We start from the raw sequence: 115,343 nt of genomic DNA, 5'->3' as shown, positions 1-115,343 counted from the left end.
CGTCATGGGCATCGCCGGACGGAACTTCGGCGGACGTGCTCTGTGCATAGGACTCGTCCTCCACACCGCGGGCGGAAAAAGCTTCAACCACTGATTTCCGGTGGGACCACACCTCGCGGCGCTCGGTACGCAGAGCGTGGACCACCGAGCGCGGACGGCGCCTGCTTTTTGCGGCGGAACGGCGGGAACGATACAGGTCAAAGGGCTTCAGGACGGCGGCGATGCTGGATGCGAGCTGGCCCAGTCCGTAGCCGGGATCCTTGGCCAGCAGCCCCAGGATCAGGCGGGCAAGGCCGCCGAGCACTGCTCCGACTGCAAGGAAAGGGACCGCCCACAGGGGTGAATGCTTCAGCCGAAGGTAAACCTCGCTACGCCGTGCTGCACGGGTTGTGGCCGTATGGCTCTGTCGGGAACTGGCGTGGCGCATGATCGCGGAGGGAACCACAACAACCCGGTGTCCGGCCAGGCGGTTCCGCCAGCAAAAGTCGACGTCGTCGCCCGTACCCGGAAGCGCCGGATCGAAGCCGCCGAGTTCATCCCAGACATCTCGGCGGATGAGCATGCCGGCTGAGTTGACCGCAAAAATGTCGCTGCGGTCGTCGTACTGGCCCTGATCCAGTTCGTCTACGTCGATAAGGGTGAGCCGCTCGGCCCACCTGCTGATCGAGAGTCCAACGTCCACCAGCTTCCGCCGGTGAACCCACTCCACTTGCTTGGCGCCTGCGACCGTTACCGATGGTGCAAGCTCAACGGCCCGCAGCAACTCTTCCAGTGCAGTGGGTTCGGGAGCTGAATCGTCGTGGAGCAGCCAGATCCATTGAGACTGGGAGGACTCGGAGTCTGCCCGCCGCCCGGGGGGAATCTCTGCCAGGCCCGTGCGGACAGCTGCACCAAACCCGGCGCGGGAGGATGCGCCGACTACGGGCGAACCCACCGGAAGCTGAAGTTGCAGAATTGACGCCGATTCATCTGTTGAACCGGCGTCTACTCCTACATGAAAATCTGCGGGTCTGGTCTGTTGCCCCAGCGCCTGAAGCGTTTGGGGAAGATGCTCAGCGCCGTTGTGGGCGACGACAACAGCTGTGACCCTTTGCTGCGGATGAATCAGACCGCTCGCTTTCGTAGCCGGCGGCGCTCACGCTCAGAGAGCCCTCCCCAGATCCCGAACCGCTCGTCGTTGGCAAGCGCGTACTCCAGGCACTGTGCCTTCACGTTGCACGCGCCGCACACCTTCTTGGCGTCACGCGTGGAACCGCCCTTCTCGGGGAAGAATGCCTCCGGGTCCGTCTGGGCGCACAGTGCATCCGACTGCCAGCCCAGCTCACCCTCGTCCTCGAAACCTGCGCCGATGCCGGGCAGCCCAATCCAGACGGCCTGTTCAACACGCTCGACGGCGCCCTGGCGGCGGGGCGCAACGGCGGGCTCCGCATCCAGGAAGTTTTCGACGTCGGAACCCTCACTGAGCGCCTCATGCGCGGCAAGGAAGGCGGTAGCCTCATCTTCCAGGGCCTCGGTCTGCTGACGGTAACGCTCCGCAGCACCCGGGTCGGCCGGGTCCACATACCAATCCTGCGGGACCCCTCGTGATCCATAACGCGCAGACGCCTGGGCCGCAATGGATGTGCGGTCCTGAATGTGCTCTGCCTGCCCCATCTCAGCCTCCCGGTGTTGCAGCTTCGGCCGAAACCAAGGCGGGAAAGGCACCGTCAGCAAGTCGCTGAAGCCCCGTATTCACCCGCCTGCCGAAGCAAATCCGATGTCCTAATTACACGTGTGTAATACGGGTGGAGTCAAGCGGCGGAGGTGATCTTATAGAGTTGCAATCCCGGATCGCGGGCACGCCACGCGGAGTAAATCTTACGATTCTGCAACCAAACCCGCAGGCCGCAGCCCTGATGAGCATGAAACCAGACGAAAGCACGAGCGAAAGGCAGCACCCGATGACGTCATCGCAAAGCGTCGAAGAATTGCTGGAATCCTTCCGGCAGGCCTCCGGGAGCCCCCGACTGATCTGGTACGGCCCCAACCACGAACGGGTCGAGCTGTCCGGCCGGGTGCTGGAAAACTGGGTCGCCAAGACCTCCAACCTGCTCGTCGAGGAACTAGACGGCACAGCTGACACCGTGGTCCACCTCGACATGCCGCCTCATTGGAAATCACTGGTGTGGGCATTGGCTTGCTGGCAGGTCGGAGCGCTGACGCGGGTGCCGGATGATGTGGACACCGCGACGTCGGGGTCCGGTGCGGAACCTGCGGCGGGAATCGGCGCTGAGACCCGGAGCCGGGCCGACATCGTGGTCAGTATGGACGCAGCTGACACGGCTTCCCCGGCCCAGGCGGCTTCAGCGCTGGGCAACCCGCTGCAGGTCCTCGTGGCCCCCGGCGCGCTCGACATGCGCTGGCCCGGACCTCTGCCGGATGGTGCGGTGGACTATGCGGCGCTTGTGCGCTCGTACGGTGATGTCTATCTGGACCCGGTCGCCGATGGGGCTGCTCCGCTGATGGCAGCCGGAGGCCGTAACCACACCTTCCAGGAGCTGGCTGCTACCCCGCTCGACGCCGACCCGGCCGGAACCGACGCCCGGAAGGAACCACCACTGCCGGGAGTTTGGCTTGTTCCTGCTGGATTGCCGCTTCGAACAGTGCTCAGCGCTGCAGTGCGGATCTGGGCAGGCGGGAGCGCCGTCGTCCTTGTCCACCCCGACGTAGAAATCACCGAACGGCTGGTGGACGGCGAGCGCGTTACTGCTCGCTTGGCTCCCTGACCTGCTCGGGCGGTGCGGTGTGCGGGTGGATGATCTCGTGGTCGTGGGCGAACTCCGGCTCCTGGTCCAGCTCCTCGTTGAAGACCCAGAAGCGGTAGGCAACGAAGCGGACCGCCGTTGCAACAACCGTGCCGAGGACGCCGGCCACGAACAGCCCGGTGCGGTCCGAGATATCCATTGGGTACTTGGCGAGCCATACGAATCCGGCCGCGATACCGAGACCGATGGCATTGATGAACAGGAACATCACCAGCTCCCGGACGACGTTCGCCCGGCGGCGGTGACGGAAGGTCCAGTAGCGGTTCGCAATCCAGGCGAAGACTGTCGAAATGGCCGCCGAGACCACCTGCGCCTTGACCTCGCTGTCAGCCATGGGACCGTGGATCAGAATCCAGAACAGACCTTTGTCTATGACAAAGGCCACACCGCCTACGGCTCCGAACTTCGCTAGTTCCCGCCAAAACAGGGAAGCGAGGGCCCGGACCCGGTCAGCAAGTTCGGTGATCATGACCCTCCGGTCGGTAGGAAGCATTCGTTGGAAGCAATCAGTAGAAAGCGATGCCGCACGCCGGCGGGAAGCATCCGGGTAAGCACTGGGGAGCCAGTTTACCGATCCGGTTTGGGACTTTCCTAGGAAGGTGCGGTTGCGAACAGGTCACAGGACAAGGGGCACCATCCGCACTAGGTACCCTGAAGGGGTGACTTTTCCCGTAATTGGTGTAGTGGGCGGCGGCCAGCTTGCCCGGATGATGGCTCCGCCCGCCGTCGAACTTGGCCTGGAACTTCGTGTGTTGGCGGAGGGCCCGGACGTGTCGGCGGTTGCCGCCGTCGCCAACGCCGCTGTTGGTGACTACAAGAACCTGGAAGACCTCAAGGCTTTCGCCAAGGACGTCGACGTCCTGACCTTCGACCACGAACATGTGCCCGAGGAACACCTCCGTGCCCTCGAAAGCGCCGGCGTCAACGTTCAGCCGCGCCCGGATGCCCTACGGCATGCCCAGGACAAGCTGGTGATGCGCGCCGCGATCGACCGCCTCGGGCTTCCCAACCCGCGGTGGAGTGCTGTTTCCTCCCTCGGGGAGCTACGTGCGTTCGGCGATCAGGTGGGATGGCCGGTCGTGCTCAAGACCCCCCGCGGCGGCTACGACGGCAAGGGCGTACGCGTCATTGATACGCCAGAAGAAGCGCAGGAGGCGTCCGACTGGTTCACCGGTGCCCCGCTCCTGGTGGAGGAGAAGGTGCCGTTCAGCCGGGAACTCTCCGCACTCGTCGCACGCTCGCCCCACGGCGAGGCCCGCGCGTGGCCCGTTGTCCACTCAATCCAGGTCAACGGCGTGTGTGACGAGGTGATCGCACCGGCTCAGGAACTGCCTGTACCACTCGCCCGGGCCGCCGCGGAAGCTGCGCTGCGCATCGCCGAGGAACTCGGGGTCACGGGCGTGATGGCCGTTGAAATGTTCGAGGTGCCCGGCAGCGAAGCCGGCTTCCTTATCAATGAGCTCGCCATGCGTCCGCACAACTCGGGCCACTGGACCATGGACGGCGCCGTTACCGGCCAGTTTGAGCAGCACCTCCGCGCGGTGCTGGGCCTGCCGCTCGGCGACCCTTCACTGGCTTCCGGCGTGGTGGTCATGAAGAACATCCTCGGCGGCGACAACCCCGAGCTGTATAGTGCCTATCCGACGGCGTTGCAGGCAGAGCCCGCCGCCAAGATCCACACCTACGGCAAGAGCGTGCGGCCGGGCCGAAAGATCGGCCACGTCAACGCCATCGCCTTGCCCGGTGACACAACGGCACAGGTCAGGGAGCGCGCAGAGCGTGCTGCGGCTATCCTCCGGGACGGTCGCGATCCCCGGAAGGAAACATTGTGAACAATCCCGCACCCGCGGCGCTGGTGGGCCTGGTCATGGGCTCCGACTCGGACTGGCCCGTCATGGAAGCCGCCGCGGGCGCGCTGGACGAATTCGGCATCCCCTACGAGGCCGACGTCGTCTCCGCCCACCGCATGCCGGAGGACATGGTGGCCTACGGACGAAACGCGGCAGACCGCGGTCTCAAGGTCATCATCGCCGGCGCAGGCGGAGCAGCGCATCTTCCCGGGATGCTTGCCTCCCTCACCACACTTCCGGTGATCGGTGTCCCGGTTCCGCTCAAGCACCTGGACGGCATGGATTCCCTGCTGTCCATCGTGCAGATGCCCGCCGGCATTCCGGTGGCCACCGTGTCCGTCGGCGGAGCGCGCAACGCGGGGCTGCTCGCGGTCCGGATCCTGGCCTCGGGCGACGGCGAGCGGGCCCAGGAACTGTCCGGCCGCCTTGCCGAGTTCGCCAAGGACCTGCGGCAGACGGCACTGGACAAGGGCGCCAAGCTCCGGGCCCGTGCCGGCAACCGCGACGGCGGCGCATGAGTCGGGCGGTCCACCCGGGAAGGCCGTCGGCGCAGACCATCCTCACGGACCCGGTCCGCTATCCGGAATCGGCGCCTTCCCCCGTCCGCACCAAAAGGGCATTCCTGCTCCTGGTGCTGACCCTGCTCCTGCCCGGAGCCGCCCAAATCGTTGCCGGTGACCGGCGGCTTGGTCGCCGTGCCCTGCGCATCACCTTCACCGTCTGGCTCCTGGTGATCGCCGCCGTCGTTACAGCGGTCGTCAACCGGCAACTGTTGGTGAGCCTGCTCACCAACGAATGGTTCTCGCTCCTGCTGATCGCAGTGCTGCTGGCACTCGCGGTCGCGTGGGCCCTGCTCTTTATCAACACCCTCCGCATCATCCGTCCGCCGCTGCTGGACCGCGGCATGCGTCCGACCGTCGCGGCAGCGCTCGCCGTACTGATGCTCGTAACCAGCGGCGGCCTGGGATACGCCGCATACCTGCTGAACGTCGGCCGGAACACCTTCGGCACCATCTTCCAGGCCGGCCCCGCCTTCGACCCGGTGGACGGCCGCTACAACTTCCTCCTCATGGGGGGCGATGCCGGCGAGGACCGTACCGGCCGCCGTCCCGACAGCATCTCGGTGGTCAGCGTCGACGCCGAAACCGGCGCCACCGTCACCTTCAGCATTCCGCGTGACTTCCAGAACGCGCCGTTCTCCGAGAACTCCCCGCTGTGGCAGGTTTGGCCCGACGGCTACAACTGCGGCAACGACTGCATCATCAACAGCCTCTACCCCGTGGTCAGCCAGGACTACCCGGACCTCTACCCCGACGCCCAGGACCCGGGCGCCGAGGCAATGATGGACGCGGCGAGCGGCATCCTCGGCATCGAAGTGCAGGCTTACATCCTGGTGGACATGGCCGGCTTTGAGAAGCTCATCGACGCGATGGGCGGAATCACGATCAACGCCGGCGGCTGGGTCCCCGTCACCTCACAGGAAATCCCGGGCACCGACCCGAAGCGGTACTACCCGCCGTCGGAATGGATTGCCCCGGGCGTGCAGAAGCTCGACGGATACCACGCCCTCTGGTACGCCCGATCCCGCGAGTACGCCACCGACTATTCGAGGATCCGGCGCCAGCAGTGCGTCCAGGCCGCCATGATCGCCCAGCTCGATCCGCCCACGGTGCTCACCCGTTTCCAGGAGATCGCCGCCGCCGGCACGCAAATTGTCGAGACCTCCATCCCCCGCGACCAGCTGGGCAGCTTCGTGGACCTCGCCATCAAGGCGAAGAACAACGACGTCGGCCGCCTCACCATCGGCGCGCCTGACTTCGGCGAGCCCGGCGACCTGTTCTCCACCTACCCTGACTTCGAGCTCATTCACCAGCGTGTCCAGGAGAAGCTGGCCGAAGCCTCGCCCGAGGATCCGGAAGCGTCCGGGGTACTTCCGGTCGAGCGGGCCGGACTGGTTGAAGCCGTACCCGCACAGCTTCCTGCTGAGGTACCCGCACAGCTTCCTGCCCAGCTTCCCTCACAGACGGGTACCGACGGAATCACCGAGGAGTACCTGCACCAGCTCGCGGTGAACCAGGACTGGACCACTCTCGAAAGCCTGTTGGCCGACAACGGGGAATGCTCCCCCGCCTGACGAACGGACGTACGCCATGTACCTGCTGGACAACCCGTTACGCCCCTACCCCTGGGGATCGGCGACGGCAATCGCTGAACTGCTGGGACGGACGCCGTCCGGCGGACCGGAGGCGGAACTGTGGATCGGGGCGCATCCCGATTCACCGTCAACCGTCCTTGGGCACGGTGATAGCGGCACGCCGCTGAACGAGCTGGTGGATGCCGATCCGGACCGTACGCTCGGCGCCCCCACGCGCGAGGCCTTCGGCGACCGGCTGCCGTTCCTGATGAAGGTGCTCGCCGCAGCCGCCCCGCTGTCCCTGCAGGCGCACCCCAGTCCCGACCAGGCCGCCGCGGGGTTCGAGAGGGAGAACGCGGCGTTAGTCCCCCAGGATGCTCCGCACCGTAACTACAGGGACGCCTTCGCCAAGCCGGAGATGATCTTCGCGCTGACCGAGTTCGACGCGCTGTGCGGCTTCCGCCACCCCCGGGAGGCTGCGGAGGTCTTCGCCGGCCTGGTGGCTCTCCTTGAGAAACACAGCGGGTGGGCGCCGGGGATCCTGACCGCCGTCGTAGCGGACCTGCGCATCCCCGACGAGGTGACCGCCCTGCGCGAGGCTTTCACCCGTCTGCTGTCCGGCGGGGCGGGGACCCGCGCCGCCGTCGAGGCCGTCGTCGGCGCCCTCGAGAATGAGCCGGAAATGGGCTTCCCGGGGTCCGCTGCCGAGGGCGGCCTGCTCCGCACCGCCGTCGAAACCGTCCGACTGCTCAACGGACACCACCCGGGCGATCCGGGTGTCCTGGTGGCGCTTCTACTCAACCGCATCACACTGACCCCCGGGCAGGCGCTCTACCTGCCGGCGGGCAACATCCACGCTTATCTCGAGGGCCTTGGCATCGAGGTGATGGGGTCGTCGGACAACGTGCTGCGCGGAGGCCTGACGGGTAAGCACGTGGATACCGCCGAGCTGCTGAAGACAGTCGAGTTCGCACCCCTGGACCTTCCGCTGCTGCAGCCGGAGTCCACTCCGCTGGGCCAGGAACTCTACTGCCCGCCCTTCGATGAGTTCCAGCTCCAGCGCCTGGAACTGCCGGTTGCCTTCGGCGACGACGCCGTTTCAGCCGACATCCCCGTCGCCCAGAACGGACCCGCGGTTGTCCTCGTGGTCTCGGGCACCGTGGTGCTGGACTCCCCCAAGGGGGATCTCATCCTCCACCGCGGCCAGAGCGCCTTCATTCCCGCGAACGAATCGCCCGTGATGGCGCGCCTTGCCTCGGACACCGGGGACCAAACCGGCGAGGACGACGACGGCACCGCCCTCGCCTTCGCCGTCACGGTGGGCGCGGCCGGGGACCCTAACCCTGGGGCGTTGGGACCTGTGCGCGGCCGCCTCGAAGAGACGAAGCCCTAGACCGGAGCGATCCCACGGCCTTGCGCGCCTTCGACAGTCCGCGCCGGGCCAGTGGCATCGCCGTGGCGTAGGCGGGGTAAAGCGGTGAGAGCGGCTTGTCCCAGGTGCCCAGCAACATGTCCTCATGCTTGGCCCAGCCCATCTTGAACTTGGACACGCCGTCGTTCAGGAGCCCGTTGAAGTCGTAGCGCGTGATCCCGCGTTCCTTCATGGAGCGGATGGCAAGCCACTTGAGCGCGTAGTTCGCGCGGAGGCGCTCACCTTCGTCGGTCATACCGCCGTACAGCTCGAACGCGGTGGACTCGCTGGCCGACAGCCACAGGAACGCCACCATGGTGCTGCCCTGGAATGCGGCGAAGACGGGCGATGCGGGGCCGAGGTTGTCGAAGATGTCCTGGTAGTAGCCGTCCTCGTGGATGCCGAATCCGGCGCGCTCCGCGGTCTCCTTGTACACGGCGAGGCAGTCCTGGATCTCGTCCCGCGTCACCTCGCGGTACTCGAGTTCCTCACGGCCCGACTTGCGGATGTACTGGCGGTGCTTCTTGGACATGTCCGCCAGGAGTTCATCCTCGCTGCGCGTCAGGTCCAGGATGAGGGTGCGCGGTATCAGGATGGTGTTGTCGGTCTGGCGGAAACCGGCGGCACGGACGGCGTCGGCGAACTCGGATTCTGCGTCCCAATCCGGCTCGATGCTGAGCACAATCCCCGCATATGATTCGCGGGCGTAGGCTGCCACGGCTTCCAGGACTGCACGTGCGTCGCTTGCGGCACATGCAGGTCCGCGCGGAATGTACACGAGTGCCCGGAACGGAAGCGGCAGGCTGCGGATCAGGATTTGCGCGGCCGCCACGGCCTCCCCGTTCCGGCTCAGGAGGAGCCGCTCCACGCGCCAGCCGTGATCGGCCTTTGTCTGTCCCCAGCCCCACAGCTGTTGCGGGTGGCCGTTCAGTCGGTTGACGGCGGCGTCCCAGTCGGCAGCATTCCAGCACGGAGAGATGAGGAGATTCATGGACTCAAGCCTACTGGCCGAGGGACCCGCGCCGAGCGCCAGCGAGGTGTGGGAGGCCAGTAGGCGCTACTGGCCAAGGGGCCCGCGCCCTTCCCGTTACCGATTCCGCCCCGCGATAGCAGTCTGGCCATCCGATACGGGTTTACCGCTATCGGATGGCCAAACTGCTAACGCCAAACGAGCGGCTTCCGGTTCTGCGGTGCCCCGGCCGCCCGCAGGCACCTCTGAAGGGCATCCGGCGACACAGCGGTAGGCCATATCCAGCGCACCACGCGCAGACCGATGCTGCGGATGCGGTCCTCGCGGATCTTCTCGTCAATAACAACCTGGGAAGGGGTACGACCCTTCAGGTATTCAGGTTTCAGGTACTTGGTCAGGCCGTCGAACTCGCCCACAACGCCGGCGTCCTTCCAGTAGAAGTCGACAGTGCCCGCAAGACCGGCAGAGTCGTAGACTTCGTGCTGCAGCACGGGTGCATCGAAGCCACATGCCGCCATATGCACTCGGCTGAGCGACTCCCCCGGCAGCATGGCAAGACCGTCCGCGAAGTCGAGAACGCGACCTGCCCGCCGTCTCGCCCGCGCCGTCGGTAGAGTCTCGATGTGCGCGGCGACGTCGTCCTTGCTGACAGGGTTCGCGCGACGCTCGGCCGGCAACCGCGCATCGTTGAGTAACCGGTCCATGACCGCCACGCCCCAGGGAAAGTCATAACGCAAGGCCAGCTCCACCGCCGTCTAAATCTTTCCAGTCACGGCGAATCCTCCGATTTCGGCGCAGGGCCCGACGTCGGGACGCACGATCCGGCGAACGCCATTGCCTGACCTGCGGCCCGACCCCTGAGGAACCAGGACGTCCACCATCGAAGGCGTGTTGGGCAGCGGCAGGCCCCACAGGAAGCCCGCTGACTCCTCTCCCAGCAGGGGTCGAGTCTTGGAGGTTCGAGATACCGCCCAAAGGATCAGGCGGTACTGCCCGTCCGCATCGAGTGAGCTCCACTCAGCTGCGTCCACGTAGCAGCCCTGCCGGATGCGGATGCGGCTCCCTCGCCGCGCACTCCTGGCCAAGCGGCGCGACCATTCTTCATCGAGTGGGCGGTCCAATGCACTCCAGATGGCGGGAAGATTCACACAATCCACCCTGCCCGCCGCGGTGTAGCGGGACCAGCCAGAGATGGGCTATGTGGACAAGGTGCAGGCGCCGTCGTCGTAGGCCCGCCCAGTGAGCGCCGCCGTCGTCGTACCCGGCGTTACCGATTCCGCCCCGCGATAGCAGAAAGGCCATCCGATACGGGTTTACCGCTATCGGATGGCCAGACTGCTAACGCTAAACGGGCGAAAGCGAGAACACGCTAGCTGATGCGCGCGTAGCTCTCCCACTTGTGGGCCTGGTGCTCGCCGTCCACAACTCGGATGGTGCCCGACTTGGAGCGCATCACGATCGACTGGGTTAGCACCTTGCCGCCGTGGTACCGGACGCCGCGCAGCAGGTCGCCGTCGGTGATGCCGGTTGCAGCGAAGTAGCAGTTGTCGCTGGTGACCAGGTCATTGGTGGACAGGACGCGCTCAAGGTCGTGGCCGGCGTCGAGCGCCTTCTGCTTCTCGTCGTCGCTGGTGGGCCACAGCCGGCCCTGGATCACGCCGCCCAGGGACTTGATGGCGCACGCAGCGACAATACCCTCGGGCGTTCCTCCGATGCCCATCAGGGCGTCGATGTCGGTTCCCTCGCGGGCCGCGGCGATGGCGCCTGCGACGTCGCCGTCCATGAGGAAGCGGGTGCGGGCACCGGCGTCGCGGATCTCCTGGACCAGCGGACGGTGACGGTCACGGTCAAGAATCATCACGTTGACCTGGTTCACCCGCTTGCCCTTGGCCTTCGCGATCAGGTGCAGGTTCTGCTTGACCGGCAGGCGCAGGTCCACCATGTCGGCAGCTTCGGGACCGGTGACCAGCTTCTCCATGTAGAACACGGCGGAGGGATCGAACATGGTCCCCCGCTCCGCAACAGCAAGCACGGCCAGCGCGTTGTTGATGCCCAGCGCCGTGAGGCGGGTGCCGTCAATCGGGTCGACCGCGACGTCAACCTCAGGGCCGCTGCCGTCACCCACGCGCTCACCGTTGTAGAGCATGGGCGCCTCGTCCTTCTCGCCCTCACCGATCACCACGACACCGTTGAAGTGGACGGTGGAGAGCAGGGAGCGCATTGCGTCCACGGCTGCGCCGTCGGCCTTGTTCTTGTCCCCGAAACCAACCCAGTGGCCGCCGGCGATGGCGGCTGCTTCGGTAACACGCACCAGCTCGAGTGCGAGGTTGCGGTCCGGTTCGTCATCCCCCACCGCCAGAGCGGGCGAAAGGGTGGAATACTGCGCTTCTTTTGCAATGTCGGACACGTTTACCTCATCGTTGAATTAGCGGTTCCCTCGTTCCGCCATTCTAAGGGGGCAGCTCTCCCACCTCGTGATCCGTGACGCCGCCCACGTCATGCACGCGCTCAGCGCCCGGTTCGCTGGTGCCGCCCCGCGTGAGCGACAATAGAGGGGTGAGTGAAGCACAGGAAGACCAGCAGTCAGCACCGGTGACCCCGGTGCTCACGGCCAAGCAGGCCAAGCGCGCCAACGCCTCCGCTATCGGTATGTTGATCGCCACGACAGTCACCCTTGGACTGGTCTTCTTTGTCTACCTGCTGAACCCCACGCACACTGCGGAGACCTACACGCGCGACGTCGACGTGGCCACCATCGCGTCCGAAGCTGAGGACGCTGCCGGTTACCTCCCCGTCGCAGCAGAGCTGCCCGAAGGCTGGACCGCCAACTACGCGCGCTGGACAGGCGCATCGGGCGACGGCGTGGCCTTCTGGGAAGTGGGATATCTCACCCCTGAGCGCCAGTTCATCCAGGTCACGCAGACCAATCAGTCCAACCCCACCTGGTTCGCCCAGCGCCTCGAGGAGGCCGCGCCGTCGGGCCAGCGGGTTATCGACGGCGTCACCTGGGAAATGCTGGACAGCCCTTCCGGCGATGCCTACCTCACCACCGAACGCGACGGATTCACCTTGATTCTGAACGGCACCGCCGATCTGGCGCAGTTCGACGTCGTGGGCGCGGCAGTGCTGGAGAAGCTCGGCTAGCGCCCGCATCAACTGGCTGACACCGCTCAACGTGGAGTCACTTCCCGTGCTCAGGACGGCTCGGACAGTACAGTGATCCCGTGCACAACCAACTGACCCCCGCCGAAGCATGGCAGAAGCTGTCCGACGGAAATGCCCGGTTCATTTCCTCCGAATCGTCCCACCCCAACCAGGACGCGTCACGTCGCGCCTCTCTTGTGGAGACGCAGGATCCGTTCGCGGTCATCTTTGGCTGCTCGGATTCCCGCCTCGCCGCTGAAATCATTTTCGACGTCGGCCTCGGCGATGTCTTCGTGGTCCGCACCGCCGGCCAGGTGATTGACGACGCCGTCCTCGGCTCGCTCGAGTACAGCGTGGGCGTCCTGAACGTGCCGCTGATCGTTATCCTCGGCCACGACTCGTGCGGCGCCGTCACCGCGACAATGAATGCCGTCGAATCCGGCACCATGCCCACCGGTTTCATCCGTGACCTCGTCGAGCGGATCACGCCCTCGGTCCTGACCTCGCGCCGCAACGGCATCACGGACGTCAACAACACCGTCGAGGAACACATCCGCCAGACGGCCCAGCGCCTGGTCGACTCGTCGCGCGTCATCTCCGACGCCGTCGAAAAGGGATCCACCGCGGTTCTTGGCGTGACCTACCGCCTGAATGAAGGCAAGGCGGACCTGGTTTCCACTTTCGGCACGCTTTAGTTCGACCTGTAGTTCGACCGGCACTCGCACTGTAATTCTGTGCTGTGATTCGTAGCGTCGGCGCCGCAATTTGTAGCGCCGACGCACCACGGACCACAATTGGGCGCATGACAATTGATTCCCAGGAAAACGTCGCTGAATTCCGCATCGAACACGACACCATGGGCGAGGTCCGCGTTCCGGTCAACGCCCTTTACCGTGCGCAGACGCAGCGCGCAGTAGAGAACTTCCCGATCTCCGGCAAGACGCTGGAGCGGGCCCACATCGAAGCCCTGGCACGAATCAAGAAGGCTGCAGCAACGGCGAACGCCGAGCTCGGAGTGCTCGACGGCGAGCTTGCCCGCGCAATCGAAACCGCTGCTGACCAGGTGGCCACAGGGAAGTACGACGGCGACTTCCCGATCGACGTGTTCCAGACCGGCTCCGGGACCTCCTCGAACATGAACACCAACGAGGTCATTGCCGAGCTCGCCTCCCGTGCACTGAAGGACGGCGGCAGCGACAAGGTTGTCCACCCGAACGACCACGTCAACGCATCGCAGTCCTCCAACGACGTGTTCCCCACCTCGGTACACGTTGCAGCCACCTCGGCACTCATCAACGACCTGATTCCCGCCCTTGAGTACCTGGCAGAGTCCCTTGAGCGCAAGGAGCAGGAGTTCGCGGGAGTTGTGAAGTCCGGCCGCACGCACCTGATGGACGCCACCCCGGTGACCCTCGGCCAGGAGTTCGGCGGTTACGCCGCTCAGGTCCGTTACGGCATCGAGCGCATCAATGCTTCGCTCCCCCGCGTCGCTGAGGTTCCGCTGGGCGGCACCGCCGTTGGAACCGGCATCAACACTCCGGCCGGCTTCTCCGCCCGGGTGATCGAACTGCTGGCCCAGGACACCGGCCTGCCGCTGACCGAGGCACGCAACCACTTCGAAGCCCAGGCCAACCGGGACGGCCTTATCGAGGCCTCCGGCCAGCTGCGCAACATCGCGTACTCCTTCATGAAGATCAACAACGACCTGCGCTGGATGGGCTCCGGCCCGAATACCGGACTGGGCGAGATCGCTATCCCGGACCTGCAGCCGGGCTCCTCGATCATGCCGGGCAAGGTCAACCCCGTCATCTGTGAAGCAGCCATCATGGTGGCGGCCCAGGTTATCGGCAACGACACCACGATCGCTCTGTCCTCCACCAACGGCGCGTTCGAGCTCAACGTCGGCATCCCGGTGATGGCCGCTAACCTGCTTGAGTCCATCCGCCTGCTGGCCAACACCAGCCGCGTCATGGCCGACAAGATGATCGATGGCTTGACCGCCAACGAGGAGCGCGCCCGCTTCCTGGCTGAGGCGTCGCCGTCGATCGTTACGCCGCTGAACAAGTACATCGGCTACGAGAACGCGGCGAAGATTGCCAAGAAGGCCGTGGCCGAGGGGCTCACCGTCCGCGAGGCCGTCGTCGCACTCGGTTATGTAGAGCGTGGCGAGCTGACCGAAGCACAGCTGGACGAAGCACTGGACGTCCTGTCCATGACCCGGCCTCCCCAGTAACAAGCACAGGCAGCAGTAGCCGAAACGTAAGAAGCGAAGGCCCGGACGTTACCGTCCAGGCCTTCGCTACTTAAGGCTCGCTTCTAGCGTCCCGGGCCCACCACCTGCAGGCGGTCCCATCCGAGGAGGGTGGCTTGCTCGGCTACCTCGCGGTCCTCGGTGAGCACCGCCACGCGGTTGTCACCAGGGCGGGTGTCCTCCGGTGTCGTGACGGTGACGGTGCCGCCGTCGTTCACCAGGTGCCAACCCAACGAGGTGGAGCCGAGGTATACGTGCACCCACTCGTCGGCCGGCAGGTTGGACAGGACGACTTCGGAGGCCCCTCGCGGCAGCTTCTGCCCGGCGAGACCGAGGTCGATCTGATTCTCATCGGTCAGGCTGTCCTTCACCGGTGCGTCCGGCGTGAACTGCGGGACAACGCGCTCACCCTGAGCAGGCTCCTCGCCGGTGTAGACGATGCTCGGTGCCTTCGGCTTCTCCATGCCCTCGCCGAGGAAGTACGAGGTGTGCGGGGGCTGGTTGTAGGAGGTGTTCTGCCAAGCGACGCCGAGGCGGTACACCGGGTCGGACTGCAGGGTGCGCAGCCGGTGCTCGGTCACGTTCACGGTGGTCGCGATCCGCAGTGCGGTCGAGTCGTCGGTGCGAGTGACGATCTCCTCGCGCCAGTCGCCGAACAGATCGGCCTGCAGGGCGGGGTTGCCCTTGGTGTCGTTGCCGGTCAGCGTTCCTTCGGCCCGGTACAGCAGGTCCGAGGAGTTGGTCGCCACGTTCCACTTCGAGATGGTCGGAACACCGGTGCGAGTTGTCTCAGTCCACTCGTGGTCGGTGATCTCGCGCAGGAGGTCACCGTCCCACCACGTGAGGAAGTTGGCCGCAGGAATCTGCTCAGCGATCAGGTCGCCGTTGGCTGCGCGGAGCTGGCCCACGGGTGAGTTCCAGGCAGCGTCCCCGCCCACGGCCCAACCCTCGGCACCGGGATGCCGGGGATCGATGTCACCCATGGCGGCACGGCCCGTGTCCCGGGTTGCCGGGATGGACCAGATGACCTCGCCGGTGGCGGCGTCGCGGTACGTTGCGCCCTTGCCGCCCGACGCCGAGATGTTCTCGTGTGCGGCGAATACCTCGAGTCCGGGGCGGGCCGGGTCGAAGTCGGATACATGCAGCGCGTCGCCGTGACCCAATCCCGTGTTGTACAGCGCGGTGCCGTCGTCGTCGATGGTCATCGACCCGAAGATGATCTCGTCCTTCTGGTCGTTGTCCACGTCGGCCACGGAGAACTGGTGGTTGCCCTGACCGCGGTACTCGTCGCCGGCGTCGTCGGAATCGAAGGTCCAGCGCGAGGTGAGCTCGGTGCCGTCGAAGTCGTACGCAGCGATTACGGTGCGGGTGTAGTAGCCGCGGCTGAACACAACGCTCGGCTTCTCGCCGTCGAGGTACGCAACGCCAGCCAGGAACCGGTCGACGCGGTTGCCATAGGTGTCGCCCCACGCTCCCACGTCGCCCCTTGCGGGGATGTAGTCGGTGGTGTCGACGGCGGCACCGGTTGCACCGTTGAACACCGTGACGAACTCCGGTCCGGTCAGGACGTAGCCGCCCGAGTTGCGGTAGTCGGCACGTGCATCGCCGATAACCGTGCCAGCACCGTCAACGGTGCCGTCGGCGGTCTTCATGGTGACCTCCGCGGTTCCATTGCCGTCGAGGTCGAAGACCTGGAACTGCGTGTAGTGCGCGCCGGCCCGGATGTTCTTGCCGAGATCGATCCGCCACAGGCGTGTTCCGTCGAGCTCGTAGGCGTCTACATAGACGTTGCCGGTGTAGCCGCCGCTCGAGTTGTCCTTCGAGTTGGACGGATCCCACTTGAGCACGATCTCGTACTGCCCGTCGCCGTCGAGGTCGCCGATGGAGGCGTCATTGGCGCGGTAGCTGTACGGCTGGCCGTCCTTGGTCACCCCGTCGGCGGGCTTGTCCAGCGGTACGTCCAGGGTCTGCGAATCCCACACGGTGAACTCTTCACCCGCCCAGCGTTCGACGCCGTTCACCACCGTGCTGATGCGGTAGGTTGCCTCACCCGTTCCGTCGGTGTCCAACAGGTTGGTGCTTCCGGTGACAGGTTCGGTGGTGATCCGCTTGCCGTCCCGGTAGACGTGGAAGGAAATTTCCTCCGGGTCGAGGCCCAGCATGCGCCACCCGACGTACACACCGCCGTCGGACACTACCGCCACCGGCGATCGGTCCAGCCGCTCGGCCTGACGGGCCAGCGTGGTAACGGCCGGCGAGGTGACGGTCTCGGACTGGGCGGACACGCCGCCCGCGTTGACCGCTGCCACCGCGTACACGTACTCGACGGTGGTGAGCACGCCCGTGTCCTTGAACGTGGTCCCATCGGCACGGCCGATCAGCTTCATCTCTCCGATGGAGCCGTCAGCGTTGGGGTCGGCACGGAAGACGTGGTAGAAAATGGCGCCCTCGGAAGCCTCCCAGTTGAGGGTGACGTCGTTCTTGTTGACCTCGCCGAGGTTCAGTCCGGTGGGAACCGGTGCCTTCGCAACATCGGGATCCACGGTGGTCAGCTCGACGGCGTTGGAGGGAACGGATTCCGCTCCGGCTGCGTCGAGGGCCACAACGGTATAGGTGTACTCAAGCCCGATGTCTGCCGTCGTATCCACGAAGGACACGCCGTCGACGTCGCCAATCGCCTCAGCTTCCGACGCCTCCGCTGACTTGCGGTAGACACGGTAGCCCGCGGCGTCGTCGTTCCCGGTCCAGCTCAGTGAGACTGCCACGCTGCTGCCGTCGATAGCGACATCGTCGGCAGCCAGTCCGGTGGGCGCCAGGAGCAGCGGGGTGATCTCGATGCCGTTCAGGCGGGAGGACGAGCCGGTCATCACCAGGTTGATCTGGCCGTCGGTCACGAGCACCGGCTGGCTGATCTTCTGCGACACCGAGCCGCGGCCGGCGTTCGAGGATCCGAAGTCCTTCCCTTCAATCTGCACGTTGGAGCGGCTGGTGCCGATCCAGTCACCGTTGTACGTCTTCACGGCGTAGCTGCCGTTAGGAACGTCCACCACGAACTCGTGGCTCGGGCTGGGCAGCAGGAAGTCGCGCTCAAGGTCGGTCGGCGCGGGATCAAAGTTGATTCCGCGGTCGCGGCCGCCCATTCCGCCCGTGAGCCAGCCCCAGCCGAGCTCCTCGGTGTAGAGCGAGTTCTGGTGTGCCTCTGTGTATCCGGGCATGAGCGGGTTGCCCTGCAACTGCACGTCGAACTTGTGCAGCGGCGCCTTGGTGGTGATCCGGACAGCGTCCGACGGCGCGGAATCGCCCCGCCCGTTCACTGCCACTACGCGGAGGTCGTAGGAAGCGCCCTCCTCGAGTCCGCCGACTGCTGCCAGCGGCAGTGTGGAGGTGGTGACGAGCGCGTAGGCGTCGTCGCCGGCGTCGGCCTTCTTGCTGAAGATCTTGTAGATGTCGGCACCTTCCACCGCGTCCCAGGTGAGCTGGGCACCGGCGTTGGAGACACTGCCGGCAACCAGGCCGGTGGGTGCGGCGGGAACCGCTGCCGGCGGCTCCACCGATTCAACCTCCGCGGCGAGCGGGATGTCCAGCTTCGCGACGTCGGTGGCGACCAGGCGGGCGAGCTGGATGGCTCCGTATTCCTGGAAGTGGGTGTCGTCAACGGTTCCGTTGGGACGGTTCGCGTAGACGCCTGCCGGAACGTGCAGGAACACGGACTTGGCCGCTTCCGGTCCGATCTCGTTCAGGTAGGCACGGCTCGATGCGGACAGGTCGACCAGCGGCGTGCCCGTCTCGGCGGCGAGCTTCTTCGCAGCGTCCACATACTCCGGGAAGGAGACATTGAATTCGCCGGTCTCGGCATTGAACGACCTGCGGGAAACGGGAGTGACGATCACGGGAGTGGCACCGCGCTGCTTCGCGCCGTCCACGAACGTACGCAGGTACTCGTAGTAGTCACCGGGGGCAGCCCAGCGGTCGTCCACGCCGTAACTGTTGTCGTTATGGCCGAACTGCGCGAACAGGTAGTCGCCCGGCTTGATGTTCAGCAGCACCTCGTCGAGGCGTCCCTGGCTGATGAAGTTCTTCGAGCTGCGTCCGCCGATGGCCTTGTTCTCGACCGTGACGTCGTCGGACAGGTAGCGCTCGATCATCTGGCCCCACCCGGCCTGCGGCACGTAGTCCGCGGTGTAGCTCTGGACCGTGGAGTCACCCGTGATCCAGGCGGTAGGGGTAGCGGCGGCCTCCTTCGGGGTCTGCTGGGTGATCACCAGAGAGTTGAGGTTGGCGGCAGCACCGGCGAACTCGAGGTTCAGCTGACCGTCCACGATGGCGATGTTGAATGCCATCTCCAGGTACTCGCCGGCGTTCTTCGCGGTGCGCTGCACCTTGGCCATCTGCTCGGCAGTGATCGCGATGTCCGTGGCACCCTCGGCATCCCCGGCGATGAGGTCAACCGTGTAGTTACCGTTCGGAAGATCGACAACCAGCTCGGTGTCCCCGACCGTCACGAAGTCGGAGCGCGTGGCATTCTCACCGCCGCGGTCGGTAGCGCTCACCTGGGACACGTCAACGAAGCCGGCGCGATTCTCGGTGGTGTACGCCGTCGTCTCATCAATGCGCACTGCCCCCGCAGCGGTCGCGCCGTTTCCGAGGTCGAGCGACAGCACTCCATTCTCGGGCAGCGCCGGTGCGTCAGTGCTCAGGCTGGATACCGCTGCAGCCGACGACGGCGACAGGCCGTCGGCGCCGCGGGCCTGCACCTTGTAGTAGTGCGCCTTGGTGGTGTCCACGGCGTCGGTCAGGTAGACAACCCGGTCTGCGGTTTCCGCGACCCTGGTGTAGGGGCCGCCGACGGTGCTCGCGCGGCTGACGACGTAGCCGGTTGCGCCGGCCACCTCGTTCCAGCGCAGCGTCACGGCATCCGCGGTGACATTTGACATGCGTACGGACTGCGGAGCGGCAAGCGCCGATACCGGCTCCTCCGGCTCGGGCTGCGGTTCCTCGATCGGCTCGGCGGCTTCGGTGATCTGGATGCCGTTGACGTAGGCTCCGGCGCCCTCGCCGGTCAGGTCGATGGTCAGCTGGCCGTCCTGCACCGTGGCGGGGAAGGTCTGCTCCGACACTGCCTGACGGGACTTGATGGTCCCGGCGGCGGTGCCTTCGAGGGCGACGTTCGTCGTCGTCGTGCTGGTGCCGGCGAGCTGGTCGCCGGAGAGGACACGGACGTCATAGGTGCCGTTCGGCACGTCGACGGCGAATCCCCAAGCGGTTCCGAGGACGAAGTCATTGTTGAGCGGATCCACCGGGTCAGAGGCCCGGTTCCTTGAGACCGGAGACACTCCGTCGACCGGAACGATCCCATGGCCGGCCTCAGTGGAGTAGCGGCTGCCTTCAGCAACGCCGGTCCATCCGTCCGCGACAGGGCTGGAAGCCGTGCCGAAGTCGAAGGACCAGGTTCGCGGCTCCTCCTCAGCCGCAAGAGCCGGCGTCGTCGCCGAGCAGAGACCGACTATTGCGGTTCCTGCAATCAGGGTGCGCACCGGATTCGGGCGCGGTTTACCGAGGGTCATTGCATCACACCTTGCAGTTTCGACAGTGAAATTGGGGTGGTTCAAGGGCCGACCGAGAGCGCCTGAGCATCAGGCGGTGAAACGATTCACGGAGACCAACGGAAGTAACCCTATCCGTGAGCTGAATCGCATAACAAGCCTGGGGCAGGAAATTAAGAAAACGTTTCCCGAATTTAACTATCGGAACTGGTCAGCGGTGCGGGGCCGCCAGGCTCAGCGCACGAAGTCCGGAACGCCGGTCGAATAGCGCGCCGTCTCGGCGTGCTTGCGGTGTAGAGGGTTCAGCTCCGGGAGGTCCTCGGGGCTGAACCAACGCACTTCCATGGACTCGTCGTCGTTCACGCGCGCCTCGCCTGAGAGGTAGCGGCAGCGGAAGACCATGCTCAGGAAGCGGCAGACGTCGCCGTTGGGGAAGGTCATGGGACCGACGACGTCGATGCTCACCAGATGCTCCACCTCGACCGACACTCCGGTCTCCTCGTGCACCTCCCGGACGATCGCCTGCGCGGGATGCTCTCCGGGATCGATGATGCCGGTGATGAGTGTCCACTGACCTGTATCGGCGCGGCGTCCGAGCAGGACACGGCCGTCGTCGTCATACACCACCGCAGCTGCCCCGGGCAGCCAGAGCGGGTCGTGACCGATCCTTGAACGCAGGTCAAGCACAAAATCGGGTGTAGGCATGGTTGTCAGCCTAGTGCGAGCACCAGCGAAGCGCCGACGATCATGAACGGCCCGAACGGAATCGCCGATTTCGCGGTGGCCCGCCGGCTCACAATGAGCAGCACGCCCCACAGCCCGCCGAGCAGGAAGGCCGCGAACGTTCCCCAGAGCAGGAACGACCATCCGACAAATCCCAGGTATAGCCCCAGGAGCCCGGCGAGCTTCACGTCGCCGAAGCCCATCCCGGCGGGATAGATCAGGCGCAGGAGAAAGTAGAAGATCCAGAGGACGGCCGCTCCGCCGACAAGGGAAATCAGCCGCATCCAGTCCTGTGCGGCGAGCGCTGCACCGATCAGGAGCACGCCTGCCGCTGGATAGCACGGGAAGATGATCCGGTTGGGCAGCCGGTGGCTGAGGATGTCGATGATGCTGAGCCAGATTCCGACGACGGCGAGCAGCGCCAGCGCCGCCGCGCACAGCCAGAACGCCACCGGAGACGCGCTCCAGTACTCCCCCATCAGTGCCAGCATGTGCCTACCGTAACTGACGACCCCGGACCGGGCGGAATGCCCGGGCTTACACTGTGGATATGTCCGCTTCCAGCGGTTCGAACCCCGCCGTCGTGTTCCGGTCGCTGTGCCGTTCCTCGCCCTGGAGGTGGGAGACGGTGCGGTTCACGGTGTCGTGGATCAGCCCCGAGGGTGAGTCCGATCCCCTTCGCGCCTGGGTCCGCCGCCCTGCCGCACTGCGCGTGGAGACCGCCGACGGCGCGCTCCTCCACAGCAGCCCGGAGACCTCCCGGGACGGGCTCCTCCCGAAATCGGCACGCAAGTCCTGGCTGGTACCGCCGCGGCTGGTCACCCCGGTCTATAACGACGCCGGCTTTGTCCACCGTCGCCCGCAGGCAGCCTACGGAGAGCCGGCCTTCGGCGACCCGCGCTGGTCCGCGATGCTTGACCCCGTGGAACTGGCCGGGGACGCACCCGTCCCCTACGAGACGCCGTTTGCCAACCGGGTGGAGCTCGAAGACATTGCCGAGGAACTGTTCGAGGGCCGCCGCGTCCTTGCCGCGACCGCCACGCCCAACATCTCCTACCAGCCGTTCACACCCGGACGCCCGCTCATCGGGAGTGGACGCACCCGCGTGGCCGTCGACGTCGCAACCGCCATCTGCGTCTCAACCACGGCTCTGGACGGCCCGCTCGAAGGATGCGGGCACCGCCTGGCCATCGGCGGCGTGGACGAGTACATGATCGACGATCTGTTCACCGACGCCCCGCCCACGCTCACCGATGTGCGCGAACACATTCCGTGGCAGGTCTCCTGACCTGCCACGGAAGCTGCCCACCTAGATCTCGGCGCCCTCGAGAAGGTCCGTCACCAGCGCCGCGATGGGCGAGCGCTCCGACCGGGTGAGCGTGATGTGTCCGAAGAGCGGGTGTCCCTTGAGCGTTTCAACGACGGCGGCAATGCCGTCGTGCCGGCCCACCCGCAGGTTGTCCCGCTGCGCCACATCGTGCGTGAGGACAATCTTGGAGTTTTGCCCGATGCGGCTCATGACGGTGAGCAGCACGTTCTTCTCGAGTGACTGGGCCTCATCGACGATCACGAAGGAGTCGTGCAGGGAGCGGCCGCGGATGTGGGTGAGCGGGAGGACCTCGAGCATGCCGCGGTCCATCACCTCCTCCACAACCTCCTGTGAGACGAGCGCGCCGAGGGTGTCGAACACCGCTTGCGCCCAGGGATTCATCTTTTCGCTCTCGCTGCCCGGCAGGTAGCCGAGCTCCTGGCCGCCCACTGCGTAGAGCGGCCGGAAGACCACCACCTTGCGGTGCTCCCGGCGCTCGAGGACGGCTTCCAGCCCCGCACACAGAGCAAGCGCCGACTTGCCGGTGCCCGCACGCCCACCCAGGGACACGATGCCCACCTCTGGATCCAGCAGCAGGTCGATGGCGAGCCGCTGCTCAGCCGACCGCCCGTGCAGCCCGAATACATCCCGGTCCCCGCGAACCAGCCGCACCTGCTTGTCGGCACCCACCCTGCCCAGGGCCGAGCCCTTGCCGGAGTGCAGGATCACCCCGGTGTTGGCGGGTAGTTCCGCCGCGGCCGGCAGGAAGACGGGCTCGTTCGTGTAGACGGCGTCGACGTCGTCGTCCAGGGTGTCCAGTTCGGCAACGCCGGTCCAACCGGAGTCCTTCACCAGTTCGTTGCGGTACTCATCCGCCTGCAGCCCCATGGCGGAGGCCTTTACGCGCATTGGCAGGTCCTTGGAGACCACGGTGACGTTGCGGCCCTCGTCTGCGAGGTTCTTGGCGACGGCCAGGATCCGTGAGTCGTTGTCACCGTTGCGGAAGCCGACGGGCAGCACCTCGGTGGAGATGTGGTTCAGTTCCACGCGGAGCGTGCCGCCCTCGGTTCCGAGCGGGATGGCCTGGTTCAGTCCGTTGTGTTTGACGCGCAGGTCATCCAGCAGGCGCAGTGCCTTGCGTGCGAAGTAGCCAAGTTCAGGGTCGTGGCGCTTGCCTTCGAGCTCGGTGATCACCACGAGAGGCAGGATCACCTCGTGTTCAGCGAAGCGCGTGATTGCCCGGGGATCCGACAGCAGCACCGAGGTGTCCAGGACATAGCTGCGGCTGCCGATGCTTTCGACAGCAGAAAGGCCCGCCGCTGAGAGATCCTGTTCGGTCTCTGCTGCCTGGCGGGCCTTGCTGGTGCTGGTTGCGGATCGCTGGGTTGTGCGAGATGTGGCCACTTCAACTCCACTTCCCCGGGGCGTCGAGGCGCCCGGGAATTGCTAGGGCTTGGGTGAGGCGGGCCGGCCAGAAGGCCGCGCGCGGCCTCCCCTACTCAGCTCTTGTGCTGTGGAGCACGAAGTCTGCATTGGTGGCCTCCCCGACCAGTCGGCGGGTGCCGGCTGATGGAACCGACATTACGCCCGCAGACGACAACGCCGGCAACTCGCCCGGGTGCGTGTCGGTGAATTTTGGATTAAGCGCGCGTGAGGCGGATTCAGCAGCCGAAGCGCCGCTGGCGCCTGCCGTAGTCACGCAGGGCACGCAGGAAGTCGACCCGTCGGAAATCGGGCCACAGCGCCTCGCAGAAGTAGAACTCGCTGTAGGCGCTCTGCCACATCAGGAAGCCCGACAGCCGCAGTTCGCCGGAGGTGCGGATTACCAGGTCAGGGTCGGGCTGGCCGCGCGTGTACAGGTACTCGGAGATCTGCCCGGCGTCCAGGTTCTCGGCGACCTCCGCCAGGGAAGAACCGTGTTCATCGGCGTCCCGCAGCAGTTCCTTGACGGCGTCGACAATTTCTCGCCGCCCGCCGTAGCCCACGGCCACGTTGACGTGTACGCCCTCGATGCTGGCCGTCCGTTCTGCGAGCGCGGTGACCTTTGCGGCCAGGTGCTCGGGCAGCAGGTCAAGGGCCCCGACGGGCTGGACGCGCACCCTGCGGGTCTCGCCGAGCCGGTCAAGCGTGTTTCCGATGATGTCGAGCAGCTGCTCGATCTCCTCCGCGGACCGGTTCATGTTGTCCGTGGAGAGCATATACAGCGTCACCATTTCAACACCGAGTTCCTCGCACCAACCGAGGAACTCCAGAATCTTGTCTGCGCCGGCCTGGTGTCCGTGCCGAGTGGGTGCTCCTGCCAGCTTTGCCCAGCGCCGGTTCCCGTCCACCATGACGCCGACGTGGTGGGGGATCCTGTCGGCGGCCAGTGAACGTTGCAGCCTGCGCTCATAGAAGTTGTAGGCAAACGACGGAAACTTCACGGCAGCGCCCACCTGTCCTTCGGTCAGCTAGCAGGGATGGTTCTCCTACCGTACCGGCACCGGCTCGCGATGACGGGTAAGCGGTTGTTACTCATTAGTAACTTAGGCCTCCTGTCCGCTAGAATTTCCCCATGAGCCGACGCGTTTCTCCGCTTTCCGGCGCCTCCCGATCCGCCGGTGTTCCGGATGAGTCCGCGCCCGTTCCGGGCCCGCTCGAATCCGCCGTTGAGCAGGCGGCCGATGCGCTGAACATCAAGCCCAAGTGGCGTGGCTGGATCCACCTTGGCGCCACCCCCCTGGCCATCGCGGCAGGCATCGTGCTCATTGCGCTTGCCCCCAGCACCGCCGGGAAAATTACCTCGGCCATCTACGCTTTCACCGGCATCCTCCTCTTCGGCATCAGCGCCACGTACCACCGCGGGAACTGGGCCCCGCGCACCAAAGTAATCCTCAAGCGGCTGGACCACACCAACATCATGCTGGTCATCGCCGGCAGCTACACCCCGCTCTCCTGGGCGCTGCTGCCGCCGGACAAGGCCACCGTGCTGCTCTGGCTGATCTGGTGTGGCGCTATCGCCGGTGTGCTCTTCCGTGTGCTTTGGGTCAACGCCCCGCGCTGGCTTTATGTCCCGATCTATGTGGTGCTGGGCCTGGCCGCACTCCTCTACCTGCCCGACTTCCTGGCCGCCAGCGTGCCGGCCACCGTGCTGATCTGCGTGGGCGGTGTGCTCTACATCGCCGGGGCCGTCATCTACGGATTGAAGAAGCCCAATCCGAGCCCGGTCTGGTTCGGATTCCACGAGCTGTTCCACGCGTTCACCGTGGCGGCGTTCGCGGCGCACTTCATCGCCATCATGATCGCCGTCCTGAACGCGCGCTGATCGCACTCTGTGCCATTTGGCACCACTCCCGGCTGCCCGCTTCACTCCCGGAGCTGTGCCTCCAGCTCGCCGGGATCCGACACCGGCCGCCGGCACACCATCGACTGGCATACATAGGCCAGCGGACCGCCGTCGTGCGCCGGGGTCCGGTTGGCCAACAGCGGCACGCCGGCTTCGGTTTCACTGTCGCCGTCGTTCCCCTCACCTACTGCGAGCGCCAGACCGGCCTTGCCTGAGCGATGGGCCGTTGCCGCCAGCAGGTCCCGCTCCGGTCCGGCGGGTCCGACGACGGCCACCTCCTGCGGTCCGGCGGCAAGCGCCTGTACGGTTGCCAGTGCCCATCCCACGGCGCGTGGCGCACGGGACGCTACGACGGGGACGTGGGCCAGCAGTTTCTCGGCCCGCGCGCGCTGTTCGCTGGACCCGCTGTACGCCGAGGAGGTCGCAAGCGCGCCGGCCAGCAGCGCGACGCCCGAGGGCGTGGCGTTGTCGAAGGGGTCCGCGGAGTTCTGGTTCGCCTGGGCCGAGCGAAGCGGCGCGTCGAGCTCCGCTGAATCCACCACCCTGCCGTCGGGTTGGATGAACCTGTCCAATGCGGCGGCGAGGATTTCCTCGGCCGCCCGGTACCAGGATGCGTCACCGGTGGCCGCGTACAGTGCCTGGAGGCCGTCGACCACGGCCGCGTAATCCTCCAGCCTGCCGTCGTGGTTGCCCGCCCTGCCGCCGAAGGAGACCCGGCTCAGCCGTGTGCCGTCCCAGTGCACGTCGAGCAGGTAGCGTGCGGCGCCGTCGGCCATTCTAAGCATTTCAGCGTCGCCCAGCAGGGCGCCCGCCTCCGCGAGCCCGCCGATGGCAAGGCCGTTCCAGCACGCCACAACCTTGTCGTCCCGGTCGGGTTGCGGGCGCCGGTTCCGTGCCGCGAGAAGGGCAGGCGCGGCGTCGTCCCACACCGCCTGCTCCTGTTCAGACCAGGCCCGGCCTGCGTGCAGCGTGAACGCACCCCCTTCGACGCGGCCGGCCTCGGTGTCGAAAAGTCCAAGCACCGTATCGGCCCTGTTCCCAAGGACGGAGCGCAGCTGATTGCGGGTCCAGGTGTAGGTTCCGCCTTCAACGCGTGTACCGTCCAGGACGGTATCGGCATCGAGCGATGAGGCGAACGCACCGCCGGGCACAGTCAGCTCCCGCTGCAGCCAGGTCGCAATGCCGCTCGCTGTCCGCTTGGCGAGCGCACGGGCGTGCACGCTTTCGGCCTGCACGGCCCATCGCCCGTAGAGCCGGATCAGCTGGGCGTTGTCGTAGAGCATTTTCTCGAAGTGCGGAACGGCCCACGCGGCATCCACGGCGTAGCGGGCGAAGCCCCCGCCTACGACGTCGTGCATTCCCGACACGGCCATCGCCTCCAGCGCCCGCGAGGCCAGGCCAGACGCGGTGCCGTCCGGATCGTCGGTGCGGGCTCGGGCCAGCAGAAAGGCAAGTACCGACGACGGCGGAAACTTGGGTGCGCCGCCGAATCCGCCATGGGTGGTGTCCTCCTGCGCTTCGAGCGCGGCCACCGCGTCCGGCAGGACGGACTCCAGCCCCAGCCCGCCGGCGTCGTAATCCAGGGGCAGGAACAGTCCTGCACTGCTCTGCTGCGCCTGGCCGAGGCTGGCCGCGACCTGTGCGGCACTGCTCTCGACGTCGGAGCGGCGCTGGGTCCATGCCTGCACAATCGCTTCGAGCACCTGCGCGAAGGAGGGACTGCCTCGGAGAGGCGCCGGCGGAAAATAGGTTCCGGCGAAGAAGGCGCGTCCGTCCGGTAGCGTGAACACGCTCATGGGCCATCCGCCCTGCCCCGTCATGGCCTGCGTGGCCGCCATATAGACGGCGTCGACGTCGGGGCGTTCCTCCCGGTCCACCTTCACCGGAACGAAATGGGAGTTCAGGTAGCGGGCGATTCCCTCGTCCTCGAAGGACTCGTGCGCCATGACGTGGCACCAGTGGCAGGCCGCGTAGCCCACGGAGATGAAGACCGGCACATCCCGCCGCACGGCCTCTTCAAATGCTGCATCGGTGAACGGCCACCAGTCCACGGGGTTGTCCGCGTGCTGGCGCAGGTAGGCTGACGCCTCGGTGCGTAGCCGTTCAGCCATGGCCTAGGGAGAGTCCGGTCCGTACTTGCCGCCCGGCGCGCGACCTTTCCGCGCTTCCCCCGGGACGTCTGGACGTTCTTCGAGGCCGCCGCCTCCCAGCGCTTCCCGCTCGGCTTCTTCCCGCGCCATCTCGCGGTAGCGCACCCGGCGGATGCGTCTGGTCATGTCGCGGATCAGGAAGATCACGGCCACCACCAGGAAGAGGGTGGCGAGGAATCCGAGCAGGCCGGGGGTGACCTGAGCGGGATCCAGGCCGGGCCTCAACGTTGGCTCCTCACCGGGGGCCGGTGAGACGGTTGCCGCGAGGCTGATGAGGGAGAACACTCCAGTGCACCACTTTCAGGGAAATCCGACGGCGACCGCAGGACTTACAGGACGACGGGAGGCCGTGCGGGCCTTCAGTTCAATTCTATGCCTGCGAAGAAGTCGCTCTCGGGCAGTTCGTGCGGCACTCGCGACTGGATCAGCGAGTAGTCTTCCCAGGGCCAGACCTTGCGCTGGAGGTCGGAGGATACGGCGAAGAAGAAGCCGCCCGGTTCCACCTGCGTGCGGTGGGCCAGGAGGGCCCGTTCCCGGTGCTCGAAGAAGTCGCCGCAGTCAATCTGCGTGGTGGTCGAGTGGGTGGGACGCGCAGGCTGGTGTCCCTCGGCGTCGGCCTCCAGCCACGCGGCGATCCGCTCGGCGTAGGGCGACTGCAGGCCGGCTTCCTCCAGCGCGAAGTGCAGGGCACGGAAGCGCTCGGGGTTGAACGCACGGTCGTAGTACAGCTTGGATGGAGCCCAGGGCTCGCCAAGCCCCACATAGCGGGCTGGATCACCGGCAGCCTCGTAGGCCTCGACGGCAACCTTGTGCGCCATGATGTGGTCGGGGTGCGGGTAGCCGCCGTTCTCGTCGTAGCTCAGGATGACATGCGGCCTGAACTCGCGAACCAACTTCACCAGCGGAGCAGCGGCACGTTCCAGCGGCTGCAGTGCAAAGCAGCCGAACGGCAGCGGAGGCAGCGGGTCACCCTCGGGCAGGCCTGAATCCATGAAACCGAGCCAGCGGTGCTGGATGCCGAGGGCCTCGGCAGCCTCGGCCATCTCGAGGCGGCGCAGTCCGGCCAGGTCTCGAAGGGCGTGCGGCTCCCCCGCCATCTGCGCGTTGAGGATGTCCCCGCGCTCCCCGCCCGTACAGGTGGCCACCATGACCGACACCCCGGCAGCAACGTAGCTGGCCATGGTTGCCGCTCCCTTGCTCGACTCGTCGTCAGGGTGCGCGTGCACCGCCAGAAGGCGGTAACCGGCGTCGGCTGCGCTGGCTGCGTAACCGGCCATCGCGGTGTCGGGAGTGTTCTCCGAACTGGGCAATCAATGCTCCTGAGGGGTTTTCTCGTTGGTTGCGGCTGCGCACCCGGGTAGAAACGAGCTGTGTACCCGGGCAAAGGCGGGCTGCGCACCCGTTGGTAAACTGGTACCGATGAGCACCGACCACGCGCCAGTACCAAGAGTAGCCAATCGCTACGGTGCCCCCAAGCGTGCAGGATCCAAAGAACCGGCAGGAGAGGGATCGGCCAAGCATCGCCGGTGGCTGGTCTGGGTCCTTATCGGTTCGGCCGTCGTCGCGACCGGCATTTTCAGTCTGTTCAGCGGATCGCCCGCGGTGTCCTCGAAGGATGTGGGCTTCTCAATCCAGGGACCGGGCCTCGCACGCGTGGACTACGAGGTGACCAAGGATCCGGAGGAGACAGCGCAGTGCGCCGTGCAGGTGCTGAACTCCTCCTACGCAGTGGTCGGCTGGAAGGTTGTGACCATTCCGCCGGCGTCTGCCGATACACCGGGAGACGGCAGGTCCACGTCCCACAGCACCGAGGTGCGCACCGAATCCGAGGGCGTCAGCGGCGGAATCAACGCCTGCTGGATTCAGGAGTAACGCCCACCCCGTCAGGGGTAGCTGAACGGGTGGTTCAGCGATTACCGGCAGCCGCAAACCCCGCCGTTATTGGGTAAACCTGCCCTGCTGACTATAATGAACTGATACGTTCCGCCCCGCCCCGCCGTAGCTTCCTTCGGATAGGACTCCAGAGCATTCTCTGGAGAGACCCAGGAGAAGGCCATTCCGCAGGCGGGGTCTTTGCTTGTAGATGCGTGCGCTCATGGCTGCACACATCCCGGCAAAGCCGACAGCCGAAACCCCACCCGGGGATTCGACGTACCAAAGGAGAAACCGTGTCCACCAACAGCGCACCCGTCGCGTGGCTCACCAAGGAGTCCTACGACCGCCTCAAGGCTGAGCTGGACCACCTGTCCGGTCCCGGCCGTACCGAGATCGTCGCCCGCATCGAGCAGGCCCGCTCCGAGGGTGACCTCAAGGAGAACGGCGGTTACCACGCCGCCAAGGAAGAGCAGGGCAAGGCCGAAGCCCGTATCCGCCAGCTCACCGAACTGCTCAACAACGCCCATGTCGGCGAGGCTCCGGCCGATGACGGAATCGTAGAGCCGGGCATGCTGGTTGAGGCGAATATCGCCGGCGACAAGGAGACCTTCCTCCTGGGCAGCCGCGAGGTTGCCGGGGACACGGACATGGACGTCTACAGTGAGAAGTCCCCCCTTGGCGCCGCAATTCAGGGCCATAAGGCAGGCGACGTCGTGAAGTACACCGCGCCCAACGGCAAGGAGATCACGGTCGAGATTCTCTCGGCCAAGCCCTACGTGGGCTAGTCCATAGCGGCAGACACAGCGGCAACGGCATGCTGCCGGCGGGCGCTAGCGCTTGCGCACCTGACGAAGGCGGTCGGTTCCTGAGGGAACCGGCCGCCGCTTCAATATCAGGGCAGCCAGCACGCCGCCCAGCGCTCCAAACAGGTGGGCCTGCCACGAGATATTGGTTCCGAACTGGGGCAGCAACCCCCATAACAGCGAGCCGTAGACAAGGAACAGGACCACCGCGAGGAGGATCTGCTTCCAGTCCCGGTTATAGAAGCCGCGCACCAGCAGGTAGGCGAACAGCCCAAAGACGACGCCCGACGCTCCGATGGTCACGCCCCCGCCGAAGATCCACACGCCGAGCCCCGAGGCAAGCCAGCTGGTTCCGAGCGCAATGACGAATCGCTTCGCACCCTCCAGGAAGGCGAGGAACCCCAGCACCAGCAGCGGGAGGGTATTGCTTGAAAGGTGCCCAACGTCGGCGTGCAGCAGCGGGGCGAAGATCACGCCGTCGAGCCCGTCCACATCGCGCGGCTCGATCCCAAGCATGCGGACCAGTCGGAAGCCGGTGACCATATTGAAGACGTGCACAGCCCACAGGAGCGCAGCAAAGATCCCGACCGTTGCCAGTCCGTTCCGTGCGCGCTTGGCCAGCATGGTCAGCCCTGGATAACCACCGGTTGGAAGCCCTCCGCGCGCAGGTTGTTCAGGACCTGCTCGCAGTGCTCCTCGCCCTTGGTTTCCATGTTGATCGTGATCGCGACGTCGCCCATGCTGATGGAGCCGCCCACGCGGGTGTGATCCACACCGGTCACGTTTGCATCCGATTCAGCGATGATCCGGGAGATCGTTGCCAGTGAACCGGGACGGTCATCGAGCAGCATGCGCACCACTAGGTACCGGCCGGCGGCAGCCAGGCCGCGCTGGATCACCTTCAGCATCAGCATGGGGTCGATGTTGCCTCCGGAGAGTACGACGGCGGTGTTCCCCGGGTTATCGAGCTTGCCGTCCAGCAGGGCGGCGACGCCCACGGCGCCGGCGGGCTCCACTACCATTTTGGAGCGCTCGAGCAGGAAGATCAGTGCCCGTGCAAGCGAGTCCTCGCTGACGGTCACCACGTCGTCGACCAGTTCCCGAATGATGGAGAACGGCAGTTGCCCGGGCCGGCCCACGGCGATGCCGTCGGCGATGGTCGAGACCTTCTTGAGCGGCACCAGTGCATCCGCTGCGAGGGATGGCGGGTAGGCGGCAGCGTTCTCAGCTTGGACGCCGATTACCCGGATCTCGCGCCCCAACTCACGGGCACGAGCCTTGACGGCTACTGCCACGCCGGCCAGGAGCCCTCCGCCGCCGACGCCCATGAGGATGGTGTCGACGTCGGGCACCTGTTCAAGGATTTCCAGGCCGATCGTTCCCTGGCCGGCAACGACGTCGACGTTGTCGAACGGGTGAACGAAGACGGCACCCTTTTCATCGGCGTACCTCTTGGCTTCGGCCAGGGCTTCGTCCACGTTATGGCCGTGCAGGACAACCTCGGCACCGTGACCGCGGGTGGCTGCGAGCTTCGGCAGAGCAACGCCGAGGGGCATGTAGATACGGGCCTTGATCCCGAGCCTGCTCGCCGCGACCGCCACACCCTGGGCGTGGTTTCCGGCAGATGCTGCGACGACGCCGCGTGCCCGCTCCTCCGGTGACAGCCGCGCCATGCGCACATAGGCGCCGCGCACCTTGAAGGAACCGGCGCGCTGCAGGTTCTCGCACTTGAGGGAGACCCGGGCGCCGGTGATCCGGCCGAGCGCGCGTGACTCCTCGATCGGGGTGTACGCAATGACGCCGTCGAGCATCTTCTGCGCTTCGAGGACATCCTCGAGGGTCACCGCAAGCTGGGCAAGGTCCGTAGTCACGTGGAGGCTTCTTTCGTGGAGGTATCCGGTTCGGTTGGCTCACCGGTTAACGGTAGGGAGTCGCGGGGCGTGCCGGGATCTGTATAGTCCGCCGCGCTGAGGGCCGGGTCGGTCTCCCAGCCGCGGCAGGAGATATACCGGACAACGGTGTTCAGCACCGCCAGCAGCGGCACGGAGAACAGAGCACCGGCAACGCCGGCCACGAGCGATCCGCCCGCGACTGCCAGTACGACGGCGAGGGGGTGCAGGGCCACTGCCCGTCCCATGACGAACGGCTGCAGAATGTGACCCTCAACCTGCTGTACGAACAATACGATGGCGAGCATCACCAGCGCGTTGACCCAGCCGTTGGCCACCAGGGCCAGCAGCACCGCAACCATGCCGGTGAACAGCGCCCCAAGGATCGGGATGAAGGAACCGACGAACACCAGGACCGTCAGGGGCAGCGCGAGCGGCACGCCGATAATCACTGCACCTAATCCGATTCCGACGGCGTCGATGAAGGCCACGAGGATCTGCACACGCACGTAATTGGCCATCGAGGTCCAGCCCTGCATGCCGGCACCGGTAACCGCTGCCCGTGCGCGTCGCGGCGCGAGGCCGGCGAGGAACCGCCAGATCTTCTCGCCGTCGTGCAGGAAGAAAATCAGGGCAAACACGGTCAGCAGCAGTCCGGCCAGGAAGTATCCGGCGCTGCTGCCGAAGGAAATGGCGCCGCTGACGATGACGCCGCTGTTGTTTTCGACGGCGGCCGCGACCTCGTCGATGAAACTGTCGATCTGTGACGACGTGAGGCGGAGCGGACCCTGCGACAGCCAGTCCTGTACCTGCTCGATTCCTGAGAGCGCCTCATCCCACAGCGAGGCAAAGCCCACCGCGAGCTGCTGCCCCACCAGGGACAGGGTTGCGGTGACGGCAAGGAGGAAGCCTACGACGGTCAACGCCACAGCTATCCCGCTGGGCATGAGTCGGCGAAGGAAGGAAGCCACCGGCGTCAGGAGGCTGGACAGCAGCCCGGCGACCATCAGCGGAATCACCAGCAGCGTGATCTGGCTCAGCAGCCAAACAAGTGCTGCCGAGACGCCGAGCACCAGACCGAGGCGCCAGGCCCATGCCGCGCTTACCCGCAGAGCATAGGGCACATCATCGCGGTCGCTGTTTGCCCTGCGTCCGCCGCTTCCACCTGTCCGATCAGCCACGCGGCCGGATGCCACACAGCCCGAGGGCGCGGCGAAAGCGCTCCGGATGGCCTGATGCGGTGTGCGCCGGGAAGGAGGCGTCATGAATCAATCTTTTCACAACGCCAGCGTTCTCTTTCCGCAACCATTGTTTGAATTTGTTAGGACACGTTATATTTTGTTAGCACCCGCTCGCGCTACCCGCGGCGCCTACCCCTGGAGATCCCGATGCTTGCTGCCGACCGGCACGCTGCTATCCTCGCGAAGCTCGCGGGCCGGCGCACCGTCCGTGTAAGCGAGCTGGCCGAAGACCTCGGAGTATCCGAGATGACCGTGCGCCGCGACATCGACGCCCTGCATGGGACGGGTGCGTTGCGCAAGGTCCATGGAGGTGCCGCCTCGCGCCAGGCCCTCAACGCACTTGAGCCGGGCTTCGGGGCCAACGCGGATCAGCGCATTGACGCGAAGGAGGCCATCGCCGCGGCCGCGGCGCAGCTCATCGAGCCCGGCATGACCCTCGCACTCACCGGCGGCACCACCACCTACCGGCTCGTTGAGCACCTGTTGGGCCCACTGACCGTCCTGACCAATTCGCTTCCCGCGGCCGAAAAGCTGCACCGGATCGCGGCACCGGGAATCACAGTTCTGCTCACCGGAGGTGAGCGGTCGCCGTCGGAAGCGCTCGTGGGGCCGCTCGCTACGGCGACGGTGAAATCACTCAACGTGGATGTCTGTTTCATGGGTGTCCACGGGGTTGATGCCGAAGCAGGGATCACCACTCCGAACCTGGCCGAGGCAGACACCAACCGTGCATTTGCGCAGCAGTGCGGCCGCCTCGTGGTGCTGGCGGATTCCACCAAGATCGGGACCGTGAGCCTGGCCCGGATCGCCGGGATCGACGAGGTGCACTGCCTGGTGACCGACTGCCCGCCGAAAGACCCGCGCTTCGCAGAGAGCACCACCATCCTCAGCCCTCCATCCAATTCCGAGGACACGCAATGACCCAGATAACCCCTACCCGTCTGTCCGACGGTCGCGAGCTCATCTACTTCGACGCCACGGAAGAGTCCGCCGCTGCGCACCGGGACCCGGCCGCCGTCGTCGACCACCGAGGGCTGCCGCCACGCGGTGGCACCGGCGACGTGCGCTACGATCCGCTGACCGGCGAATGGACTGCAGTGGCGGCTCACCGCCAGACCCGCACCCACCTGCCTCCTGCCGACCAGTGTCCGCTCTGCCCATCCACCGCTGCGAACCTGTCGGAGATACCGGCGTCGGACTACGAAGTGGTGGTGTTCGAGAACCGGTTCTCCTCATTCGGCCCCGACCTCGGTCCCCTTCCGGACAGCGAGGCGGGCAGCAGCGGCTGGGGCACGACGACGTCGGCCTACGGGCGGTGCGAAGTGGTCGCCTTCGATTCTTCCCATGAAGGCTCCTTCGGGTCACTTTCACCGGAACGGGCGCGCACGGTCATTGACGCGTGGGCACACCGCACGGAGGTGCTCTCCGCGATGGAGGGCATTCGCCAGGTGTTTCCGTTCGAGAACCGCGGCGCGGAGATCGGCGTCACCCTCCTTCACCCACACGGCCAGATCTACGCCTACCCCTTCGTCACACCCCGCGCGGCCCTCATGGGCCGTCAGGCGCGCCGTTATTACGACGCCGTGGACGGCCGCCAGACGCTGATGGGCTCGGTTCTGAAGTCGGAACGCGACTCGGGCGAACGACTGGTGCTTGAGGGTGAGCACTTCAGCGCCTACGTGCCCTTCGCCGCGCGCTGGCCGCTGGAGGTCCATCTGGTGCCGCACCGCCACGTACCGGACATCGCCGCGCTCACGGGCGAGGAAAGGGACGAGCTGACCACGCTGTACCTCGACCTGTTGGCGCGGGTAGACGGGATCTACAGCACACCGACGCCGTACATCGCCGCATGGCATCAGGCGCCGCTGGTCCCGGAGCTGCGGGAGGCCGGCTATCTGCACCTTCAGCTCACCTCGCCGCGCAGGGCCGAGGACAAGCTCAAGTTCCTGGCCGGCTCCGAAGCCGCCATGGGCGCCTTCATCAACGACACGACGCCCGAACAGGTCGCAGCAACCCTGCGTGCCGCAGTACCCGCAGTACCCGCAGGGAAGGACACACCATGACGCTCACCCCCGAGATGCTCACCGAAGAATTTCACCGCCGCTTCGGGCAGAGGCCCGAAGGAATCTGGGCTGCGCCCGGGCGCGTCAACGTAATCGGTGAGCACACCGACTACAACGACGGCTTCGTGCTGCCGTTCGCGATCGACCGTGCCACCCTGGTGGCCGCATCGGTGCGGGAGGACTCCACCGTCCGGGTCAGCTCAACATTCTCCGACGGAGACGTTGTCGTGGCCGAGCTGGACGGGCTGGCCGCCGGCGACGTCGAGGGCTGGGCCGCCTACCCTGTCGGCGTACTGTGGGCGCTGCGCGAGGCCGGCCATCCCGTTCGCGGCATGGATCTGCTGATCGACTCGCAGGTTCCGGTCGGCGCCGGCCTGTCCTCCTCCGCGGCGATTGAGTGTGCGGTGGCTGTTGCTGCCAACGAACTGTTCGCCGTCGGACTTGCCGGACCCGACCTCGCGCTCATCGGTCAGCGGGCCGAGAACGAGATGGTGGGCGCACCCACAGGTTTGATGGACCAGTCGGCTTCCCTCCTGGGCAAGAAGGGGCATGCGGTGTTCCTCGACTGCCGTAGCCGGGAGACCGAACTGGTACCCCTCCCCCTGCAGGATGAGGGGCTTGCGCTGCTGGTGATCGATACACGGGTCAGTCACGCCCACGCCACGGGAGGCTACGCTGCGCGGCGCCGCGCGTGCGAGGTCGGCGCTGACGTTATGGGTGTGCCCGCCCTGCGCGATCTTTCCGAGGCGGACCTGGAGGAAGCGTCCGGGCTGCTGGACGACGAGACATTCCGCAGGGTGCGCCATGTCGTCACGGAGAATACCCGCGTTCAGGAGGCAGTCGAACTGCTGCGCGCGGAAGGCCCGAGGGCCATCGCTCCCCTCCTCGACTCAAGTCACGTGTCCATGCGCGACGACTTCGAGATTTCCTGCCCGGAGCTGGACCTCGCCGTCGACTCCTCCCGCGGAGCCGGCGCGCTTGGTGCCCGCATGACGGGCGGAGGCTTCGGCGGCTCCGCAATCGCGCTGACGCAGATAGAGGACATTGAGCGCGTGGGCGCTGCCGTACTGGAGGCATTCGCTGAGGCGGGGTTCACCGAACCGGTGATTTTCGCCGTCTCCCCGGCCGACGGCGCCGCCCGGTTTTCCTAGGGATTACCAACGACGAAGGCCCCCGGCAGGTCAACTGCCGGGGGCCTTCGCTATGTATCGGGACTGGTTACTCGTCGCCGCGCAGGATCGCGATGAGGCGCAGGAATTCGACGTAGAGCCACACAAGGGTGACCGTGAGGCCGAAGGCTGCAGTCCAGGAGTACTTGCGGGGAGCGCCGTTGCGCACACCCTCGCTGATGGACGTGAAGTCGATGACCAGGGCGAAGGCGGCAAGACCGATGGCCAGCACGCCGATCAGGACGCCGAGCGGGATGCCCATGATCTCGAAACCGGTGCGAAGACCCCAAGGATCATTACTGACGCCGAAGACCATCAGGCCAAGGTTCACCAGGCTGAACAGTGCGTAGCCGATGAGCGCGATCATGAAGGTCTTCATGGCCTTGGGCGTGGCACGGACCTTGCCGCTCTTGAACAGGAGCAGCGTCACCGCGAAGACCGAGAGGGTGCCGAGCAGCGCCTGCATGGCGATGTTCGGGAACATCCGCTCAAGGAACATGGTCAGGCCGCCGAGGAACAGGCCTTCGAGGGCGCCGTAGGCCAGGATCAGCGCAGGCACGGGCTCGCGCTTGAAGGAGTTCACCAGGCCGAGGACGAAGCCGCCGATCAGGCCGACGATCATCAGCAGCGGGGCCAGGCCCGGCAGCAGGAACGCCGGGATCGCCGCGCCGACCAGAACCATGCCGATCGTGGCGATGGTCTTGACGATGACGTCGTCGAAAGTCATTCGTCCCGTCTCTGCGGGACCTGCCGAAGGCTGGTTGTACAGGTGCTCCAGCTGCTGCTGGTTCATGACCGTCTGACCGGCCAAAACTGTTGAACCGTACGCTGCCGGATTGTCGCCGCGGGCAGCGGTACGGAAATTCTTACCGTTGAAAACCGGGTTACCGCCGAGTGCCATTATTGAGTAGTCCTCCATTAGGGGGCTGAGATGTTTCAACCCTACCAATATCAACGTTTTCGGGGTCGGTTTGTTCCTGCCGGATTGGGGCTGCCGGAAGGATTTCCGGAGGCACGAAACGATAAACTGTCCGGGTGCCGAACCAACCTTCCATGAAAGCCTCCATGCCGGATGCACTGCCCCTGAAGATGCTCCACGACCGCCTGCTGGTCATCCTGGACAAGGACAGCAGCGAGCGGCGTTCGTCGTCGGGCATTGTCATCCCCGCCACCGCGGTGATGGGCAAGCGGCTGGCCTGGGCCGACGTCGCGGCCGCAGGGCCCAGCGTCCGGCAGGTCTCCCGGGGGGACCGGGTCCTGTTCGATCCCGAGGACAAGTCCGAGGTGGACGTCGGAGGAACCGACTACATCCTCCTGCGTGAACGCGACGTGCACGCCGTGGCGCAGCCGGACGCGGACGACGCCGGCACCGGCCTCTATCTCTAGGTTCCGTCCCCGCCCGGTCAGCTTTTCGATCACCAACCTACCGGCGGGTAACCCGACCTCACAGTTGTTATCCAATCGCTATCTGGATGCATCAGATAAGCGAAAAGTGGTAACACCGCGCGGGTAACATGATCTCCACACTGCGTGACATCGATCACAGGCGTTAGAGCTGCCGTACCTCGGCGGCCCAGCCACCACTGTGGAGGTTCATAACTTGATAACCAAGCCGACGCCGGCATGGCACAGGAGCCTTATCCTCCTGGCAGCCGGTTTACTGGCCGCACTGTTCATGTGCGCGCCCGCCGCAGGAGCTACCGCCTACTCCGCGGCGAGCACCTCGAACGGAACCGTACCGACCTCCGTCCAGGCAGGAGAATTCCAGAACCGGATCAGCGGTGTTCTGCGCGGAGCGGACGGCCCGTTGGCAGATGTCCGGATCTCGGTCACGGGCGAGGGCTTCGAAGGTGAGACCACCTCCAACGAGAACGGCGGCTGGTCCATCGACGTTCCGGAACAGGGCTCGTACGAGGTTGAACTGGACGAGTCAACGTTGCCGGAGGGAGTCGAGCTCGCGGAGGGCCAGCAGAACCCCCGCACGGTCACTTTTGCCGGCACAACCAACGTCACCACCCTCTTCCTGTTTGGCGAGGGCATCGTCGCCGGAACCAACAGCTTCTTCAACATCCTCGTGGATCGCGCGGTTGCGGGCCTGAGTTTCGGCCTGCTCCTGGCACTAAGCGCCGTCGGACTGTCCCTGATCTTCGGCACCACCGGACTCACAAACTTTGCCCACGGTGAAATGGTCACCATCGGCGCGGTGCTTGCCTTCGCGTTCGCGGGCATGGGCCTACCCATCTTCGTGGCGATCGTCCTGGCGGTGATCGGCGGAGCGGCGCTCGGCTATATGCAGGATGCCGGTCTCTGGAAGCCGCTGCGGAAGCGCGGTTCCGGCCTGGTTCCGATGATGATCGTCAGCATCGGGCTCGCTCTGGCCCTGCGCTACATCATCCAGTTCAACTTCGGCGGAGCCACCGAGCAGTTGCCCGGAGCCCAGGGCCGCGTGCTGGAGTTCGGCGTCGTTTCCATCACGCAGAACAACCTGAACTCCCTCATTACCAGCCTCATCATCATTCTGGTCATCGCCTTTCTGCTCCTGCGCACGCGAATCGGCAAGGCGACGCGCGCAGTGGCCGACAACCCGGCACTGGCGGCAGCCTCCGGCATCGACGTCGACCGCGTGATCCGGCTCGTCTGGGTGGTCGGCGGAGCCCTTGCCGCCCTCGGCGGCATCCTGTGGGCCTACTACCGGCCGGGCGTGACGTTCAACATGGGCCAGCAGATCCTGCTGCTGATCTTCGCGGGAGTTACCCTCGGCGGGCTGGGGACGGTGTTCGGCGCCCTGCTCGGCTCGATCATCGTGGGTCTGTTCGTCGAGGTATCAACCATCTGGCTGCAGGCGGACCTGAAGTACGTGGGCGCGCTGCTCATCATGATTCTTGTTCTCCTCTTCAGGCCGCAGGGCATCCTCGGCCGCCGAGAGCGCATAGGTTAGGGGCACTTCCATGGATTTCGGCAATATTCTCTCCCTCGCCTTCGGCGAAATAATCAGCCCGACGACGGCGGCGTACGCGCTGGCTGCCCTCGGCCTCGCCGTGCACTTCGGCTACACCGGCCTGCTCAACTTCGGGCAGGCAGGGTTCATGGCCATGGGTGCCTACGGTTACGCCATCTCCACGCTTACGTTCAATGCTCCTGTGCCGGTGGCAGTGCTGGTGGCGCTGCTCGCATCGGTGATCTACGCAGTGATACTGGGCATCCCCACGCTTCGCCTGCGCGCCGATTACCTGGCGATCGTGACCATCGCTGCTGCCGAGATCGTCCGGTACGTAGTGACCACCAACAGCCTCACCGAGGTCACCGGATCGGCCAACGGCCTCGCCCAGGGATTTGAGCAGGGCTTCTTCGCGCTGAACTTTATTCCCGAGGGCGAGTACAGCATCGGCCCGGTGAGCATGAACCAGAACGGGCTCTACATCCGCATTGTCGCTTGGACAATCGTGGCGCTCGCGTGCGTTGCTGTCTGGCTGCTCATGCGCAGCCCCTGGGGCCGCGTGCTCAAGGGCATCCGCGAGGACGAGAACGCGGTGCGTTCTCTTGGAAAAAACGTGTACGCCTACAAGATGCAGGCCCTGGTTATCGGCGGCCTGATGGGCTCGGTTGCGGGCATGATCTTCACGATCCCCCGCGGCGCAGTCCAACCGGCGAACTACGCCACCGAATTAACGTTCTTCCTTTACACGGTCCTGCTGCTCGGCGGCATGGCCACCGTGCTGGGCCCGGTCATCGGGGCGATGATCTTCTGGGTTGTCCTCTCGCTGACCCAGAGCCTGCTTTTCGGCGCCATTGAAGTCGGTGCCATCACATTCCTCACCAACGTGCAGGCCGGTCAGCTCCGGTACATCCTGGTGGGGGTCGCGCTCATGCTGCTGATGATCTTCAGGCCGCAGGGCGTGCTCGGCAACAAGAAGGAGTTGGCGTTCGCATGAGTGAAGCCGCATCAGATTCCAGGGCAGCCGGTTCACACCGCGCAACGGGCTCGTCCACGCCGGTTGACGACAACGTCGACTACATGACGGATTCCCGCCCGATCGCCTCGGAAACCCCCGGGCCGGGCTGCCGCAAGCGGGACCCGATCGTCACCGCCCGCAACGTCACCCGAAGCTTCGGCGGCATCAACGCCGTCGATGTGGAGTACCTGGAAATCCCCCGCAACAAGATCACCGCGCTGATCGGTCCCAACGGAGCCGGGAAGACCACCCTGTTCAACCTGCTCACGGGTTTCGACACCCCGCAGAGCGGTGAGTGGGACTTCGACGGCCACTCCCTCGCCGGCGTCGCTCCTTACAAGGTGGCCCGCCTGGGCATGGTTCGCACCTTCCAGCTGACAAAAGTGATGGGCAAGCTCACCGTCATGGAGAACATGCGGCTGGGCGCCAAGGACCAGCCGGGTGAAAGCCTCGGGCGGGCACTGTTCCGCGGACTGTGGGGCAAACGGGAAAAGGAGATCACCTCCCAGGCCGAGGTCCTGCTGGAGAAGTTCAAGCTGGACGCCAAGGCGAAGGACTACGCGGCGTCGCTGTCGGGCGGCCAGCGAAAGTTGCTTGAGATGGCACGTGCCCTCATGGTGCGTCCAAAGCTGGTGATGCTCGATGAGCCCATGGCCGGCGTGAACCCCGCCCTCACCCAGTCCCTGCTGGACCACATCAAGAACCTGAAGGCCGAGGGCATGACGGTCCTGTTCGTTGAGCACGACATGCACATGGTCCGCCACATCGCCGATTGGGTAGTGGTCATGGCAGAAGGGCGCGTGGTCGCGGAGGGCGCTCCCGACGTCGTCATGAAAGACCCTGCCGTCATCGACGCCTACTTGGGGGCCCACCACGACGTCGACCTCGGCGACTCCCACGGAGTGGAGATTATGGAAGCGGAACTGTCCCGCGACGAGGAGTCTGTAGTCGGAACCGACGACGCCGGGCTGCTCAGCCACTCAAGCATCACTGAACTCGAACACCGCTCGCACGACACAGCGTCAGGCACAACACCCGAGGAGAAGCGGCCATGAGCACCGCAGCAGGAAGCTCCGGCGCCGGAGCACCGACCCCCGCCGGCAAGTCAGTGGTGAAGGTGACCGATCTGGTTGCCGGATACCTCCCCGGAGTGAATATCCTCAACGGCTGTTCGATTGAGGCGCGCGCGGGCGAACTGATCGGGATCATCGGCCCCAACGGTGCGGGCAAGTCCACCCTGCTCAAGGCGATGTTCGGACTGGTGAAAGTGCACTCCGGCACAGTAGTGGTGCGGGACCAGGACATCACAGGCCTCAAGGCCAACAAGCTGGTGAGCCGCGGCGTCGGCTTCGTCCCGCAGAACAACAACGTCTTCGCCACACTGACCATCGAGGAGAACCTCCAGATGGGCATGTACCAGCGGCCCAAGGATTTCAAGGAACGGTTCGACTTCGTCACCGGCCTGTTCCCCGAGCTGGGCAAACGGCGCGCGCAGCGGGCAGGATCGCTCTCGGGCGGCGAACGCCAGATGGTGGCGATGGGCAGGGCGCTCATGATGGAACCTGCCGTGCTGCTCCTGGACGAGCCGTCGGCCGGTCTCTCCCCCGTCAAGCAGGACGAGACCTTCCTCCGCGTCCACGAGATCAACCGTGCAGGCGTCTCGGTGATCATGGTGGAGCAGAACGCGCGCCGCTGCCTGCAGATCTGCGACCGGGCCTACGTCCTGGACCAGGGGAAGGACGCCTACACCGGAACCGGGCGGGAACTCATGAAGGATCCCAAGGTCATTCAGCTTTACCTCGGAACGCTCGCCGACACCGCGTAGTCTTCGAAGGTTTCGGCTCAACGGAGACGGCCCCGACTCAGGTGAGTCGGGGCCGTCTCCGTGCCCGGCCTTGTGTCCCAGTTTGCTCAACATTGAGCAAACGCAGCCGCCTGACACCCGAGTCCATGCAGAGAACGGTGCGGCGGCGCAGACGGGCACAATCCTGCAGGTCCTGGGCAGCCAGCCGCCGCTCACAGGCGAGCCCAAGCGCCACGCAAGCACCGCCGTCGTGATCTGTCCCCAGAAGCTGCAGCATCCTGCCCAGGCCGCAACGCGCCCCAACGCAAAGGTGCCCCTCCCACATCGGGAGGGGCACCTTTGTCAGCGGGGCTGACGGTCCTTACAGCTGACCTGCTTCGGAGCGGCTGGGCTGCGGAACGTTGTTCTCATCGAACTGGTAGATACCGATGAAGGCTTCGGTCGGGTCACCGTTCTCATCGAAGGAGATGGGGCCGGAGATGCCGTCGTAGTCGATATCCTCACCGTTGCGCTGCAAGGTGATGCAGCCCGCGTAGTCGTAGCACTTCTCGCCGTCCTTGGAGACCGCCTCGAGCTCGGCTGCGATGTCCGCGCCCTCGATGCTGCCAGCTGCGTCTGCTGCCAGGGCGATGAGGTTCACGGCGTCGTAGCTTTCGCCCGCGTAGTTCCAAACGTTCAGGCTGTCATCTATCTCGGCCAGTGCTTCCTTGAATTCGTCACCTGCGAAGGATCCGGGCTGGGTGCCCTGAGCGCCCTCAAGGGTACCGGGATCAAGGTCTCCGCTGTAGTCGGCGGTATTGCCGTCAACGAAGAACATCTGGCCCGGCTCAACGCCCTGGCCGGTCATCAGCGGGATGATGCTGGTGGCCTGGTCGAAGCTGATGACAACGTAGGCGTCAGGATCCGCTGCAACAAGCGCATCGACCTGGCTGCTGAATTGCGAGTCGCCCTCGTTGAAGAGTTCCTCTGCCACGACCTGACCGCCCGCGCTCTCAACAGCTTCCTTGATGCTGGCCTGCAGGCCGGTTCCATAGGCGTCATTGAGGACGATCATGCCTACGGTCTGTGCGCCACAGGACATGATGTAGTTGCCGAGCACACGGCCCTGCAGAACATCTGAGGGAGCTGTGCGCCAGTACAGCCCGTTGTCGTCCCAATCAGTGAAGTCCGGGGACGTGTTGGCGGGCGACATCTGGATGACGCCGGCTCCGGTGATCTGGTTGATGACCGTCTGGGAGACGCCGGAGGAGGCAGCGCCGATGATTGCGCTGACATCCTGCGACAGGAGGTCGGTGACAGACTGCGTGGCGATGTCGGTAGTGGTGTCGCCGGAGTCGCGGTGAATGATTTCCACATCTTGGCCGAGCACGCCGCCGGCCTCATTGATTTCCTGGACCGCAAGGTTCACACCTGCGATTTCTGGAGGACCGAGGAATGCGAGGGCGCCGGTTGTCGGCAGGATGGAGCCGAGCTTCAGGGGAGTTTCCGACGTGGTTTCCGCTTCAGGAACCGCACCCGGGTCGCCCTTTTCACCGGGCTCGGGAGCCTGGCCGCCCTGACTCTCAGGACAGGTCAGCCCCGATGCTGCAGCTGCCGAAGTCTCGCCGCCTCCTTCTTCAGGGGTGGGGTTCCCACCACAGGCCGAAGCGAAGAGTGCCACGCCCAGGCTGAGCGCCGCAATCTTCGCTGCGCGCGGTGCATTCTCCCCGATGCTGAACCGCGCGGAGGTACGTGTTGCTGTCATGAAATTTATCTCCTCGATCGAAAGGCGGAATGAGCCTTTGATGCGATATCCAGGTGTTCCTGGTATGTGAAAAAGCTAGTGCAAAAACGTGTCCAAGATAAGCAAATCTGGTTACATCCTTGTAACGCTCGTCACAGGTCTTCCCGTGCGCAGTTCCGCGAAATGAGCCTGTGCTGTATACGTTCGCGTAGTCTTGATGAGTGCTTTCCCGCAACCTGCGTTCGCGGGAAGTTACGCCCCAGTAGCCCAATGGCAGAGGCAGGAGACTTAAAATCTTCACAGTGTGGGTTCGAGTCCCACCTGGGGCACCGGGCCGGCGTCGAACGGCCGGAAGCTAGCCGAAGTACAGGTGCTTGTGCAGGCGGCAGCCCGGATTGAAGGGCGCCTTGCAGGAGGAGCAGCAAGCGGCTTCCAGGTACTCCTCGATGGACATGGTCCCCTTGCAGACTCCGCACAGGATGGCATGCGCGTCCTGTTCCGCCACGGGCCACACCACAGCCTCGTGCCCTGCCGTTTCCGCGTGGCACAGGTGGCAGGGGTAGAACTCGCCGCAGCATCGGAACTGGATGGCAACGACGTCGAGCTCCGTCCGGTAGTGAACGCAGCGCGTCTGGTCATCCACCGTTGGCCCGAGGACCCTCACAGCGCCTCGAAGGGGGATGCGTACCGGAATGGGCCGGTCGGGACGGTCCCGGCTAACGGCCGAATCAGGAAGTGCTCTTGCCAGCGCGGTTCGGGCGGGATCACGCCCAGCTCATCTGCACGGGCAAAACGGAACCGCCCATAGAACAACGGATCTCCCAACAGCACGACGGCGCTCTCCCCCAGCTTGGCCGCGCGCCTCACCGACTCCTCCACCAGTGCACCGCCGATTCCCCGGCCCTGGTGCGCAGGCAGCACACCGATCGGCCCCAGCCCCAGGGACTGTGCGGACCCGATCCGCGCACGCGTGGTGATGACGTGCCCGCACACCACGCCGTCGTCGTCCTCCGCCACCAGAGCCAGCTCAGGCAGGAAGGCGGTGCTATCCCACAGCTGCTCCAGCAGTGTCGCCTCAACAGGCCGGCCACCGTGCGGACGCGCGAAGGCTGCCTCAATGACGGCCAGCGCTGCCGGGCGGTCGGCTGCGATCTCGGGACGAATTCTCACGATCGAGAACTATAGCCGGTTAAACGACGACGGCGGCACCCAGCCGGGTGCCGCCGTCGCCGCTGGCTCAGTCAGCCGGAGACTAGGCCGTGGTCTTGGTCTTCTCGGTGTCTTCGGTGCGCCCGGCATCCAGGGACGGGGCGGCTTCCTTCTTCTTGGGCGGCGCAGCAGCCTCGCGGAACTGGCGACGCGGAGTCTGCAGATCCATCAGCTGGGTGGTGTCGCGCCCGAAGACAAACCCGAGCACCCAGTTGGCGACCACGCGGAACTTGCGCTCGAACATCGGCATGGCCATGCCGTGGTAGCCGCGGTGGGCCAGCCAGGCCGGAAGGCCGCGCATGCCGAAGCCCATGATGTTTGCAACGCCCTTGTACTGGCCAAAGCCTGCTACGGCGCCGAGGTTCTTGTGCTTGTACTCGCGTACGCGGCCAACGCCGTAACGCTCGGCGTAGATGTTGTCGGCGAGCAACTTGGCCTGGCGGACAGCGTGCTGGGCGTTGGGGACGCAGAACCCGCCGACGCCGCCGCCGGAGAGGTCGGGCACGGCTGAAACATCACCGGCAGCCCAGGCGCCGTCCAGCGGCCCGTCGTCGCCGGTGATCCGGAGTTCGGCGTTGGCGCGGACGCGGCCGCGCTCGTCGATCGGGAAGTCGGTGTTGCGGACAACCGGGTTGGCCTGCACGCCGGCAGTCCAGACCAGGGTGTCGGTCTCGAACTCGTCCGCCGGGGACTTGTCCGGCATGTTGATGAGCTTGAGCCGGCCGTCCTTCGCGCTGGCGAGGGAGGTGTTCAGCTTGACTTGGACGCCGCGTGCACGCAGGTGCTCGACAACCCACTTGGCCTGCTCTTCGGTGACCTCGGGCATGATGCGGCCCATCGCCTCGATCAGCACAAAGCGGACGTCGGAGCGCTGCAGTTTGGGGTTCTTCTTCACGGCGGCGCTTGCGAGGTCCTCCATCTCAGCGAGGGCCTCGATGCCTGCAAAGCCGCCACCGACCACCACGAAGGTCAGCGCACGGTCACGCTCGGGCCCGGGCTCCATGAGCGAGCCGGTCTCGATGCGCTCGAGGAGCTGGTTGCGCAGGGCGACGGCTTCCTCGATGGTCTTGAGGCCGATGCCCTCTTCGGCCAGTCCCTCAATCGGGAAGGTGCGGGTGATCGCTCCGGCAGCAATGACGATGTCCCGGTAGCCAAGCTCAAACGGCTCGCTTCCGTCAGCGGGCTCAACGGTGGCCGTACGGCTCGCATGATTCACACCGGTGACCTTGCCCGAGATCAGCTCGGTGTCGGTCAGGTGCATGCGGTGGGACACGACGGCGTGACGCGCCTCGATGTTTCCACCGGCCACCTCGGGAAGGAACGGCTGGTAGGTCATGTAGGGCAAAGGATCCACGAGGGTAACGATCCCGCCGTGCGCCTTCACCTTCTTCTGCAGCTTGTGCGCTACGTAGAGACCAACGTAGCCGCCGCCGACAACAAGGATCCGGGGACGATCAGAAAACTTGGAGGTTTGAGCCATGGCACCAGCGTACCGGACTTTGTGAAAATCTTCACTAGCGACGGCCCGGATCACCTGCTGGGCGTGGACTGGCCCTGCTCCGAAAGCGGCTCTTCCGGCTCCGAGGCGGGCATTCCGGCCTTTCCGGACCGGTATGCACGCACCACCTGCCAAGTGCCTGCGACCAGGATGAACAGGATCAGGATGCCGAATCCGATCACGATCGCGGCCGGCAGCGAGGACGACGACGATGTTCGCTCCTGCGCCTCCGGCACAGTGGGCTCGGGGATGTCAGGAAGCGGCCGTTCCGGAGCGGTCGGAGCAGCCGGAGGCGGCGGAGGCGCCTGGCCTCGCCGGTACGTCTCGATGTATTGGGCCATGCTGACCACTCCCCCGGCGCCGAGCAGACGCTCCGCCGGGACCACCAGGTCGGCGTTGACAGCTGCCTCGGCATCGAGGATGCCGTGGCCGTAGATCGTGTCCTTGCCCGGGATGCCGGCATCGCGGGCAGTCAGGATGATGCGGTTGATCACCTGCGGCGCGGTCAGGTCCGGATACTTGGACCGGATGAGGGCAGCCACGCCCGCAACCAGCGGCGCCGCTCCCGAAGTTCCGGACCACTTGCTTGCGTACAGTCCGCCGGGCAGCGCTCCCACAAGGTTCTCCGCGGGCGCGGCAACACCGATACTGATGCCTTCGGAGGAAGACTCACGGCTCGCCTCGCCCGCGGCGTCGAGCCCGCCCACGGCGAGGACACCCGGCATGGTGGCGGGGGCGCCCACCTGCACCGAACCGCCGGCGCGGTTGCCTGCCGCGGCGACCATGACGACGTCGTTCTGTTCCGCATAGAGGAAAGCCTCGTCCCAGCTTTCGGGCCAGGTGGGCGACGTACTTCCGAGCGACATGTTGATCACGGAGGCGCCGTTGTCGACTGCCCAGCGGACGGCGTTGGGAATCTGGTCGTCAATGCTGACGCCTGCCGGATTCGGTCCGCTCGCCTCGCCGCCGATCCACACCGACACGGCGAGCAGCTCCGCTTCAGGCGCGACGCCGACAACCCCGTCCGCGCCACGTCCGGCGGACCGGACGGCGGATTCCTTCTCGACCTCGGCCTCCTCTTCAGCTTTCGCGGAGCCCGAGGGCGACGCGGACGGCGAGGGTTTCGCTGACGCTGACGCGGAGGCGGAGGCGGAGGCGGAAGGTTCGGGCTCCTCCGGCTCGTGGCCACGACCGGCTATCAGGCTCGCGACGAGCGTGCCGTGCTCGGGCACTTCTCCGATTCCGCGCTGTCCGTCTCCTGCGCCTGCACCTGATGCGTCGGTTCCGCCTGTGACTGCTCCCTCCAGGTCGGGGTGGCTGCCGTCAACACCGCTGTCGATGACCGCGACCGTGACGCCCTTTCCCTTACTGGTTTCCCAGGCCCGGGTGATTCCGTAATCCTCAAGCCAGTACTCGCGGTCCCGCAGCTCGCCTCCGTGCGCCTGGGCCGGGCCGGCGGTTCCGGTGAGTACTGCCGCAAGGGCCAGTGCAAGGACGACGACGGCGGAAACGGGCCCAGAAGCCCGGCCCCTGATCTGCACGGTGGAGACAATCACTAACGGTCCTTCAGGAGGCGGCGCTCAGGGCAATGCCGTCAAGAATATCGTGCTCGCTCGCGATCGCGGTCCGTACGCGTCCTTCCGTTGCGTCGACCAGTCGGCGAAGAATCGTGCGCCAGATAAGAGCCCCGGCTCCGATGACGTCAACGCGGCCGGGGTGCATGTATGGCAGGGCGGCACGTTCGGCGCGGGTCAGGTTCAGCAGGGAAGTGGCGGCGTCGTCGATCTGGGCAATATCAAGATCTGCACCGTGGATGCGCTCCGGCTGGTACTCGGGAAGTTCAAGCGCGTGGGCCGTCACGGTGGTGATGCTGCCGGCGACACCGATCACCCGGGTCACGGAGGCAAGGTCCACAACCTCGTGGGCCTGATCGATCATGCGGTTGATCTCCTCCACTGCCTCCGCAACCTCCGCCTCGGTGGGAGGATCGGACCGCAGGAACCTCTCGGTGAAGCGGACACAGCCCATGTCCATGCTTCGGGCGGCCGTGACCCTGTTCCCGGAGCCCACCACGAATTCGGTGCTTCCGCCGCCGAGGTCGACCACCAGCACGGAGTCATCGGCGTCGGAAGGCAGCACGCTGGCAGCACCGGAGAACGAGAGTCCTGCCTCTTCGTCTCCGCTCACGACCTCGGGCTCCACCCCCAGCCGCTCGCGCACCCCGCTGACGAAGATGTCGCGGTTACTGGCATCACGGGTAGCCGAGGTGGCTACGAACCGCACCTTCTCGGCGTCGTGTTCCCGGATGAGCCCGGCATATTCGTCGACGGCGTCGAAGGTCCGCTTCAGCGCCTGCTCGCCGAGCTCGCCGGTGGCGTCAACCCCCTCCCCCAGACGCACCACGCGCATGAGCCGGACCACGTCCGTCAGGCCGGCACCGCCGTCGACGTCGGCAATGAGCAGTCGGATGGAATTAGTTCCGCAATCAATTGCTGCAGTGCGCATATCAGGCCTTCCCTTCGCCCGCACGGCGTTCGGCGCGCTTCTTCTCGAGTTCCTCCGGGCTGAGGCCCTGGGTCTTGACGTGGCGGCTGAGGTCCCGGTCGGGAGCATCTCCGGACGTGTCCCAGGCACCGGCACACCGGCATTCGTCGGGCGTCCACCATTCGGCGATGGCATCGAGCGCTTCGTCGCCGAGCGGGTTCACTCCCCGTCCGGCGGCCAGCGAATGGCCCACCAGCACGTGCAGGCACTTCACCCGGGAGGGCATTCCGCCTGCCGAGACGCCGTCGATTTCCGGTACCGGTCCAATCCCGCTGCGTTCACCGATCTCCGCTCGGACCTTCAAGTACGCTTCGTGGGCCTGCATATAGCGGGCTGCAAGGTCCTGGTCCCGTTCCAGCCGCTCAGTCATCTCGGCCATCATGCCGGCGGCTTCCAGGCGGGATACCGCGGATGTGATCACCGGGTGTGTCAGGTAGAACGTCGTGGGAAAGGGAATGCCGTTGCTCAGCCGCGGAGCAGTGGTCGCCACGAGCGGGTTGCCGCAGACGCAGCGCGCACCGATTTCCACCACGTCGCGGACCGGCCGGCCCAGCTGCCTGCTGAGGGTCTCCAGATCAGCCGGTGTGGGTGCAAGCGGATTCTCTTCCGTCACTGCGGTCCTTCCTGAACCTTCGTCTAGTGTCGAGGACCAAGGTTAGTCGGTGGCTGCCCGCTCCACTGATTCCCAAAGCGCATCCACCCAGGGAAGGTCCTCGGGAGCTGCAGCAGACTGCTGTTCCTCTGAGGACTCAACCGCAGTGCCGCCCTTGACGAGGTAGCGGGTTTCGCCGGGCATGACGAGGAACAGGCGGTCCCGAGCCTGCTGCTTGATGTACGCCGGGTCTTCCCAGCGCGCAATCTGCGTTTCGAGATCATCCTGCTCCTGCTGCAGGGCTGCGATCCGCTCCTGGAGGGCTGTTGTTTCGGCCTGCTGCTTGAGGTAGGTCCGGATGGACGGTGCCAGCAGCACCGTGATGGTGACAAGTACGACGGCGAGGGCCAGCAGCCTGCCCGAGAACGCCTTCGCGGGAATCGGCTGGGCAGCCTCAGCCGGGACGATCACCGGTTGGGAACCGCGACGGAAACCGGCCGTGGCGGTACGGATTGATCCTGCCAGCTGGGATCGCTCGGCTGCGCGTGCTTCCGAGCCGGTCGGCTTCCTGCGCTCTGCTGCTTTGGATTCACGCGGGGGGTTCTGTGCCTGCGGATTCTGGGCAGATGAAGCCGACTTCGGTACGGCATGCGCTGAAGCGCCCTGGGAGCCAGGGCGCTTCAGCGGCTGAGTCTGCTGCCTCTGCCCGTCCGCGCGCACTCGGGTGCGCGGAACGCTGGGGCGTCGGGTGGACATCGGACTCCTCGCTCAAGCTTTGCTGTGCTGCAGGACCGGGCATCGCAGAGAGAAGCTCTGCAAACCGGCGGCTGCCTGCTTAACGAGGGTAACGCCCGATACCCTGCGATCAGGCAGTGAAACGCGGGAAGGCCGAACGACCGGCGTAACGCGCGGCGTCGTCCAGTTCCTCCTCGATGCGCAGGAGCTGGTTGTACTTGGCCACACGCTCGGAACGGGCGGGGGCACCGGTTTTGATCTGGCCGGCGTTGGTGGCCACACAGATGTCTGCGATGGTGGTGTCCTCGGTCTCGCCGGAACGGTGCGAGGTGATCGTCGTGTAGCCGGAGCGCTGTGCCAGGGAGATGGCGTCCAGGGTTTCGGTGAGCGTGCCGATCTGGTTGACCTTCACGAGCAGCGAGTTGCCGGTGTCGGCCTTGATGCCGCGCTCCAGGCGGGCCGGATTGGTGACGAAGAGATCGTCGCCGACCAGCTGGACCTTGTCGCCCAGTGTCTCGGTAAGGACCTTCCAGCCGTCCCAGTCTTCCTCGTCCAGCGGATCCTCGATGGAGACGAGCGGGTAGTCCCGCACGAGCTCCTCGTAGTACGCCCGCATGGCCGCTGAATCCAGGGTCTTGCCCTCGAAGTGGTAGGAGCCGTCCTTGTAGAACTCGGAGGCGGCGACATCCAGCGCGAAGGCGATATCGGTTCCCGGGGTGTAGCCGGCCCGCTCGATAGCGGTGGTGATGAGGTCCAGCGCGTCACGGTTGGACGGGAGGTTGGGAGCAAACCCGCCCTCGTCGCCGAGGCCGGTTGCGAGGCCCTTCTCGTTCAGGACCTTCTTCAGCTCGTGGTAGACCTCCACGCCCCAGCGCAGTCCCTCCGAGAAGGATTCAGCACCGAGGGGCACGATCATGAATTCCTGGATGTCGACATCGGAATCGGCGTGCGATCCGCCGTTGAGGATGTTCATCAGCGGTACGGGCAGGACGTGCGCGTTGGGGCCGCCCAGGTAACGGTACAGCGGGAGCGCGGAGGACTCGGCGGCCGCGCGGGCGATAGCCAGCGAAACGCCGAGCATGGCGTTGGCGCCGAGGTTGGACTTGTTCTCGGTTCCGTCGAGATCGATCATCGCCTGGTCGATTGCGCGCTGGTCGCCGGCGTCGAATCCGAGCAGGGCAGGCTGGATCTGCTCGATGACAGCCTCAACAGCCTGGAGCACGCCCTTGCCGAGGTAGCGTTCCTTGTCGCCGTCACGGCGCTCGTTGGCTTCGAAGGCGCCGGTGGACGCGCCGGAGGGAACGGCAGCGCGGCCGAAGGTGTCGTCGTCGAGCAGGACCTCGACCTCGACCGTGGGGTTGCCGCGCGAATCAAGGATTTCGCGTGCATGGATGGCATCGATGATTGCCATGGAAATGCTCCTGTTCATGGAAGGGCTATGGATTCATCAAACGGACAATTCGGACGTGCGCAACCCGGCTAGCTGGTGCTGTGCGCTGGGATTCGGTACTCAGCCTAGTTGAAAGGACCTGATGGGTTACCGTCCGTGACGGCTCTTGTTCGGCAGATGCTCCTGCTGATAGCGGCGCACCGCTACCCGCAGGGCGCGCTCGGGGTCCAGACCGGCTTCGACAGCCTGACCGACGACGGCGAGCAGCAGGTCGCCGAGTTGCTCCTCGGACGCGGCAATCGGCAGTTCCCGTGCGGTTTCCCGCAGGGCCTGGGACTGGGTGTCGGGCGCTTCCCTCTGCACACGGGCAACACTTTTTGCGGCAGCAGACAGGGCAGGGAGGGCGGGTGGGATACTTTCGAAGAGCGTTGAGTGGCCGCCCTGTTCCTCCTTCTTGAGCCGGTGCCAGGCGGCTTCAATCTCCTCGACCGAAGCTGCAGAACCGGTGCGAAGCGCACCTTCCGGAGTGAAGACGTGCGGATTCCTCCGGATCATCTTGGCGGTGAGTCCGTCGACAACGTTCACCATGGCGAAGGATCCGCGTTCCTCCTGCAACCGCGCATGCAGCACCACCTGCAGGAGAACGTCGCCGAGCTCGGAGCGGAGTTCCTCAGCATCTGCCGGACCCTCCAGTGCATCAAGCAGCTCGTAGCATTCCTCCACAAGATATTTGGCGAGGGACTCGTGGGTCAGTGCTCCCATCCAGGGGCAGTGCTCGCGCAGCAGCCGGATGACCTCCAGCAACCTGTCCAGGGACTCCCCCGCAGCAGCCGTGTGGCCGGCCGCTGCGCCTGCGTCTGCTGTCATGCCCCGCCGGCTGTGTCGTAACCCTGCGCAATGAGCTCGGCGAGCGCGGTGCGGCTGTCCAGGGGCAGGAAGGCTGCCTCGACGGCGTTCAGGGTCAGTTCGAGCAGGTCATCGAGGTCGTAGTCGAAGGTCTCTACCAGAAGTTCGAACTCGTCAGTCAGGCTTACGCCGCTCATCAGGCGGTTGTCGGTATTGACCGTGACGTTGAAGCCCAGCTGGTACAGCAGGTCAATAGGATGGCTGGCGATGTCCTTGCCGAACGCCTCGATGGCACCGGTCTGGAGGTTCGATGAAGGGCAGACCTCCAGCGGGATACCGCGGTCTCGCACCCAGGCTGCAACCTGGCCCAGCGTCACCATACCGGTGCGGGCCTCCGAGTTGTCGCCGTCGTCGTCAAACTCGACCGTGATGTCCTCGGCGATGCGGACACCATGGCCGATCCGCTGCGCGCGTCCGTTGACCAGGGCGTCCACGATGCTGTCGACGCCCGCTGCCTCACCGGCATGCACGGTGGCAGGGAACTGCTGCTGGGCGAGGTAGGTGAACGCATCGGCAAAGCGCGACGGCGGGAAACCGTCCTCGGCGCCGGCGATGTCGAAGCCCACTGCCCCGCGGTCCCGGTGGCGCACCGCCAGTTCGGCGATCTCCATGCCGCGGTCGGCATGGCGCATCGCGGTGATGAGCTGACCGACCTGGATGGTGTGCCCGCGCGCGGCTACAGCCTCGATTCCGGCGTCGAGTCCTTCCTGAACGGCTTCGACGGCCTCATCGAGGGTGAGCCCACGGGTGAGGTGCTGCTCAGGTGCCCACCGCACCTCGCCGTAGACCACGCCGTCGTCTGCGAGATCCTCGACGAACTCACGTGCAACCCGGGCAAGCCCCTCGCGGGTCTGCATGACAGCGATGGTGTGATCGAACGTCTCGAGGTAGCGCACCAGCGACCCCGAGTCAGCTGCATCCCGGAACCACTCCCCGAGAGCAACCGGGTCGGTGGACGGGAGCTGGTGGCCGATCTCTTCCGCCAGCTCGATGATCGTGGCCGGACGCAGTCCGCCGTCCAGGTGATCGTGCAGGGAAACTTTCGGCAGTGAACGGATGTCGAAGGTCAGGTCCGTGGCGAGGGAAGTTATTGGTTCAGTCACAGGGCAAGACTACGCGGAGGAGCTGACCGGAGCACGTGCAGCATGCGGCCGTGCAGGAGTAGATCCTCGGACGGCGCTGATGATGCGGTCCACTATGAACCCGAGGACCACAGCCACTGCAATGGCGACCGTGACTCCGAGCAGGTGGTTGTCCGCGAACCATGCCCCGGCGAGCGCTCCGATTCCCACCGAGTAGCTCCCCCACGCGACTGCCGAAATGCCGGTGAGCACCAGGAAGCGACGCTGGGAATACCCGGTGGCGCCGGCGGTCAGGTTCACCGCAACCCGGCCGAAGGGCACAAAGCGCGCTACCAGGATCAGGGAAGCTGCCCGCTTCTCCAGCTCGTAGCCGGCCCACTCGAACGCCCGTTGCGAACGGGGGCGGCGCATCCATCGGAAGCGCTTGGTCCCCACTGCCCGGCCCATGATGTATGCCGTGTTGTCACCGATGAATGCGCCGAGCGCTGCCACGAGGATCAGCAGCCAGGGGTTCGGCACCCCCTCGGCGATCACCAACGCCGCCAGGCCCACGACGACCGATTCGCTGGGGAACGGTGGAAAGAACCCGTCCACTGTGCAGCAGATAAACACGAGGAGGTAAACCCAGGGCTGTTCCGCGGTGCCGAGGATAAGGTCGCTGAGTCCGGTCGTTACAGCGTTGATGAACTCCACTACCTGCGCTCCTTATGAACCTGCAACCGTAACCTGCGACCGTTATCTGCAACCTTGTCTGCGACTCACGAAAAATCGGAGATTGCAGTCGTTTCGACGGGCCGGACCCCGCCTCGAACACCTGTTTCAACGATGACAGCATCGTTTTGGGTAGGCCATGGGGGACTTCCCCGGGCAGCCCCTGATCCAGCCTTTTTCCAAGGTTAGGGTTGGGCCCGGGTAGTCCGCGTCGGCCTGATGGCTGATCTTGGCACGCGCCCGGATCCACCCGTGGGAGGATCCGGGGTCAGAAAGCGCGGGTCATTCGACGGCGGTCAGGAACCGCTGGTCAGGCAGGGCAGGTCAGGCGATGCGATCAATAATGAGCTGCTGGGCAGGGCGCGATCCTTCTGGAGCAATGACGACTGCGGACTCGAGCGCCTCGCGCGCCCTGGCGAACTTCTCCGGTGTGTCGGTCAGCAGGGTCATCAAGGGTTCCCCCGCACGAACCAGTGCTCCGGGCTTCGCATGGAGCCGCACACCGGCCCCGGCCTGAACAACGTCTTCCTTCCGGGCCCTGCCCGCGCCCAGCCTCCACGCCGCCACTCCGACGGCGAGCGCGTCCATTTCAACCAGGACGCCGTCGGCTGGTGCGTACATGGTCTCCGATTCGCGGGCCACCGGCAGGGCGGCACGCGGATCCCCGCCCTGGGCCTCGATCATCCGGTTCCAGACGTCCATGGCGCGTCCGTCCTTCAACGCCTGGGCTGGATCGGCGTCGCGAACTCCGGCTGCCTCCAGCATTTCCTCCGCGAGGCGGACCGTAAGTTCCACGACGTCGTCGGGCCCGCCGCCGGCGAGCACTTCGACCGATTCCTCAACCTCGATGGCATTACCCGCGGTGAGTCCCAGCGGAGTGGACATGTTGGTCAAGAGCGCCACTGTCTTCACTCCTGCGTCCGTTCCGAGGGCGACCATAGTTTCTGCCAGTTCGCGGGCCTGGGCCTCGTCCTTCATGAAGGCGCCGCTTCCCACCTTCACGTCGAGTACCAGTGAGCCGGTGCCCTCGGCAATCTTCTTGCTCATGATCGAGGAGGCGATCAACGGAATTGCCTCGACCGTTCCCGTGACATCACGCAGCGCGTACAGCTTCTTGTCCGCCGGCGCCAGGCCCGCTCCGGCCGCGCAGATCACCGCGCCGACGTCGGCGAGCTGGGTCATCATCTCCTCGTTGGAGAGCTCGGCCCGCCAGCCCGGGATGGACTCCAGCTTGTCCAGCGTCCCTCCCGTGTGCCCGAGGCCGCGGCCGGAGAGCTGGGGAACCGCGACACCGAAGACGGCGACGAGCGGCGCCAGGGGAAGCGTGATCTTGTCGCCCACTCCCCCTGTGGAGTGCTTGTCGCTGGTCGCCTTGCCGAGCGAGGAGAAGTCCATGCGGTCGCCGCTGGCGATCATCGCCGTCGTCCACCGGGAAATCTCGGCACGGTCCATGCCGTTGAGCAGGATGGCCATGTTCAGCGCGGCCATCTGCTCATCGGCGATGGCCCCGCGGGTGTAGGCGTCGATGGTCCAGTCGATTTGTTCGGGACTCAGGGTTCCGCGGTCGCGCTTGGTCCTGATGATGTCGACGGCGTCGAACTGTTTCCTCATGTGCCTGATCCTGTCCGGGCTTCGCCCGTCTCAACATTGGCCGCTGTGGCTTCTGCTTCTGCGTACGGTTGGGCTTCTGCTTCGGCGAGGTGCTGCGGCCCGAATGCATCCGGCAGCACCTCATCCATGGTCCTGATTCCGCTGACGGTCATCAGCAGCATGCCCGGGGCCCTGAATTCATAGAGCAGCTGGCGGCAGCGGCCGCAGGGCATAAGGGCATTTCCCTGCCCGTCCACGCAGCTGAACGCAACAAGCCGTCCGCCACCGGTCATCTGCAGCTGGCTCACGAGGGAGCATTCGGCACAGAGCGTCAGGCCGTAGGACGCGTTCTCGACGTTGCAGCCGGACACGATCCTGCCGTCCTCCGTCAGCGCGGCCGCGCCGACCGGGAACTTCGAGTAGGGGACGTAGGCCTTGCGCATTGCCGTTCTCGCCGCTTCCGCAAGCTGCTCCCACGGAAGGTCCGCGTCTTGGCCGGCGGGCGCCGTCGTCGTCGGTTCAGTTCCGGGCATCAACTATCACTCCTTGACATACGGGACGCCGCTGGCAGCGGGCGGACGCGAGCGTCCCACCAGGCCGGCGACCGCAAGGATGGTGACAATGTACGGAAGCATCGCCAGGAACTGGCTGGGCACATCGGTACCGATGATTGAGAGGACGAAGCGCAGGTTTGTTGCGAACCCGAACAGCAGCGCCGCGAAGAACGCTCCGATCGGGTTCCACCGGCCGAAGATCAGGGCGGCGAGCGCAATGTAGCCCTGGCCCGCCGTCATGTCCCGGGTGAAGGTGCTCACCGACACCAGCGTGAAGAACGCGCCGCCGAACCCGGCCACGGCACCGCCGAGCAGGACGTTCCGGAAGCGTGTGGCATTGACCTTGATGCCCATGGTGTCCGCGGCCTGCGGGTGCTCTCCGACTGCCCGGACCCGCAGCCCCCACTTGGTCCGGTAGAGGCCGATCCAGACCACGATCACTGCGGCGTACATGAAATACCCCACGACGGTCTGCTGGAAGAGGATGGGCCCGATGACCGGAATGTCAGCCAGCAGCGGGATGCGGATCTCCGGCAGGCCGGGGGGCGAGTTGAAGGTCTCGGAGTCCCGGCTGAGCAGGGTGGAGGCGAGGAACCCGGTCAGGCCTGACACCAGGACGTTCAGCACCACGCCCACGATGATCTGGTTCACCAGGTACTTGATGCTGAAGACGGCCAGGATGAAGGAGACCAGCACGCCCGCGATGGCCGCGGCGATCAGGCCGACGAACGCGTTGCCCGAAACGGAGGCTGCGACGGCGGCTGCGAACGCCCCTGACAGAAGCTGGCCCTCGATGGCGATATTCACGACGCCCACCCGCTCGCAAAGCACGCCGGAGAGCGAGCCGAAGATGAGCGGGATGGCCAGGGTGACCGAACCCGCCACCAGACCGGCAAGAGAGATCGACGGCCGGTCTGCGATGCCCACCACCCAGGTGAGGAAGCCGATGACGAACAGCACCGCGTAGGCGATGCCGAACCAGCGGTTCATCTTCAGGCCCTTGCGCGCCTGCAGGAAGGAGTACGCGGCGATGGCAATCAGGGCCAGCGCCACGACCCAGCCCACACCGTTGGCCGGCAGGGCGATGTCAGCCAACCGAATGCGGTCGGAGTCGTCGGACACCCGGAAGACCGCCGTGGTGGCCGGTCCGCCGATGGCAAAGACGGCCAGCGCCAGCAGGGCACCGATGCCGAATCCGATGGGAGCCTTCCAGCTCCTGCCGACCGGTGCGGCATCGGCCGTGTTGGTCACGGTTGTTGCAATGCTCATGCCGCACCTCCGGCTACGTGCCGCTGGGCCTTGCCCGCGCGGTTTTTCTTCTTCTGGTCGATACGGAAGATCGCCTTGACCAGCGGCGGCGCCGCGATGAACAGGACAATCAGGGACTGGACCACCAGGACAATGTCGATGGGCGTTCCGGTGAGGGTCTGCATCTGCACGCCGCCGGCGCGGAACGCCCCGAACAGCAAGCCGGCGAAGAACACGCCCCACGGTCGAGACCGTCCCAGCAGCGCGACGGTGATGGCATCGAATCCGAAGCTCGCGGCGATGCCGCTGGTAAGCACGCGCTCCGTTCCGGCAACCTGCGCCACGCCTGCCAGCCCTGCGAGGCCGCCGGCCAGCATCATGACGACGACGTACCCGCGCGTGACGCTGATTCCCGCGGTACGTGCCGCGAAGGGATTTGCTCCGACCGCCCGGAGCTCGAAGCCGACCGTCGAACGGTTCAGCAGCCACCAGACGCCGTACGTCGCGGCGATGGCCACGAGGAAGCCGAGGTGCAGGCGGAACTGCGGGCCCAGCAACTGCGGGAAAAGCGCCGTGTCATCCAGGCGGGGGCTGATGGGGTTTGACGAGCCGGGGTTCTGGAACGACGGCGTCGTCAGCAGGAACCCGACCAGGTAGATCGCAATGTAGTTGAGCATGATCGTGACAATCACCTCATGCGCGCCCGTCCGCGCCTTCAGCAGGCCCGGGATGACGCCCCACAGGGCACCGCCCACAAAACCGGCGAGAACCACGAACAGCAGGTGGATGCCGAACGGCAGGTGCCAGGAGAACCCGATCCAGCCTGCGAACATCGCCCCGAGGATGATCTGGCCCTGGGCGCCGATGTTGAACAGGCCGGCCCGGAAAGCCAGCGCGACGCCGAGGCCTGCGAGGATGAGCGGCGTTGCCACCGTGAACGTCTCGGTCAGCGGCCGGAACATCAGGGCGAGGGAGTCGGCCGCCGGATTGAAGATCGCGCCCTGGAAAAGGGCCGCGTAGGCACCGCTCGCCGCGCTCCAGGCGGCCGCGAGTGTGTCGGTGGGCCTGCCGAAGAAGTAGGTGGCAGCGGCGGCGACGTCCTCGTCGGTCACCGCGATCAGGATCCCGCCGAGGATGATTGAAAGCACGACGGCGAGAACCGCCACGAGCGATGATCCGCTGACGATACTCTTCAGGATGTTTCGGCCGGCATCATGCCCGCCGCCGGTGACCGGCGTCGTGTCCTCCGTACCGGGAATCGGTGGCGGAGCTGCCGCGCCATCGGCGGCCGCTGCGCTTGAGCTCGGATTCTGGGTGCTCATCGGCTCTCCTCCCCCGCGTGATGTTCGCGGCCTGCCACAGGGTGCTGGCGTAGCGCTTCTTCCGCCGGCATGCCGGCCATCATGAGGCCGAGCACGTCCCGGGACGTGTCTCCGGGCACTATGCCCATGAGCTCTCCTCCGTGCAGGACCGCGATCCGGTCCGCGAGTTCGCTGATTTCATCGAGTTCGGTGGAAACGATCATCACCGGGGTGCCGGCGTCGCGCTCGGCGACGATCCGCTTGTGCAGGAATTCAATGGATCCGACGTCGACGCCGCGTGTGGGTTGGGAAGCGATGAACAGGTTGAGCGGCCGCGAGAGCTCACGGGCCAGGACCACCTTCTGCTGGTTTCCACCCGAGAGCGTGCTGACCGCAGCCTCTGCGCTCGGCGTGCGGACGTCGAACTCGTCAATCTTGGCTCGGGCGTTGTTCAGCACGACCGATGGCTTCATGGCCATGCCCTTCGCGAAGGGTGCCTCGTTGTACCAGTTCAGGATCATATTCTCGGCGATGGAGAAGCTTCCCACCAGGCCGTCCACCTTCCGGTCTTCCGGAACGAAACCCACTCCCTGGCGGATGATGTCCTTGACCTTCATCCCGAGGAGTTCCTTGCCCTTCAGCTGTACCGATCCGGTGGCGTGCGGATGAAGCCCGAGGATGGCCTCGGTGAGTTCCGTCTGTCCGTTGCCCTGGACGCCTGCGACGGCGAGAATCTCGCCTTCCGCGATGGTGAAGCTGACGTTGTTGACCAGTTTCTGCCCGCCCGGACCTGCAACAGTGAGGTTCTGCACGGTGAAGGTGGTTTCCCCCGGAGCCGCCGGCGCCTTGTCCAGCGTGAGACTGACCTTCCGCCCCACCATCATTGAGGCAAGCTCGCTGGTGCTGGCGGTCGGCTCAACAGTTCCGACGACGGCACCACGACGGATCACCGTGATGACATCGGACACTGCCTTCACCTCGCGCAGCTTGTGCGAGATGAACACAATCGCCGTGCCGCCTGCTTTGAGCTCCTCGATGATCTGGATAAGTTCATCCGTTTCCTGGGGGGTGAGCACGGCAGTGGGCTCGTCCAGGATCAGCACTTCGGCCTTGCGCACGAGTGCCTTGATGATTTCAACGCGCTGCTGGACACCCACGGGGAGGTCCTCGACCAGGGCATCGGGATCGACGTCGAACCCGTAGCGGTCGGATATCTCGCGAATGCGCGCGCGGGTCTTGTCCAGGTCCAGCACCCCGCCGGCCTTGGTGTGCTCATCCCCGAGCGCAACGTTCTCGGCGACGGTGAACACGGGAATCAGCATGAAGTGCTGGTGCACCATGCCGATGCCGGCTGCCATGGCGTCGCCTGGTCCGCGGAAAGTCACGGGCTCCCCGTTCACCAGAATGCGTCCCTCGGTGGGCTCGTACAGTCCGTAGAGCACGTTCATGAGGGTGGACTTGCCTGCGCCGTTCTCTCCCAACAGGCAGTGCACCTGTCCGGGATTCACCACCAGATCGATATTGTCATTGGCAACAAGGGACCCAAAGCGCTTGGTGATTCCCTGCAGTTCGAGCTTCACAACCCCAACCAACCTGTCCTTTGTGGGAGCTGACCGCTCCGGGCCGGGCAGGGCGTTCCTGCCCGTTCCCGGCGGTTAGCAATTCGGTTCAACCGTAACGCGAACACGCCGCCCGCGCCGAGGATTGTTGGACCATCCTGTGGGCGCGGGCGGCGCGTTGCGTTGCTGGTGTTACTGGGGGCTTGCCTCTGATTCAACGGTGATGTCACCGGCGACGATGCCCGCCTGGATTTCTTCGAGCTCCGCCCTCATCTCGTCCGAGACGGCTTCCTCCTGGTCGTGGAACGGTGCCAGCGCAACGCCGCCGTTCTCCAGGGTGCCGACGTACGGCTCGTTGCTGAAGTTGCCTTCGACATCCTCGGTGATGACCTGCTCAACGGCATCGCCCATCAGCTTCATGACCGAGGTCAGGATGTACTCGGTGCCCGACTCAACTGTCTCGAAACCGTCGGAGTCGACCCAAATCACCTTGGTGGCGCCGCCGTCGGCGTTTGCCTCCTCAACCGCCTCAATGGTGCCCAGGCCGACAGGGCCGGCCACCGGCATGATGATGTCGGCGCCCTCATTGATGAAGTTCTGGGTGTTGGTCTTGCCCGCCGCCTGGTTCTCGAAGTCGCCCACAAAGGTTCCGGTCTGCGCGTCCTTATCCCAGCCGAGCAGTTCGACGTTCGCGTCCTTCTGCTCGTTGTAGTAGGCCACGCCGTCCGCGAACCCGTCCATGAAGATGGTTACCGTGGGGATTTGGATACCGCCGTAGGTGGCGACCTTGCCGGTCTCGGAGGTTCCGGCGGCGAGGTAACCGGCCAGGAAGGCAGCCTGGGCCGTGTCGTAGATGATCGGCTTCACGTTCGGCAGATCGATCTGGTTGTCATCGACGATGGCGAAGTTGGTGTCCGGGTTGGCTTCCGCAGCCTCCGCAGTGGTCGCCGAGAGCAGGAACCCGACGGTGACGATCATGTCGCAGCCCGCGGAGACCATGGAGTTCACGTTGGGGGTGAAGTCCGTCTCAGCCTGGGATTCTGCCTGGCGAACCTCGATGCCGAGGGACTCCTCGGCGGCCTGGATGCCCTCGTAGCTGGACTGGTTGAACGACTGGTCGTCGAATCCGCCCGAGTCGGAGACGATGCAGCCGGTGTAGTCAGTGCCGGCAGCCGCCGGATCGGATCCGTCTTCCTCGGCCGGCGGCGCGCCGCAGCCGGCGAGGAGAAGGGCTGCAGCCCCCAGGGCGGCAGCGGACATGCCGGTGCGGCGCCCTGTCAAGCTCCGTGAATTCTTCAATGTTCCTCCGATAAGAAGTGAGCCCATGAACGAGAGATCAATGAGTGTCCGTCTGTAACGCCCTGCTGTGGGCTACAAGCTCTGTTGTCACTGATGTTCGTGGCGACGGTCCCGCTGCGACCGGGACCGGATGACGAGCCTACTCTAGCGCCGGAGTGATTGGGCACACTACCAAACAGGGGCGTTGTACCCACATTGTTCAACTTTTGTTACCAATCAGTAGGTTGACCTATCCCGCTGCGGGTGCAGTGCCCGCAGCGGCAGGCTCTGACTGTTCTGCTCGCTGTGATTCCACTGGTCGCTCTGCTCGCTCTGCTCGCCAGGTCTCAGCAAGGGCGACCAGGGAATCAATCCGGGAGCCGACGTCGTACGTTGTTCCGGTAACCATGACTTCCTGCACTCCTGTAAGGCGGATAAGTTCGTCGAGCCGCGCGGTGACCTGTTCGGGTGTCCCTACCGCCTTGATGGCGGGCAGGTGCTGGAGCATGAACTCCTCCTGCTCGGTCAGCACCCGCTTCGCCGCTTCCTCCGGGGAAACGATCGGCGCTGGATGCCCGGACCGCAGGGACAACGCCATGATCCGCGAGGGACCGGCAAGATACTGTGCTTCCTCCTCGGTCTCCGCCGTGAGGGCGGAGGTGGCCAGCATCGCGTAGGGCTCCTGCAGTGCTGGAGACGGCTGGAAGTTCGAGCGGTAGAGCCGCATGATTGCGGCCGGATCCTCGTTGCCGAAGTGGTGGGCATAGCTGTACCGCAGGCCGAGCATGCCTGCCAGCTGGGCGGAATAACCGCTTGAGCCGAGCAGCCACACATCAGGGAACGACGACGGCGAGGGCGTCGCTACCAGCCTCACCGCCCGGTCGGGAGTCCGGTTGTCGCCGAGCAGCGCAAGCACTTCGAGGACATGCTGGGGGAATTCCTCGACACCGAGTCCGTCGGCCTGCCGGCGCAGGGCCAGGGCGGTCATCTGGTCGGTGCCCGGCGCCCTGCCGATGCCGAGATCGATGCGTCCGGGGTGCAGCGCCTCGAGCAGCGCAAACTGTTCGGCGACAACGAACGGCGCATGGTTGGGAAGCATGACGCCGCCTGAACCAAGACGAATCCGCTCGGTGCGAGCTGCAAGGTGCGCGATCAGGACGGCGGGGCTGGTAGACGCCACCGAAGGCATGTTGTGGTGTTCAGCCACCCAGAAGCGGGTGAAGCCGAGCCGGTCAGCTGCCTCGGCCAGCCGAGCGCTGTCTGCCAAAGCGTCGGAGCTGGTCTTACCCGAACCCACGGTGGCGAGATCGAGGACGGACAGGGGCACGCGAAAAGAGGTTGAAGTGCTCACTTCGCTTGCCAACCGTCGGGCGTCCGGGGACATTCCCGGAGGCTGTTTCCGGAATGTCCCGGCCGGCGCGGAGGTTAGCCGCGGGGTTCAGTGAGGGGCTTTAGTGACGCAACCCGAGGACTGCCCGCATCGCCGCAGCGGCCATGACCCGCACGCCGCAGCCGATGGCATGCTCATCGGGACGGTAGTCCCCGCGGTGAAGGTCGTAGGTTTCGCCTCCGGGTGTACGGGTACCAAGGCGCATCATGGCGCCGGGCACTCGCTGGGTCATCCAGGCGAAATCCTCGCCTCCCATCGACTGGGGCGTGAGAACGACGGCGTCCGGCCCCAGCTCGGCACGGGCGGCGGCTTCGATCAGTCCGGTCTCGGCCTCGGTATTCACCACTGGAGGCACGCCCCGGACGTGCTCAAGTTTCACGTCGACCCCGAACGGTGCGGCGAGCTGCCGCACCGTGTCGTCCATCAGGTCACCGGCAGCTTCCCACGCTTCTCCGTCCAGGCAGCGCATGGTGCCGGACATGAATCCGTGGGCCGGTATGGCGTTGGGAGCCGATCCCGCGTGGATCTGTCCCCAGACAACGGAGACGGCGCTGCGCACGTCGATACGGCGGGACAGCACTGCGGGGACGTTGGCTGCGATATGCGCGAGGGCGAAGACCAGGTCCTCGGTCACGTGCGGGCGCGAGGTATGGCCGCCCCGACCGCTTAGTTCGACCCGCACGGTGTCCGACGCGGATGTGATGGCACCAATGCGGGTGCCGACGAGGCCCACGTCGATGCGCGGGTCGCAGTGCAGGGCGAGGATGCGCGGAACGTCCGTGAGAACGCCCTGGGCGATGACGTCCAGCGCCCCGCCGGGCATTGTTTCCTCTGCCGGCTGGAAGATGACGCGCACGCGCCCTGCCAGCGGGGTTTCGGCGTCGATCTTGGCCAGGACCAGCGCGACGCCGAGCATCACCGTGGTGTGGATGTCGTGTCCGCACGCGTGCGTCACGCCCGTGATCGTCGAGGCGTACGGAAGGCCGGTTTCCTCGAGGATCGGCAGTGCATCAATGTCCGCGCGCAGCCCGATCTTCACGTCACCGTCGCCGATGTCCACGTACAGTCCCGTGTCTTCCAGTCGCTTCGGCTGAAGCCCCGCAGCTTCGAGCACCTCAACGAGCCGGTCGGTGGTGCGGTACTCCTTGTGGGACAGTTCGGGGTGGGCGTGAATGTCGCGGCGAAACCGGGTCAACTCATCCAGCAGCGGAGCCAGCCACACACCGATGTGCGGTACGACGACGGGATCAGTTGGAGATTTCTGCACGGAACAAGCTTACTGGCCGCCCAGCCGGCCTAGAGAACGTCGACGTCGCCGCTCGCCCGCAGGGCCTCGACCGCCTTCTTCACTTCCTGCGCGTGCTCCTTGGTGGTCACCAGAAGTGCGTCGGGGGTGTCCACTATGACGACGTCGTCAATGCCGATTAGGGCGATTACCCGTTTGGTGTCGGACACCACGATTCCCGAGGCATTCTCCGAGAAGACGCGTGCGCCCTCCCCCATGACCTTCAGGTTGCTGTTTTCCGTGGCCGGGTTGAGGCGTCCGATGGCGGCGAAGTCGCCGACGTCATCCCAGCTGAAAGGCCCCGGAATCATGGCGACGTCACCTGCTGCTGCCGCCGGTTCAGCGACCGCGTAATCAATGGCGATCTTCGGAAGGGTGGGCCAGACGCGCCGGGCCACCTCGTTGCGGGCTCGGGTGTCCCAGGCCTCGGCGATCTCCATAAGCCCGGCGTAGAGCACCGGTTCGTTTGCCTCAAGGTGCTTCAGCATCAGTGCGACCGGCGCAACGAACATACCCGCGTTCCAGCTGTACTTCCCGCTGTCGATGTATTCGCGGGCGACGGCTACCGACGGCTTCTCCACGAACTCGATCACAGACTGCGCACTCGGCGCCGACGGGATGTTGAGCGCGTCCCCGGCCCGGATGTAGCCGAACCCGGTGGAGGGGTGCGTGGGAAGGATGCCGATTGTGACGATGTAGCCCTCGGCGGCGGTATATACAGCCTCGCGCACGGCCGCCTGGAAATCCTCAACCGGAGCGATCACCTGGTCGGCGGCGAAGGAACCCATGATGGTGTCGGGGTCGCGGTGGTACAGGATAGCGGCGGCAAGGCCGATGGCAGCACCAGAATCCTTGGGCTCGCTTTCGAGCACGAGATCGGAATCCCGAATTTCCGGCAGCTGCGCACGCACTGCCCGGCGGTGCGCCTTCCCGGTGACCACCATGATGCGTTCGCCGCTCAGGGGCAGCAGCCGCTCGTAGGTGGCACGGATGAGTGTGCTGCCCGACCCGGTGAGGTCATGCAGGAACTTCGGCGCTGCCGCACGGGACAGGGGCCACAGGCGGGTTCCGGTTCCGCCTGCGGGAATGACGCCGTGGAAGCGGTCCAGGGGGCTGCTGGGTTGAGTACTCATCGCTTCCACATTAATGCAGCCTCGCGACGGCGATGACCACCAGCTGGTAATTGAGTGCACTTCTCGTGAATCGCAGGCACAGGGCAGAGCATCCGGGTTACTCCCCGATGAACGGCCGGTGTTAACAAGGTCACACCGTAGGGCGTCCTAAATTGAGCGACTCCACAAGGGACCCTAGATTAGTCTTGATTGAAGAGTGCTCTCGCGAGGGCGCTTGCCAGCGTGGAAGCCACGCTAACGCCTTCGCGACACAGGGAGGTATTTTCAGTGTCGAAGACACCAGCAGGCACCCTCTACCGCGGCCGCGAAGGCCAGTGGTCCTGGGTTGCACATCGTATTACCGGCGTCGTGATCTTCTTTTTCCTTCTGGTGCATGTCCTCGACACCTCCTTGGTGCGGGTCTCTCCCGAGGCATACGACGTAGTTATTGAGTCCTATAAGAACCCGCTCATGGGCCTCGGAGAGCTGGGGCTGGTCGGCGCGATTGTCTTCCACGCCTTCAACGGTCTCCGCGTGGTCCTTGTGGACTTCTGGAAGAAGGGTCCCCGCTACCACCGCCAGATGCTGTGGGCAGTGATCGGTCTGTGGGCTGTCACTATGATCGGCTTCTCCATCCGCCATCTCTCTGTCGTGTTCGGAGGTCACTGAGCCATGTCAACTCCCATCGTTGAATCCCCCCGCTCCGGACGCATCGCTCCGCAGTACCGCCGCACGGGCACCTCGAAGGGCAACTTCGAAATGCTCGCCTGGCTCTTCATGCGGCTTTCGGGCGTGGTTCTGGTTGTCCTGATCTTCGTTCATCTCTGGACCAGCATGATTGCCGGCGACGGCATTGAGGGCGTCGACTTCGGCTTCGTTGCCGGCAAGTGGGCGAGCCCTGTCTGGCAGGTCTGGGACCTCGTGATGCTCTGGCTGGCCATGCTGCACGGCACTAACGGCGTACGCGTGATCATCAACGACTACGCCGAGAAGGACTCCACCCGCTTTTGGCTGAAGTCTGTTCTCTACGTTGCCACGATCGTCATCATCGTCCTCGGCACCCTGGTTATCTTCACCTTTGACCCCTGCCCGGTCGTGAACGGCGTACCGCACGTCGCCGACTACTGCCCGGCGCCCTAGCGACGATCACGGGGCTGCGGCAAGAGAGTCCGTACCCCCAATTCATCACGACCAGCTTCAACAGAAAGAGCACAGGTATGCAGGTCCATAAGTACGACGTCGTCATTGTGGGCGCAGGCGGCGCCGGCATGCGCGCCGCGATTGAATCCGGCCAGCGGGCAAAGACGGCTGTACTGACCAAGCTCTACCCGACCCGTTCGCACACGGGCGCCGCACAGGGCGGCATGTGCGCGGCCCTCGCCAATGTCGAGGAAGACAACTGGGAATGGCACACCTTCGACACCGTCAAGGGCGGCGACTACCTCGTTGACCAGGACGCCGCCGAGGTCATGGCGAAGGAAGCCATCGACGCCGTGCTGGACCTCGAGAAGATGGGGCTGCCGTTCAACCGCACCCCTGAGGGTCGCATCGACCAGCGCCGCTTCGGCGGCCACACCCGCGACCACGGCAAGGCGCCCGTCCGTCGCGCCTGCTATGCCGCTGACCGCACGGGCCACATGATCCTCCAGACGCTGTATCAAAACTGCGTCAAGCACAATGTTGAGTTCTTCAACGAGTACTACGTGCTGGACATGCTGACGGTGGACCAGGAAGTGACCGTCGACGGTGCCACCCGCATCCAGAAGCGCGTTGCCGGCGTCGTCGCCTACGACCTCGCCACCGGTGAACTGCACGTCTTCCAGGCAAAGTCGGTCGTCTTCGCCTCCGGCGGCGTCGGCAAGGTCTACAAGACCACCTCCAATGCCCACACCCTCACCGGTGACGGCATGGGCATCGCCTTCCGGCGCGGCATCCCCCTCGAGGACATGGAGTTCTTCCAGTTTCACCCCACCGGTCTTGCCGGCCTCGGCATCCTGCTTTCCGAAGCTGCCCGCGGTGAAGGCGGAATCCTCCGCAACGCCGAGGGTGAGCGCTTCATGGAGCGCTACGCACCCACCATCAAGGACCTGGCTCCCCGCGACATCGTGGCCCGTTCCATGGCAAACGAGGTACGCGAGGGACGCGGTGCCGGCCCCAACAAGGACTACGTCCTGCTGGACCTGACGCACCTCGAGCCGGCACACATCGACGCCAAGCTTCCGGACATCACCGAATTCGCCCGCACCTACCTCGGGGTGGAGCCATACACCGAGCCGGTGCCGGTGTTCCCGACTGCGCACTACGCCATGGGCGGTATCCCCACCAACATCAAGGCTGAGGTGCTGCAGGACAACGACACCGTTGTTCCCGGCCTGTACGCCGCCGGTGAAGTTGCCTGCGTTTCGGTCCACGGCTCCAACCGCCTCGGCACCAACTCGCTCCTGGACATCAACGTGTTCGGCAAGCGTGCAGGTATCGCCGCCGCCGAATATGCGGCCACCGCTGAGTTCGTGGAGATCCCGGAGAACCCCACCGCACAGACGGAGCTGCTCCTGGACACCATGCGGAGCTCGGAAGGTGGAGAGCGCGTCTCACAGATCCGCCAGGAACTGCAGGACATCATGGACGCCAATGTCCAGGTTTTCCGCACCGAGCAGACCCTCAAGGAAGCCCTCGAGGTCATCGACAAACTGGAGGAGCGCTACACCCGGGTCACTGTCCAGGACAAGGGCAAGCGGTTCAACCTCGACCTGCTGGAAGCCGTGGAACTGGGCTTCCTGCTGGACATGGCCAAGGTCATGACCGCGGCGGCCCTGCACCGCAAGGAGTCCCGCGGCGGCCACTTCCGGGAGGACTACCCCGAGCGCGATGACAAGAACTTCATGACCCATTCCATGGCCTACAAGGATCCCTCCGCTACCGAAACCAGCGGTGTTCGCCTTGAGACCAAACCGGTAGTCTTCACCCGTTACCAGCCCATGGAGCGTAAGTACTGATGAGCACCTCAACTGTCGAAAAAGAACCGGCCTCGAAGGTCGACCTCGCACCCGGCGTAGGCGGAGGCGGCGAGATCCCCACCTTCGACATCACCCTCAAGGTGCGGCGCTACAACCCCGAGGTCTCCGATGAGGCCCACTGGGACGAGTGGAAGCTCACCATGTACGGCACGGACCGCGTGCTGGACGCCCTGCACAAGGTGAAGTGGGAGCACGACGGCACCGTCTCCTTCCGCCGCTCCTGCGCGCACGGTGTCTGCGGTTCGGATGCCATGCGCATCAACGGCCGCAACCGCCTGGCCTGCAAGACGCTTCTGAAAGACCTCGACACGTCCAAGCCCATCCTCGTGGAGCCCATCAAGGGCCTGCCGGTGGAGAAGGACCTCATCGTGGACATGGAGCCCTTCTTCCAGTCCTACCGCGAGATCATGCCGTTCCTTGTCAGCAAGGGCCACGAACCCACGCGTGAGCGCCTGCAGTCGGCGGAGGAGCGCGAGCGCTTCGACGACACTACCAAGTGCATCCTGTGTGCTGCCTGCACCTCGTCCTGCCCGGTCTTCTGGACCGACGGCCAGTACTTCGGTCCGGCCGCGATCGTGAACGCGCACCGCTTCATCTTCGACTCCCGTGATGACGCCGGCGACATGCGCCTGGAAATCCTCAACGACAAGGAAGGCGTGTGGCGCTGCCGCACAACCTTCAACTGCTCGGAGGCCTGCCCCCGCGGCATCCAGGTCACCAAGGCAATCCAGGAGGTCAAGCAGGCCATCCTGACCCGCAAGATCTAGCAGTCTCAAACCGCTATGACGACGGCGCGTGCCACCGACCGGTGGCACGCGCCGTCGTCGTTCTCGGACAGTTTTAGGGGGTGCGGGCTGCCGGGGTTGTCTTGCTGCGGCGCAGCAGCGAGCGCGCCCAGCCTCCGCGTTCCAAAGGACGGGCGGACCGCGCATCGGCGGCACCGATCGCTCCCCAGGCGGTGGCAATCAGGTACACCTGGCTGAGCAGGAAGAACCAGACAAACAAGCCCAGGATGACCGCGAACGGCGCCAAGAGCGGGTTCCTGTCCACGCCGGCCAGCAGCAGCGTGCTGAAAGTCCGAAGCAGGGTGCTACCTATACCGGCGATCAGGGCGGACTGCAGCAGCACTGTGCGCGGCATCTCTATCGCGGATGCCGTGCGGAACAGGATGACGGCCACGAGGGTGTCCAGCAGCAGGGTGACAACGAATCCGGCAAGCTGGGTGAGCGGGCGGGCAGCGCTGGTGAGCCCGACCCACTGCAGGACCAGGTCGATGACGGTGTTCGCCACGAGCCCGACGCCGGTGGTCACCACCAGCACCACCGCCAGGACCAGCAGAATGCCGAGGTCCTTCAGCTTCTGCAGCACCAGATTGGTCTGCAGCGCCGGCAAATCGAAGATGCCGCGCATTCCCTCCCGGAGCCCGGCAATCCAGCCCAGCGCCGTCAGGAGCATGGTCACGGTGGAGACTGCCAGTGCGATGCTCAGCGAGGCCTCGAGGCTGAACAGCTCCTCCGGAGTGGCGAAGCCGGAAACCCCGCCTTCACCGTCCGTATCGATGAGACCCGGAGTGGTCGAATCGACGGCGCGGACAATCAGGCCCTGCAGCGCAGTGTCCCCTGAGACCACCAGGCCCACAATCGAGAACCCTACGACCAGCAGCGCCGCGATCGCGAAGAACATGTTGTAGGCGATTCCCGCGGCCATGAGGGGCCCATGGCGGTTCGTGTAGAGCTGGAAGGCTCGCATAGGCCGGAACGCGTTGAGCCGTGCAAGCAGGTAGGGAATCGTGGCCTGCAGGGCCGGCACTCCCCCGCCCTTCTCGCGGCGCACGCGGCCAAGCTCGCCGCGGGTCTGCAGGACCCTGAGCTGCAGTTTTTCCCGATCCGTTGGAAGCGGGGTCTCAGGTACCTGCTTCTGCTTCTTTACCGTCGGCAGGGTTTTGGCCAAAGGTGAGCTCTTCCCGTAGTTTCCACACACCGGTCACATCGTGCTCGTACAGTCCCATGGTACGTACGGTGAAGGAAGCCTCGAAGTCATCGAGTTGAATCTCTGCCGAATCCATGTTGGCTTCGCTGACGTCGTGTGCAACGGTGACGTGCGGGTGATACGGGTAGTCGAGCTCACGCTCGAGGGGCCCGGCCTGAAGACGGCCGTGCAGGTCCACGCACTCGTCAAACCCCTCGGTGACGTTGATGAAGACCACCGGAGTCAACGGGCGGAACGTGCCCGTGCTTTTCAGCGTCACGGTGAACGGGCGTTGAGTCGCAGCCACCTCCCGGACGTGTTCGATGGTGGATACCCAGTCCGATGCAGGGGTGGTGGTGACCAATGTGATGTGGGGAGGAACGATTGCCGCCATCGGATCGCCGAAGGAAGCCCGCCAACGCTCCAGTTCGCCGGCGATTGGGTCTGGGATCGCGATGACCACTCCCACACAGTTTTCCGCCACAACCTGCCGGCCCACCACGTAGGTGGGCTGGCGCTGTTCGGTATCGCTGATGGGCCGGTTCATAATCCTAGAAGGCACCCGCCGTACCGCGGTCCAGTGCGGGAAGGAAGCCTACTTTCGAGAACACATCTGCCAGCGTAGCGGACGCAATCTGACGGGCCTTCTCCGCGCCCACAGCGAGCAGCCGGTCCAGTTCACCCGGATCGCCCAGAAGCTCCAGCGTGCGCTGCCGGATCGGCTCAAGCCGGTCAACGACGACGTCGGCCAGCTCCACCTTGAGGTGGCCGTACATCCGGCCCTCAAAGTGGCCCACGACGTCGGCCATGTCCTTTCCGGTCATGAGCGAATAGATCGACAGCAGGTTGGAGACTCCCGGCTTTCCCTCCCGGTCGAACCGGATCTCCGTGCCGTCGTCCGTGACGGCGGACTTGATCCGCTTCGCCGTCACCTTGGGCTCGTCCATGATGTTGATCAGGCCGGCAGCGGAGCTAGCCGACTTGGACATCTTGGCGGTGGGGTTCTGCAGGTCGTAGATCTTGGCCGACTCCTTCTGGATGAAGGGCTTGGGCACCACGAAGGTTTCACCGAAACGCGTGTTGAACCGCTGTGCAAGGTCGCGGCTCAGTTCGATGTGTTGTCGCTGGTCCTCGCCGACCGGCACGCCCTCGGGCTGGTACAGCAGGATGTCCGCTGCCTGCAGGATCGGGTAGGTGAACAGCCCGACCGACGTGGAGTCGGCCCCCTGCTTGAGGGACTTGTCCTTGAACTGCGTCATGCGGGATGCCTCACCGAAGCCGGTAAGGCAGTTCAGGACCCAGGCCAGCTGGGCGTGTTCCGGAACGTGGGACTGGACGAAAAGCGTACAGCGGTTCACGTCCACGCCGCCGGCAATGTACTGGGCTGCGGTCAGGCGGGTGCGCTCGGCGAGCTCCGCAGGATCCTGCGGAACGGTGATGGCGTGCAGGTCAGGGATGAAGTAGATCGCCTCGTGGGTGTCCTGCATGCGGACCCACTGGATCAGCGCCCCGAGGTAGTTGCCGAGGTGGAGCGAACTGCCGGAAGGCTGCATTCCTGAGAGGACCCGCTGCCGCGGCTGAAGTGGCGAATTCATATTAGTCCTGAGATTCGTGGAGCTTGTAGTCAACAACGAGCGGCGCGTGATCGGAGAACCGTGATTCCCACGACGGCGCCCGGTCGACGACGGCGGATAGGGCTGCTGCTGCCAGCTCGGGAGTGGCCAGTTGGTAGTCAATGCGCCAGCCGGCGTCGTTATCAAAGGCCTTGCCGCGCCACGACCACCAGGTGTAGGGGCCGTCGACATCACCGGCAAGATCGCGGTGAACGTCCACCCAGCCGACGGCGTCGCTGAAGAAGTGGTCGAAGTAGGCCCGCTCTTCCGGAAGGAATCCAGCCTTCTTCAGATTGCCCTTCCAGTTCTTGATGTCCCGTGTGGTGTGGCCGACGTTCAGGTCGCCCACAACAAGAGCATGGTCGCGCGTGCTGCGGAGCTCGGACAGCCGGGAGGACATCAGTTCAAGGAACCGGTACTTGTCCTCCTGCTGCGGCGAACCCGCCTCACCCGAGTGCACGTACGCGCTGACGACGGTCAGTGTGGTCCCGGCAACCTCGAAGTCGGCTTCAACCCAGCGGCCGGCAGTAGCGAAGTACTCATCACCGATGTGCTCGCGGGTTGAGGTGGGCTCCAGGCGGGATGCGACAGCAACGCCGGCCCGCCCCTTGGCAGCCGCCTCGGAATGGAGGATGTACCAGGAGTCGCCCAGCAGGTCCCGGACCACGGTGTCCGGTGCGCGGACTTCCTGAAGGCAAAGGATGTCTACGTCCCGGTCTGCGAGCCATTCCTGCATGCCGCGCCGATATGCGGCCCGGATGCCGTTCACGTTCACAGTGGCAACGCGGAGCGCGTCGGAGGCCTTCTCGCTAATCAGGACTGGTGCCGAACTCACCCGATCAACTCTACCGGAGCGTCACTCGACGACGGTGCCCTCGACGGGGCCCTCGTCCGAATTCTTGATCATCCCGCGCGCATTGTGGGACGTGATTTCGATGGTTTCCAGGGCGCGGTCCACCATGTCCTGGTTCTTCCCGAGATTGTCGCGAATCACACGCGCCTGGACCTGGACGATCTTGAAGCTGTGGTCCAGCTTCTCGTCCCGCATTGCAGACCCGGCACCCGCCGCTCCCCTACCGGCCATTCCGCCGCCGGCGCCGCGGTTGAACTCCTCGATCCGGGCGCTTGCCCTGCGGGCAGCGGACCGGACGGTGAAAACGACGAAGCTGAAGATGAGGAGCCACCCCAGGGAGATGATCACGACGAGCCAACCAACGACGTCGTTCTCATTCGCTGCGAAGACCACGGCAACCAGGAAGATCACCAACATGATGGCCATCCCGACGCCGCCCATACGAAGGCTCAGGCCCTTGCCCGCAGTTTTTCCAGAGGATCCCAGTGATTGCATGCCTCCATTGTCGCAAACCCGGATGCTGCCCCCGCCCGGCTTCCACCAGCGGCGAAAAGAATTTTTAATCTTCCACCCATCCGTGACGCAACCCACATCGAATGAAGGGCATGCGCGCACATCCGGTGCGCACCCATCCGCTCCACGGAGGAATCATGAACAAGAAGGCTCTTCTCGCAGTTCCAACGATCGCCATGGGCATGCTTGCTTTCGGCGGTGCCCCCGCCCTGGCTGACGACCACGCTGCCAGCTACTCCTCGACCCTCGGCCAGCTCAACGGCACCACGGGCTCCGGCTCCATCACCATGGATGTCCAGGGCAATCAGGCCACGGTGAACCTCACGGTCAACGGCCTCGCCGAGACGTTCATGGACGGACCGTACCCCCACGTCCAGCACATCCACGGCGGTGCGCAGGGTGTCTGCCCCACCCCGGAGAATGACGAGAACGGCGACGGAATCGTCAGCGTCAGCGAAGGCGCCGGCGGCTACGGCGGAATCGTGACCACCCTGTCCACGAGCGGCGACACCAGCCCGGCAGCCGGCCTCGACCTCACGCTGGGTGGCCAGGGTGGCTCCTACACCGTCTCGCGTACCTTCGAAGTGAATGCTGACACCAAGGCTGCCCTCGAGGCCGGGACCGCCGTCGTCGTTGTCCACGGACTCGATCCCGCTACGGCCGGCGTGAGCGAGGAAGTCTTCAACTCCCCGAGCGACCTGAACCCCGACCTGCCGCTGGGTGCAACCTCGCCGGCCCTCTGCGGCACGCTGATGGCGTCGCAGATGGGCGCAATGCCTCAGGGCGGTGCCGACACCGGCGTCGAACAGCAGACGGGCTCCAACCTCGGCATGATCGCGCTGGGTGGCGGATTGGTGCTCGCAGCAGCCGCCGGCGGCACTTACGCCGTCCGCCGCGCAACCAGCAAGTAGCAGGAAGCCAGCAGGCACGGATCATCCAACCGATGATCAGTTCCAGCTCCGGCCGCCGCGGAAGCCTCGGTGCTTCTGCGGCGGTCGCCCTGCTTCTTCTGACCGGCTGCGGCAGCGCGACCTCCGCGGGCGATCCTCCCAGCTCGGGCACGACGACGGCGGCCTCTTCGTCCCCATCCGCCTCACCCGCCGCTCCCCCAAGCACTGAAGCATCCACGTCCGCTTCTTCCGAACCAGCTCACGGGCCTGAGCTCCCACCGGTGCTCGAAGCATCAGAGCCCGTCTCCTTCTCGATTCCCGCCATCGGAGCCGGGTCCGACCTACTGTCCCTCGGCCTGCGGGACAACGGCACGCTCGAGGTTCCGCCGGACGGGCCTGGCGCGCCCGCGAGTTGGTACAACCAGTCCCCCACCCCGGCGAGCGTGGACCGGCCGTCCTGCTGGGCCACGTCAACGCGACCGACGGCGGCCCGGGAGTCTTCGCTGACCTGCGCAGCCTCAAATCCGGGGACCGGATCGAGGTTCGAAGGGCGGACGGCACCACCGCGACCTTCGAGATGGTGCGCGGTGAGCAATACCCAAAGGACGCCTTCCCCACCGCGACGGTGTACGGCTACACCGCAGGCTCGGAGCTCCGCCTCATCACCTGCGACGGTTATGACCCGGCAACCGGTCTGTTCGATGACAACTACGTCGTCTTTGCGAAGCTCATCCCGTGAGCGGGAGCAGAGTGCTCGCGGCCGCCGGTCAGGAACCGTCGGCGACAGTCAGGATCTCCGGGCCGGACTCAGTTATCGCAACAGTGTGCTCGGAGTGCGCAGCACGCTGACCGTTGGCGCTGCGAAGTGTCCACCCATCGCGATCGATAACCAGCTTGTCCGTGCCTGACATCACCCAGGGCTCAATCGCCAGCAGGAGTCCGGGCTGCAGCACATAGCCTCTTCCCGAACGGCCGATATTGGCGACGTGGGGCCCCTGGTGCATGGTGCTGCCCACGCCATGCCCGCCGAACTCGGTGTTCACCCGGTACCCCGCCGACGTCAGGACGGAACCGATGGCGTACGAGATGTCGCCGGTCCGCCTGCCGGGCTGGGCTGCTTCAATTCCGGCAGCGAGCGCAGCGCGGGTAGCGTCGATCAGGTGCTGGTCCCTGGGATCCGCCGACTTCCCTACCGTGAAGCTGACTGCGGAATCAGCCACCCACCCCCGAAGGGCAACGGCGAAGTCCAGGCTCAGAAGGTCCCCTTCCTGCAGCACGTAATCATGGGGCAGGCCGTGAAGCACTGCGTCGTTGACGGAGGTGCAGATGACCTTGCCGAATGGACCCCGTCCGAAGGACGGCGCATAGTCGACGTAGCAGGAGGTGGCTCCTGCTGCCCTGATCATCTCCCGTGCCCAGGCATCGATCTCCAGCAGGTTTGTTCCGGGCACGGTTCGGCGCTGAAGCTCCCGCAGCGTTGCAGCAACGAACCGACCGGCCGGTCGGGCTGCCTCGACCTCACCCGGCGTCAGTATCTCAATCAAGCCCGGTTCACCACGAGACGAGACAGAACGGGTGGCCTGCGGGGTCCAGGTAGACACGGAAGGTCTCCGTATCGGAGTCAAGGCTCGTGGCCCCCAGGGCCAACACCTTCTGTTCCGCGACGTCGAGATCATCAACGCGGATGTCGAGGTGAACCTGCTGGGGAATTTCCTGTCCCGGCCACTTGGGCGGTGTGTAGTCCTCCACCTGTTGGAAGGCGAGCGCCGGGCGGTCCGGAGCGTCACCGATGGTGATCCACCCGTTGTCATCGTGCTGGACCCGGATCATGCCCAGCATGTCCTCATAGAAGGATGCCAACTTGTCAGTATCCGGGCAGTCGAAGACGGTGGCGTGCCATTTTCCGATCACGGTTTCAACTCCGTTCGTTGTGTCAATTATGTCTGCATCGGGTCTATGTCAGGTCGGTTACTTCAGGAACAGCTTGCGCAGGCGCAGTGTGGTCAGCACCATACCGACAACGATCATGACGAGGTAGTAGGTGATGTGGACGGCCGTCGCAGGAGTGAAGATCCCGACGCTGATCTGCCTCAGCAGTTCAACGCCGTGCCAGAGTGGAAGCGCCTGGATCAGCCACTGGATCGGTTCCGGGTACACGCTGAGGGGGTAGAAGGTTGCGGAGAACAGGAACATCGGCAGCATGATGAAGTTGATCCAGTCCATTTGCTGGAAGGTCTTCATGAAGCTCGTGATTCCCATGCCGAACGACGCGAAGCCGAACGCGATCAGCACCGACGCGGGAACCATCAGCAGGGCCCATGGCGTGGTGATCAACCCCATCATTCCCATCACCGCGGTAAAGCCGGTGGCGTACATTGCTCCGCGCAGCAGCGCCAGGAAGATCTCGCCGATGGCCACGTCCAGCGGACCAAGGGAAGTGTAGAGCATCCCCTGGTAGAGCTTTGCGAAGTTCATCTTGAAGAACACGTTCCAGGTGGAGTCGTAGACCGCACCGTTCATGGCCGAGACCGCGAGCAGCGCCGGCGCTATGTAGGCCGCATAGCTGATCTCCTGCCCGCCGGGCCCGACGACGGCGCCCACCAGCGAGCCGAGGCCCACTCCCATGGAGATGAGGTAGAGCACCGGCTCGAAGAAGCCGGAAACCATGACCATCCAGTTGCTGCTCTTGGTAGCCTGCAGCCCGCGGCTGATGACCGCCCTCGCGTTGCGTGCGTAGAGGGCGCTGAAGGGTCGGTCCTTGACCGTGATGGTGTAGTCCTGTTCGGTCAGCACGTTGCTCACTGGCCCAACCTCCGCTCATACTGGCGCCGCGCCAGTACCCAGCCGACAAGCGCCAGCGCCACCAGGTACAGCACATGCACGATCGAGAGCCACAGGGGCTCGCTGTAGCCGTAGGTCAGCGCCCGTCCGAGCTCGGTTCCGTGCCAGAGGGGCGAAATCCAACCGATCCACTGCAGCCCGATCGGCAGCGATGTCAGTGGGAAGAACGTTCCCGAGAATAGGAACAGCGGCGTAACGATGAACCGCATTACCAGCGCGAACTGCCCCTTGTCCTCCGTGATGCTGGCCGAATATGCCATCAGCGGCAGGCCGAAGGACAGGCCGCACAGCACCGCTACGAGAACTGCGAGCGATCCCCAGGCGGACGGCGAGGCGCCGAATGCCGCCACGATCGCGAAGTAGATCACCGACATCAGGAACAGGCGGAGCGACACCGCAATGATGTAACCGTTGACGATCTGGTGCACTGCAAGCGGCGAGGCATGCGGACCGTAGTAGACCCGGCGCCATTTGAAGCCGTCCATCACGGGGTAGGTAAACTCCGTGGCCGCGGTCATGATGGTCGCTGACGAGAGCAGGGCCGGCGCGATGAAGGCGAGGTAACTGACGCCGCCGAAGGCTGCATCGGCGCTGTTGCTGTCCACCAGGGTGGCGAGGCCAACGCCCATCGCAAAGAGGTACATGACCGGGTTGCCGACGCTGTAGGCGATCAGGGTCCAGCGGTAGCCGTTCATCACCCGAAGGGCATGCTCCGCGTAGTACCAGGAGCCGAACTTGCGGGCGCGCTCCGCCGACACGATCGGCGAGTGGGCCGCGAGGGAGGGCGCCGCCGTCGTTGACTGGGTTGCGGCATGGTTTGCCATGCCTGTTCTCTCGCTAGTCAATGAGGCTCCTACCCGTCAGGCGCAGGAAAACATCCTCGAGTGAGGACCGGCGCACCAGGGACGTGATGGGATGCAGCCCGCGGGCGGTGACCTGCTCAAGGGCGGATTCGCCGTCGTCGGTGTAGATCAGGACGCGGTCAGGCAGCGGCTCGAGGCGCTCACCGATCCCCTCAAGTTCGGCAGCGACGGTTGCGTTGCGCTCGGACCCGAAGCGCAACTCAAGAACTTCCCGCGTTGAATGCTCGCGTATGAGCGCGGCCGGAGATCCCTCCGCCATGATCTGTCCCTTGTCGACGACGACGAGGCGGTCGCACAACTGCTCTGCCTCGTCCATGTAGTGGGTAGTGAGGATCAGGGTAACGCCCGACTCCTTCAGACGGAACAGACGGTCCCACAGGATGTGCCGCGCCTGCGGGTCAAGGCCCGTGGTGGGCTCGTCCAGGAGGAGGATCTTGGGTTCGTTGATCAGCGAACGGGCGATGGTCAGGCGGCGCTTCATGCCGCCGGACAGAGCGTCCACCTTGGACTTTGCCTTGTCCGTCAGCTGCGCGAATTCGAGCAGCTCATCGGCCTTCGGCTTCAGATAGCTCATCGGCAGGCCAAAGTAACGTCCGTACACCAGGAGGTTGTCGCGGACGCGGAGTTCCTCGTCAAGGTTGTCCTGCTGGGGCACCACGCCCAGGTGCGCCCGCACCTCCGGACCGTGCTGCTCCGGGTCCAGCCCCATGATGGTCAGCTTCCCGGAGGTCCGTTGCGAGACCCCGCCGATCATCTTCATGGTGGTTGATTTGCCTGCACCATTGGGACCGAGCAACCCGAACGATTCTCCCGCCGGCACATCGAAGGAAATGTTGTCGACGGCGGCGAAATCGCCATAGTGCTTCGTCAGGCGTTCGGCAGAGATGACGTAGGGAGAATTGGTTTGGTTGGGCACCAGATCAGACTAGACGCAAAATGCGATTGGGGAAAGCCAATCGCACACCAACAAAACCAATAGAAGAGGACGGCCCACCGCCCCAAGGGGCGGCGGGCCGCAGACACTTCCGTCAGGCAGACACGCTCGTCAGGCGCTGGTGTCCGCCTGGCGCTCTGCTGCCTCAACCACGTTGGCCAGCAGCATTGCGCGGGTCATCGGACCTACTCCGCCGGGGTTCGGCGAGAGCCAGTCGGCAACGTCGGCCACGTCGTCCGCCACATCTCCGGTCAGCGTTGCCTTGCCGGTGTCCGGATCGATAACGCGGGTGACGCCGACGTCCAGCACGATGGCACCCGGCTTCAGGTGCTCGGCGGTGATCATGTTGGGCATTCCTGCAGCAGCAACGACGACGTCGGCCTCACTCAGGTGCCGGGGCAGATCCACGGTTCCGGTATGTGCGAGGGTGACGGTTGCGCTGATGGCGCGACGCGTCAGCAGGAGACCCAGCGGCCGCCCGACAGTGACACCGCGGCCGACCACAAGGACGTTCTTGCCCTTGAGGTGGATGCCGTGGCGCAGCAGCAGCTCGACGATTCCGTTCGGGGTGCACGGCAGCGGCGAATACATCCGGCCGTTGACGTTGAGAACCAGCTTCCCGAGGTTGGTCGGGTGCAGTCCGTCCGCATCCTTGCCTGGCGCCATGCGCTCGAGGATGGCGTTCGCGTCGATGTGTGCCGGCAGCGGCAGCTGAACGATGTAGCCCGTGGTGGCTTCGTCGTCGTTCAGTTCATCGATGACCTTCTCGAGGTCTTCCTGCGTGATGTCGCCGGGAAGGTCCCGGCGGATCGAGTTGATGCCCACCTGCTCGCAATCGCGGTGCTTGCCCGCCACGTAGGAGCGGCTGCCCGGATCATCCCCGACCAGCACCGTGCCCAGACCCGGAGTCACGCCCCGGGCCTTGAGCGCATTCACGCGCTCCGCCAGCTCGCCGCGGATCGCTGCGGCTGTTGCCTTGCCATCAAGTATCTGTGCGCTCATCGGCCGCGTAGCCCCTACCATTCCTCGTGGCCGGGGTAGAGGGGGAAGTCGGCGGCGAGGCGGGACACGCGCCCGCGCAGCACCTCGATGTCTGCGCCCGGCTTGAGCACCGCCGCGATGATTTCCCCAACCTCGGTGAACTCGGTGGCACCGAAGCCGCGGGTGGCAAGAGCCGGGGTACCAATGCGCAGGCCGGAGGTGACCATCGGCGGGCGGGGGTCGTTCGGCACAGCGTTGCGGTTGACGGTGATACCCACGGAGTGCAGAAGGTCCTCTGCCTGCTGACCGTCCAGCTGCGAGTTGCGCAGGTCGACGAGGACCAGGTGGACGTCCGTACCGCCGGTGAGAACCGATACCCCGTGCTCGGTGACGTCGTTGCCCATGAGCCGCTCGGCGATAATGCGGGCACCCTCCAGGACGCGCTCCTGGCGCTCCTTGAACTCCGCGGAGCCGGCGATCTTGAAGGCCGTGGCCTTGGCGGCGATGACGTGCATGAGGGGGCCGCCCTGCTGCCCCGGGAACACGCTCGAGTTCAGCTTCTTGGCCCACTCCTCCTTGGCGAGGATCACGCCGGAGCGCGGACCGGACAGGGTCTTGTGAACCGTGGAGGTGACGACGTCGGAGTGCGGCACCGGGCTGGGGTGCAGCCCTGCGGCGACGAGGCCGGCGAAGTGCGCCATGTCCGTCCAGAGGAGGGCGCCGACCTCATCGGCGATGGAGCGGAATGCCGCGAAATCGAGGTGGCGGGGGTACGCGGACCAACCGGCGATTATCACCTGCGGCTTCTCGGCCAGCGCCTGCTCCCGGACGCGCTCCATGTCCAGGCGGTGGGTGTCCGCTTCAACACCGTATGCCACGACCTCGTAGAGCTTGCCCGAGAAGTTCAGCTTCATGCCGTGCGTGAGGTGACCGCCGTGCGCCAGCGAGAGACCCATGATCTTGTCCCCGGGCTTGATCATTGCGGCGAGCGCTGCGGCGTTGGCCTGCGCGCCGGAGTGGGGCTGGACGTTGGCGTACTCGGCGTCGAACAGGGCCTTGACCCGCTCGATGGCCAGGCTCTCCGCAACGTCAACGTGCTCGCAACCGCCGTAGTAGCGGCGACCGGGATAACCCTCTGCGTACTTGTTGGTGAGCACGGATCCCTGTGCTTCCAGGACCGCGCGGGGGGCAAAGTTTTCCGAGGCGATCATCTCGAGGGTGTCGCGCTGACGGGACAGTTCGTTCTCGAGGACCGCGGCGATTTCCGGGTCAACCTCGGACAGCGGTGAGTTGGTGACGGACTGGGCCACGGAGGAGGAGGGTGAGGTCACGGGAGGCTCCTGTTATGAGGGGGCTTTCTACAGTCAGGCTACCTGCTGACCCTGACGCTTCCGAAGTTCGGAAGCCGGGCATGGCAGGGAAAAACTTGACCCAGGGCCCAGGCGTGCGATCCGTGGTCGGCGCTGCGCGCCGCCGTCGTAATGGTTCATACAGAACCCGACGGCGCATGCCGCTTCCTGGTGGTTGCCCACCTAACGCCAGTTGCGACCGTCCCAGTGTAGCCGCAGCCCTGCCCGGCACCGGGCCTCTGTGTCGGATGGTGACGCCGGCCTCCCACCCGGCAGCGCGGTCGGCCTCTCCCGGGCCGGTACCCTTGGATGCGTGACTCAAGGTGTACCGGCCGGTGAAACCGGCAATGCGACGTCGTCGTTCATTTTGACCCTCTCCTGTGCGGACCGGCCCGGAATTGTTCACGCTGTCTCCGGTGCGCTGGTTGCAGCGGCGTGCAACATCACTGAATCGCAGCAGTACGGGAGCCCGGACACCGGGACGTTCTTCATGCGCGTAGCAATCACCACCGAGTCGTCGAGGGCGGCCGTGATCGCGCATCTGGTACCCGTCGCGGAGGCCTTCGGCATGACCTGGAACCTCCATACCGAGGGGACGCCCGCCCGCACGCTGATCATGGCGTCCAAGTCGGCGCACTGCCTCAATGATCTCCTGTTCCAGCAGCGGGCCGGGATGCTGCCGATCGAGGTGCCGGTTATCGTGTCCAACCACACCGACCTGGCGGACCTCGCCGCGTTCTACGGAGTGCCGTTCCATCACATCCCGGTGACCGCGGACAGCAAGGCAGCTGCTGAGGAGCAGCTCCTGAAGCTGGTCGAAGAGCACAGCATTGAGCTCGTGGTGCTGGCCCGGTACATGCAGGTTCTCAGCGACAATCTGTGCTCGCAGCTGATCGGTCGGGCGATCAACATCCACCACTCGTTCCTGCCGTCATTCAAGGGGGCCCGCCCCTATCACCAGGCCCACGCCCGCGGAGTGAAGCTGATCGGAGCCACCGCCCACTACGTGACGCCGGCCCTGGACGAGGGTCCGATCATCGAGCAGGAAGTGCTCCGCGTGGACCACGCCCGGACTGCGCCGCAACTGGTGGCCATGGGCGCCGACGTCGAGAGTCGCACCCTGGCACAGGCGGTCAAGTGGCACGCCGAGCATCGGGTGCTGCTTGACGGAACCCGGACCGTTGTCTTCAACTGACTTGTCTTCGACTGTTTGGCGTCAACTGATTTGGCTTCAACTGACCCCTATTAATACCAATCCGATGCGCCGGATGAATTGGAGTACTCATGGCTGACGAAGCTCCCCTGCGATACCGCGTCCTCACCGGACCTGATGACAAGGCTTTCTGCGCGCGCGTCAGTGAGGCGCTGGAAAGCGGATATCGATTGCACGGGTCCCCGTCAGTGACTTACAACGGCGACCGCGTCATCGTTGCCCAGGCGGTTGTGCTGGAGGACTGACCCTTCACTCCGGAGCGACCGTGGCCCGGCTTGCCGGATCGCGGCGCCGGTACGCTGAAGCCCATGGGACACATCATCGACTTCGGCGGGCACACGCCAGTTCTGCCCGATTCCGTCTTTGTGGCGCCGACGGCGTCGATCATCGGCAATGCCACCTTCGGCGAGCAGTCAAGCGCGTTCTACGGCGTGACCGTCCGGGCCGACACCTCGTCCATCTCCGTGGGTGAAGGCACCAATCTCCAGGACAATGTCGTAGTGCACGCCGATCCGGGGTACCCCGCCGTCATCGGTGATCGGGTCAGCGTAGGCCACGGCGCCGTCGTGCACGGCTGCACGGTCGCCGACGACTGCCTGATCGGAATGGGCGCCACCGTCCTCAACGGTGCCTCCATCGGTGAGGGATCGCTCGTCGCGGCGGGCGCCGTCGTGCTTGAGGGGATGCAGGTTCCGCCCGGTTCCCTGGTTGCGGGCGTTCCGGCCAAGGTGCGCCGCGAGCTCACGGAAGACGAGCGGCAGGGCGTGCGCGACAACGCTGCCCGCTACCGGGAACTGGCCGCAAGGCATAGCGCTATTTGAACGATTGGTGGACTCGCCGGCTTCCTTCGGAAAGTATGTAGGAATGACTTCGAGCCTCCGATTCCCGCTGCCTCCTTGCGCTGAGCCCGGCGCCCCCTCCCCCTTCTCCGGAACCGGGAAGCCGTTGCGGTGGGGTGTCGTCGCAACGGGCAGGATTGCGGGCAAGGTGACGGAGGATCTCGCGCGGCTCGACGACGCGGTGCTGCAGGCGGTGAGCTCCCGCACCGAGGAGCGTGCGCGCGCCTTCGCGAAGACCTTCGGGTTTGCGACCGCCCATTACGACGACGGCTCCTCCCGCGGCTTCGAACTGCTGGCACAGGACCCCGAGGTGGATGTGGTGTACGTGGCCACTCCCCACGGCCAGCATTACGAGGCGTGCAAGGCCCTGCTCTCGGCCGGAAAGCATGTGCTGTGCGAGAAGGCGTTCACGGTCAACGCCCGCGAGGCTGAGGAACTGATTAACCTGGCCCGCGAGAAGGGCGTGTTCCTGATGGAAGCGGTCTGGACGCGCTTCCTGCCCAGCGTGAATCGTGCGTGGGACATCATTCACTCTGGTGAACTGGGCGATATCCGGTGGGTGCAGGCCGACCTCGGCTTCCCCGCCGCCTACGACCCCGCTGCCCGCCTCTGGGACCCCATGGCGGGAGGCGGAGCGCTCCTCGACCTCACGGTCTACCCCGCCACCTGGGCGCTCGGGTCACTGGGATTCCCCACATCGGTGGCTGCCGAAGGCTTCCTGAACGTCGACGGCGTCGACTCACAGAACTCGTTGACCCTCACCTACGCAAGCGGCGCGCAGGCGCAACTGTCGTCGTCGTTGGTGGCGTCCGGGCCGTGCCAGGCAACCGTGGCCGGCACCGAGGGCTGGCTCAGGACTTCCGCGCCGCTACACAATCCCCTCGAGCTCTACGTGCACCCGCACGGCGAGGAGCCACGGGTTGAGCAGTTCGAGCAGGCGGGCAACGGGTACTCCTACGAGCTGCGCGAGGTGACGCGCTGCATCCAGGCGGGGCTCCTGGAGAGCCCCACCATGCCCCTGCAGCACACCCTCGACACCATGCGCATGTTCGACGGCGTACGCGCACAGCTTGGCCTGCGCTACGCGAACGACAACCACGGCGCAGGCGTCTGACGAGGAGACGCTTAGGAGACGATCGCCTTTTCAGGCGTTCCGAGCTCATCCTGCAGGCCCCGACGACGCCAATATGCTGCCAGAAGTGCCCCGGAGACGTTGTGCCAGACCGAGAAGATAGCTGCCGGCAGCGCTGACTCAGGCGTGAGGTGGGTTCGGGCAAGTCCTGCCGCCAGTCCGGAATTCTGCATTCCAACCTCGACGGCGGTGGTGCGCCGTGCGCGGATTGGGAGCTTGAAGAGCCGCGCCGCGGCGTAGCCGAGCCCGTAGCCGAGGCCATTGTGCAGCACCACGGCCAGCAGAACCAGAAGGCCGGCGGAGAAGATCGCTTCCGCGCTCTGTCCCACTACGGCCATGACCACGAGGGTGATGGCAGCCACCGAGATCCAGGGCAGCACCGGCAGAGCCAACTCGACCAATCGCGGCAGCAGAAGCCGCACGGCAAGACCCAGCGCGACCGGGATCAGCACAATCTGGACGATCGACCATGCCATCGAACCGGCGTCGACCGGTAGGTACTGCCCGGCGAGCCAGAGTGTCAGCAACGGCGTGAAGATCGGTGCGAGCAACGTTGACACTGTGGTCATGGCCACCGAGAGCGCCACATCACCCTTGGCCAGGTAGGAAACAACGTTGGACGCCGTGCCACCCGGGCAACAGCCCACCAGGATGACGCCTGCCGCGAGGGCGGCCGGCAGTCCCAGCGCCAAAGCTACGAGCAGACCCAGCATCGGCATCACCACGTACTAAGCTACGACGCCGATCACTACAGGAATCGGACGCCTCGCGATAACGGCGAAATCCGGCAGCGTGAGCGTCAACCCCATGCCGAACATAATCACCCCCAGAAGCGGATTGATTGCCGGAGCGAGCCCAGTGAAGGCATTTGGCATGAACAGGGCAAGCGCGCCACCGCCCAGGACTAACAGGGGAAAAAGCGTGACAGCGATCCGGGCGTTGCGTTCTTCGGCCGATGCAGCGGGCTGGTGCGAGTTCATGCTTCAACGAGTAGCACGAGCACATCATCCCGCTGCATGCGACCGGAGATTGTTACGTGAGGCACCTACTTCGAGGGGCCCTGCTCACTTCCCTTCCCGAGCGTGAACACGTGCACGGCGTGTTCGCGGGAGCGTCAGCGCAAGTCCTCCGGCCAGGAGGAGCGCGGTGGCCAGTACGAGGAGCGGAAGGAGCGAGTCCGACCCAGTGGAAGCAAGCATTCCAGCTTCGGCTGCACCACTAGCTAAGTCTCGATCAGAAGCACCACTGGGTGCGGCTGCTCCTGTTACTGCTCCCCTGCTTGCAACTGTGATCACGGCGTCTGCGTTGCCTGTTGCGGCTCCGTTGACGTTCCCCGAAGCATCAGCTCCGTTGGCTCCAGCACCCGAATCAGCTTCAGCGCCTGCGTTAGGGCCTTCAGCACCGGCGTCAGGGCCTTCAGCACCAGCGTCCGGGCCATCAGCACCAGCGTCCGGGCCATCAGCACCAGCGTCCGGGCCATCAGCACCAGCACCCGGGCCATCAGCACCAGCGTCCGGGCCATCAGCACCGGCGTCAGGGCCTTCAGGCGTTTCATCGCCAGGGGTACCCGGGGTCAAGGGATCACCGGGCTCTGCCGGTGCATCGGGTGCGTTAGGAGTTTCGCCAGGGGTCTCACCGACAGCACCGGAATCGGAACCACTGGTCGAGGAATCACCGATCACCGAAATCGCGTTCCCACCAACATTCACCGGTGCAGCGGCATCCACATCACCAACAACGTTCCCGATGAGACCACCATCGGCAGCCCCTTCGGAACCGGTACCGGCATCACCCGAAGTACCACCGGTAGCACCGGAATCGGAACCACTGGTCGAGGAATCACCAATCACCGAAATCGCGTTCCCACCAACATTCACCGGTGCAGCGGCATCCACATCACCAACAACGTTCCCGATGAGACCACCATCGGCAGCCCCTTCGGAACCGGTACCGGCATCACCCGAAGTACCACCGGTAGCACCGGAATCGGAACCACTGGTCGAGGAATCACCAATCACCGAGATCGCGTTCCCACCAACATTCACCGGCGCAGCGGCATCCACATCACCAACAACGTTCCCGATGAGACCACCATCGGCAGCCCCTTCGGAACCGGTACCGGCATCACCCGAAGTACCACCGGTCGCACCGGAATCGGAACCACTGGTCGAGGAATCACCGATCACCGAGATCGCGTTCCCACCAACATTCACCGGCGCAGCGGCATCCACATCACCAACAACGTTCCCGATGAGACCACCGTCGGCAGCCCCTTCGGAACCGGTACCGGCATCACCCGAAGTACCACCGGTAGCACCGGAATCGGAACCACTGGTCGAGGAATCACCGATCACCGAGATCGCGTTCCCACCAACATTCACCGGCGCAGCAGCATCCACATCACCAACAACGTTCCCGATGAGACCACCGTCGGCAGCCCCTTCGGAACCGGTACCGGCATCACCCGAAGTACCACCGGTAGCACCGGAATCGGAACCACTGGTCGAGGAATCACCAATCACCGAGATCGCGTTCCCACCAACATTCACCGGCGCAGCGGCATCCACATCACCAACAACGTTCCCGATGAGACCACCGTCGGCAGCCCCTTCGGAACCGGTACCGGCATCACCGGAGGTGCCACCGGTAGCACCGGAATCGGAACCACTGGTCGAGGAATCACCGATCACCGAGATCGCGTTCCCACCAACATTCACCGGCGCAGCGGCATCCACATCACCAACAACGTTCCCGATGAGACCACCGTCGGCAGCCCCTTCGGAACCGGTACCGGCATCACCCGAAGTACCACCGGTAGCACCGGAATCGGAACCACTGGTCGAGGAATCACCGATCACCGAGATCGCGTTCCCACCAACATTCACCGGCGCAGCGGCATCCACGTCCCCGGTGACATCACCGACAACACTTGCTAGGTCGCTGTTCGTCCCAGTGACCGGTGCGCCCGCGTCCAGGGAGACCTCCGCCGTACCAGCAACAGTGCCGCTCGTGGTCGAACCACCAATCACCGAGATCGCATTGCCATCGACGTTCACTGGCACCGCGGCCTCTACTGCGGCCGTTACGTTCCCAACGAGGGAGCCTGCACTGTTATCCGGGATGGCAACTTGCCCATCAGTGCTGGCGGTAGCATCCGCAGAAGGCGCGGAGCTGTCGGTCGCAGTGTCTCCAAGTACCGATACTGAGTTGCCGCTGACATTCACGGGCGCAGCGACACCGCCCAGAATTTCGATGCCGGACTCGTCAGCCGAGGCTGCTCCGGCGCCGAGAACAAGGATGCCCCCGGCCAAGAGGAATACCTTGATTCCCCGATTGATGCAGGTATGCATTTGAATTCTCCTGATTGAGGAAGGGGTGACGCGTGCGCGTCACAAGGACTCTCGCTGTCTTCAGGCAGCAGAAGTCCCCTCAATCAGGAGTGGAACCGAGATCGAAAGCTGGTTCGAGCGGCAGATCAACATGGTCGGCCGCCACCTGGCCTGCCGACGAAGAAGCATCGAGGCTGAGGAAGCCAGAGACGTCGGCGGCGAGTACACCGCTTCCTGCTCCGGCTGAGATCGAAGCTGCGGCCCCTGCGTCCGCCCCGACGAACGAGCTGTGCGAAGAGCCTATGCTGGTCAACCCGTCAAGAACGATAAAGGGCGTTTCGGGGAGCGCGTAGTACCCGCCCGCGGCCACGGATGCGAAACCGGTGGTAATGACCGCGGGCTCGACTGGCGAAGTCGCCGCAGCTGTCGACGGCTTACCGCGTACATCCTGGCTGAGCGCCTTGACTGATTCCGTCGCCTCCGCGGCAGTACGCGGAGCCGTCGACGAAGCCTCAGAAGCACCCACTTCAACTAGCTCCAGGACAGCTGGAGCCGGGTCGGTTACCTGATCTGGAGCGGGTTGCACCACTGGCTTTACGACGGGCGACACGACCTCGATAACTGGATCGGTGACGGGCCGCACGGTGTCCACAACTGGTTTCACGACAGGCGATACGGCCTCCACCGCGGGATCCACGACTTCGACGACCGGGACAACCGCCTCGACGACTGGAGCAATAGCCTTCTCCCCAGTCGAGGTCACCGGAGCGACCGCCGTGTCGACGTGTACCAGCACAGGATGCGTGACCGACGTTGCGGTGTCCGCTAGAACCAGGTCCCTAACCAAGGGCACTTCAGTCACGACGCCGTCAATCACCCCGGTTGCGGGGGCGGCAGTTTTTGCGAGGCTAACCTGGCCAACAACATCCGGGATGTCAGCGACTACATCGGAAGCGGGCAGTAAAACGCTTGAGGAGTGTGCGGGAGCAACCAGCTCGTCCACGGTAGAAGCCACGGGAGCGGTCGTGGTCTCAACGACTGAATCAACGGTTCCAAGCAGACCGAGACCGCCGCCGTCGTCGGCCGTTGCAGCACCGGCAGACAGCGCCAACCAACCCAGGGCGCCACCGACACTCACAAGAGATACACGCAAGGCGGCAACAGCAGATCGGCGAATGCGCCAAGTCATCTGGTTCCACCCCCATTGCGGATCAGTTTCTCGGGATTAAGGGAAGCATGCTTGCTAACCGTATGTAAACACCTGTGACAAAAGTTACTGATGGGGTGACCGAGAAAGCGGAAGGCCCCCGACCACGCAACCGCAGTCGGGGGCCTTCCGGCAAGCAAGCACTAGCTCAGGGAGGACAGAACCTCGTTGAGCTTTGACGAGGGGCGCATGACGGAGACAACCTTCTCGATGTCCGGACGGTAGTACCCGCCAATGTCTACGGGCGAGCCCTGAACAGCGAGCAGCTCTGACACGATCGCGTCTTCATTGGACGTCAGCTGCTCGGCAATCTGGGAGAATGCGGAAGCAAGGTCTGCATCGTCCGTCTGCTTTGCCAGCTCCTGTGCCCAGAACTTGGCCAGGTAGAAGTGGCTGCCGCGGTTGTCGATCTCGCCAACCTTCCGGCTTGGAGACTTGTTCTCGAGCAGGAACGTAGCCGTTGCCCGGTCAAGGGTGTCCGCGAGGACCTGCGCACGCGCGTTCCCCGTGGTGGTTGCGAGGTGCTCGAAGCTCACCGCGAGAGCGAGGAATTCACCCAGGCTGTCCCAGCGGAGGTGATTCTCGCGGACCAGCTGCTGCACATGCTTGGGTGCGGAGCCGCCGGCACCGGTCTCGAACAGGCCGCCACCGTTGATCAGCGGAACGATCGAGAGCATCTTGGCGCTGGTGCCCAGCTCGAGGATCGGGAACAGGTCGGTCAGGTAGTCGCGCAGCACGTTGCCGGTCACCGAGATGGTGTCCTCGCCACGGCGGATCCGCTCAAGCGTGAACGCCGTTGCCTTCACTGGCGAGAGGATCTCGATCTGCAGGCCCTCGGTGTCGTGCTCCTGCAGGTACTCGCGGACCTTTGCGATCAGGTTGGCATCGTGCGCGCGGTCTTCGTCGAGCCAGAACACGGCCGGCGTCGCGGAGGCACGGGCGCGCGTTACCGCCAGCTTCACCCAGTCGCGGATCGCGATGTCCTTGGTCTGGCAGGCGCGCCAGATGTCGCCGGGCTGCACGTCGTGCTCGATCAGGACCTTGCCCGAACCGTCCACTACCTGCACCGTGCCGGCGGAGGCGATCTCGAAGGTCTTGTTGTGGCTGCCGTACTCTTCGGCGGCCTGGGCCATGAGGCCGACGTTGGGAACCGTTCCCATGGTGGTGGGATCGAAGGCGCCGTTCGCGCGGCAGTCATCGATCACCACCTGGTAAATGCCCGCGTAGGAGCTATCCGGAAGGACAGCCAGCGTGTCGGCTTCCTCACCGTCCGGCCCCCACATGTGGCCGGAGGTACGGATCATGGCAGGCATGGATGCATCAACGATGACGTCGCTCGGGACGTGGAGGTTGGTGATTCCCTTGTCGGAGTCCACCATCGCAAGGCGGGGTCCATCTTCGAGCCCCTTGCGGATCGCAGCCTCAACGTCGCCGCGGACGTCTTCCGGAAGCTTCTCAAGTCCGCCGAGGATTGAACCAAGGCCGTTGTTCGGGTTAAGCCCGGCTGCTTCGAGCTGCTCGCCATAGGTGTCGAAGACCCCGGGTAGGAACGCACGGACGATGTGGCCGAAGATGATCGGGTCGGACACCTTCATCATGGTTGCCTTCAGATGTGCGGAGAACAGCACTCCCTCAGCCTTGGCCCGTGCCACCTGCGCCGCAAGGAATTCGTCCAGCGCAGCTGCCCGCATGACCGTGCCGTCGATGACCTCGCCGGCCAGCACGGGGAAGGCGTCCTTGAGCACGGTGACCGTTCCGTCCTGTGCCACATGCTGAATGGTCAGCGAGTCGTCGGCCTGCATGACCAGCGACTTCTCGTTGGAGCGGAAGTCGCCGTCACTCATGGTCGCGACGTTGGTCTTCGAATCCGCGGTCCAGGCACCCATCGAGTGCGGGTTCTTCCGCGCGTAATTCTTCACGGACTGGGGCGCGCGGCGGTCGGAGTTACCCTCGCGGAGAACGGGGTTTACGGCCGACCCCTTGACCTTGTCGTAACGGGCCCGGATCTCGGTTTCCTCGTCGGTTGACGGATTGTCCGGGTAGTCCGGCAGCGCGTAGCCCTGCGACTGCAGTTCCGCGATAGCGGCCTTCAGCTGGGGCACCGACGCGCTGATATTCGGGAGCTTGATGATGTTGGCTTCCGGCTTGGTGGCCAGCTCGCCCAGCTCAGCGAGCGCATCGCCGATGCGCTGATCTTCGGGCAGGCGGTCACCGAAGACGGCGATGATGCGGCCCGCCAACGAGATGTCTCGGGTCTCCACCTCCACGCCCGCGGTCGACGCGAATGCCTCGACGATCGGCAGGAACGAATATGTGGCCAGCATGGGCGCTTCGTCGGTATGGGTGTAGATGATCTTGGACATGGTCAGGCGTCTCCCTGGGGGTCAACTCGAAGTGGAAACTGCTGGTGCTGTGGGTATCTAACCTACCGGCTTAGTGGAAGAAGTGGCGCGCACCGGTGAAGTACATGGTGATGCCGGCGGCCTCGGCCGCATCGATCACTTCCTGGTCGCGCACGGATCCGCCGGGCTGGACGACGGCGCGAACGCCCGCGTCAATCAGGATCTGAAGTCCGTCAGCGAACGGGAAGAACGCGTCCGACGCCGCTACTGCGCCTCGTGCGCGCTCGCTGCCTTCGCCCGCGAGGGTGTTGGCGCGCTCCACCGCGAGCTTGCAGGAATCCAGCCGGTTCACCTGTCCCATTCCGACACCGACGGCGGCACCGTCGCGGGCGAGCAGGATCGCGTTGGACTTCGCCGCACGGCACGCCGTCCAGGCGAAAGCGAGGTCAGCGAGGGTCTCGGCGTCGGCAGCCTTCCCGGCGGCGAGCGTCCAGTTCTCAGGGTTGTCGCCCTCGGCGTTGACAGTGTCGGTAACCTGCACGAGGACTCCGCCGGAGACCTGACGGATCTCGGTCGGGTACCGGTCGTAGCCTTCCGGCAGGGACAGCAGACGGATGTTCTTCTTCTGGGACAGGATCTCCACTGCCTCGGGCTCGAAGCCCGGCGCGATGACCACTTCAGTGAAAATGTCCTTGACCGTCTGGGCCATGGCGGCGGTGACAGGCCGGTTGGCCGCGATGACGCCGCCGAAAGCGGATACGGGGTCGCAGGCGTGGGCCTTGGCGTGTGCGTCGGCGATCGGGTCCGCAGCCGACGCCGAACCGACGGCTACTCCACACGGGTTCGCGTGCTTGATGATTGCGACGGCGGGCTCGCTGAAGTCGTAGGCGGCGCGCAGCGCGGCGTCCGCGTCGACGAAGTTGTTGTAGCTCATTGCCTTGCCGTGCAGCTGATCCGCCTGGGCAATACCCATCGGGGCAGCCTTGTCCACATACAGGGCGGCCTGCTGATGGGGGTTCTCGCCGTAGCGCAGCACCTCGGAACGCTCCAGCGCCAGGCCGGCATAGGCCGGCCAATCCACCACTCCATCGCCATCCTCGTCCAGGAACTGCGACGCCGTCCACGTGGCCACTGCATTGTCATAGCTCGCCGTGTGCGCGAATGCGCGTGCCGCCAGCCGCTGACGGGTCTTGAGATCGAAACCGCCCTCCGCCGCGGCGCGCACAACGCTGCCGTAGAAGGACGGGTCAACCACGATGCTGACCGCGGCATGGTTCTTCGCAGCCGAGCGAACCATCGCCGGGCCGCCGATGTCGATCTGCTCGACGACGTCGTCGGCTGCGGCCCCTGACTTCACCGTCTCCACGAACGGGTACAGGTTCACGACCACGAGGTCGAACGCCTCGATGTCCATTTCGGCGAGCGTGTCCATGTGGGCCGGAACGCGGCGATCGGCGAGGATTCCGCCGTGAACGCGCGGGTGCAGTGTCTTGACCCTGCCGTCGAGCATCTCCGGTGAGCCTGTGACCTCCTCGACCTGCTGGACGGGCACTCCCGCCGCTGCGATGGTCTTCGCGGTGGACCCGGTCGACACGATCCGCACTCCCGCCGAGTGGAGACCCTGAGCGAGTTCCTCCAGGCCGGTCTTGTCATAGACCGAAATAAGTGCGCGGCGGATGGGAACTCGGTCAAGGTTGGTCAAGGTCACGCAGGTCTCCCGTGGAATAAGTGCTGAGGAATCGTCCCCAGTCTAAAACAGGTCCGGAAGGGTGTGTCCGGCGGTAAGGTTTTTGAATCATCGCAATCAGGCGAACCAGTGCCGAACGGCCCTGTCAGGACGGACGGAACAGTGAGTACCTCAACCAAACTTCCCACCGGTGACCAGGTGGTGCAGGAGCTGCCGTGGCGGTGGCGGGTGCAGGGCAAGATCTTCCTCATCGGTGGCCTGGGCTTCATGTTCGATGCCTGGGACGTCACCCTCAACGGTTACCTGATTCCCCTGCTCTCCGAGGAATGGAACCTGACGCCGGGGCAGGCCGCATGGGTGGGCACATCCAACCTCATCGGCATGGCCGTAGGCGCATTCGCGTGGGGTTCCATCGCGGACATCATCGGCCGCAAGAAGGCATTCACTGCGACCCTGCTGATCTTCTCGCTGTTCACTGTGTTCGGCGCATTCTCGGGCGACCTGGTCTGGTTCTGCATCTTCCGCTTCATCGCCGGCTTCGGCCTGGGCGGCTGCATTCCGGTGGACTACGCATTGGTCGGCGAATTCACGCCCCGTAAACACCGTGGCCGGGTACTGACGGCGATGGACGCCTGGTGGCCGATCGGCGCAGCCCTGTGCGGCGTGGTGTCCGCGATCCTCATCGCAGCCTTCGGGGACTGGCGCTACCTCATGCTCGTCATGGTCCTTCCGGCACTGCTGGTGTTCTGGGTTCGCCGTTCCGTTCCCGAGTCGCCGCTCTACCTGGTCCAGCGGGGGCGCACCAACGAAGCGAAGGCCGTCATCGACCACCTCATCGAGCGCACCGCCGGGACCGTCCGACGCTGGCGCCTGCCCTCATCGGCAGAAACTCCGCGCCTAACACTCGGTGGCCTGACCGGCCAGTTCGCGGCCCTCTGGCGATACAGCTGGCGGATCACCCTTGCCGCCTGGGGTCTGTTCCTGTCGATCCTGCTGGTTTACTACGGCGCCCTCACCTGGATGCCGCAGATCCTTATCGCGGCCGGCTACCGCCAGTCGGTTGCGTTCCTGACGACGGCGGGAATGACCGGAATCGGTTTCCTCGGCGTGGTTGCCGCTGCCCTGCTGGTCGAGCGGGTGGGCCGCAAGTGGATCCTTGCCGTCTCAGGCCCGGCGTCCGCCGTCGTACTGGTGGTTTTTGCCCTCAGTGTTGACGCTCCAGCGGCGGCCACGGCCTGGCTGTTGATCTTCGGTTTCACCATCCAGGTGGCCATTCCGGTGCTCTACACCTATGTCTCTGAGCTCTACCCGACCGAGCTGCGCGGCTCCGGATTCGGCTGGGCATCCACGATCTCCCGTGTTGGAGCAGGCCTGGTGCCGCTCATCTTCGGGTCCCTGCTGTGGCCCCTGCTGGGACTACCGCTCACCTTCGCTGCCACGGGTGCACTGGTCCTCATCGCGGTGCTGTGGATGGCGTTCAACGCCCCTGAGACCCGCGGGGTAGCGCTGAAGGTTTGACAGCGGGTGTGACCTGAGTCACTCTAAGTGGGCTTATTTCCCACCGGAGGTCTCATGCTGGTCCCCAACGCCGCTGCCATCACCCTTGTCACCCTACTCGCCGCCACAGGCTCAACCCTTCCCGCTCACGCCAAACCAACCACGACGGAGCATGCCGGGACAGCAGAAGCGCTGCAGTCCCTTCGCGCGCCCGTCACCGACGAGAACTTCTACTTCGTCATGGCGGACCGTTTCGAAAACGGCACGCAAGCCAACGACGACGGCGGGCTGGGCCCGCAGCCGGAGGTTTCCGGCTTCGACCCCACCCGCAAGGGCTTCTACAACGGAGGCGACCTCAAGGGCCTGCTCGACAAGCTCGACTACATCGAGGGCCTCGGCACCACCTCCATCTGGTTGACGCCGAGCTTCAAGAACAAGGCGGTTCAGCCGGAGGACAACTCAGCCGGCTACCACGGGTACTGGATCACCGACTTCACCCAGATTGATCCCCACCTCGGAACCAATGAAGAGCTGAAGGCGCTCATCGATGCCGCGCACGAGCGCGGCATGAAGGTCTACTTCGACATCATCACCAACCACACCGCCGACGTTATCGGCTACGAGGAGGGTGCACGGATGCCGTACGTCTCCAAGGATGAGGAGCCGTACCGGACCGCTGAGGGCGTTCCGTTCGATGATCGCGATGTTGCGGGCAGCGATGCCTTCCCCGAACTGGATGCGGCCCGCTCCTTCCCCTACACGCCCGTGCTCGAAGCCGGCGAGGAGGACCTCAAGGTGCCGGGCTGGCTGAACGACCCGCGGCTTTACCACAACCGCGGCGACACAACCTTCGCAGGCGAAGACGCGTACTACGGGGACTTCTTCGGCCTCGACGACCTCTTCACCGAGCACCCCGTCGTGGTGGACGGGATGAAGGAGATTTACCAGACGTGGATCGCCGACTTCGGCGTGGACGGGTTCCGTATCGACACCATGAAGCACGTGAACGACGAGTTCTGGCAGGAATTCGGCCCGGACGTTCTGCAGTTCGCCCGCGAGCAGGGCAAGGACGAGTTCTTCATGTTCGGCGAAGTCTTCGACACCAACAAAGACTTCACTTCGCAGTACACCACCCGCAACTCCATGCAGGCCGTCCTCGACTTTCCCTTCCAGGAAGCCGCGCGCGGATTCGCCTCCCGAAGCGCCGATGCCGGACAACTGCAGGACTTTTTCCTGGGCGACGACTGGTACACCGACGCCGACTCCAACGCGTACAGCCTGCCCACCTTCCTCGGCAATCACGACATGGGCCGTATCGGAGGCTTCATCACTGCGGACAATCCCGGTGCGGGCGAGGACGAACTCCTCGCGCGCGACCAGCTGGCCCACGAGTTGATGTACTTCTCCCGGGGCAACCCGGTGGTCTACTACGGCGACGAGCAGGGCTTCACCGGCCCGGGCGGTGATCAGGACGCACGCCAGACCCTCTTCGCCAGCCAGGTTCCCGACTACCTCGACGATGATCTCCTGGGCACCGAAGCAACGCACGCCCAGGACAACTTCAACCCGGACCACCCGCTGTACCGAACAATCGGCTCCCTCGCCGAGATCACGGCGAAGCACCCCGCGCTGCGCAACGGAGCTCACCAGCACCGGTACGCCGCCGACGGCGCCGGCATCTACGCCTTCTCCCGCATCGATACTGAGCGCCAGCGGGAGTACGTCGTGGCGCTGAACAACAGCGAGGCTGCGCAGACGGCGGAAATTCCGACCTACATACCCTCCAGGACCTTCAAGTCCATATACGGAAAAGGCCAGGACCGGGTGAAGTCCGCCGCCGATGGGACCGTCACAGTGACGGTGCCGCCGCTGTCCGCCGTCGTCTTCGAGGGTGCAGGCCGGATCCCGGCCTCGAAAGCTGCCCCGGCAGTCGCTCTCTCTACACCGCAGCCGGCCGACGGCGACAACGGGCGCATGCTGGTCGAGGCAAACGTCACCGGTTCCTCCTTCTATCAGGTGTCCTTCGAGGCGCGCACCGCAGGCGGCGAGTGGGAGCCCATCGGCACGGACGACAACGCTCCCTACCGGGTGTTCCACGATGTCGCCGCGCTCGACCCGGGAACGCCGCTCGAATACCGGGCGGTGGTTCTCGACAACAGGGGTAACACGGCTGGCAGCGAGGTTGTCGAAGCGTCGGCACCAAAACCGCTCATCATGCTGCAGGCGCCGGAAGAGAACGCGAGGGTCCGGGATTCTGTGGAGCTCGTCGCGGTTGCTGATCCCGAGAAGGCCTCGAACTTGGTGTCCTTCGAACGAAGCGTGGACGGCGGCGCCTGGGAAGCCATCGGCTCGGATGATTCGTCCCCGGCCTACACCGTGACCGATGACATCAGCGGGCTCCCGGACGACACCGTCCTGCAGTACCGCGCGCTACTCGGGGAGTCAGTGTCGAACGTGAGGACCGTCAGCGTCGGGAATCCGGAAGTCATTCAGCCAGGCGCGGTTTCCGTACCGGGTGCCTTCAACTCCGAGATTGGATGTGCAGCCGGTGACTGGCAGCCGGCCTGTGACCAGGCGCAGCTGAGCCTCGGTGAGGACGGCCTGTGGCGGCTCACTATGGATATTCCAGCCGGCACCTACGAGTACAAAGTCGCTATCAACCGCTCGTGGGATGAGAACTACGGCGTCGACGGCGTCCGGAATGGCGGGAACATCTCCCTCCAGCACGACGACGGCGGGCAGGTCACCTTTGTCTATGACCACCGCACGCACGTGGTCACCACAGAATAGGCGCGGCCTATTAGGCCAAGCCGGGTAGGCCAACCGGCATAGCACCGGGCGGGCGCTTACGGCAAGGTTCCAACCGGAATCCTGTTGTCAGCGCCCGCTCGATGCTTTCTGGGTCGCGAGGTCACGGAGCGTTTCGATGAGCAGGGCGCGTTCCTGAACCTTGATGCGCTCGTGAAGGGTTTCCTCGGTGTCACCGTCCAGAACAGGTACGGCTGTCTGCGCCAGGATGGGGCCGGTGTCGATGCCGGCGTCAGCGATCATGACCGTGCAGCCGGTGACCTTAACTCCGTAGGCCAGGGCGTCACGCACACCGTGCGCACCCGGGAAGCTCGGCAACAGGGCAGGATGCGTATTGAGGTAGCGGTTGGGGAACCGGTCGAGGAACTGCTGGTTGACGATGCGCATGAAACCGGAGGAGATCACGTAGTCAGGATCGAAGGCCGCGGTCCGTTCAGTCAGGTCGGCGTTCCAGTCAGCCCTTGAGCTGTACTGCTTGAAGTCGACCACGAAGGTGGGTATCCCGGCCGCCGCTGCCCGCTCAACCCCGTAGGTGCCCGGCCTGTCCGCTCCCACGGCGGCAATCTCCACCGGCAGGTCACCGGCCTGAACGGCGTCGATAACTGCCTGAAGATTGGAGCCGGTACCGGACACAAGGACAACAATGCGCATTGTCCAAGGGTACTGGTGGAGGCCATAGGCTTAACTCATGAACGATCCAGCCCCTGCTCCATCGCGCCCGAAGCCTGCGCCGACTGCGCAGGAAGTCGCGTCCACGCGAACCCTGCTGCGGGTGTTCATGCTCCTGCTTCTCGGCACGCTGCTGGGCAGCAGCTTCCCCTTGCCGTGGAAGCTGCTGAGTCTGGCTTTCGGTATCGCCACGTTGACGGTCGGTCTGATCGCACTGGTGAATCTCGTGCGGCACAGGGCGCCGGTGTTCCTAAGGATGGCCACCACCACGGCGCTGGTTGCGGCTCTCCTGCTGGTTCTCGGTACGGGCGCCGCCGTCCTGCTCTGGCCGATCACTGAACGCTACGAGGACTGCATGGCCCGGGCCCTTACCTCCCAGGCCGAACGCCAGTGCGAGGAGGATCTGCGGGACCTCGGCGGCCTGCTGGAACCCCGCTCACTTTCGGATTCCACCGGGCAGTAGGGCACATGGTCGACGTCGTAACCAAGGCGGTCATCGAACGGCCCCGTGCGGAGGTTGCCGCCTATGCAGCAGACCCCGCCAACGCACCCGAGTGGTACGTGAATATCGACTCGGCCCAGTGGCAGTCCGAGCCAATCCTCCGCGAGGGTTCGCGGATTGCATTCTCGGCGAAGTTCCTTGGGCGCGCCCTCTCCTACGTCTATGAGGTTGTGGACTTCGTGCCGCTCGAGCGGCTGGTCATGCGCACGGCTGAAGGACCGTTTCCGATGCAGACCACCTACAACTGGGAGGATTCCGGTCCCGCTGCCACGCTGATGGTTCTGCGCAACAACGGCGAACCCAGAGGGTTTTCCCGCCTGATGGCTCCGCTGGTGGGACGGTCAATGGGCAAAGCCAACACTGCCGATCTACGGAACCTGAAGAAGCTTCTCGAGTCGCGCTGACTGTCGCCGGCCCGACTACCCCCGGCGGGGCTCGCGCTCCAGCAGCGGTCCCGCTGCATAGCCAACGACGACGCCGACAGCCACTTCCACTGCTATCCAGACGCCCGTCCACAGCGGGTCAGGCCCGAGGTCCACGAACCGTCCCACAGACAGCGTCGCCCGCGAGATCACAGCGAGCAGGAACGCCGCCAGTCCCGCCAGGGCGCCGACGAAGAGTCCGAGGATCAGCGTGGACGCTGCCGCGGTGAACCAGCGGGCTTCGACCTTCAGTTGCAGCCACTCATCGAGGTGGTTCTCGCCTTCCCGGAAGAACCACCAGCCGGCGAGTAGGCCGGCAGCCACCGGCAATGCCAGTGCGGCCATCCCGAATTCAAGTGTTCCTGAGGGCACAGCGCCGAGGATCGGCAGGGCCGGAAGCGGCCCTGCCGTGGTCGCCAACGGCGAGATGGAGCTGCCGGCGCCGAGGGCGAAGCCGGCCCCCGAGGACCACGCCAAGGTCCAGACAACAAGGTTGGGCAGGAACCCGAGCTGGCCGAGGGTCACTACGGCGCTGCCAACGATTCCGGCGTCGAGCCGCTCATAGATGGTGGCGATGGCGGCCCAGTGTATGGCGAGCGTGACCGCCAGGAGAAGCGCGGAAAGCCCGAGGGCAGCGATGACGGCGAGGAACGCCGCGCGGATGGCAGACCAGACGTACGATCCGGCCCACCTGGAATGCTGGCTGGTTGCGGCGATCCAGTCGGCCAGGTCGACGCCGATCAACCTTCCCCAGGAGCCTGCCTCGCGGTACGCACCGATCACCATGCCGAATCCCGCCGCGATGAGCGGCACGGACGCACCGGCCGCCAACGAGGCCGAGGTTGCGCCGTCGTCGGCCAGGTGGGCAGCCCCGACACCGACGGCCGTGTACACGGCGAAGGCTCCCAGGAACGCCTGCCACAGCTGGTCAGTGTAGGACGCGCGCGCGAGCCTTCGGCCGGCACGCCAGGCCAGAAGAAACGGAATCAGCGCAAGCGCCAACGGTACCGCCCAGAGCATCCCGGAATCGCCGTCGGCACGGTGGATCTGGAGCGGCACACCATGCATGACCAGCCAGGCCTGCGCCCCAAGCTGCGCGACTGCCGGCGCGTCCCGTCCGGCGATGCCGCCTGTAAGCCACACCGCGGCCACCGGCGCAAGGGCGATCAGGGCGGAGATGAGCGCAGCCTGCCCCAGTTCGAAGGCGCCCTGCAGCCATAGCGGCATGGGCAAAGCTCGGGGCTTGACGGCGAGTTTCATCTCTTCCATGGTGCCACCGGTGGGGCGAGCAGCCATTCAACGACTCGGGCGAGGTGCCTCACGCGGAAGGCAGGCGGGCACGCGGCGGCCTGCACCGAGTTCAGCCGAGCAGGTCCATGAGGCCCTTGGTGAACGCCGTCGCCGCACCTAGGAATGCGATCACGATCACCGCAAACCGTGCGTGCCGATCATGGATGTAGCGGGAAAGCTGCTCCCCCGCGAGGATGCCCAACACGATGGTGATGGGTATGACCACCCACATCCAGGTAGCGAGGGGCGGTACCTGCCCGGGGTCGATCAGCAGCTTGACCAGCACAGCCGCAGCTCCGGTCGATGCGAAGAACGGCTGCAGTGTGGCCGCGAACGGACGTTGCGGCCACCGCGAAAGCAACGCGTAGGCGCTCACCGCAGGCCCGCCGACGCCGGCCATGGCGTTGGTCAGGCCAGCAGACACGCCCGCAATGGCCTTTGCCCGGTTACCCGTCACGACCACCGATGTCCGCTGCATGACCAGCGATGCCGTCAGGGCCACAAGCACGACGGCGCCCACCGTCACCGCGAGCGGCGCGCTGGGCAGGTTGACGGCAGCGAATGACCCCGAGACCGTGCCGATGAAAGCCGGCAGCGTGAGCCAGCGGAACATGCTCCAGTCAATGTCCTTCCACACGCGGGGAACGATCAGGGTGGAGGACACCACGCCGCAGATGTTGATGAGCAATACGCCTTCGTGCGGACCGAGGATCAACACCAGGAAGGGCGAAACGAGCAGCGCAAATCCCAGCCCGGCGATCCTCTGGGCAACGGCTCCCACCAGAATGAGCCCCAGAACCAGGATGAAAAGCGCAATTGTCACCCTAGGTACAGTACGCCCAGGCAACAGTTAGTCTGGCTTTATGTCGCATGCCGCTGCTGTCCTGGCCACTGCCGATTGGCGCCGCCGCGTTTTCGCCCTGTACCAGGAAGTCCGATCCGCTGCAGCTACCGGCTCGCCCGCCCTCGCGCACGCCCACTGGCGCACCGAACGCGACCGGCTGTTTGCGCATCATCCGGCGTCCCCGCTTCCCGCCCACGTACGTTCATCCTTCACCAGCCTGGCCGTCGCCGCCTACAACCCCGATTTCCGCTTCGAAGCCGTGATCGACGACGACGGCGCCGGCCAGCTCATGGAGGTTCGTACCGGAACCGACGGCATAGTGCCGTTCGAGCGGCTCGGCACGGTAACTCTCGACGGCGTGGGCCGGCTGGCGTTGTGGCGCCTCCGGTCCTATGGCGGCGGCCTGTTCCTCCCCCTGCGCGATGGCTCATCCGGTGCTTCGGGCGGAAGCTACGGCGGCGGACGGTACGTGCTGGACACGATCAAGGGTGCGCACCTCGGGGAACGGGACGGGCGCCTGATCATCGACCTCAACTTCGCATACAACCCCTCCTGCGCCTACGACGAGGCCTGGGCCTGCCCCCTCCCCGGGCCGGATAACCGGGTGGACGTGTCCATACCGGTGGGCGAGCTGTACACCCCTTCCTGACCCAGAGTTAACCGACGGTCCACCTCCTGCACGCCGGGTGCACAGACGGCGCTGGAAGTATCGGAAGGGTGAGAGTTGCCGTGGTTGCAGAATCCTTCCTTCCGCACATGAACGGGGTAACGCACTCCCTGCTGAAGGTGCTGGCTCACCTCAGGCGAAGGGGGGATGACGCGCTGGTCATTGCGCCGGCGTCGTCCTGGTTGGACAAGTCGCCCTGGCTGGACAGCCAGGCCCCCGGAACCGTTGAAGGCTTCCCGGTAATCACCCTGCCTTCGGTGCCGCTCACCGGGTACTCCAATGTGCGGCTCGCCGCCGGAACGGTGGCGCGGGTCCGGCGCATCCTTGTCGACTTCTCCCCCGACGTTGTTCATGTCGCCTCACCGTTCGTCCTGGGCTGGCGGGCCGTCCAGGCAGCCGGGCAGCTCGGAATTCCCACGGTGTCGGTCTACCAGACGGAGATTCCGGCATATGCCGCACGTTATGGGGTGCCATGGCTTGAGAACGTGCTGTGGCAGCGGGTGGAGAACATCCACCGGGCGTCGACGCTGACGCTGGCGCCGTCGTCGTTCGCCCTTAACCAGCTGGAATCCCATGACCTGCCGCGGCTGAGGCTGTGGCGGCGGGGAGTGGATACCCGCCGCTTCACACCGGCCAAGCGCGACGGGCAGTGGCGCCGCTCCATTGCGCCCCTCGGCTCGAAGATCATCGGCTACGTGGGCCGGCTCGCTGCTGAAAAGCAGGTGGAGGACCTTGCAGGCCTCGATGCCATTCCCGGAACTCGGCTTGTCATCGTCGGCTCGGGACCGGAGAAGGACTCGCTGAAGCAGAAGCTGCCCGGTGCGTACTTCGCGGGATTCCAGTCCGGTGACGAACTGGCGCGGATGATGGCCTCCTTCGACATCTTCGTCCATCCAGGTGAATCGGAGACGTTCTGCCAGACCATTCAGGAAGCCATGGCGTCCGGCGTGCCCGTGGTTGCGGTTGGCCGCGGTGGTCCGCTGGACCTGGTTGACTCATCACGCACCGGCTGGGTCTACCCTCCGGGCGAGCTTGACCAGCTGCACGCCGCTGTCATGGACCTGCTCGGAGACGATACGAAGCGCCGGGCATTCGGCCGCGCCGCGTACAACGCCGTGCAGGGCCGTACCTGGCCGGTGTTGTGCGAGCAGCTGGTGTCCTACTACAGCGAGGCGATTGAGCTCCATCGTCGCCTCCCCGACCGGCGCCGGACGTCCTACGCCGCACGGTAGGGAACAACACCGGCGATTACCAAGCAGGCTTAGCATTCGGCCTTCTGTGTGACACACTGGCGAAATGCAGACCTTCCTGCCGTACCCGGATTTCGAAGCCAGCGCTGCCGTCCTCGACCAGGCCAGGCTCGGCAAACAGCGGGTGGAGACACTGCAGATCCTGCGTGCGCTGGTGCTCCCCGACTACGGCTGGCGCAGCCATCCGGTCACGCGCATGTGGATGGGGTACGTTCCCGCACTCACGGTGTACGGCCTGGCGATGGTCCGGGAGTGGGTTTCCCGGGGCCACGCGGACAGCACCGCGCCACTGATCAGTGAGTTCGCGCCGGATACAGCGGCTGCCTATCTGGCCGGCAGCGGGCCCGAACCGGCGATGCCCCCGTGGCTAGGCAACGCGGAGGTGCACGTCAGCCACCAGTCCAACCTGATCCAGAAGGCGCCGGAGTTCTACCGCGACCGCTTTCCCGGGACACCGGATGACCTGCCCTACAACTGGCCTGAACCCGAGGAGGAACTGATCCCGGTCGAACCGCTCGGCGAGCGCCTCTGGATCTGGCATGGCCCGCTGGACACTGACCACGGCGATGCCCTGCAGCTTCCCGCCCATCCGCCGGCCGGCAGGGCGGTACCGAAATGGACGCGCCAGTACACCGCTTTCACTGAGCTGGCGCGCGAGGGCGACCCCGCCGGCGTCGTTGTCGAAGGGGGTGCCCGCCTGCAGGTGGGCACACTTGGTCCGCTGGCGCTTGATCCCGTGGAGCCGGAGAACGACGACGACGACGCCGCGCCCCCGCCGACCGCGCGGCGCCCGATTGCCCTGTCCGGCTGGCTGCGAAGGACCGACTTCGAGTACCCGGCGCTCTTGCAGGACCCGCGCCGGTTCTATGCGGTGGAACTTCCTGGGACTCTCGCCCAGGCATCCGGACGGTGACGTACAAAGTGCTTCTCCAACCTGCTCTGACGTAGCAAGGCCGGTTTGACAGCTCTTGTGACGGATGCCATATTGCTACTGTGAACCTGTCAGACAGCCAGACAGCAGGACAACCTTCCCGTCCGCTTGCTCGCTTAGGTGCCGCAGAGGCTCTCTTCAATGAGCTCCGGTCCGAGATCGAGTCGGGTCGGCTCCCCGTCGGTACCAAGCTCAGTTCGGAAGCGGCTCTTGCCCAGGAATACGGCGTAAGCCGGTCCGTGGTTCGTGAGGCCCTTCGCTCCTGCACCGCACTGGGACTGACAGTCACCAAGACGGGCAAGGGCACGTTCGTGGTCGCCGACGCTGTGGCCAACGACCTCACTCTGGGCGGATACTCGGCGCGCGATCTCACCGAGGCGCGCCCGCACATCGAGGTTCCAGCGGCCAGTCTCGCCGCAGTGCGGCGCACCGCTGAAGAACTGGATATGCTACGCGGCCTCGTCGAGGAAATGGCAGCGGAAACGGACCCGGAATCCTGGGTTGCGCTGGATTCCAGCTTCCACGAAACCATCGCCCGGGCCAGCGGCAACAAGGTCTTTGCATCTGTGGTGGCGGAGATCCGCGGCGCACTCGCCCACCAGTCCGAGACGCTCAACATGATGGCTGATCGCCGGCATGCCTCCGATCTCGAGCACCAGCGAATCCTCGCAGCTCTGGAGGCCGGCTCGGCCGACGACGCCAGGACCGCCATGGAAGCACACCTCCAGGCCGTCGGCGCCGCACTCGATTCAATTCTCCGCAAGTAGCTTCAAGGACGTTATGCCAACCCCTGTCACTTCCGCTGCCTTCCGCCCTGCACCTTATCTTCCGCAGGACCTGCCGCAGCACACTGTCCTCGTCGTTGCCAGCCGTGACGGCTTGGCCGAAAGCGCCCACTACGGGTCGGCCATCGCCACGGCACCGGACGGCTCGACCCTGGCCGCAGCCGGTAGCCCGCTGGCGCCCTTCTACCCGCGCTCGTCGCTCAAGCCGCTCCAGGCTGTTGCCCTGGTACGGGCGGGGCTGCAACTTCCTGCACGCCTGCTCGCGCTGACGGCCTCCAGCCACTCCGGTGCCGCCCAGCACCGCGACGGTGCGCTGGAAATCCTCGAAATGCACGGGCTCACCCCGGATGACCTGGAGAACAGCGCGGATCTCCCGTACGGCCAAGCGGAGCGGGAGGACTGGCTGCGCGCGGGTGGCTCGCCGACCCAGCTGGCGCAGAACTGCTCGGGTAAGCACGCCTCGATGGTTGCCACCTGCAGGATCAACGGGTGGCCGGTGAAGGGCTACCTGGACCCTGCCCACCCACTGCAACAGCTTGTCGCGCGCACGGTCATCGACCTGACCGGCGAGGAGCCCTTCGGGCTGAGTACCGACGGCTGCGGCACTCCCCTCTTCTCCCTCACCCTCCGCGGCATGGCTTCCGCCTTCGGGCGGATCGCCTCTGCAGCAAGCTCTGCCAAGGGCGGGGGTGCAAACGACGGCGCGGTCGCTCCGTTGAGTGCGGAAGCCGCCGTCGGGCTGGCAATGCAGCAACACCCCGACATGGTCGCCGGGGAGCGGCGGGACGTCACCGAACTCATGCGCCGGCTTCCGGGAGCCGTGGCCAAGGACGGCTTCGAGGGTGTGCAGTTGGTAGGTCTACCGGACGGACGCGCCGTGGCCGTCAAGATTTCCGACGGCGGTGACCGGGCGCGCATGCCGGCCACTGTGAGGGTCCTCGAGAGCCTTGGCCTGGACCCTGCCCCGTCGTCTGATCTCGGTGTCCTGCCCGTGTTTGGCGGCGGCCGTCCGGTTGGCGTGCTGCAGGCAACAGACTTCCTGTCCTAAGAACCGCGCTATTTCGTATGTTCCCGCTGATTCCCAGGTATTCCTGCGTGCTGCCCTGTGCAGCCTTTTCCGATCCGCTCTAACCGTCCTAACCCGTCAACGAAGCCATGGAAGGACTTTCATGACCACCACCACCACCACCGACGTACCCGCCGCTGCGGCGGGTACGCGCTCCGAACATGACCTGCTCGGAGACCGCGACGTCCCCGCCGAAGCATATTGGGGCGTGCATACGCTCCGGGCGGTAGAAAACTTCCCCATCACCGGTCAGCCTCTTGCCACTAACGCTTATCTGGTCCGGGGTCTGGCAGCCGTGAAGCAGGCGGCCGCGCGAACCAACCGCGAGCTTCAGCTTCTCGACCCGGAGCGGGCGGCCGCCATCGATCAGGCCTGCCAGGACGTCATGGACGGACTGCTCCACGACCAGTTCGTCGTCGACGTTGTCCAGGGCGGCGCCGGGACCTCCTCGAATATGAACGCCAACGAGGTCATCGCCAACCGGGCACTGGAAATCCTCGGTCATCCCAAGGGCGATTACTCCCGCCTCCACCCGAACGATCACGTCAACCTCTCCCAGTCGACCAACGACGTGTACCCCACCGCCGTGAAGCTGGCGACGATCTTCGGGATCAAACAGCTCCTTGCAGCACTCGAGGAGCTTGAACAGGCGTGCGCCGGGAAGGCCGGCGAATTCCGCACCGTCGTGAAGATGGGCCGGACGCAGCTTCAGGACGCCGTGCCGATGACGCTGGGGCAGGAATTCGGCACCTATGCGGTGACTATCGGAGAAGACCGGCTTCGCCTGGCCGAGGCCGAAGTGCTGATCCACGAGATCAACCTTGGCGCCACGGCCATCGGGACCGGGCTCAACGCACCGGCGGGCTACGCCGAGGCTGCTTGCCGGCATTTGGCAGAGATCACCGGCCTGCCGCTGGTCACCGCGGTCGACCTCATCGAGGCCACGCAGGACGTCGGTGCCTTCGTCCACCTCTCGGGCGTGCTGAAGCGGGTAGCAGTCAAGCTCTCCAAGATCTGCAACGACCTCCGGCTGCTCTCCTCCGGTCCCCGAGCCGGGATCGGCGAGATCAACCTGCCCGCCGTGCAGTCCGGATCCTCCATCATGCCCGGCAAGATCAACCCCGTAATCCCCGAAGTGGTCAGCCAGGTGGCCTACGAAGTCATCGGCAACGACGTGACCATCACTCTTGCTGCCGAGGCGGGACAGCTGCAGCTGAACGCGTTCGAGCCGATCATCGTCCACAGCCTCCACAAGAGCATCTCCCATCTTGAAGCTGCCTGCCGGACGCTCACGTCCCGCTGCATCAAAGGCATCACGGCGAACACGGAACACCTCCGGCAAACAGTGGAGCAATCGATCGGCCTGGTCACCGCCCTGAATCCCTACCTTGGGTACGCAGCCGCCACCGCCATAGCCCAGGAAGCCCTGGCCACCGGAAGGGGTGTTGCAGAACTTGTCCTGCAGCATGGCCTCCTGACCCAGTCACAGCTGCAGGATCTCCTCAGCCCCGAGCGCCTGGCGAACCTCACCAAGTAGCAACTACCTTCCAGTCCCTACCCCACTAGGACTCCCATGAAAAAGCTCCCCCTCGACGCCCAACCGGCAGCGCCGATCACCGACCACACCATTCCAGCCCACGCCCACGCCTCGGAAGCCACGCTTCATCGGGAAGACGAGGGCTACCACAAGGGCCTCAAGGCACGCCAGATTCAGATGATCGCCATCGGCGGTGCAATCGGTACGGGCCTCTTCATGGGCGCCGGCGGCCGATTGGCCGGAGCGGGCCCTGCCCTGATCCTCAGCTACGCGGTCTGCGGATTCTTTGCCTTCATGATCCTCCGCGCCCTGGGTGAACTGGTCATGCACCGCCCCTCCTCGGGCTCGTTTGTCTCCTACGCCCGCGAGTTCTTCGGGGAGAAGGCGGCATTCGTCACCGGCTGGCTCTACTGGCTCAACTGGGCGATGACAGCGGTCGTGGACATCACCGCCGTCGCGCTTTACATGAACTTCTTCAGGAAGTACTGGGCTCCCATCGCCGATGTTCCGCAATGGGTGTGGGCACTCGCGGCGCTGGTTCTGGTGCTGGGCCTCAACCTGATCTCCGTGAAAGTGTTCGGTGAACTCGAATTCTGGTTTGCGCTGATCAAGGTCGTTGCGCTGCTGACCTTCCTCGTGGTCGGCGTCTACTTCGTCATCTTCGGCACCCCTGTCGCCGGACAGGATGTTGGATTCAGCCTCATCGCCGACAATGGCGGACTATTCCCCAACGGGCTGTTGCCCGCCGTCGTCGTCATGCAGGGAGTGGTGTTCGCGTACGCATCCATCGAACTGATCGGTACCGCCGCCGGCGAGACCGAGAACCCCGAGAAGGTCATGCCCAAGGCGGTCAACACCGTAATCCTTCGCATCGCCGTCTTCTACATCGGTTCGCTGGTGCTGCTGTCCCTGCTGCTCCCCTACACCGCCTACAAGGCCGGTGAGAGTCCGTTCGTCACCTTCTTCGGTTCCATCGGCGTCGGCGGCGTGGACGCGATCATGAACCTGGTGGTCCTGACCGCCGCCCTTTCCTCGCTGAACGCAGGGCTCTACTCCACCGGCCGCATCATGCGTTCGATGGCGGTCACCGGTTCGGCACCCAAGTTCGCCGGGCGGATGAACAGGGCAGGAGTCCCCTACGGCGGCATCGCGCTGACGGCCGTTGTCGCGTGCCTCGGGGTGGCACTGAACGCGATCGTCCCAGCGGATGCGTTCGAGATCGTCCTGAATATCGCATCGCTGGGCATCATCAGTACGTGGGGCATGATCGTGCTCTGCCAGATGCAACTGGTTCGGCTTTCCCGCCGCGGTGAGGTGCTGCGGCCCTCATTCCGCATGCCCGGTTCTCCGGTGACAGGTTGGCTCACGCTCGCGTTCCTTGCTGCCGTGCTGGTGCTGATGGCGTTCGACAGCCCGGTGGGTACGTGGACGATTGCGTCGCTGCTGATCGTGATTCCGGCGCTGATGCTTGGCTGGCGACTGTGCCGCGGAAGGATCCTCGAGCTCGCGGCGGAACGGAACGGGTCCTGACTGCCTAGAGCCCGAAAACCTCGAATCCGACGCCGGTGCTTCCGTGCAGGGCGGTGGCCCACCGCACCTGCTCGGTCGCCTGCTCTTCCACGGGCCTGGAGTTCAGCGCCCGCAGATAGCGTTTGTGCGCTGCGAGCGACTGGATCGCCTTCTGCACGCTTTCCTCACTCACCGGCATCAGGTGCGTGGGTTTCAGGGTCAGGATCGCGGTCCAGTCGACGCGGTGCGGCGGACCGGCCAGGTCGGGAAAGATCCATTCGTTGGCCGCGTCCGCCACAGCATTCAGCACCGAACGGCCCAAGGCGCGGTGGTCCTCGGAGTTCCAGGTGCCCGACCCCCAGGAGTCGCTATGGTTCAGGGTTACGACGCCGTCGGGCCGGTGCCGGCGGATAACCTCGGCGAGGTCGCGGCGCAGCTGGAGTGACTCGACAATGCGGCCGTCCGGGTAGTCGAGAAATTCGAGGACTTCAACTCCCACACGGTCGCATGCGCTGCGCTGCTCCTGCTCACGCAACGGGCCGCTCTCCTGCGGTGGCAACCCGGCGATGCCGGCCTCTCCGCGAGTGGCCAGCACGTATCTGACCTCCTTGCCCTGTGCCACCCATTCAGCGACGGCGGCGGAAGTGCCGTATTCGGCGTCGTCGGGATGTGCCATCAGTACCAGGGCACGCTGCCAGTCCAGGGGAAAGGCTTCCATACTGCTCGATTTCCCTACAGTGCCCCGCCGGCGGCCGGCGGCATGTTCGGGTCGTTGCCTTCATCGCCCACAGTTTCGCGGGCGAGGAAGTTCTCCACGTCGAACAGGTTGTCCGCCCGCCTCACAATGGTCAGCAGCGTGGTCATGGACGCCACTTCTTCCACCTGTTCCTTGAGGAACCAGAGCATGAACTGCTCGCCCAGAGCGTAGTTCTCCGCTCGGGCCTGGGCGAACAGCGCCTCGATGTCCCTGGTGACCTGCTTCTCCTGCTCAAGCGCCAGGGCAATCGGCTCCTCGACGGAGGAGAACTCGTTGCGGACGGCTTCGACACCGGGAATGCTCACCTCGTGGCCACGGTCCAGCATGTACTGGACCATCATGAGTGCATGGTTTCGCTCTTCGAGCGATTGCCTGTAGAAGTGTGCGGCGAGCCTCGGCAGGTCCTGTCCGTCGAACCAGACCGCGATGGCCAGGTACTGCTGGGACGCTGCGAATTCGTTGCCGATCTGCTGAGCCAACAAAGAGGTGAAACTGGTGTGTGCCATGGTGTCCTTCCATCCCGGGCACCCCGGGGCATGCCCGGGGCTCATGTAGTGCAGGCTTATCATTGGACCAGCGACCGTGCAAGCAATCTGCGATGCCTACCGGCCACCCGCCCTTTCGACTGTTTGGAGGACCCCATTACAGACACTGCCGCCCAGCATGACGTGTATTTCGGCGCCCCTGAGCTGGACAGCGATACTGAGCTCCTAGAGTCTGCCTCCACCGCCTCAGTTGCCCGGCTGACCGACCGGGACGACATCACCACGGTCAAGCGCCGCTTTGCCCTGATCAATACGGACACCACGCCGCATCAGGCAATGGTGGAGGATCTTCTGTTCATTCGAGCAGCACTGGACGACGCCGGTATTGAGTACCTCCTGGTGAGGGGAAATGACGAGCGGCCGGTCATCGCCGTGGACCTGAAGGACGGCGAGGAGCTCCGCTGCGCCCTCGTGGACGCGTGCCGGAACGAGCCGTTCTATTCGCGCACCGTGGACACGAAACGGCGCAGCACACTTCTGGTGGCCGACGGCGTTCTCTCCCACAGCGACAAAGCCCGCATCTTTCGGCTCTACCGACCGCGCGTTGAACCCATCGGTGGATTGACCTTTGGTGCTTCCGCCGGTGTGCAGATTGAGCTTTGGTCCCTGGACGGCGACCAGATTGTGCTGCCTGTGGAGAATTCGCTCACCCGGCGGAGCCTGCCCTCCAGCGAGGTGGTACGTGGTTCCGTGAAGCGGCATGGTCTGATGTGGCCAACGATCGATAACATGTTCGCCGATCATGCCACCGACATCGACTTTGAGATCGACCTGGTCTTCTCATGGGTCGACGGCAGCTCGCCCGAGTACCTGGCTGCACGGGCTGAGCGGATGAAGGACGCCGTCGTCGGTGAGGGCGACGACCACGAGGCGCGCTACCGCCAAATCAACGAACTGAAGTACGCGCTCCGCTCGGTTTACATGTTCGCCCCCTGGATCCGCCGGATCTTCATCGCCACCGACTCCGACCGCCCCGAGTGGCTGGCCGATCATCCGTCGGTGACGCTTGTCCGTTCGCACGAGCACTTCCGCGATCCTTCCGTCCTGCCCACCTACAACTCGCAGGCGGTCGAGTGCCAGCTGCACCACATCCCCGGGCTCTCGGAGTACTTCCTCTACTCCAATGACGACATGTTCTTCGGCAGGCCGGTGGGTCCTGACATGTTCTTTTCTCCCGGTGGGGTAACCAAGTTCATCCAGGCGGACACCCGCATTGGGCTCGGCGAGAACGACGCCGAGCGGAGCGGCTTCGAGAACGCCGCCCGCGTCAACCGGCGGCTGCTTCACGAGCGGTTCGGACGCATCACCACGCGCCACCTCGAACACACGGCCGCGCCGCTGCGCAAGAGCGTGATGTTGGAGATGGAGGAAGAGTTCGAGGATGAATTCGCCGCAACGGCCGCCTCGAAGTTCAGGGCCAAGGACAACATCTCGGTCACCAACTCGCTGTACCACTACTACGCCCTGCTGACCGGTCGCGCAGTCACCCAGGAGTCGGCGAAGGTGAAGTACATCGACACCACCATGCGATCTGGCCTACGGATGCTTCACAAGCTCCTCGACAAGCGCAACATGGACCTCTTCTGCCTCAATGACGGCAGTTTCCCGGAGGTGCCGGCCGAAGAGCGGGCTCGCGTGGTGACGGACTTCCTCGAGAAGTACTTCCCGGTGAAGGCTCCCTGGGAGAATTAGGCAAACCTGCCGTCGTTCGGTTTCGTCCGGGCCGCCGGTCAGGCGCCGGTTAGGGGCGCCGATCAGGCGCCGGTTAGGGCCGCCAATCAGGCGCCAGTGAGCGCCTTCGCCGGTGTCGGCTCTGCAATCCTGACACCGGCTGCGGCGAGCCGGCGGCGGGTTTCCTCCCGGGGCACGGTTTCCCCCACTGCCCGGTAGCTTCCGACCGGCACCACCGAGTGGACCACCGTGTCCTCGTAGACGTGCACCAGGTTGTACGCCTGGGCTCCGTCGCGACCGCGGGTGCCGCCGTCGTCGTACGCGAGGTCCTGTGTGTAGCAGGTGGCGGACGCCACCGAGACGGGGATTCCAGCGAACAGCGCGCTGGTGGAGTAGTGAAGGTGACCGGCCAGGATAGCCCGCACGTCGGTGCCGTGAAGGACGTTGGCCAGGCGGTTCTGGTCACGGAGCTCGACGAGGACCGCAAGGTCCTGCACGCACGGTACCGGCGGATGGTGCAGGGCGAGAATGGTGCCATAGGGGGCAGGCGTCAGCAGTTCGTTGGCCAGCCAGACGAGCTGTTCGTGGCTGATCTCGCCGTGATGGTGACCCGGCACTGTGGAGTCCAGCGTGATGATCCGCAGGCCGTTGACGTTGTAGGTGCGGTCCACGGGTGCTGTACCCGCGGGCTCACGGAACAGTTCACTGCGGAAGGTGGCGCGGTCGTCGTGGTTGCCCATGGCCCAGATGACCTGCGCGCCGAGTTTCTGGGCGGCCGGTTCAACGATGGCCCGCAGCTTTGCGTAGGCCTGTGCTTCGCCCCGGTCCGCGAGGTCGCCGGTGAACACGATCGCTTCAGGCCGTGATCCGGAAGCTTCCAGTTCTTTGAATACCTGCCGGAGCCGGGCTTCACTGTCCACAGCTCCGTAAAGGAGGTCGGGGCCGCCCACCAGATGGGTGTCGCTCATGTGCAGGATGAAGTGTTGCGGTCGTGGATGCTCGGCCGTCCGCAGGTTCATGATCGCCTTCTGATAGCTCGAATAGCTTTCACTCATTCACGTTCATCAAAGCAGAGCGTTTCCTGCCGGAAGATGAACGTTCCGCGGCGAGTCCGTTAATACTCCCCGCTCCTAAGCGGTATTCGGGTCAGCTTCCTTGGAGGATGGCCCGATACCATCCGAGCGTGGAGTTCTTGATGACGTGGTGGGACCGGTTGCTTGCCGGTTTCAGCCGAAGCCAGCCGCCTGAGCTGACCCTCACTGAAGTCGCGGTCATCCTTCTTGCAGCCGCGGCCCTTTCGCTTCCCTCGGCGACGTGGCGTTATTTCGGCCTGTTCAGCACTGTGGTCCACGAACTGGGACATGTGTTCGCGGCATTGCTTGCGGGCAGGCGGGTGACCGGCATCCAGTTGAACTTCGACCATTCCGGACTGACGACGTCGTTCGGCCGTCCCGGCTGGCGCACCGCCTGGGCAACCTTTTGGGGCTACCCGGTGCCCGCCGTCGTGGGTGCAGTTCTGGTCTGGGCAGGCTTTGCCGGTTGGGCGCCGGCAGCTCTCTCGGTCGGCGCGCTGGTGCTCCTTCTGTCGCTGCTGTTCATCCGCAATGCCGGCGGGATCCTGATCCTGTTGGGCGTGGTCGCTGTTTCGGCCGGGCTCGTGGTCGCGGTGCCGGTCGAGTTCACCGGACACGTGGTGGTTGCCCTCGGGCTGGCCTTGCTGGTCGGTTCGGTCCGGGATCTTGGCAAGGTGGCATCGGTGCACTACCGACGACGGCGGGACCGCGGACAGTCCGATGCCTACCTCCTGTACCGCTCCACTGGTGTTCCGGCTCTCGTGTGGCTGCTCCTCTTTACCGCGGTCATTGCGGGGTCGTTCGGCTGGGCGTGGATGGTGGTTCGCGCCGGAGTCGGGCTCTAGCCATGCTCTGGCTGCGGACGTAGGCTCGAAGCAGTCCAACGGTTCCATTGAAGGAGTTCCAATGCAGCTCAGCCACATTCCGCTTCGCCTCAGCACGGGCGCGTTCATCCTGAACTCCGGCATCGGCAAGCAGGACCTCGATCGGGATACCGCAGCGTACCTGCAGGGCATGGCGGCGAATGCCTTTCCGCAGGTCAAGCAGCTCGACCCCGAGAAATTCGGCAAGGTACTGGCAGGCGCGGAAACAGCTCTGGGCGCTGCCCTGCTGCTGCCGTTCATTCCCAGCCACCTAGTTGGCCTGGGGCTGGCAGCATTCTCCGGCGGGCTGCTCGCGATGTATTTCCGCACTCCGGGCATGACCCAGGACGACGCCATCCGTCCCAGCCAGGAAGGCACGCCCGTGGCAAAGGACGTCTGGATGCTCGGAATTGCGCTGGCGCTCATCCTCGACGGCGGCAAGAAGCGCTAGCGGTCCCCACCCTTCAGAATGAAGCGGCCCTTGCCCCCGCTCAACTCCTCAACCTGTCAAAACGGTGGCGGCGGCTCGGGGAGAGTGGTGTAGGCCCTTCCCGCCGAGTGACGTCACATGCTGTTTGCCTCGGTGGTCCTGACCAGCAGTACAGATGCCTTCCGTCTTGAGCATATGGTGGAGCTTGCACCGCGGCGCCAGATTGCTGAGTGCCGTTTTCCCGCCGCTTGCCCACGGGGTGACATGGTCGATCTCGCAGGACCACGATGACCGGTTGCATCCCGGGTGGACACAGGTGGGATGAGTGATTCTCACCCAATCCTGTAAGTGTTTGGGTGGCCGATATCGGTCCCGGCCAACGCTGACCACCGCTCCGGTTTCGGGATGAACCAAAATCCTCGTAAAACTCGGCGCGTGGGCTGCAAGGTTCCGGGCGGTTTCCGGATCGATCGGGCCGTATCCCTCAAGCAAGCCGTTCTCACACGCGGCCAGGTCGGACGCAACTGTTTCATCGCAG

106 protein-coding genes, 1 tRNA gene and 2 pseudogenes (2 of these 109 only partly in view) are annotated in these 115,343 nt (G+C 65.1%); 45 read left to right on the top strand and 64 right to left on the bottom strand.

Features of this window, described 5'->3' with window-relative positions; all coding sequences use genetic code 11:
- Window positions 1–1,105: the start of a glycosyltransferase family 2 protein gene (locus GC088_RS04365; RefSeq protein ID WP_323961928.1), read on the bottom strand. It extends 2,438 nt beyond the left edge of the window; only the first 1,105 of its 3,543 coding nucleotides appear in the window; the start codon lies at window positions 1,103–1,105; the stop codon falls past the left edge of the window.
- The gene (locus tag GC088_RS04360) at window positions 1,105–1,653 is read right to left on the bottom strand and encodes a WhiB family transcriptional regulator (RefSeq protein ID WP_323960829.1); all 549 of its coding nucleotides are present in this window, start codon (window positions 1,651–1,653) and stop codon (window positions 1,105–1,107) included. The genes GC088_RS04365 and GC088_RS04360 overlap by 1 nt, the downstream gene beginning before the upstream one ends.
- A gap of 287 nt (window positions 1,654–1,940) precedes the next feature.
- Here GC088_RS04360 and GC088_RS04355 point away from each other — a divergent pair, with 287 nt between their 5' ends.
- Window positions 1,941–2,765: a TIGR03089 family protein gene (locus GC088_RS04355; RefSeq protein WP_323960827.1), complete on the top strand. Its 825-nt coding sequence runs from the start codon at window positions 1,941–1,943 to the stop codon at window positions 2,763–2,765.
- Here GC088_RS04355 and GC088_RS04350 read toward each other — a convergent pair.
- The gene (locus tag GC088_RS04350; protein WP_323960825.1) at window positions 2,743–3,273 is read right to left on the bottom strand and encodes a GtrA family protein; all 531 of its coding nucleotides are present in this window, start codon (window positions 3,271–3,273) and stop codon (window positions 2,743–2,745) included. The genes GC088_RS04355 and GC088_RS04350 overlap by 23 nt on opposite strands.
- 190 nt (window positions 3,274–3,463) lie before the next feature.
- On the opposite strand from GC088_RS04350, the gene GC088_RS04345 reads away from it, so the two are divergent.
- The 4 genes from GC088_RS04345 to manA are packed head-to-tail and all read left to right on the top strand — an operon-like array spanning window position 3,464 to window position 8,181.
- Window positions 3,464–4,636 (top strand): 5-(carboxyamino)imidazole ribonucleotide synthase, encoded by a 1,173-nt coding sequence (locus GC088_RS04345; RefSeq protein WP_323960823.1) that lies wholly within the window; start codon window positions 3,464–3,466, stop codon window positions 4,634–4,636.
- A 35-nt stretch (window positions 4,637–4,671) separates the two neighbouring features.
- The gene (gene purE, locus GC088_RS04340; RefSeq protein ID WP_323961927.1) at window positions 4,672–5,172 is read left to right on the top strand and encodes a 5-(carboxyamino)imidazole ribonucleotide mutase; all 501 of its coding nucleotides are present in this window, start codon (window positions 4,672–4,674) and stop codon (window positions 5,170–5,172) included.
- The gene (locus GC088_RS04335; RefSeq protein WP_323960821.1) at window positions 5,169–6,788 is read left to right on the top strand and encodes an LCP family protein; all 1,620 of its coding nucleotides are present in this window, start codon (window positions 5,169–5,171) and stop codon (window positions 6,786–6,788) included. The genes purE and GC088_RS04335 overlap by 4 nt, the downstream gene beginning before the upstream one ends.
- Before the next feature lie 16 nt (window positions 6,789–6,804).
- Entirely contained in the window at window positions 6,805–8,181 is a 1,377-nt protein-coding gene (gene manA / locus GC088_RS04330; RefSeq protein WP_323960819.1) for a mannose-6-phosphate isomerase, class I, read from the top strand.
- On the opposite strand, the gene GC088_RS04325 is transcribed toward manA, so the two are convergent.
- The 4 genes from GC088_RS04325 to glpX all read right to left on the bottom strand — a co-directional run bounded on the left by GC088_RS04325 (window position 8,126) and on the right by glpX (window position 11,576).
- Window positions 8,126–9,190, bottom strand: a complete 1,065-nt coding sequence (locus GC088_RS04325; RefSeq protein WP_323960818.1) for a lipid II:glycine glycyltransferase FemX — start codon at window positions 9,188–9,190, stop codon at window positions 8,126–8,128. The two genes, manA and GC088_RS04325, sit on opposite strands and share 56 nt — an antisense overlap.
- Window positions 9,191–9,357: 167 nt before the next feature.
- A complete protein-coding gene (locus tag GC088_RS04320) occupies window positions 9,358–9,906 on the bottom strand; it encodes a hypothetical protein (protein ID WP_323960816.1) in 549 nt (182 codons plus the stop codon).
- An 18-nt stretch (window positions 9,907–9,924) separates the two neighbouring features.
- A complete protein-coding gene (locus tag GC088_RS04315) occupies window positions 9,925–10,200 on the bottom strand; it encodes a hypothetical protein (protein ID WP_323960814.1) in 276 nt (91 codons plus the stop codon).
- A 338-nt stretch (window positions 10,201–10,538) separates the two neighbouring features.
- Entirely contained in the window at window positions 10,539–11,576 is a 1,038-nt protein-coding gene (gene glpX, locus GC088_RS04310) for a class II fructose-bisphosphatase (RefSeq protein ID WP_323960812.1), read from the bottom strand.
- 149 nt (window positions 11,577–11,725) lie between these two features.
- Between glpX and GC088_RS04305 the strand changes: the two genes are divergently transcribed.
- The 3 genes from GC088_RS04305 to GC088_RS04295 all read left to right on the top strand — a co-directional run bounded on the left by GC088_RS04305 (window position 11,726) and on the right by GC088_RS04295 (window position 14,546).
- Window positions 11,726–12,313, top strand: a complete 588-nt coding sequence (locus GC088_RS04305) for a DUF4245 domain-containing protein (RefSeq protein ID WP_323960810.1) — start codon at window positions 11,726–11,728, stop codon at window positions 12,311–12,313.
- 80 nt (window positions 12,314–12,393) lie between these two features.
- Window positions 12,394–13,008, top strand: a complete 615-nt coding sequence (locus GC088_RS04300; protein ID WP_323960809.1) for a carbonic anhydrase — start codon at window positions 12,394–12,396, stop codon at window positions 13,006–13,008.
- A gap of 107 nt (window positions 13,009–13,115) precedes the next feature.
- Window positions 13,116–14,546 (top strand): class II fumarate hydratase, encoded by a 1,431-nt coding sequence (locus GC088_RS04295; protein ID WP_323960807.1) that lies wholly within the window; start codon window positions 13,116–13,118, stop codon window positions 14,544–14,546.
- Window positions 14,547–14,629: 83 nt separating this feature from the next.
- On the opposite strand, the gene GC088_RS04290 is transcribed toward GC088_RS04295, so the two are convergent.
- From GC088_RS04290 to GC088_RS04280, 3 genes are all read right to left on the bottom strand, one after another.
- A complete protein-coding gene (locus tag GC088_RS04290; protein WP_323960805.1) occupies window positions 14,630–20,128 on the bottom strand; it encodes a rhamnogalacturonan lyase family protein in 5,499 nt (1,832 codons plus the stop codon).
- Between the two features lie 213 nt (window positions 20,129–20,341).
- The gene (locus GC088_RS04285; RefSeq protein ID WP_323960803.1) at window positions 20,342–20,812 is read right to left on the bottom strand and encodes an NUDIX hydrolase; all 471 of its coding nucleotides are present in this window, start codon (window positions 20,810–20,812) and stop codon (window positions 20,342–20,344) included.
- A gap of 5 nt (window positions 20,813–20,817) precedes the next feature.
- Complete coding sequence (locus GC088_RS04280) at window positions 20,818–21,321, bottom strand: prepilin peptidase (protein WP_323960801.1); 504 nt, start codon at window positions 21,319–21,321, stop codon at window positions 20,818–20,820.
- 59 nt (window positions 21,322–21,380) lie between these two features.
- Between GC088_RS04280 and GC088_RS04275 the strand changes: the two genes are divergently transcribed.
- On the top strand, window positions 21,381–22,118 hold the full coding sequence (locus tag GC088_RS04275; protein ID WP_323960799.1) for a hypothetical protein: 738 nt from the start codon (window positions 21,381–21,383) through the stop codon (window positions 22,116–22,118).
- A gap of 21 nt (window positions 22,119–22,139) precedes the next feature.
- On the opposite strand, the gene GC088_RS04270 is transcribed toward GC088_RS04275, so the two are convergent.
- Window positions 22,140–23,432, bottom strand: coding sequence for an RNA 5'-3' helicase PhoH2 (locus GC088_RS04270; protein WP_323961925.1), 1,293 nt, complete (start codon window positions 23,430–23,432; stop codon window positions 22,140–22,142).
- A 368-nt stretch (window positions 23,433–23,800) separates the two neighbouring features.
- Window positions 23,801–24,562, bottom strand: coding sequence for an isoprenyl transferase (locus tag GC088_RS04265; protein WP_323961923.1), 762 nt, complete (start codon window positions 24,560–24,562; stop codon window positions 23,801–23,803).
- Between the two features lie 131 nt (window positions 24,563–24,693).
- Here GC088_RS04265 and trhA point away from each other — a divergent pair, with 131 nt between their 5' ends.
- On the top strand, window positions 24,694–25,443 hold the full coding sequence (gene trhA / locus GC088_RS04260; protein WP_323960797.1) for a PAQR family membrane homeostasis protein TrhA: 750 nt from the start codon (window positions 24,694–24,696) through the stop codon (window positions 25,441–25,443).
- Between the two features lie 41 nt (window positions 25,444–25,484).
- Here the strand turns inward: trhA and GC088_RS04255 are convergent, their stop codons facing one another.
- The 3 genes from GC088_RS04255 to mca form a co-directional block, all read right to left on the bottom strand.
- Window positions 25,485–27,575, bottom strand: a complete 2,091-nt coding sequence (locus tag GC088_RS04255) for a thioredoxin domain-containing protein (RefSeq protein ID WP_323960795.1) — start codon at window positions 27,573–27,575, stop codon at window positions 25,485–25,487.
- A 3-nt stretch (window positions 27,576–27,578) separates the two neighbouring features.
- Entirely contained in the window at window positions 27,579–27,899 is a 321-nt protein-coding gene (locus GC088_RS04250; RefSeq protein ID WP_323960793.1) for a hypothetical protein, read from the bottom strand.
- 74 nt (window positions 27,900–27,973) lie between these two features.
- Window positions 27,974–28,891, bottom strand: coding sequence for a mycothiol conjugate amidase Mca (mca, locus tag GC088_RS04245; protein ID WP_323961921.1), 918 nt, complete (start codon window positions 28,889–28,891; stop codon window positions 27,974–27,976).
- 142 nt (window positions 28,892–29,033) lie between these two features.
- On the opposite strand from mca, the gene GC088_RS04240 reads away from it, so the two are divergent.
- Both GC088_RS04240 and greA read left to right on the top strand, forming a co-directional pair.
- Window positions 29,034–29,486 (top strand): DUF4307 domain-containing protein, encoded by a 453-nt coding sequence (locus GC088_RS04240; RefSeq protein WP_323960791.1) that lies wholly within the window; start codon window positions 29,034–29,036, stop codon window positions 29,484–29,486.
- Between the two features lie 296 nt (window positions 29,487–29,782).
- Window positions 29,783–30,274, top strand: coding sequence for a transcription elongation factor GreA (gene greA, locus GC088_RS04235; RefSeq protein WP_323960790.1), 492 nt, complete (start codon window positions 29,783–29,785; stop codon window positions 30,272–30,274).
- A 45-nt stretch (window positions 30,275–30,319) separates the two neighbouring features.
- On the opposite strand, the gene GC088_RS04230 is transcribed toward greA, so the two are convergent.
- Genes GC088_RS04230 through GC088_RS04220 form a run of 3 tightly spaced genes read right to left on the bottom strand, consistent with a single transcriptional unit; the run spans window position 30,320 to window position 33,446 of the window.
- Window positions 30,320–30,916 carry a rhomboid family intramembrane serine protease gene (locus GC088_RS04230; protein WP_323960788.1) on the bottom strand — a complete coding sequence of 199 codons (597 nt, stop codon included), beginning with the start codon at window positions 30,914–30,916 and terminating at the stop codon, window positions 30,320–30,322.
- A 2-nt stretch (window positions 30,917–30,918) separates the two neighbouring features.
- Window positions 30,919–32,103, bottom strand: coding sequence for a threonine ammonia-lyase (gene ilvA, locus GC088_RS04225; protein WP_323961919.1), 1,185 nt, complete (start codon window positions 32,101–32,103; stop codon window positions 30,919–30,921).
- Between the two features lie 56 nt (window positions 32,104–32,159).
- Window positions 32,160–33,446 (bottom strand): AI-2E family transporter, encoded by a 1,287-nt coding sequence (locus GC088_RS04220; RefSeq protein WP_323960786.1) that lies wholly within the window; start codon window positions 33,444–33,446, stop codon window positions 32,160–32,162.
- A gap of 123 nt (window positions 33,447–33,569) precedes the next feature.
- On the opposite strand from GC088_RS04220, the gene GC088_RS04215 reads away from it, so the two are divergent.
- The 3 genes from GC088_RS04215 to galK are packed head-to-tail and all read left to right on the top strand — an operon-like array spanning window position 33,570 to window position 36,636.
- Entirely contained in the window at window positions 33,570–34,343 is a 774-nt protein-coding gene (locus GC088_RS04215; RefSeq protein ID WP_323960784.1) for a DeoR/GlpR family DNA-binding transcription regulator, read from the top strand.
- Complete coding sequence (gene galT, locus GC088_RS04210) at window positions 34,340–35,485, top strand: galactose-1-phosphate uridylyltransferase (protein ID WP_323960782.1); 1,146 nt, start codon at window positions 34,340–34,342, stop codon at window positions 35,483–35,485. Before GC088_RS04215 ends, galT begins: the two co-directional genes overlap by 4 nt.
- Window positions 35,482–36,636, top strand: a complete 1,155-nt coding sequence (gene galK, locus GC088_RS04205) for a galactokinase (protein WP_323960780.1) — start codon at window positions 35,482–35,484, stop codon at window positions 36,634–36,636. The genes galT and galK overlap by 4 nt, the downstream gene beginning before the upstream one ends.
- A gap of 67 nt (window positions 36,637–36,703) precedes the next feature.
- Here galK and GC088_RS04200 read toward each other — a convergent pair whose 3' ends face one another.
- A complete protein-coding gene (locus tag GC088_RS04200; RefSeq protein ID WP_323960778.1) occupies window positions 36,704–37,555 on the bottom strand; it encodes a Bax inhibitor-1/YccA family protein in 852 nt (283 codons plus the stop codon).
- Between the two features lie 188 nt (window positions 37,556–37,743).
- Between GC088_RS04200 and GC088_RS04195 the strand changes: the two genes are divergently transcribed.
- The 5 genes from GC088_RS04195 to GC088_RS04175 all read left to right on the top strand — a co-directional run bounded on the left by GC088_RS04195 (window position 37,744) and on the right by GC088_RS04175 (window position 42,432).
- Window positions 37,744–38,040 carry a GroES family chaperonin gene (locus GC088_RS04195; protein ID WP_416377513.1) on the top strand — a complete coding sequence of 99 codons (297 nt, stop codon included), beginning with the start codon at window positions 37,744–37,746 and terminating at the stop codon, window positions 38,038–38,040.
- Window positions 38,041–38,329: 289 nt separating this feature from the next.
- Window positions 38,330–39,592 (top strand): branched-chain amino acid ABC transporter permease, encoded by a 1,263-nt coding sequence (locus GC088_RS04190; protein ID WP_416377512.1) that lies wholly within the window; start codon window positions 38,330–38,332, stop codon window positions 39,590–39,592.
- Between the two features lie 10 nt (window positions 39,593–39,602).
- Window positions 39,603–40,586: a branched-chain amino acid ABC transporter permease gene (locus tag GC088_RS04185; RefSeq protein WP_323960774.1), complete on the top strand. Its 984-nt coding sequence runs from the start codon at window positions 39,603–39,605 to the stop codon at window positions 40,584–40,586.
- Between the two features lie 83 nt (window positions 40,587–40,669).
- Entirely contained in the window at window positions 40,670–41,662 is a 993-nt protein-coding gene (locus tag GC088_RS04180; protein WP_323961916.1) for an ABC transporter ATP-binding protein, read from the top strand.
- Window positions 41,659–42,432: an ABC transporter ATP-binding protein gene (locus tag GC088_RS04175; protein WP_323960772.1), complete on the top strand. Its 774-nt coding sequence runs from the start codon at window positions 41,659–41,661 to the stop codon at window positions 42,430–42,432. Before GC088_RS04180 ends, GC088_RS04175 begins: the two co-directional genes overlap by 4 nt.
- A 340-nt stretch (window positions 42,433–42,772) precedes the next feature.
- Here the strand turns inward: GC088_RS04175 and GC088_RS04170 are convergent, their stop codons facing one another.
- Window positions 42,773–44,155: an ABC transporter substrate-binding protein gene (locus GC088_RS04170; protein ID WP_323960770.1), complete on the bottom strand. Its 1,383-nt coding sequence runs from the start codon at window positions 44,153–44,155 to the stop codon at window positions 42,773–42,775.
- A 235-nt stretch (window positions 44,156–44,390) separates the two neighbouring features.
- Here GC088_RS04170 and GC088_RS04165 point away from each other — a divergent pair.
- A tRNA-Leu gene (locus tag GC088_RS04165) sits at window positions 44,391–44,463 on the top strand.
- A gap of 26 nt (window positions 44,464–44,489) precedes the next feature.
- Here the strand turns inward: GC088_RS04165 and GC088_RS04160 are convergent.
- The 20 genes and pseudogenes from GC088_RS04160 to GC088_RS04065 all read right to left on the bottom strand — a co-directional run bounded on the left by GC088_RS04160 (window position 44,490) and on the right by GC088_RS04065 (window position 66,139).
- Entirely contained in the window at window positions 44,490–44,798 is a 309-nt protein-coding gene (locus GC088_RS04160; protein WP_323960768.1) for a CHY zinc finger protein, read from the bottom strand.
- A complete protein-coding gene (locus GC088_RS04155; RefSeq protein ID WP_323960766.1) occupies window positions 44,795–45,304 on the bottom strand; it encodes a GNAT family N-acetyltransferase in 510 nt (169 codons plus the stop codon). Before GC088_RS04155 ends, GC088_RS04160 begins: the two co-directional genes overlap by 4 nt.
- Window positions 45,305–45,386: 82 nt before the next feature.
- Window positions 45,387–46,823 (bottom strand): NAD(P)/FAD-dependent oxidoreductase, encoded by a 1,437-nt coding sequence (locus tag GC088_RS04150; protein ID WP_323960764.1) that lies wholly within the window; start codon window positions 46,821–46,823, stop codon window positions 45,387–45,389.
- A gap of 50 nt (window positions 46,824–46,873) precedes the next feature.
- A complete protein-coding gene (locus GC088_RS04145) occupies window positions 46,874–48,397 on the bottom strand; it encodes a S8 family serine peptidase (protein WP_323960762.1) in 1,524 nt (507 codons plus the stop codon).
- Window positions 48,398–48,407: 10 nt separating this feature from the next.
- Entirely contained in the window at window positions 48,408–49,346 is a 939-nt protein-coding gene (locus GC088_RS04140) for a Ppx/GppA phosphatase family protein (protein WP_323960760.1), read from the bottom strand.
- A gap of 1 nt (window position 49,347) precedes the next feature.
- Complete coding sequence (locus tag GC088_RS04135) at window positions 49,348–49,998, bottom strand: DUF501 domain-containing protein (protein ID WP_323960758.1); 651 nt, start codon at window positions 49,996–49,998, stop codon at window positions 49,348–49,350.
- A gap of 42 nt (window positions 49,999–50,040) precedes the next feature.
- Window positions 50,041–50,733, bottom strand: coding sequence for an FtsB family cell division protein (locus tag GC088_RS04130; protein ID WP_323960756.1), 693 nt, complete (start codon window positions 50,731–50,733; stop codon window positions 50,041–50,043).
- Between the two features lie 109 nt (window positions 50,734–50,842).
- Window positions 50,843–52,123 carry a phosphopyruvate hydratase gene (gene eno / locus GC088_RS04125; RefSeq protein WP_323960754.1) on the bottom strand — a complete coding sequence of 427 codons (1,281 nt, stop codon included), beginning with the start codon at window positions 52,121–52,123 and terminating at the stop codon, window positions 50,843–50,845.
- A 126-nt stretch (window positions 52,124–52,249) separates the two neighbouring features.
- Window positions 52,250–52,969, bottom strand: coding sequence for a MazG nucleotide pyrophosphohydrolase domain-containing protein (locus GC088_RS04120; protein ID WP_323960752.1), 720 nt, complete (start codon window positions 52,967–52,969; stop codon window positions 52,250–52,252).
- On the bottom strand, window positions 52,966–54,111 hold the full coding sequence (locus GC088_RS04115; RefSeq protein ID WP_323960750.1) for an adenosine deaminase: 1,146 nt from the start codon (window positions 54,109–54,111) through the stop codon (window positions 52,966–52,968). Before GC088_RS04115 ends, GC088_RS04120 begins: the two co-directional genes overlap by 4 nt.
- 9 nt (window positions 54,112–54,120) lie before the next feature.
- Window positions 54,121–54,774 carry a DedA family protein gene (locus tag GC088_RS04110; protein WP_323961914.1) on the bottom strand — a complete coding sequence of 218 codons (654 nt, stop codon included), beginning with the start codon at window positions 54,772–54,774 and terminating at the stop codon, window positions 54,121–54,123.
- Window positions 54,775–55,125: 351 nt separating this feature from the next.
- Window positions 55,126–56,412, bottom strand: a complete 1,287-nt coding sequence (locus tag GC088_RS04105) for a thymidine phosphorylase (RefSeq protein WP_323960748.1) — start codon at window positions 56,410–56,412, stop codon at window positions 55,126–55,128.
- Window positions 56,413–56,492: 80 nt separating this feature from the next.
- Window positions 56,493–56,834 (bottom strand): annotated as a pseudogene (locus GC088_RS04100) (cytidine deaminase); the annotation flags it as partial.
- Between the two features lie 96 nt (window positions 56,835–56,930).
- Window positions 56,931–58,214, bottom strand: coding sequence for an ABC transporter permease (locus GC088_RS04095; protein WP_323960746.1), 1,284 nt, complete (start codon window positions 58,212–58,214; stop codon window positions 56,931–56,933).
- Complete coding sequence (locus GC088_RS04090) at window positions 58,211–59,515, bottom strand: ABC transporter permease (protein WP_323960744.1); 1,305 nt, start codon at window positions 59,513–59,515, stop codon at window positions 58,211–58,213. Before GC088_RS04090 ends, GC088_RS04095 begins: the two co-directional genes overlap by 4 nt.
- Window positions 59,512–61,074: an ABC transporter ATP-binding protein gene (locus GC088_RS04085; RefSeq protein WP_323961912.1), complete on the bottom strand. Its 1,563-nt coding sequence runs from the start codon at window positions 61,072–61,074 to the stop codon at window positions 59,512–59,514. The genes GC088_RS04090 and GC088_RS04085 overlap by 4 nt, the downstream gene beginning before the upstream one ends.
- 171 nt (window positions 61,075–61,245) lie before the next feature.
- Complete coding sequence (locus GC088_RS04080) at window positions 61,246–62,352, bottom strand: BMP family lipoprotein (protein WP_416377495.1); 1,107 nt, start codon at window positions 62,350–62,352, stop codon at window positions 61,246–61,248.
- A 229-nt stretch (window positions 62,353–62,581) separates the two neighbouring features.
- A complete protein-coding gene (locus GC088_RS04075) occupies window positions 62,582–63,682 on the bottom strand; it encodes an LLM class flavin-dependent oxidoreductase (protein WP_323960742.1) in 1,101 nt (366 codons plus the stop codon).
- Between the two features lie 100 nt (window positions 63,683–63,782).
- Complete coding sequence (locus GC088_RS04070) at window positions 63,783–64,988, bottom strand: amidohydrolase (protein ID WP_323960740.1); 1,206 nt, start codon at window positions 64,986–64,988, stop codon at window positions 63,783–63,785.
- 29 nt (window positions 64,989–65,017) lie between these two features.
- Window positions 65,018–66,139: a mannose-1-phosphate guanylyltransferase gene (locus GC088_RS04065; protein ID WP_323960738.1), complete on the bottom strand. Its 1,122-nt coding sequence runs from the start codon at window positions 66,137–66,139 to the stop codon at window positions 65,018–65,020.
- A 267-nt stretch (window positions 66,140–66,406) separates the two neighbouring features.
- Between GC088_RS04065 and sdhC the strand changes: the two genes are divergently transcribed.
- The 4 genes from sdhC to GC088_RS04045 all read left to right on the top strand — a co-directional run bounded on the left by sdhC (window position 66,407) and on the right by GC088_RS04045 (window position 69,902).
- Complete coding sequence (gene sdhC, locus GC088_RS04060; protein WP_323960736.1) at window positions 66,407–66,787, top strand: succinate dehydrogenase, cytochrome b556 subunit; 381 nt, start codon at window positions 66,407–66,409, stop codon at window positions 66,785–66,787.
- A gap of 3 nt (window positions 66,788–66,790) precedes the next feature.
- Window positions 66,791–67,258 carry a succinate dehydrogenase hydrophobic membrane anchor subunit gene (locus tag GC088_RS04055; protein ID WP_323960734.1) on the top strand — a complete coding sequence of 156 codons (468 nt, stop codon included), beginning with the start codon at window positions 66,791–66,793 and terminating at the stop codon, window positions 67,256–67,258.
- Between the two features lie 77 nt (window positions 67,259–67,335).
- A complete protein-coding gene (gene sdhA, locus GC088_RS04050; RefSeq protein WP_323960732.1) occupies window positions 67,336–69,114 on the top strand; it encodes a succinate dehydrogenase flavoprotein subunit in 1,779 nt (592 codons plus the stop codon).
- Window positions 69,114–69,902 (top strand): succinate dehydrogenase iron-sulfur subunit, encoded by a 789-nt coding sequence (locus GC088_RS04045; protein WP_323960730.1) that lies wholly within the window; start codon window positions 69,114–69,116, stop codon window positions 69,900–69,902. The genes sdhA and GC088_RS04045 overlap by 1 nt, the downstream gene beginning before the upstream one ends.
- A gap of 73 nt (window positions 69,903–69,975) precedes the next feature.
- Here GC088_RS04045 and GC088_RS04040 read toward each other — a convergent pair whose 3' ends face one another.
- From GC088_RS04040 to GC088_RS04020, 5 genes are read right to left on the bottom strand one after another with little or no spacing between them, the layout of a single operon-like run.
- Window positions 69,976–71,085 (bottom strand): YihY/virulence factor BrkB family protein, encoded by a 1,110-nt coding sequence (locus GC088_RS04040; RefSeq protein ID WP_323960728.1) that lies wholly within the window; start codon window positions 71,083–71,085, stop codon window positions 69,976–69,978.
- Entirely contained in the window at window positions 71,039–71,650 is a 612-nt protein-coding gene (locus GC088_RS04035) for a 2'-5' RNA ligase family protein (protein WP_323960726.1), read from the bottom strand. Before GC088_RS04035 ends, GC088_RS04040 begins: the two co-directional genes overlap by 47 nt.
- 4 nt (window positions 71,651–71,654) lie before the next feature.
- Complete coding sequence (gene trpS, locus GC088_RS04030) at window positions 71,655–72,698, bottom strand: tryptophan--tRNA ligase (protein ID WP_323960724.1); 1,044 nt, start codon at window positions 72,696–72,698, stop codon at window positions 71,655–71,657.
- 1 nt (window position 72,699) lies between these two features.
- Window positions 72,700–73,551 carry an exodeoxyribonuclease III gene (locus GC088_RS04025; protein ID WP_323960722.1) on the bottom strand — a complete coding sequence of 284 codons (852 nt, stop codon included), beginning with the start codon at window positions 73,549–73,551 and terminating at the stop codon, window positions 72,700–72,702.
- Between the two features lie 21 nt (window positions 73,552–73,572).
- On the bottom strand, window positions 73,573–74,064 hold the full coding sequence (locus GC088_RS04020; RefSeq protein ID WP_323960720.1) for a hypothetical protein: 492 nt from the start codon (window positions 74,062–74,064) through the stop codon (window positions 73,573–73,575).
- A gap of 155 nt (window positions 74,065–74,219) precedes the next feature.
- Here GC088_RS04020 and GC088_RS04015 point away from each other — a divergent pair, with 155 nt between their 5' ends.
- Window positions 74,220–74,993: a hypothetical protein gene (locus tag GC088_RS04015; RefSeq protein WP_323960719.1), complete on the top strand. Its 774-nt coding sequence runs from the start codon at window positions 74,220–74,222 to the stop codon at window positions 74,991–74,993.
- Between the two features lie 391 nt (window positions 74,994–75,384).
- A complete protein-coding gene (locus GC088_RS04010; RefSeq protein ID WP_323960717.1) occupies window positions 75,385–75,711 on the top strand; it encodes a sortase domain-containing protein in 327 nt (108 codons plus the stop codon).
- Between the two features lie 28 nt (window positions 75,712–75,739).
- On the opposite strand, the gene map is transcribed toward GC088_RS04010, so the two are convergent.
- The 7 genes from map to glyA form a co-directional block, all read right to left on the bottom strand.
- Window positions 75,740–76,516, bottom strand: coding sequence for a type I methionyl aminopeptidase (gene map, locus GC088_RS04005; protein WP_323960715.1), 777 nt, complete (start codon window positions 76,514–76,516; stop codon window positions 75,740–75,742).
- A 7-nt stretch (window positions 76,517–76,523) separates the two neighbouring features.
- Window positions 76,524–76,883, bottom strand: a complete 360-nt coding sequence (locus GC088_RS04000) for a VOC family protein (protein WP_323960713.1) — start codon at window positions 76,881–76,883, stop codon at window positions 76,524–76,526.
- Window positions 76,884–76,940: 57 nt separating this feature from the next.
- Window positions 76,941–77,774, bottom strand: a complete 834-nt coding sequence (locus GC088_RS03995) for an ABC transporter permease (RefSeq protein ID WP_416377494.1) — start codon at window positions 77,772–77,774, stop codon at window positions 76,941–76,943.
- Window positions 77,771–78,637, bottom strand: a complete 867-nt coding sequence (locus GC088_RS03990; protein WP_323960711.1) for an ABC transporter permease — start codon at window positions 78,635–78,637, stop codon at window positions 77,771–77,773. Before GC088_RS03990 ends, GC088_RS03995 begins: the two co-directional genes overlap by 4 nt.
- Window positions 78,638–78,650: 13 nt before the next feature.
- Window positions 78,651–79,592, bottom strand: coding sequence for an ABC transporter ATP-binding protein (locus GC088_RS03985; protein ID WP_323960709.1), 942 nt, complete (start codon window positions 79,590–79,592; stop codon window positions 78,651–78,653).
- Window positions 79,593–79,721: 129 nt separating this feature from the next.
- Window positions 79,722–80,612 (bottom strand): bifunctional methylenetetrahydrofolate dehydrogenase/methenyltetrahydrofolate cyclohydrolase, encoded by an 891-nt coding sequence (locus GC088_RS03980; RefSeq protein ID WP_323960707.1) that lies wholly within the window; start codon window positions 80,610–80,612, stop codon window positions 79,722–79,724.
- A gap of 14 nt (window positions 80,613–80,626) precedes the next feature.
- On the bottom strand, window positions 80,627–81,922 hold the full coding sequence (gene glyA, locus GC088_RS03975) for a serine hydroxymethyltransferase (protein ID WP_323960706.1): 1,296 nt from the start codon (window positions 81,920–81,922) through the stop codon (window positions 80,627–80,629).
- Window positions 81,923–82,253: 331 nt separating this feature from the next.
- Here glyA and purU point away from each other — a divergent pair, with 331 nt between their 5' ends.
- The 4 genes from purU to GC088_RS03955 all read left to right on the top strand — a co-directional run bounded on the left by purU (window position 82,254) and on the right by GC088_RS03955 (window position 85,106).
- Complete coding sequence (purU, locus tag GC088_RS03970; protein ID WP_323960704.1) at window positions 82,254–83,135, top strand: formyltetrahydrofolate deformylase; 882 nt, start codon at window positions 82,254–82,256, stop codon at window positions 83,133–83,135.
- Window positions 83,136–83,224: 89 nt separating this feature from the next.
- Window positions 83,225–83,398, top strand: coding sequence for a DUF1737 domain-containing protein (locus tag GC088_RS03965; RefSeq protein WP_323960702.1), 174 nt, complete (start codon window positions 83,225–83,227; stop codon window positions 83,396–83,398).
- A gap of 63 nt (window positions 83,399–83,461) precedes the next feature.
- Complete coding sequence (locus tag GC088_RS03960; RefSeq protein ID WP_323960700.1) at window positions 83,462–83,974, top strand: gamma carbonic anhydrase family protein; 513 nt, start codon at window positions 83,462–83,464, stop codon at window positions 83,972–83,974.
- A 43-nt stretch (window positions 83,975–84,017) separates the two neighbouring features.
- Complete coding sequence (locus GC088_RS03955) at window positions 84,018–85,106, top strand: Gfo/Idh/MocA family protein (RefSeq protein ID WP_323960698.1); 1,089 nt, start codon at window positions 84,018–84,020, stop codon at window positions 85,104–85,106.
- Window positions 85,107–85,117: 11 nt separating this feature from the next.
- Here the strand turns inward: GC088_RS03955 and GC088_RS03950 are convergent.
- From GC088_RS03950 to purH, 5 genes and pseudogenes are all read right to left on the bottom strand, one after another.
- Window positions 85,118–86,104 (bottom strand): annotated as a pseudogene (locus GC088_RS03950) (bile acid:sodium symporter family protein).
- An 84-nt stretch (window positions 86,105–86,188) separates the two neighbouring features.
- Entirely contained in the window at window positions 86,189–88,474 is a 2,286-nt protein-coding gene (locus GC088_RS03945; RefSeq protein ID WP_323960696.1) for a beta strand repeat-containing protein, read from the bottom strand.
- A gap of 79 nt (window positions 88,475–88,553) precedes the next feature.
- The gene (locus GC088_RS03940) at window positions 88,554–89,642 is read right to left on the bottom strand and encodes a hypothetical protein (RefSeq protein WP_323960694.1); all 1,089 of its coding nucleotides are present in this window, start codon (window positions 89,640–89,642) and stop codon (window positions 88,554–88,556) included.
- A gap of 161 nt (window positions 89,643–89,803) precedes the next feature.
- Entirely contained in the window at window positions 89,804–92,023 is a 2,220-nt protein-coding gene (locus GC088_RS03935; RefSeq protein ID WP_323960692.1) for an NADP-dependent isocitrate dehydrogenase, read from the bottom strand.
- 70 nt (window positions 92,024–92,093) lie between these two features.
- Complete coding sequence (gene purH, locus GC088_RS03930; RefSeq protein ID WP_323960690.1) at window positions 92,094–93,710, bottom strand: bifunctional phosphoribosylaminoimidazolecarboxamide formyltransferase/IMP cyclohydrolase; 1,617 nt, start codon at window positions 93,708–93,710, stop codon at window positions 92,094–92,096.
- A gap of 141 nt (window positions 93,711–93,851) precedes the next feature.
- On the opposite strand from purH, the gene GC088_RS03925 reads away from it, so the two are divergent.
- On the top strand, window positions 93,852–95,207 hold the full coding sequence (locus tag GC088_RS03925; protein ID WP_323960688.1) for an MFS transporter: 1,356 nt from the start codon (window positions 93,852–93,854) through the stop codon (window positions 95,205–95,207).
- Between the two features lie 54 nt (window positions 95,208–95,261).
- A complete protein-coding gene (locus GC088_RS03920) occupies window positions 95,262–97,976 on the top strand; it encodes an alpha-amylase family glycosyl hydrolase (RefSeq protein ID WP_323960687.1) in 2,715 nt (904 codons plus the stop codon).
- A gap of 87 nt (window positions 97,977–98,063) precedes the next feature.
- On the opposite strand, the gene purN is transcribed toward GC088_RS03920, so the two are convergent.
- Window positions 98,064–98,645 (bottom strand): phosphoribosylglycinamide formyltransferase, encoded by a 582-nt coding sequence (gene purN, locus GC088_RS03915; protein WP_323960685.1) that lies wholly within the window; start codon window positions 98,643–98,645, stop codon window positions 98,064–98,066.
- A gap of 37 nt (window positions 98,646–98,682) precedes the next feature.
- On the opposite strand from purN, the gene GC088_RS03910 reads away from it, so the two are divergent.
- Together GC088_RS03910 and GC088_RS03905 are read left to right on the top strand one after the other, a co-directional pair.
- Complete coding sequence (locus GC088_RS03910; RefSeq protein ID WP_323960684.1) at window positions 98,683–99,126, top strand: hypothetical protein; 444 nt, start codon at window positions 98,683–98,685, stop codon at window positions 99,124–99,126.
- 5 nt (window positions 99,127–99,131) lie between these two features.
- A complete protein-coding gene (locus GC088_RS03905) occupies window positions 99,132–99,569 on the top strand; it encodes an SRPBCC family protein (RefSeq protein ID WP_323960682.1) in 438 nt (145 codons plus the stop codon).
- A gap of 15 nt (window positions 99,570–99,584) precedes the next feature.
- On the opposite strand, the gene GC088_RS03900 is transcribed toward GC088_RS03905, so the two are convergent.
- Complete coding sequence (locus tag GC088_RS03900) at window positions 99,585–100,883, bottom strand: cell division protein PerM (protein ID WP_323960680.1); 1,299 nt, start codon at window positions 100,881–100,883, stop codon at window positions 99,585–99,587.
- Between the two features lie 64 nt (window positions 100,884–100,947).
- Window positions 100,948–101,700: a TSUP family transporter gene (locus GC088_RS03895; RefSeq protein WP_323960678.1), complete on the bottom strand. Its 753-nt coding sequence runs from the start codon at window positions 101,698–101,700 to the stop codon at window positions 100,948–100,950.
- 40 nt (window positions 101,701–101,740) lie between these two features.
- On the opposite strand from GC088_RS03895, the gene GC088_RS03890 reads away from it, so the two are divergent.
- From GC088_RS03890 to GC088_RS03860, 7 genes are all read left to right on the top strand, one after another.
- The gene (locus GC088_RS03890; protein WP_323960676.1) at window positions 101,741–102,370 is read left to right on the top strand and encodes a DUF1684 domain-containing protein; all 630 of its coding nucleotides are present in this window, start codon (window positions 101,741–101,743) and stop codon (window positions 102,368–102,370) included.
- Between the two features lie 68 nt (window positions 102,371–102,438).
- Window positions 102,439–103,620 (top strand): glycosyltransferase family 4 protein, encoded by a 1,182-nt coding sequence (locus GC088_RS03885; protein ID WP_323960674.1) that lies wholly within the window; start codon window positions 102,439–102,441, stop codon window positions 103,618–103,620.
- 64 nt (window positions 103,621–103,684) lie between these two features.
- Window positions 103,685–104,551 (top strand): MSMEG_6728 family protein, encoded by an 867-nt coding sequence (locus GC088_RS03880; protein WP_323960672.1) that lies wholly within the window; start codon window positions 103,685–103,687, stop codon window positions 104,549–104,551.
- An 80-nt stretch (window positions 104,552–104,631) separates the two neighbouring features.
- Window positions 104,632–105,336, top strand: a complete 705-nt coding sequence (locus GC088_RS03875; protein ID WP_323960670.1) for a FadR/GntR family transcriptional regulator — start codon at window positions 104,632–104,634, stop codon at window positions 105,334–105,336.
- A 13-nt stretch (window positions 105,337–105,349) separates the two neighbouring features.
- Complete coding sequence (locus GC088_RS03870; RefSeq protein WP_323960668.1) at window positions 105,350–106,402, top strand: asparaginase; 1,053 nt, start codon at window positions 105,350–105,352, stop codon at window positions 106,400–106,402.
- Window positions 106,403–106,523: 121 nt separating this feature from the next.
- Window positions 106,524–107,957: an aspartate ammonia-lyase gene (locus GC088_RS03865; RefSeq protein ID WP_323960666.1), complete on the top strand. Its 1,434-nt coding sequence runs from the start codon at window positions 106,524–106,526 to the stop codon at window positions 107,955–107,957.
- 36 nt (window positions 107,958–107,993) lie between these two features.
- Entirely contained in the window at window positions 107,994–109,487 is a 1,494-nt protein-coding gene (locus GC088_RS03860; RefSeq protein WP_323960664.1) for an amino acid permease, read from the top strand.
- Between the two features lie 4 nt (window positions 109,488–109,491).
- On the opposite strand, the gene GC088_RS03855 is transcribed toward GC088_RS03860, so the two are convergent.
- Together GC088_RS03855 and GC088_RS03850 are read right to left on the bottom strand one after the other, a co-directional pair.
- On the bottom strand, window positions 109,492–110,184 hold the full coding sequence (locus GC088_RS03855) for a PIG-L deacetylase family protein (protein ID WP_323960662.1): 693 nt from the start codon (window positions 110,182–110,184) through the stop codon (window positions 109,492–109,494).
- Between the two features lie 14 nt (window positions 110,185–110,198).
- The gene (locus GC088_RS03850) at window positions 110,199–110,729 is read right to left on the bottom strand and encodes a ferritin (RefSeq protein ID WP_323960661.1); all 531 of its coding nucleotides are present in this window, start codon (window positions 110,727–110,729) and stop codon (window positions 110,199–110,201) included.
- A gap of 315 nt (window positions 110,730–111,044) precedes the next feature.
- Here GC088_RS03850 and GC088_RS03845 point away from each other — a divergent pair, with 315 nt between their 5' ends.
- Window positions 111,045–112,460, top strand: coding sequence for a stealth family protein (locus GC088_RS03845; RefSeq protein WP_416377511.1), 1,416 nt, complete (start codon window positions 111,045–111,047; stop codon window positions 112,458–112,460).
- Between the two features lie 86 nt (window positions 112,461–112,546).
- Here the strand turns inward: GC088_RS03845 and GC088_RS03840 are convergent, their stop codons facing one another.
- The gene (locus GC088_RS03840) at window positions 112,547–113,458 is read right to left on the bottom strand and encodes a phosphodiesterase (RefSeq protein ID WP_323961904.1); all 912 of its coding nucleotides are present in this window, start codon (window positions 113,456–113,458) and stop codon (window positions 112,547–112,549) included.
- Window positions 113,459–113,622: 164 nt separating this feature from the next.
- Here GC088_RS03840 and GC088_RS03835 point away from each other — a divergent pair, with 164 nt between their 5' ends.
- Entirely contained in the window at window positions 113,623–114,357 is a 735-nt protein-coding gene (locus GC088_RS03835; protein WP_323960658.1) for a M50 family metallopeptidase, read from the top strand.
- Between the two features lie 61 nt (window positions 114,358–114,418).
- Window positions 114,419–114,826 carry a hypothetical protein gene (locus GC088_RS03830; protein WP_323960656.1) on the top strand — a complete coding sequence of 136 codons (408 nt, stop codon included), beginning with the start codon at window positions 114,419–114,421 and terminating at the stop codon, window positions 114,824–114,826.
- A gap of 48 nt (window positions 114,827–114,874) precedes the next feature.
- Here GC088_RS03830 and GC088_RS03825 read toward each other — a convergent pair whose 3' ends face one another.
- Window positions 114,875–115,343: the 3' end of an HNH endonuclease signature motif containing protein gene (locus tag GC088_RS03825; protein WP_323960654.1), read on the bottom strand. It continues 1,211 nt past the right edge of the window; 469 of the gene's 1,680 nt are visible here — the last part of the coding sequence; its start codon lies off the right edge, out of view — the gene reads right to left on this strand; the stop codon is at window positions 114,875–114,877.

It is taken from the genome of Arthrobacter sp. JZ12 (assembly GCF_035189165.1).
Lineage (GTDB): Bacteria > Actinomycetota > Actinomycetes > Actinomycetales > Micrococcaceae > Arthrobacter_D.
This window is presented reverse-complemented; position numbering and strand designations above follow the sequence as displayed.

What these genes read in the sequence shown, in the direction of transcription:
- purN (WP_323960685.1), bottom strand. Translation starts at nt 98,645, where the DNA reads ATGCGCATTGTTGTCCTTGTGTCCGGTACCGGCTCCAATCTTCAGGCA.
- manA (WP_323960819.1), top strand. Translation starts at nt 6,805, where the DNA reads ATGTACCTGCTGGACAACCCGTTACGCCCCTACCCCTGGGGATCGGCG.
- GC088_RS03945 (WP_323960696.1), bottom strand. Translation starts at nt 88,474, where the DNA reads ATGCATACCTGCATCAATCGGGGAATCAAGGTATTCCTCTTGGCCGGG.
- GC088_RS04185 (WP_323960774.1), top strand. Translation starts at nt 39,603, where the DNA reads ATGGATTTCGGCAATATTCTCTCCCTCGCCTTCGGCGAAATAATCAGC.
- GC088_RS04015 (WP_323960719.1), top strand. Translation starts at nt 74,220, where the DNA reads ATGAACAAGAAGGCTCTTCTCGCAGTTCCAACGATCGCCATGGGCATG.
- GC088_RS03830 (WP_323960656.1), top strand. Translation starts at nt 114,419, where the DNA reads ATGCAGCTCAGCCACATTCCGCTTCGCCTCAGCACGGGCGCGTTCATC.
- GC088_RS04065 (WP_323960738.1), bottom strand. Translation starts at nt 66,139, where the DNA reads ATGAGTACTCAACCCAGCAGCCCCCTGGACCGCTTCCACGGCGTCATT.
- GC088_RS03860 (WP_323960664.1), top strand. Translation starts at nt 107,994, where the DNA reads ATGAAAAAGCTCCCCCTCGACGCCCAACCGGCAGCGCCGATCACCGAC.
- GC088_RS04285 (WP_323960803.1), bottom strand. Translation starts at nt 20,812, where the DNA reads ATGCCTACACCCGATTTTGTGCTTGACCTGCGTTCAAGGATCGGTCAC.
- galK (WP_323960780.1), top strand. Translation starts at nt 35,482, where the DNA reads ATGACGCTCACCCCCGAGATGCTCACCGAAGAATTTCACCGCCGCTTC.
- GC088_RS04295 (WP_323960807.1), top strand. Translation starts at nt 13,116, where the DNA reads ATGACAATTGATTCCCAGGAAAACGTCGCTGAATTCCGCATCGAACAC.
- GC088_RS04170 (WP_323960770.1), bottom strand. Translation starts at nt 44,155, where the DNA reads ATGACAGCAACACGTACCTCCGCGCGGTTCAGCATCGGGGAGAATGCA.
- GC088_RS04230 (WP_323960788.1), bottom strand. Translation starts at nt 30,916, where the DNA reads ATGCTGGCCAAGCGCGCACGGAACGGACTGGCAACGGTCGGGATCTTT.
- ilvA (WP_323961919.1), bottom strand. Translation starts at nt 32,103, where the DNA reads ATGCTCGACGGCGTCATTGCGTACACCCCGATCGAGGAGTCACGCGCG.
- GC088_RS04255 (WP_323960795.1), bottom strand. Translation starts at nt 27,575, where the DNA reads ATGGCTGAACGGCTACGCACCGAGGCGTCAGCCTACCTGCGCCAGCAC.
- GC088_RS04290 (WP_323960805.1), bottom strand. Translation starts at nt 20,128, where the DNA reads ATGACCCTCGGTAAACCGCGCCCGAATCCGGTGCGCACCCTGATTGCA.
- GC088_RS04275 (WP_323960799.1), top strand. Translation starts at nt 21,381, where the DNA reads ATGTCCGCTTCCAGCGGTTCGAACCCCGCCGTCGTGTTCCGGTCGCTG.
- GC088_RS03990 (WP_323960711.1), bottom strand. Translation starts at nt 78,637, where the DNA reads ATGGCAAACCATGCCGCAACCCAGTCAACGACGGCGGCGCCCTCCCTC.
- GC088_RS04140 (WP_323960760.1), bottom strand. Translation starts at nt 49,346, where the DNA reads ATGCGCACTGCAGCAATTGATTGCGGAACTAATTCCATCCGACTGCTC.
- GC088_RS04190 (WP_416377512.1), top strand. Translation starts at nt 38,330, where the DNA reads ATGTGCGCGCCCGCCGCAGGAGCTACCGCCTACTCCGCGGCGAGCACC.
- GC088_RS03960 (WP_323960700.1), top strand. Translation starts at nt 83,462, where the DNA reads ATGGGACACATCATCGACTTCGGCGGGCACACGCCAGTTCTGCCCGAT.
- GC088_RS04335 (WP_323960821.1), top strand. Translation starts at nt 5,169, where the DNA reads ATGAGTCGGGCGGTCCACCCGGGAAGGCCGTCGGCGCAGACCATCCTC.
- trpS (WP_323960724.1), bottom strand. Translation starts at nt 72,698, where the DNA reads ATGAATTCGCCACTTCAGCCGCGGCAGCGGGTCCTCTCAGGAATGCAG.
- GC088_RS03865 (WP_323960666.1), top strand. Translation starts at nt 106,524, where the DNA reads ATGACCACCACCACCACCACCGACGTACCCGCCGCTGCGGCGGGTACG.
- GC088_RS04200 (WP_323960778.1), bottom strand. Translation starts at nt 37,555, where the DNA reads ATGGCACTCGGCGGTAACCCGGTTTTCAACGGTAAGAATTTCCGTACC.
- GC088_RS04175 (WP_323960772.1), top strand. Translation starts at nt 41,659, where the DNA reads ATGAGCACCGCAGCAGGAAGCTCCGGCGCCGGAGCACCGACCCCCGCC.
- GC088_RS03980 (WP_323960707.1), bottom strand. Translation starts at nt 80,612, where the DNA reads ATGAGCGCACAGATACTTGATGGCAAGGCAACAGCCGCAGCGATCCGC.
- GC088_RS04045 (WP_323960730.1), top strand. Translation starts at nt 69,114, where the DNA reads ATGAGCACCTCAACTGTCGAAAAAGAACCGGCCTCGAAGGTCGACCTC.
- GC088_RS04195 (WP_416377513.1), top strand. Translation starts at nt 37,744, where the DNA reads ATGCTCCACGACCGCCTGCTGGTCATCCTGGACAAGGACAGCAGCGAG.
- GC088_RS04215 (WP_323960784.1), top strand. Translation starts at nt 33,570, where the DNA reads ATGCTTGCTGCCGACCGGCACGCTGCTATCCTCGCGAAGCTCGCGGGC.
- GC088_RS04350 (WP_323960825.1), bottom strand. Translation starts at nt 3,273, where the DNA reads ATGATCACCGAACTTGCTGACCGGGTCCGGGCCCTCGCTTCCCTGTTT.
- GC088_RS04090 (WP_323960744.1), bottom strand. Translation starts at nt 59,515, where the DNA reads ATGAGCACCCAGAATCCGAGCTCAAGCGCAGCGGCCGCCGATGGCGCG.
- GC088_RS04120 (WP_323960752.1), bottom strand. Translation starts at nt 52,969, where the DNA reads ATGACAGCAGACGCAGGCGCAGCGGCCGGCCACACGGCTGCTGCGGGG.
- eno (WP_323960754.1), bottom strand. Translation starts at nt 52,123, where the DNA reads ATGGCAATCATCGATGCCATCCATGCACGCGAAATCCTTGATTCGCGC.
- GC088_RS03955 (WP_323960698.1), top strand. Translation starts at nt 84,018, where the DNA reads ATGACTTCGAGCCTCCGATTCCCGCTGCCTCCTTGCGCTGAGCCCGGC.
- GC088_RS03940 (WP_323960694.1), bottom strand. Translation starts at nt 89,642, where the DNA reads ATGACTTGGCGCATTCGCCGATCTGCTGTTGCCGCCTTGCGTGTATCT.
- GC088_RS03965 (WP_323960702.1), top strand. Translation starts at nt 83,225, where the DNA reads ATGGCTGACGAAGCTCCCCTGCGATACCGCGTCCTCACCGGACCTGAT.
- GC088_RS04055 (WP_323960734.1), top strand. Translation starts at nt 66,791, where the DNA reads ATGTCAACTCCCATCGTTGAATCCCCCCGCTCCGGACGCATCGCTCCG.
- GC088_RS03920 (WP_323960687.1), top strand. Translation starts at nt 95,262, where the DNA reads ATGCTGGTCCCCAACGCCGCTGCCATCACCCTTGTCACCCTACTCGCC.
- GC088_RS04020 (WP_323960720.1), bottom strand. Translation starts at nt 74,064, where the DNA reads ATGCAATCACTGGGATCCTCTGGAAAAACTGCGGGCAAGGGCCTGAGC.
- GC088_RS03840 (WP_323961904.1), bottom strand. Translation starts at nt 113,458, where the DNA reads ATGAACCTGCGGACGGCCGAGCATCCACGACCGCAACACTTCATCCTG.
- GC088_RS03890 (WP_323960676.1), top strand. Translation starts at nt 101,741, where the DNA reads ATGTCGCATGCCGCTGCTGTCCTGGCCACTGCCGATTGGCGCCGCCGC.
- galT (WP_323960782.1), top strand. Translation starts at nt 34,340, where the DNA reads ATGACCCAGATAACCCCTACCCGTCTGTCCGACGGTCGCGAGCTCATC.
- GC088_RS04105 (WP_323960748.1), bottom strand. Translation starts at nt 56,412, where the DNA reads ATGAGGAAACAGTTCGACGCCGTCGACATCATCAGGACCAAGCGCGAC.
- GC088_RS03845 (WP_416377511.1), top strand. Translation starts at nt 111,045, where the DNA reads ATGGTGGAGGATCTTCTGTTCATTCGAGCAGCACTGGACGACGCCGGT.
- GC088_RS03855 (WP_323960662.1), bottom strand. Translation starts at nt 110,184, where the DNA reads ATGGAAGCCTTTCCCCTGGACTGGCAGCGTGCCCTGGTACTGATGGCA.
- GC088_RS03880 (WP_323960672.1), top strand. Translation starts at nt 103,685, where the DNA reads ATGCAGACCTTCCTGCCGTACCCGGATTTCGAAGCCAGCGCTGCCGTC.
- sdhA (WP_323960732.1), top strand. Translation starts at nt 67,336, where the DNA reads ATGCAGGTCCATAAGTACGACGTCGTCATTGTGGGCGCAGGCGGCGCC.
- GC088_RS03935 (WP_323960692.1), bottom strand. Translation starts at nt 92,023, where the DNA reads ATGTCCAAGATCATCTACACCCATACCGACGAAGCGCCCATGCTGGCC.
- GC088_RS04240 (WP_323960791.1), top strand. Translation starts at nt 29,034, where the DNA reads ATGAGCACCGACCACGCGCCAGTACCAAGAGTAGCCAATCGCTACGGT.
- GC088_RS04035 (WP_323960726.1), bottom strand. Translation starts at nt 71,650, where the DNA reads ATGAACCGGCCCATCAGCGATACCGAACAGCGCCAGCCCACCTACGTG.
- GC088_RS04355 (WP_323960827.1), top strand. Translation starts at nt 1,941, where the DNA reads ATGACGTCATCGCAAAGCGTCGAAGAATTGCTGGAATCCTTCCGGCAG.
- GC088_RS03905 (WP_323960682.1), top strand. Translation starts at nt 99,132, where the DNA reads ATGGTCGACGTCGTAACCAAGGCGGTCATCGAACGGCCCCGTGCGGAG.
- GC088_RS04150 (WP_323960764.1), bottom strand. Translation starts at nt 46,823, where the DNA reads ATGGCTCAAACCTCCAAGTTTTCTGATCGTCCCCGGATCCTTGTTGTC.
- GC088_RS03850 (WP_323960661.1), bottom strand. Translation starts at nt 110,729, where the DNA reads ATGGCACACACCAGTTTCACCTCTTTGTTGGCTCAGCAGATCGGCAAC.
- GC088_RS03910 (WP_323960684.1), top strand. Translation starts at nt 98,683, where the DNA reads ATGAACGATCCAGCCCCTGCTCCATCGCGCCCGAAGCCTGCGCCGACT.
- GC088_RS04360 (WP_323960829.1), bottom strand. Translation starts at nt 1,653, where the DNA reads ATGGGGCAGGCAGAGCACATTCAGGACCGCACATCCATTGCGGCCCAG.
- mca (WP_323961921.1), bottom strand. Translation starts at nt 28,891, where the DNA reads ATGGCCGGTTACGCAGCCAGCGCAGCCGACGCCGGTTACCGCCTTCTG.
- trhA (WP_323960797.1), top strand. Translation starts at nt 24,694, where the DNA reads ATGAGCCGACGCGTTTCTCCGCTTTCCGGCGCCTCCCGATCCGCCGGT.
- GC088_RS03900 (WP_323960680.1), bottom strand. Translation starts at nt 100,883, where the DNA reads ATGGCTGCTCGCCCCACCGGTGGCACCATGGAAGAGATGAAACTCGCC.
- GC088_RS04130 (WP_323960756.1), bottom strand. Translation starts at nt 50,733, where the DNA reads ATGTCCACCCGACGCCCCAGCGTTCCGCGCACCCGAGTGCGCGCGGAC.
- GC088_RS03870 (WP_323960668.1), top strand. Translation starts at nt 105,350, where the DNA reads ATGCCAACCCCTGTCACTTCCGCTGCCTTCCGCCCTGCACCTTATCTT.
- GC088_RS04280 (WP_323960801.1), bottom strand. Translation starts at nt 21,321, where the DNA reads ATGCTGGCACTGATGGGGGAGTACTGGAGCGCGTCTCCGGTGGCGTTC.
- GC088_RS04325 (WP_323960818.1), bottom strand. Translation starts at nt 9,190, where the DNA reads ATGAATCTCCTCATCTCTCCGTGCTGGAATGCTGCCGACTGGGACGCC.
- GC088_RS04180 (WP_323961916.1), top strand. Translation starts at nt 40,670, where the DNA reads ATGACGGATTCCCGCCCGATCGCCTCGGAAACCCCCGGGCCGGGCTGC.
- purE (WP_323961927.1), top strand. Translation starts at nt 4,672, where the DNA reads ATGGGCTCCGACTCGGACTGGCCCGTCATGGAAGCCGCCGCGGGCGCG.
- GC088_RS04220 (WP_323960786.1), bottom strand. Translation starts at nt 33,446, where the DNA reads ATGACGCCTCCTTCCCGGCGCACACCGCATCAGGCCATCCGGAGCGCT.
- GC088_RS04095 (WP_323960746.1), bottom strand. Translation starts at nt 58,214, where the DNA reads ATGAGCATTGCAACAACCGTGACCAACACGGCCGATGCCGCACCGGTC.